The organism is Pseudomonas sp. PGPR40 (assembly GCF_022014505.1).
Taxonomy (GTDB): domain Bacteria; phylum Pseudomonadota; class Gammaproteobacteria; order Pseudomonadales; family Pseudomonadaceae; genus Aquipseudomonas.
This window is the reverse complement of the sequence record NZ_JAKLSP010000026.1, coordinates 1-103,758: the sequence shown is the minus strand read 5'-3', so window position 1 is coordinate 103,758 and position 103,758 is coordinate 1. Positions and strand designations below refer to the sequence as shown.

Here is a 103,758-nt window from a genome sequence, read left to right as displayed (position 1 = left end):
TGCCTTCGCCGTTAAAGCCGAATTGGAGAAAGGCCGGTTGGCCGAGCAGGCTCTCCAGATCGAAATCGCGGTACTCGCTGACCAGTTCAACCTGGATCGAATACAAGGCGCTGATGGTTTCAGTGCCTGCAAAGGCCAGCACTTTGAAATCGTTGCGAACCGTCGGGAGTTCAAGCGTGAACTGGGCAGCGTTGGCCGGGGCGAACATGCGCTTATCCTTTTGCTTTTTAGTAGCTCGTCCTTAAGCTGAGGAAAACAAATTGCGATGCCCAAGCCAAACCTGGCCCGGACAGGCGTCAATGGCTGAACACGCTAACAAGGCATGAGTGGGATTGATGTAGGAAGGGATCGTGGCGCCCGGTCAGAAACTTCCCAAGTTCAGAATGTTTCGTCAGGGGATGGGGGGTAAGCGCCGAACACTGCATGAGCACGGCGGCCATTGCCTGTGATGCGGAACGGATGAAACAGCCGCCGGTGGGCGAGGCATGGCGGCTGATTCGGGATGTTGGCTGACAGACTGAAAATCAAAAAGATCGCTGCCTTTGGCAGCGCCTACAGGGTAATCCGGTCTGGCTTGGATAATGTGTCGATACCCATACTTTCCTGCAGACGTCATCCAGCCCGGCTTTGCAGCCAGGCCACTCTGAACGACGCCAGAGACTGATCACCCACTGATGTGTCTCAGTTGCTGCTGGTGATCTCACCCGCCGTATCCTGGTCAAAAAACTCCGGAATCGGGTAGAGGAAGCTGTTCAGCCAACGCTGCATGGCCAGGTCACGCTCAGTGGCCGAAGCGGTTTGCAGTTTGGGCGAAGCAACTACGCCGCGACTCTGTAACACCAACCACTGTTCAGTGCCTTTTTGCTCCTTCGAAGAGGGGCCCGGCTCAATAGCCCAGGCACTGGTGGACAGGCAAGCCATGCACACGATCAACAGCCTCTTGGTATTCATCTCGACTCCTCGTACGTTTTACTTGGTCGCACTGGATGAGGCAGCGGCTACCTCAGTTCTGCGATTCCCCTCGGAAGCCACCGCTTTTTTGGCAGAAGCCTTGAGTTTTTCTGCACGGCTTTGAGCTTCTGCGACTTGCTGAGGACTCAAGCTGGCGCGGGTCACGAGTTCGGCAGCCGCCTTCCAGTTATCCTGATAGATCAGCAGCGTTACCATATTCAGGGCCGCCAGCGAATTTGACTGCTTGAGCTCCATGGCGGTCATGAACTCGAAGCGTGCTTCAGGGATGCGTCGCTGATTGAGATAAACGACCCCCAGGTCATTGCGCATCTTTTCGTCGGTGGGGGCCATCTTCACCGCACGCTCAAGGTGAATGGTCGCGGTGGCGTAATCATTTTTGGCCGCGGCCAATTGGCCCAAGCCATGTTCCCCATCAGCGGCCAGGCAAGTGCCGAGCAGGCTTTGATACAACGGGCCCGCTTCGTTACGCCCCATCAAACGCAGCACCCGAGCCTTGCGCAGGCGAACCTGAACCATGTTGTCGGGCAAACCTTCAAGATTCGCCAGGCTGGCATACAAACGGCCTTCATTGGCCATGTTGTCGGCCAGGCTCAGGGCCAACTCTTTTTCCGAATCGGGCTTGGCACAGATAGCCGGTCGCGAAGACAAACCATTGGTGGCACAACCGGCGAGCATTAATGTCGCCGTTATTGCAATGACTGCTTTCATCGAATGTCCTTTGGCTACAACACGTTGAACGCTTGGCCATTGGCAAGAAAGCTGGCCCGGCAAGCGCTCAAGGTCACCGTTACGAATGAGGGCGAGGCAAGTCTGATTCAGGCTTCGGCTCATTGTGAAAGCCCGGAGCGACTGTCGAAATCGCCATTTTCGAGGAAGAACATGCGATAGAAGTTCGGGTCGTAGTTGCGCAATTGCTCGCCAGGCAAGGATGGAAGTTGTGCATTGGCAGCCAGCGGCTGGACCAGATGTGGGGTGACGATCATCAGCAGTTCGCGCTCTTCACGGTTGACGGTGTTGTCACGGAAGAACGCGCCCAGAATCGGGATATCGCCCAGCCCCGGAAACTTGTTCACCTGGGAACTGTTGCGGGTGCTGATCAGGCCGCTGATGACGAAGCTTTCGCCGTCGGCCAGGGAGATGCTAGTGTCGGTACGGCGGATGGTCAGCGCCGGAACGATGGTGCCGGCGATGCTCACGGCGTTGCTGAAGTCCAGTTCACTGACTTCCGGTGCCACCTTCAGCGCGATCCGGTTTTTGCCGATGATCGTCGGCGTCAGGGTCAGGCGGATACCGAATTCCTTGTATTCGATGGACACGTTATCGCTGCCTGAACTGGGCACCGGAATCGGCACTTCACCACCGGCCAGGAAGCTCGCACTCTGTCCGCTGAGCGCTACCAGGCTTGGTCGTGCCAGGGTGTAGGCGAAACCGCTGCCTTCCAGTGCGTTGATCGACACTAGAGTATCGCTGGACGCAAAAGCGAAGTTGAACATGTCATTGTTCACCGGCACCGACGGCGTGACAATGCCGTCGATGGTGGGAAAGGTTCTCGGCGAGCCGAACAGAAAGTTGCCCTGGCGGCCAAAAATCGAGGCATTGGCTTCCTTGAGTTTGGTCCGGCTGACTTCAACGAAGCGGATGTCGGTTTGCACCTGTATCGGTAACAGCGGGTCTTCGGAAGGCACCGTCGAGACGCTGGTCAGCGCCGACGTGGCCTTGCCCTTGACGAACACCATGCTTTGGCGCGGCGTTTTCGAACAGGCGGTCCAGACCATCAGGCTGGTGGCCCCCGGCGCGAGGCCCGTGAGGATGAAGGCATTGTTGCCGCTGGGTTGCACATCGGCGACCTTCGGGTCGCCGACTGCCAGCTGCGTCACTGGGACGGGAACGCGCAGTTCATTCTGGAGCCCCTGACCGACCTCGAACGTTGTCGGCAAATTGTCCAGTTGCGAACAATTGTCCGGCGCGGCCTGCGCCGCATTCACGCTGAGGCCCGTCCAGAACAGGCCATGAATAATTCGCTTGAAAGCGGGCACGGTACGATAGCTCATTAAGTGCATCCTCGCTGAATAGGCCATCTTTGAGGCTGATTAAGTTGCCTCGGATCACTACAAGGGGCCTTGAGTGGCCCTCTACCCCGCCAGACCCCTGACTAATGGCCCCGGCAATATTCCGTGGTGCTACCTGCAAACAGGTGCAATACGCTGGTCTGACTGAACAGCGAGCGACCTTCGCTAAAACGGTTTTTAGTGATCCAGATACCTGGGCTGTCGACCCGAACGATAGGTTCAGGCTTGAAAGCAACAGCAGCTAAAGACGGCACTGTCCGCCGACCTGACTCCCCGAAAAAGCACCCGGCAATCAAAATACAGAGCCGGAAAACGCTTGCCAGGACCATAGTGAGGTAACTCCTTTTGCCAATCCGCTATCTGATCGCTGAACCTAACGTGGTCATTCCCAACCGTTATGATTTCTTCTTGTTTGAAAGGTAGTTCAACCAAGGCAAAGCGCCACGCTTTGAACAAAAACTTTCCGTTCAAAGCGTGGAGATAGGCAGGTTAAAGGTGATGGAGTGGCACATGAGGCTGTTTGAAGGGGCGACTTCAGCGACTCTCGAGCGAACTTATTCGTTCTGTTGCTTGACCAGCGTGAACCAGACCACACCAATACCCCGGATCGTCGTCGTATTGCGGGCAAATCGGCTCTCGGCATTGCAGCGCACCCCGCGAACGCAGGTTCCCCGGCGTCGTCATCGCCCAAATGCTCAGTCCACGCTGTAGTGGACTGACAGCGTTCCCTTTTTCTGTGAAAGGGCAGTGATCGTGACCGTGCCCAAATCCTTCAGGCTCTGTACATGGGTGCCGCCGCAGCCGTAGGCGGGCAATTCACCGAAGCCGATTTCCCGGGCACCTTCGCGCAACGATGTCAGGCGCGGCAGATCATGGGCGATCCATTGTTCGATGCCGTGCTGAATCGTCTGGGCATCGACCTCCTGCGCACCGTCGCCCGGTTTGAATTGCACACGTCCTTCGTCCGGCCAGTGATGAGCCTTGGTCGGCATCCAGCCCATCGCCTGGACGAAATGACCAATCAGGTGCCCCGCCGAATGCATGCGCGTATTGAACCGGCGGCGTTGCTCGTCGACCCGAATCCGGGTCATGCCGGGGTTTACCGGGTGGTCAACGAAATGGATGATCCGGTCCGGATCCTGGACCACGCGCAGTACCTGGCTTTCGCCGATCCAACCGATATCCCAGGGTTGACCGCCACCTTGGGGATGAAACAGGGTGGAGTGCAGCACCACGGCGAATTCGTTTTCGTGGGGCGTGCAATCCAGGACTTCCACATCGGCCTTGAGGTCATCACTATGGAAAAAGAGGCGGAACGTCATATTTCATGCTCTTGTTAAAGTTTCTGTCTTTATTATATGAACCCTGAAATTGCGTGATAATCCGTTCAATCATCAAAGGACTGTTGCGCTGTGAGCATAAATCTTCCCCTGCCGCTGCTCGGTGAAATGGCAATTTTTGTCAAAGTAGTCGAAACCGGCAGCTTTTCCGAAGCGGCGCGCCAGTCAGGTTCTTCACCCTCGGCGGTGAGTCGCAGCATTTCGCGGCTGGAGAAGGCACTCGCCATGCGGCTGTTGCAACGAACCACACGCAAGCTGCGTCTGAGTGACGGTGGCGAAGAGGTGTTCAAGCGTTGCCAGGAGATGGTCAGCGCCGCGAAGTCGGTGATGGAAATCAGCGGTCAATTTACCGATGAAGCAGAAGGGCTGGTGCGTATCAGCGTGCCCAAGGCCGTCGGGCGATTTGTGATTCATCCGCATATGCCGGAATTTCTGCGGCGTTATCCCAAAGTGAGCGTGGAGTTGTTGCTCGAGGACCGTCAGGTAGATTTGATCGACGACAACGTCGATCTGGCGATCCGTATTACCGATCGCCCGCCCGCGGGACTGGTGGGACGGCAGTTGTTGACCATCGATCATTTGCTCTGTGCAACGCCGCAGTACCTGGCCGAGCACGGCACACCGACTCATCCCCACGATTTGCTCAACCACAGTTGCGTCTATCTGGGCGAAACCCCGAATGATGCGCGCTGGAAATTCAAGAAGGGCACCAAGGCTGTGACTGTCGGTGTGCGTGGACGTTATGCCGCCAATCACACGGGTGTGCGACTAGACGCAGTATTGCAACACATCGGAATCGGCAGCCTGCCGTATTTCACTGCCCGTTATGCGCTGGAACAAGGGCTGATCGTGCAAGTACTGCCGGACTGGACTTTTCTGGCGTCCTACCACGGAGGCGCCTGGCTGCTGCATTCGCCAACCCGCTATCTACCGCCCAAGTTACGGGTGTTTATCGATTATCTGGTGGAATGCCTGGAGAAGGAGCCGACGCTGAGAAGGCCGGGCAAGCCAAAATGCCTGTAGGAGCAGGCTTGCCTGCGAAGGCGGCGGTACAGTCACATTGATGTCGTGAGAGATACCGCTTTCGCGAGCAAGCTCGCTCCTACGGGTTTCGTGGCTTGACTTCGAATCACCACATCACTGCAACGCCACAAAAAAAGGCCCGCATGTTCAACCATGCGGGCCTTTTGCATGACTGATTGGGGATCAGTGCTTGCTGTCCTGGTTCGACATCGCCAGCAGTTGTTTTTCCTGATTCCAGTCGAACGGTTCATCGTTCTGTTCGGCTTCGAAGCGACGTTCTTCAAGGGCTTGGTACAAGTCGATTTCTTCGTCGGACAGGTAGTGCAGGCAGTCGCCGGCGAAGTACCACAGCAGGTCCCGTGGAATCAGGTGGGCGATTTGCGGATAACGGGAAATGACCTGCGTCAGGATGTCCTGGCCCAGGTATTGGCTTTCAATCGGCTCGATCGGCAGTGACGCCAGCAGTTCGTCGAAGCGCTCCAGGAACAAGGCATGGCTTTCTTCGGGAACCTGTTCGGCCTCACCCACGGCGACCAGGATGCTGCGCAGGTGGTCGAGCAAAACGAGATGATCGGCAACGATGTTGGACACGAGATAAGTCCTCAAGAGCAAAACGGGCGCGAGAGTATAAAGCTCTTGCGCCCCTTTTCCCATGATAGAGAGCACATGGTAAAGAGTCCCCTGCAAGATATACGGTCCGCCGGATCAGCGGACCTTGCCTTTGGCCAATACCAGCTCCTTTGGATCAAAATCATCGACATCAATCACCTTGCGTCGCGCCACTTCTGCCTCACGCAAGGTCTGGGCTTCAGCTGGTTGCAAGACGCCAGCCTCCAGGGCTGCATCGATGGCAGTTTCTCCAATAGTGGGTTTGACCTGGCGACTTTTCAGCGCCGTATTGAGTTTTTTCTGTATCGGCTTGGCGGCATTCAGCAAATCGCAAGCGTGCTGCAGGGCGCCGACCGAATCTTCTGGCGATTGCGGGCGATAGCAGCCCCCCAGTAACTCCTCAAGCGTTGGATCGCCCTTTGCGCGGCCGATGACGGCTGCGACTTCGGCCGCCAGTTTGTCCGACGGGCCTCTGTGCCTGCGACCGAACGGGAACACCAACACCCGCAGCAGGCATCCGAGTACCTTGTTCGGGAAGTTTCTCAGCAGTTCGTCCAGCGCACGTTCGGACTGGCCGAGACTCTCTTCCATGGCCCAGGCGAACAGCGGATGCATATGCTCCGGCGAATCGAGATCGTGATAACGCTTGAGTGCACCGGAGGCCAGGTACAGGTAGCTGAGCACATCGCCCAGGCGTGCGGACAGCCGTTCGCGACGTTTCAAATCACCGCCCAGCAGCATCATGCTCAGGTCTGCAAGCAGGGCAAAGGCCGCGGCTTGACGGTTGAGGGCGCGAAGATAGCCTTGGCTGAGCCTGTCCCCAGGCATGTGTTCGAAATGCCCCAGACCAAGATTCAGCACCAGGGTGCTGGCGGCGTTGCTCACGGCAAAACCAATGTGGTCGAGCAGCAGTGCATCGAACTCGATCAGGGCCTGTTGTTTGTCTTCACGGTGGGCGAGGGCCATTTCCTTGAGCACGAATGGATGGCAGCGAATAGCGCCCTGGCCGAAGATCATCAAACTGCGAGTCAGGATATTCGCACCTTCGACCGTGACGGAAATGGGCGCACCTTGCCAGGCACGCGCCAGGTAGTTGTTCGGGCCCATGATGACGGCCCTGCCGCCGTGAACATCCATGGCGTGGCTGATGCACTCGCGGCCGCGCTCGGAGAGGTGGTATTTGATAATGGCCGAAGGTACCGACGGCTTTTCGCCGAGGTCGACCGCGTTGGCGGTGAGCATTCGTGCGCTGTCCATCAGCCAGGTACTGCCGGCGATCCGCGCCAGTGCTTCTTGAATCCCTTCGAAGGCTGACAGCGGTGCGTTGAATTGTTCACGAACCTGGGCGTATTGGCCTGTCACCAGACTGGTGAACTTACCCGCAGCGGTACCGATGGCAGGCAGTGAGATGGAACGCCCGACCGACAGGCAGTTCATCAGCATCATCCAGCCCTCGCCGAGCATCTCCTGACCGCCGATGATGAATTCCAGCGGTACGAACACGTCCTTGCCGGAGTTCGGACCGTTCATGAACGAGGCGCCCAGCGGCAAGTGACGGCGACCGATTTCTACACCGGGGGTCTGAGTTGGAATCAGGGCGAGGCTGATCCCCAGGTCGACTTTGTCGCCCAGCAGATGATCCGGGTCATAAGCCTTGAAAGCCAGGCCGATCAGGGTCGCCACCGGGCCGAGGGTGATGTAGCGTTTTTCCCAGTTCAGGCGCAGGCCGAGGGTTTCCTTGCCTTCCCATTCGCCGTTGCAAATCACCCCGGTGTCGGTCATCCCGCCGACGTTGGAACCTGCCATCGGGCCTGTCAGGGCAAAGCAGGGGATTTCGTCGCCACGGGCCAGCCGTGGCAGGTAATGATTGCGTTGTTCGTCGGTGCCGTAATGCAGAAGCAGTTCCGCCGGGCCGAGGGAATTGGGCACCATGACGGTCGACGCCAGGTCGCCGCTGCGGGTGGCCAGCTTCATCGCTATCTGGGAATGCGCATAAGCCGAGAAGCCTTTGCCACCATATTCCTTGGGAATGATCAGGGCAAAAAAGCCATGCTGTTTGATGTGATCCCAAGCCTTGGGCGGCAGATCCATCAACTGGCCGATCTGCCAATCGCTGACCATGGCGCAGAGCTCTTCAGTCGGGCCATCGATGAACGCTTGTTCCTCTTCGCTCAGTTGCGCTTTTGGATAGGCCAGCAGCTTGTTCCAGTCCGGGCGACCGCTGAACAGCTCGCCGTCCCACCAGACCGTGCCGGCTTCAATGGCTTCACGCTCGGTTTGCGACATTGGCGGCAGGTTTTTTTGAAACCAGCTGAACATCGGCGCCGTGAAGAGTTTTCGGCGCAGATCCGGCAGCAGCAGGAAAGCACCCACGGCCGCGAGCATCACCCAGAAAATCAGCATTAGCCAGACGGGGGCATGGCTGAAGATGCCCATCGCCAGCAGATAGACAGCGATGATGCCCAAGGCGGGCAGAGGCGCAGTGCGGCGATGTGCCAGGTAGGCAATACCGACCACCAGAACCAGTATCCACAACAGCAGCATATTCAATTCTCCGTGAAGCCAAGGGCAAAACCACTTTCAGAGCTTAGACGGCATCCATAAAAATGGGGGGCGGAGCAATCAGTCTGAGCTTGTAGGAAGCTGCGGCTGAAATTCGTCAGTTGTTTCGAGGGCGGACGGTTAAGCGCTTTTGTAGACAGCGCGGCAAACGCTGATATTTGGCCGATACGTCGTTATCTCTGTGCTGAAGGTGTCGCTAGACTCGTGGCTTCCCCCCAGGAGATTGTTGCCATGCACGCATGTCTGAGCCCCGGCCGCTTCATCGACAGTGACCATCCCTCGGTGGTGGAGTTCGCCGAAAAACATCGTGGCGTCGGGCGCGATCCGCTTGAACAGGCAATCAATCTCTATTACGCGGTGCGTGAGGCCGTGCGCTACAACCCTTACACCTTCAGTCGCGATCCAGAGACCTTGCGCGGCAGCTATGCGCTGGCGGCGGGGGAGAGTTATTGCGTGCCCAAAGCCACGCTGCTGGCCGGTGCAGCCCGGCATTGCGGGATCCCGGCGCGTATCGGACTGGCAGATGTGCGCAATCACCTGTCGACGCCGCGTCTACTCGAATTGCTCAAAAGCGATGTGTTCGCCATGCACGGTTACACCGAGTTCTATCTGAACGATCGTTGGGTCAAAGCCACACCGGCCTTTAATCAACAACTCTGCGAACTGTTCAATGTCGCGCCGCTGGAATTCGACGGGATCAACGACAGCGTGTTCCATCCCTTCAACCGTGATGGCGAGCAATTGATGGAGTACCTGATCGATCACGGCCAGTTCAGCGATGTGCCTGAAGCGTTCTTTTTTGAACACCTGGAAAAGTGCTATCCGCATCTGTTCAGTGAGCAATTGCCTGTGTTGCTGGGTGACATGCAGAGCGATTTGAGTCGCGCCTGATCCGGCGTATGCTGCCTGCGCATTCATCCAAGAAGGGGCGGTCATGCTGAAGATCTGGGGTCGGAAAAATTCGTCGAATGTCAGGAAGCCGTTGTGGGCGGCCGAAGAACTGGGCCTGGCCTATGAAGCCATCGACGCCGGCGGCGCCTTTGGCGTGGTCGACACGCCTGAGTACCGCGCGATGAATCCCAATGGCCGAGTGCCGGTGATCGAAGACGACGGTTTTGTGCTGTGGGAATCCAACACCATCGTCCGTTATCTGATGGCCCGTCATGCCAGCGATACGGCCTGGTATCCGCCTGACCTGCAGGCCCGCGCCTCGGCGGAAAAGTGGATGGACTGGACCACCTCAAGTTTTGCCGCCCCATTCCGCACGGTGTTCTGGGGCGTGTTGCGCACTCCGCAAGACCAGCAGGACTGGCCGGCCATCAAGGCTGCGATCAAGGAGTGCGACGATCTGCTGTCGATGGCCGATCAAGCGCTGGCGGCCAAACCGTACCTGTCCGGCGACGAAATCGGCATGGGTGACATTCCCTTGGGCAGTTTCATTTATGCCTGGTTCGAGATGCCGATCGAGCGCGCGCCGCAGCCTCATCTCCAAGCCTGGTATGCGCGATTGAAACAGCGCCCGGCCTATCAGAAGGCGGTTATGACCGCGTTGACTTAATACTCACTATCGACACGCTTGACTGTACTTGTGCGGCAGCGACAAGCACCATTGCGCTCGTGCGCCGCGGTTGCATTGCTCGCCGCCCGCCCTTATTTATTCCTTTCTTCCCTTCTTGGTGCGTAAATCCGATATGAGTTCCGCTCTGTCCATCCGGCAGCTAACCAAAACCTACGGCAACGGTTTCCAGGCCTTGAGTGGTATCGATCTGGACGTCGCCGAAGGTGACTTTTTCGCCTTGCTCGGCCCCAACGGCGCCGGCAAATCCACGACCATCGGCATTCTCTCGACCCTGGTGAACAAGACCAGCGGAACGGTGAATATCTTCGGTCATGACCTGGACAAGGAACCGGCGGCGCTCAAGCGCTGCATTGGCGTGGTGCCCCAGGAATTCAACTTCAACCAGTTCGAAAAGACGTTCGACATTGTCGTGACCCAGGCCGGTTACTACGGCATTCCGCCGAAAGTCGCCAAGGAACGCGCCGAGCAGTACCTGACCCAACTCGGCCTGTGGGACAAGCGCGATGTGCCGTCGCGCTCCTTGTCCGGCGGCATGAAGCGCCGACTGATGATCGCCCGGGCGCTGGTTCACGAACCGCGCCTGTTGATCCTCGACGAACCGACGGCGGGGGTGGACATCGAACTGCGTCGTTCGATGTGGACGTTCCTCACCGAACTGAACCAGAAAGGCATTACCATCATCCTCACCACGCACTATCTGGAAGAGGCTGAGCAGTTGTGCCGCAACATCGGCATCATCGACCACGGCACCATTGTCGAGAACACCAGCATGAAGCAGTTGCTCAGCCAACTGCATGTCGAAACCTTCCTGCTCGATTTGAAGAACACCTTGCAAGTGGCGCCGAAGTTGCTCGGTTACCCGACGAGACTGATCGACAGTCATACCCTGGAAGTCCAGGTCGACAAGGCCATGGGCATTACCGCGCTGTTCACTCAATTGGCGCAGCAGAACATCGAAGTGTTGAGTCTGCGTAACAAAACCAATCGCCTCGAGGAGTTGTTCGTGTCCCTGGTGGAGAAGAATCTGTCGAAGGTGGCGGTATGAGTTCCGAGCTGCAACCCAACCTCGTTGCCCTCAATACCATTGTCTACCGCGAGGTCAAGCGCTTCACTCGGATCTGGCCGCAGACCTTGCTGCCGCCGGCCATCACCATGGTTCTGTACTTCGTTATTTTCGGTAACCTGATCGGCCGGCAGATCGGCGACATGGGTGGCTTCACTTACATGGAGTACATCGTGCCGGGGCTGATCATGATGTCGGTGATCACCAACTCCTACGGCAACGTGGTGTCGAGTTTCTTTGGCAGCAAGTTCCAGCGCTCGATCGAAGAATTGATGGTGTCGCCGGTGTCGCCGCATACGATTCTGGTCGGTTACACCTTGGGCGGCGTGCTGCGCGGGTTGATGGTCGGGATCATCGTGACCCTGCTGTCGCTGTTCTTCACTCAATTGCAGGTGCATCACCTGGGCGTGACCGTTCTGGTGGTGGTGCTGACGGCGACGATCTTTTCGTTGCTGGGTTTCATCAACGCGGTATTTGCGCGCAATTTCGATGACATTTCGATCATTCCCACTTTTGTGCTGACACCGCTGACTTATCTGGGCGGGGTGTTTTACTCGATCAGTTTGCTGCCACCGTTCTGGCAGACTGTGTCGCTGGCCAACCCGGTGCTGCACATGGTCAACGCCTTTCGTTACGGCATTCTCGGTGTGTCGGATATCAGGATCAGTGTGGCGATCACCTTTATGCTGATTGCGACTGTTGTGTTGTATGTCGGCTGTGCGCGGTTGCTGGTGAGTGGGCGTGGGATGCGTACCTGATCAAAGAGCATCACCGTACCTGTAGGAGCGAGCGATGCGGCGATCCGACTTGCCCGCGAAGGCTGGATGTCAGGCGACGTGGTTTTTGATGGTGTACATATCCATTGCTGCGGTAACGGCCACTTAGGGTTCCGCCCTTACGGCGGGTCACTTGGAAAAGCCCCAAGTAACCAAGGGCTCTTGCCCCTTTCGTTCGGTGCCTCGCTCAGGCTCGGCATGCCCTCGCTCCGGTCCTGCTCCGTGGGCCCGCCGCGATCGGCCATCCCTGGCCATGCACGGCTAACCCGGCATCCATGCCGGGTTGCCCACTACGCAGAACCTCCACTCGGCCTCTCGATGGGGCGGTGCATCAAAATCAACAGCTGCAGGCGAGCTAACGCTCGGCCTGTTGAGTGGTGAAAAAGCGAAAGCTGTACACCGATCCCTGTAGGAGCGGGCTTGCCCGCGAAGCTGTTGCCGTTGCCGTTGCCGTTGCTTTGGCTTTGGCTTTTGATCTTGATCTGCTTGCCCCTTTTCCCAGAGGCCGAACGCAGGCGTTGCGTAGGGGGCACCGCGGCAAGGATGCCGCGGTAGCTGCCCCCGGCCATGGATGGCCGATGGCAGCGGGCCCCCGGAGCAATGCCGGAGTGAGGGCATGCCGAGCCTAAGCGAGGCACCGAATGGCGGGGCAAGAGCGCTTTGGTTACTTTCGCGCTTTTCGAAAGTGACTCGCTGTAAAAGCGAAACCGCCAGCGGCCGTTACCGCAGAAACGGATATGTATACAACCAAAAGAGCCGCCATTACCGCAGAAACGGATATGTACACAACCAAAAGAGCCGCCATTACCGCAGAAACGGATATGTACACAACCAAAGAACCGCCGTTACCGCAGTAATGAATATGTCCCCGATTCAACAATCTTTATAAAAAAACGGCCTCCACATTGGAGGCCGTTTTACATTCTCACATTCGACTTTTCTTACGCCGCTTCCACTGCCGACTCACCCACCAGCGCCAATACATCATCACCATGCAATAGGCGAGGGCACCCAGCACCAGTCCCGTTACCACCGAACCGAGCAAGAACGGTTGCCACAGGCTTGAGAGTTCACCGCTGATCCATTCCCAGGTCAGCGCGTTCGGCAAGCGTCTGGCGGGGACGTCCATCAACCAGGCACCCGTCTGATAAGTGCAGAAAAATACCGCCGGCATGGTGATCGGGTTGGTCAGCCAGACCAGGCTGACGGCAATCGGCATGTTGCCGCGCGCGATGATAGCCAGGAACGCCGCCACCAGCATCTGCAATGGAATCGGCAGGAATGCGGCGAACAGACCGACCGCCATGGCCCGCGCGACGGAGTGGCGATTAAGGTGCCAGAGGTTCGGGTCATGCAGCAGGGTGCCGAGAAAGCGTAAGGATTTGTGTTCCCTGATGCTGGTCGGGTCTGGCATGTAACGTTTGAATAAGCGCCGGGGCATAAGGCATCTCGGTCGGTTCAGGCGGCAAGTATGTCTGGATTCTACGAACCGCCCATTCAGACTTTGTGACAATTGATAACGACGTACGTGCGGTACACCGGCTAAGCATAGGAAGGGACTCTCAAGGACGGGCTTATGCGCACAGGGATGATGGCGCTGGCGTTGGGTCTGCTGGCCCTGCGTTTTTTACCGGCATTACCGCCGACAGGGTTGTGGCTGTTGTTACCGGTGGCGGGTTTGATGTTGCTGCCGTTTCGCACCTTTCCCGTGGCATTTTTTCTGTTCGGTTTCAGTTGGGCATGCGCGAATGCACAGTGGGCGCTGAATGATCGTCTGGCGCTGAATCTCGATGGCGAGACTCGCTGGCTCGAAGGTCGTGTGACCGGGTTGCCTCAGCAGGCCGAGGGTGTGGTGCGTTTCGAACTGACGGACAATCAGTCGCGTCGCACCCATCTGCCTCGGCACTTGCGCCTGGCCTGGTATGGCGGGCCTGCGGTCAACAGCGGCGAGCATTGGCGGCTGGCTGTCAAATTGAAGCGTCCTGCCGGATTGCTCAACCCGCATGCGTTCGATTACGACGCCTGGTTGCTGGTCCAACGCATCGGTGCCACCGGGAGCGTCAAGGACGGCCAGTTGATCAGGGAAGCGCAGTGGGCCTGGCGTGACGGCATCCGTCAGCGTTTGCAGGCCGTGGATGCCCAGGGGCGAACGGGGGCGCTGGCGGCGTTGGTCCTGGGGGATGGCGCCGGGCTTAGTCGTGAGGACTGGCAGGTGCTGCAAGACACCGGCACCGTGCATCTATTGGTGATTTCCGGACAGCACATCGGTTTGCTGGCAGGAGTGGTGTATCTGCTGATTGCCGGATTGGCGCGTTATGGTTTGTGGCCCAAGCGCTTGCCGTGGCTGCCATGGGCATGCGGACTGGCGTTCGCGGCGGCGCTCGGTTATGGGCTGTTGGCCGGCTTCGAAGTGCCGGTGCGGCGGGCCTGCCTGATGATCGGTCTGGTGCTGTTGTGGCGACTACGGTTTCGTCACCTGGGCGCATGGTGGCCGCTGTTGTTGGCGCTTGATGGTGTTCTGCTGCTGGACCCGCTGGCGAGCCTGCAACCGGGTTTCTGGTTGTCCTTTGCCGCAGTCGCGGTGCTGATTTTCACTTTTGGCGGGCGATTGGGGCCGTGGCGCTGGTGGCAAACCTGGACCCGTACCCAATGGCTGATCGCGATCGGTCTGTGCCCGCTGCTGTTGGTTCTGGGGTTGCCGATCAGTCTCAGCGGCCCGCTGGCCAATTTGCTCGCGGTGCCCTGGATCAGTCTGGTGGTCCTGCCGCCGGCCTTGCTCGGGACACTGTTGTTGCCCGTTCCTTATGTGGGCGAAGGGTTGCTGTGGTTGGCCGGCGGTCTGATCGACCTTCTGTTCAACGGGTTGGCGTTGATAGCCGGGCAATTGCCCGCGTGGGTACCGTTGGCGGTCCCGTTGTGGGTATGGGCAATCGGTACGCTGGGGGCCTTTGTGCTGCTACTGCCGCGAGGCGTGCCATTACAACCGTTGGGCTGGCCGATGTTGCTGTTGCTGGTTTTTGCGCCCCGGCACACGTTGCCTGAAGGCATGGCCGAGGTCTGGCAGCTGGATGTCGGGCAAGGGTTGGCAATCCTGGTGCGCACCCGCCATCACACTTTGCTGTATGACGCCGGCCCACGGTTCGGCGACATCGACCTGGGGGAGCGGGTGGTGCTGCCAACCTTGCGCAAACTGGGCGTGAACGGACTCGATCTGATGCTGATCAGCCATGCCGATGCCGATCATGCCGGCGGTGCGCGAGCCATTGCCAGCGCAATACCGGTGAAGCAAGTACTGAGTGGCGATCACCTGGCCCTGCCAGACGAATTGCACGCCGAGGATTGCGAGAGCGGTCAGCAATGGACCTGGGACGGCGTGAAGTTTCAACTCTGGCAGTGGTCATCGGCCAGCGACAGCAATCAGAAATCCTGCGTGTTGCAGATTGAAGCCAATGACGAGCGGTTGCTGCTGACCGGCGACATCGATGCCGCAGCCGAACGGGCGTTGCTCGACAGTCCATTGGCGGTGCCGACGGATTGGTTGCAGGCCCCGCACCATGGCAGTCGCAGTTCGTCTTCAATGGCGTTGCTCAGCACCTTGCAGCCCAAAGCGGTGCTGATCTCCCGTGGTAACGGCAATTCTTTCGGCCATCCCCATCCCACGGTCGTGGCGAGGTATCAAAAGCGCGGTGTGGCGATTTACGACAGCGCCGAGCAAGGTGCCATTCGTCTGCAACTGGGACGCTTCGAGCCGCCGTGGACGATGCTTCAAGAACGGCGCTTCTGGCGCGATCCGCCACCATCCAGCCAGTAACCCGAACTGTCGAAGCCCGACCGGATGCGACATCGCGGTCTTCGGTGCGTCCACCCCCTATGTTAGAGTGGCGCACTTTTTCGAGGGGACTGTCACTGTGTGGGAATTGGTCAAATCCGGCGGCTGGATGATGCTGCCGATCATCCTGAGCTCCATCGCGGCCATGGCGATCGTCGCCGAGCGTCTGTGGACCCTGCGTGCCAGCCGCGTGACCCCGGAGCACTTGCTCGGGCAGGTCTGGGTCTGGATCAAGGACAAACAACTCAATAAAGAAAAACTCAAGGAACTGCGCGCCAACTCTCCGTTGGGCGAGATCCTGGCCGCCGGTCTGGCGAACTCCAGGCATGGTCGCGAGATCATGAAAGAGTGCATCGAAGAGGCCGCGGCGCGGGTGATTCACGAGCTCGAACGCTACATCAATGCCCTTGGCACCATTGCCGCCATGGCCCCATTGCTGGGGTTGCTGGGTACGGTGCTGGGCATGATCGATATTTTCAGTGCGTTCATGGGCACGGGCATGGGCACCAACGCCTCCGTGCTGGCCGGGGGTATTTCCAAGGCGCTGATCACCACCGCCGCAGGTCTGATGGTCGGCATTCCGGCCGTGTTCTTCCACCGCTTCCTGCAACGCCGCATCGATGAGCTGGTGGTGGGCATGGAGCAGGAAGCGATCAAATTGGTCGAAGTGGTGCAGGGCGACCGCGACGTGGATCTGGCTGAGGGTAAAGCGTGAAATTCCGTCGTAAACCACGGGAAACGATAGACATCAACCTCGCGTCGTTGATCGACGTGGTGTTTATCCTGCTGCTGTTTTTCGTTGTGACCACCACCTTCACCCGTGAAACCCAGTTGCGCGTCGATTTGCCGGAAGCAGTCAGCGGTTCCCCGGCCGAAGACCAGCAGGCCAAGCAACTGGACATCGCCATCAGCGCTGAGGGGGTATTTTCGGTCAACAACCATTTATTGCCGAAGAATGACCTGACCAGCCTGATGGAAGCGCTACAGAAAGAATCCAACGGCGACACCAACCTGCCGCTGTCCATCAGCGCCGATGGCAAGACCCCTCATCAGTCCGTCATCACTGCGATGGACGCTGCCGGCAAGCTCGGTTTCAGTCATTTGCGTATGACCACTGTCGAGGCGGCGCCGGCATCCTGATGGCCATGTCCGATCGATTGCTCGCTGCATGGTACGAAGGCCATCCGGCATTGAAGCTGTTGCAGCCGCTGGAATGGCTGTATCGGCGTGTGGTCACCGGCAAGCGCAAGCGCTTTTTGGCGGGCGAGGGCGAGATCTACCAACCGCCGGTGCCGCTGATCGTGGTCGGTAACATCACGGTGGGCGGCACCGGCAAGACGCCGTTGATCCTGTGGATGATCCAGCATTGTCAGCGCAGAGGTCTGCGGGTCGGCGTGGTCAGCCGTGGTTATGGCGCCAAACCTTCGCAACTGCCGTGGCGAGTCGAGGCGGATCAAAGCGCGGACGTGGCGGGCGATGAACCGTTGTTGATCGTTCAGCGCACAGGCGTGCCGCTGATGATCGACCCGGACCGCAGCCGCGCGGTCAAAGCCTTGCTGGCGAGTGAGCCGCTGGACCTGATCCTCTCCGACGACGGCATGCAGCATTACCGGCTGGCCCGGGACCTGGAACTGGTGCTGATCGATGCCGCCCGAGGGCTGGGCAACCAGCGTTGCCTGCCGGCCGGGCCGTTGCGCGAACCGATCGAGCGTCTGCAAAGCGTCGATGCGGTGCTTTACAACGGCGCCACGGCCGATCGCATTGACGGTTTTGCCTTCCAGCTGCAACCCACGGCGCTGGTCAATCTGCACAGCGGTGAACGCCGGTCTCTCGAGCACTTTCCCGCAGGTCAGGCGCTGCATGCCGTGGCGGGGATCGGCAATCCCCAGCGTTTCTTCACGACCCTCGAAACGCTACACTGGCGGCCAGTGCCCCATGCGTTTGCCGACCACGCCGAGTACAGCGTGCAGGCGTTGAATTTCACCCCGTCATTGCCAGTGGTGATGACGGAAAAGGACGCGGTGAAGTGCCGTGCCTTCGCCGCCGCCGATTGGTGGTACCTGGCGGTCGATGCTGCGCCATCACCGGCCTTCGTGGCCTGGTTCGATACGCAGTTGATGCGCCTGGTGCCGGCTCGTCTTTTGCCTTAACTCCGTTTCTATCCAGGGAATGTACATGGACACCAAATTGCTCGACATCCTCGCTTGCCCGGTCTGCAAAGGCCCGCTCAAGCTCAGCGCCGACAAAACCGAGCTGATCAGCAAGGGCGCCGGCCTCGCGTATCCGATTCGCGACGGCATCCCGGTGATGCTCGAAAGCGAAGCGCGCACCCTGACCACCGACGAGCGTCTGGACAAATGACTACACCTTTTACCGTTGTCATTCCCTCGCGTTTTGCCTCCACCCGTCTGCCGGGCAAACCCCTGCTGCTGATCGCCGGCAAGCCGATGATTCAGCATGTCTGGGAACAGGCGAGCAAAAGCAGCGCCCAACGAATCGTTGTGGCCACTGACGATGCGCGCATCATCGAGGCCTGCAAAGGCTTTGGTGCCGAAGTGGTGCTGACTCGCGAAGATCATAATTCCGGCACAGATCGTCTGGCCGAAGTCGCCGCGAAACTGGGCCTGGCCCCGGACGCCATCGTGGTCAACGTTCAGGGCGACGAGCCGTTGATCCCGCCGAGCGTGATCGATCAGGTTGCCGCCAACCTGGCGGTCCATACCGAGGCGCGCATGGCCACCCTGGCCGAGCCGATCGAAGACCTGGAAACCCTATTCAATCCCAACGTGGTCAAAGTGGTCAGCGACCTCAATGGCCTGGCGCTGACGTTCAGTCGTGCCACCTTGCCGTGGGCTCGCGACGCTTTCGCCAAAAGCCGCGAGCAATTGCCGGAAGGCGTGCCGTATCGCCGTCACATTGGCATTTATGCTTATCGCGCCGGTTTCCTGCAGGACTTCGTTTCCTGGGGCCCATGCTGGCTGGAGAACACCGAGTCTCTGGAACAACTGCGGGCGCTCTGGCATGGCGTGCGAATCCATGTCGCTGATGCATTGATCGCGCCGCCCACCGGCGTCGATACCCTTGAAGACCTCGAGCGCGTTCGTCGCTTGCTGGAGGCCTGATGCGGGTTCTGTTCGTCTGCCTGGGCAATATCTGCCGTTCCCCCACGGCCGAAGGCGTGTTGCGGCACAAACTGCGTGAGGCAGGGTTGGCCGATCAAGTCGAGGTGGCTTCCGCCGGCACTGGTGACTGGCACGTCGGCAAGGCCCCGGACAAGCGCAGTCAGGCCGCGGCCAAGTTGCGCGGTTATGACCTGTCCGCCCAGCGCGCGCAGCAAGTCAGCCGTGCCGATTTCGCCACTTACGACCTGATTCTGGCGATGGACAACAGCAACCTGCGCCACCTCAAGGCCCTGCAACCGGCCAAGAGCAAGGCCGAGCTGGACTTGTTCCTGCGTCGCTACCAGTCGCAAATCGATGAAGTACCGGATCCTTATCACGACAGTGACCAGGGGTTCGAAACGGTACTGGACCTGATCGAGCATGCCAGCGATTTGCTGGTGATCGAATTGAAGGGCCGGTTATGAGTTTGCAGGTGCAATCCGAGGTTTCACTCAAGCCGTTCAACAGCTTTGGCGTGGACGTTCAGGCCCGGCTGTTTGCCGAAGCCCATAGCGATACCGATGTGCATGAAGCCCTGGCCTATGGGGTGGAACATGATGTTCCCGTGCTGGTGATTGGTGGCGGCAGCAATTTGCTGCTGACCGCTGATGTCCAGGCGCTGGTACTGCGCATGGCCACACGCGGGATTCGTGTACTGAGCGATGACGGCAACCAGGTGGTGATCGAAGCCGAGGCGGGCGAGCCGTGGCATCCGTTTGTGCAACACACGCTGGCGCAAGGATTGTCGGGGCTGGAAAACCTCAGCCTGATTCCCGGCACCGTGGGCGCGGCACCGATGCAGAACATCGGCGCTTACGGCGTCGAGATCAAAGACGTTTTTGCCGGCCTGACGGCGCTCGATCGCCAGACCGGCGAGTTGCGGTACTTCACGCTGGCCGAGTGCAACTTCGCCTACCGCGACAGCCTGTTCAAACAGGAGCCGGGGCGTTGGTTGATCCTGCGGGTGCGTTTTACCCTCAATCGCACCGCGCACCTGCACCTGGAATACGGCCCGGTTCGCCAGCGCCTGACGTCGCTAGGTATCGATCACCCGACGCCAACCGATGTCAGTCAGGCCATTTGCAGCATTCGCAACGAAAAACTCCCCGACCCGGCGGTGCTCGGCAATGCCGGCAGCTTCTTCAAGAATCCGTTGGTACCCGCCGCACTCGTGGCGCAACTCAAGGATGAATACCCGGAGCTGGTGGCGTATGCGCAACCCGATGGGCAAATGAAACTGGCGGCGGGCTGGCTGATTGAACGGGCCGGCTGGAAGGGCTTTCGCGACGGTGATGCCGGTGTGCACAAATTACAGGCACTGGTGCTGGTCAACTATGGCACCGCAACGGGCCTGCAATTGCTGAACCTGGCGCAGCGTATTCAGAAAGACATTTCAGAGCGTTTCCATGTCGACCTGGAAATGGAGCCCAATCGGTATTGAGGCTACGCTTTCACGGCTGATTTCAAAGCCCTGCACATCTTCAGGTGTGCAGGGCTTTTTTGTTAATGCTGGGTTAACTTAGCTACCTAACGATGCAAGCATTTGCTCCACCAAAGGCCCGGTGCAGACGTTGCCGTCCGCATAAGAGAGCCCATTAGCCTGAGTCGATCTGCGTGAAGGAACCCACGCGGCAGATTGCTCGACCCCATAACCTCTATAACTATGCGGGCGTGCCCATGATTACCCTGAAACTCAATGGACAAGATCATCAACTCGATGTCACCGAGGACATGCCGCTGCTCTGGGCAATCCGCGACGTGGCCGGTTACAACGGCACCAAATTCGGTTGCGGCATGGGCCTGTGTGGCGCCTGCACCATTCATATCGACGGCGCGCCGGCGCGCAGTTGCATCACGCCGATCGGCTCGGTAGTCGGCCAGAACGTCACCACCATCGATAACCTGCACGTCGATCCGGTTGGCAAAGTCGTCCAGCAAGCCTGGCTCGACAGCGCCGTGGCCCAGTGCGGTTATTGCCAGGGCGGGCAGATCATGTCAGCCACGGCGTTGCTGAAAACCAACCCGAACCCCAGCGACGAGCAGATCGAAGAGGCGATGGTCGGCAACATTTGCCGTTGCGGCACCTACAATCGAATCAAGACCGCTATTCGTCAGGCATCCACTCACCTGAAGGAGGTCAAGGCATGAGCCAGTTGCCGAATGACTTTGTGCTGAGCAACCTCAGCCGCCGTGGTTTCCTCAAAGGCGCCAGCGCCACCGGTGTGCTGGTACTGGCCGCCAGCTGGGGCCTGCCGGAGGCCTTCGCCGAAGAGAAGAAATTCGGCGCCGAGGGCATGCCCCATGGCGCGGTCGACGATCCCAAGGTCTATGTGAGCATTGCCGCCGACGGCAGCGTGACGGTGATCTGCAACCGTTCGGAAATGGGCCAGGGCGTGCGCACCAGCCTGAGCATGGTGGTGGCCGACGAATTGGACGCTGACTGGGCGCTCGTCAAGGTCAAGCAGGCGCCGGCTGATGAGGCGCGTTTCGGCAACCAGGACACCGACGGTTCGCGCAGCATGCGTCACTGGTACGAGCCAATGCGCCGTTGCGGTGCCGCCGCGCGGACCATGCTTGAGCAAGCCGCCGCCGCGCAGTGGAAAGTGCCGGTCAGCGAGTGCCATGCGCAATTGCATAAAGTCATTCACCAACCGACCGGTCGTGAACTGGGCTACGGCGCGTTAGCCGCCGCTGCCGGTGCGCTGGCGGTGCCGGCCCGCGACAGTCTGCGACTCAAGCACCCATCGGAATTCCGTTATATCGGCAAGGAAGGCACCAAGGCCATCGACGGTGCGGACATCGTCAACGGCCGCGCAGTTTACGGCGCCGACGTACATTTCGACGGCATGCTCTTCGCCACTATCGCGCGGCCAGCGGTCTATGGCGGCAAGGTCAAATCCTTCGATGCCAGCGCCGCGATGAAAGTCCCGGGTGTGATCAAGGTCCTGCAAATCGAAAGCCGTCCATTGCCGTCCGAGTTTCAGCCTCTGGGCGGTGTGGCCGTGGTGGCCAGCAACACCTGGGCGGCGATCAAGGGCCGTGAAGCACTGAAAATCGAGTGGGATGACGGCCCCAACGCCAGTTATGACTCGATCGCCTACCGCAAGGAGCTCGAAGCCGCGTCCCTCAAGCCCGGCAAAGTGGTGCGCAATACCGGCAGCATCGACCAGGCCATGAGCAATGCCGACAGCACCCTCGAAGCCTCTTACTACCTGCCGCACCTGGCGCAATCGCCCATGGAGCCGATGGTCGCCGTCGCCCGTTTCAAGGACGGCGTGTGTGAAGCCTGGGCGCCAAGCCAGGCACCGCAAGTCACCCGTGAACGGATCGGCGAGCGCCTCGGCATTCCATTCGATAACGTCACGTTCAACGTCACCTTGCTCGGCGGCGGTTTCGGCCGCAAATCCAAGCCGGACTTCGTCGTTGAAGCGGCGATCCTGGCCAAGGAGTTCCCGGGCAAAGCGGTACGGGTGCAATGGACCCGTGAAGACGATATCCACAATTCCTATTTCCACACCGTGTCTGCCGAATACTTGCAGGCCAGCCTGAACAAGGACGGTCTGCCATCCGGTTGGCTGCACCGCACGGTGGCACCGAGCATCACTGCGCTGTTCGCCCCGGGAATGAACCATGAGGCGGCTTTCGAGCTGGGCATGGGCTTTACCAACATGGCTTACGCCATCCCCAACGTGCGCCTGGAAAACCCTGAAGCGGCGGTCCATACCCGGGTCGGCTGGTATCGCTCGGTGTCGAACATTCCCCACGGCTTTGCGATTCAGAGCTTTGTCGATGAACTGGCCCACAAGGCCGGTCAGGATCCGCTCAAGTACCAGATCAAGTTGCTCGGCCCGGACAGGTCGATTGATCCGCGCACTTTGAGTGAAGAGTGGAACTACGGTGAATCTCCCGAGCGTTACCCGATCGATACCGCACGGATGCGTACTGTGCTGGAAACCGCCGCCAAAGCCGCTGGTTGGGGGCGTGAGTTGCCCAAGGGCCGGGGTTTGGGGCTGGCGGTGCATTACAGCTTCGTCACTTATGTGGCGGCGGTGATCGAGGTTGAAGTCAAAGACGATGGCACGTTGATCGTGCACAAGGCCGACATCGCCGTGGATTGCGGTCCGCAGATCAACCCTGAGCGGATTCGCTCGCAGTTCGAAGGCGCCTGCGTCATGGGCCTGGGAAACGCGGTACTGGGAGAGATCAGCTTCAAGGACGGCAAGGTTCAGCAGGACAATTTCCACATGTACGAAGTGGCGCGCATGTCCCTGGCGCCGAAAGAAGTCGCCGTGCACTTGGTCACGCCACCGGGCGATGTGCCGTTGGGCGGTGTCGGTGAGCCGGGCGTGCCGCCGATTGCGCCAGCGCTGTGCAACGCGATCTTTGCTGCCACCGGCAAGCGTATCCGTAACCTGCCGGTGCGCTATCAGCTGCAAGGCTGGCAGAAGGCGCAAGCCTGATGGACAGCGTCGATCTGAACGTCCTGCGCAGCGTGCTGCAATGGCGCCGCGCCGGTCAGCGGGTGATGTTGTACAGCGTGGTCCAGACCTGGGGCACCGCGCCCCGGGCACCTGGCGCGATGCTGGCCTTGCGTGAAGACGGCGTGGTGATTGGCTCGGTGTCCGGTGGCTGCGTCGAGGATGACCTGATTGCCCGGCTGCACGATGGCCGTATCCCGGCCGAAGGGCCACCGGTGCAGTTGATTACCTATGGCGTCACCCGTGAGGAGGCCGCACGGTTTGGTTTGCCGTGCGGCGGCACGTTGCGCCTGACCGAGGAACGCGTCGGCGATCCGGCGTGGGTCGCCGAATTGCTGACACGCTGCGAGGCCCATGAAATCGTGGCGCGTGAGCTGAATCTGACGACCGGTGAAGTGGTTCTGCAGCCGGCGAGCAAGACCGATGCGCTGGTGTTTGACGGGCAGACCTTGCGCGCCATTTATGGTCCGCGCTGGCGGTTGTTGCTGATCGGCGCCGGCCAACTGTCGCGCTACGTCGCCGAGATGGCGCGGCTGCTGGATTTCGAAGTGCTGATCTGTGATCCACGCACCGAGTTCGTCTATGGCTGGGAAGAGCAGCACGGTCGCTTCGTCCCGGGCATGCCCGACGAAGCGGTGCTGAGCATCCAGACCGACGAGCGCACGGCCATTGTCGCGCTGACCCACGATCCGCGCCTGGATGACATGGCGCTGCTTACGGCGCTGGACTCCAAGGCGTTTTATGTCGGGGCGCTGGGTTCGCGGGTCAACAGCCAGAAACGTCGGGACAACCTGGCTCAGCTAGGCTTGTCACAACAGGCCATCGAGCGTTTGCACGGCCCGATCGGTTTGCACATCGGCAGCCATACGCCGGCGGAAATCGCCTTGTCGCTGCTGGCCGAGATTGTGGCGATCAAGAACGGCGTCGAGCTGAAACTGAAGAGGCCGTTGCAGGAGGACGTATGAGCGACCCCATCGGCGTTATCGTTCTGGCCGCCGGGCAGGGCAGTCGGTTTCGACAGGTAGCGGGTGACGACAAGGACAAGCTGCTGGTGGACTGCACCGGTCGTGATGGCGTCACTGTGCATTCGATGATCGAACAGGTGCTGGTGAATCTGCCCGCAGCGCTTGAGAAGCGCGTGCTGGTGACCACGGCGGATCGCCCGCAAGTGATTCGCATGGCTCAGGCCTATGGTTGCGAGATTGTGCGGATCGAGTCGACCGGTCTGGGCGACAGCATTGCGGCGGGTGTGGCGGCATGCTCACAACTCGGTGGCTGGCTGATCGTGCTGGGGGATATGCCGTTTATCCTGCCGTCCAGTATTGAACAGGTTATTGCGAATATTGCCGATGATTCGATCAGCGTGCCGGTGCATGAGGGGCAATATGGGCATCCGGTGGGGTTTGGGCGAAATTTTGGTCCGGGATTGATGGCGTTGACCGGTGATCACGGTGCCAAGTCGCTGTTCGCGCAGGCGAGGGTGGTCGAGGTGGCGGTGGAGGATCCCGGGGTGTTGTGGGATGTGGATACCCCAGAGAGGTTGGTCTTCCCGTAATGATCGTTCCCACGCTCTGCGTGGGAATGCCTCAATGGACGCTCTGCGTCCGCTTGGGACGCGGAGCGTCCCGGGCTGCATTCCCACGCAGAGCGTGGGAACGATCCACACATAAATACAGGACATAAAAAAAGCCCCGCCTGGATCACCAGGCGGGGCTTTTTAGTGGCCGATGGAATCAGGCGAGGGGTTTAGGCTCGTGCTCTTTTTCCTGGGCTTGCTCGTGTTGCTCTACCGCTTCCTGAACGGAGCGTGGTGCTTCGTCGATCACCGATTCAGGTTCGGCGGCGACTTCAGCGGCCGGGGCAGGGGCTGCCTCGACAACTTCAGCAGCAACCGGTGCTGGCTCGGCAACGGCCGGAGCAGCAGCGGCAGCCAGTTCGGCTTCCTTCTGCAGACGCTCTTCTTCACGCTTGCGACGACGTACTTCACGCGGGTCGTTCGGCGCACGGCCACTTGGGGTCAGAGCGCTGACAGGAGCTTCAACCACCGGGGCAGCTTCGGTGACCACTGGCGCTTCTAGCGCCGGAGCAGGCTCGGAGACCATGGCATCAGCAACCGGGGCTTCAGCGACTGGCGCTGGCGCTTCGACCGCTACAGGTGGCTCGGCGACCCAGTTGAACGCGGTTTGTTCTTCGCGAACTTCACGTGCCGGTTCAGCCGGCGCTTCAACCACCGGCTCAGCGGATGTAGCAGGCTCGGCAGTAACGGCCGGTTCAGCGGCAGCTTCAACTTCAGGCTGTGCTTCACGAACCGGTGCCACTTCGATTTCCGGAGCGGCAGTGACTTCTACTGGCGTGGTCGCTTCAACGACTGGCGCTTCGAACGGAGCGGTTTCCAGCGTGGCGGCAGTGGCGCGTTCAGCTTGCTCGTTGGCTTGTGCTTCAGCAGGTGCGCTGATCACGGAGCTGGCAACGGCTGCGGTAACAGCCAGGCCGGCGGCCAGATCGGCAGCGCTTGGCGCTTCGGCGTTTTCAGCCGATTCAGACTCTTCCGAACCTTCGATCACGTTGCCATTGGCATCGCGTTGACGCTCACGACGGTTGCTGCGACGACGCTGGCCACGGGAGCGGCGGCGTGGACGATCACCTTCGGCGCCTTCCTGACCGTCTTCCTGCAGTTGCTCTTCGTTGGCTGGCAGCTCTTCTTCGGCAACGGCAGCAGTGGCTTGCTCGGTACGTGGCTGACGTTCTTCACGCGGTGGACGTGGAGCGCGTTCTTCGCGTGGTTGACGGGCTGGACGCTCTTCAGCGTTGGCAGCGGCGGCAGGAGCGGCATCCAGAGGCTCGCGCAATTCACGAACCGGGCGTTCTTCACGCTCGCCACGTGGCTTGCGATCTTCACGCGGGGCGCGCGGTGCACGTTCTTCGCGAGGGGTGCGTGGTGCGCGCTCTTCACGCGGAGCGCGTTCTTCGCGGGCCACTGCTGGCGCTTCTTCGCGGGCTTCGCGTGGTTGACGCTCTTCGCGTGGCTCACGTGGTGCGCGTTCTTCACGCGGTGCACGTTCCTCACGAGGCTTGCGCTCTTCATCGCGGCGACCGTTACGGTTGCGGCTCTGCTGACGACCGTTGCGACGCTCTTCGTTGCGGGCCGGACGCTCGGTGGTCGCTGGTTTTTCAACCACAACCGGAGCAGTAGGCTCTTCTTTGGTCGCGAACAGGCTGACCAGCGATTTCACAAGGCCTTTGAACAGGCTTGGCTCAGGCGCTACGGCTGGCGCGGCAACCGGAGCGGCGACGACTTCGGTCGGAACCGGAGCGTTGGCGCGGGCCGGCGCGGTCTTGACCGCGGCTTCCTGGCGAACCAGGGTGCGGGTCGCAGCGGCTGGCTGGACTTCTTCGACTTCGGCAGCGGCAGCAGCGATTTCGTAGCTGGACTGGCCGACCGCGGCTTCCGGGCTGTCATCGCGCAGACGCTGAACTTCGAAGTGCGGCGTTTCGAGGTGATCGTTCGGCAGAATGACGATGCGGGCACGGGTGCGCAGTTCGATCTTGGTGATCGAGTTGCGTTTTTCGTTGAGCAGGAACGCAGCCACTGGAATCGGCACTTGGGCGCGAACTTCGGCGGTGCGGTCTTTCAGGGCTTCTTCTTCGATCAGGCGCAGGATCGCCAGCGACAGCGATTCAACGTCACGGATGATGCCGGTGCCGTTGCAACGCGGGCAGACGATGCCGCTGCTTTCGCCCAGCGATGGACGCAGGCGCTGACGGGACATTTCCAGCAGGCCGAAGCGCGAGATGCGACCGACTTGCACGCGAGCGCGGTCGGCTTCCAGGCATTCGCGGACTTTCTCTTCCACGGCGCGCTGGTTCTTGGCAGGGGTCATGTCGATGAAGTCGATGACGATCAGGCCGCCGATGTCGCGCAAGCGCAACTGACGGGCGATTTCTTCGGCAGCTTCAAGGTTGGTCTGCAGTGCGGTTTCTTCGATGTCGCTGCCTTTGGTGGCGCGCGCCGAGTTGATGTCGATGGACACCAGGGCTTCGGTCGGATCGATAACGATGGAGCCGCCGGAAGGCAGTTCGACGACGCGCTGGAAGGCGGTTTCGATCTGGCTTTCGATCTGGAAACGGTTGAACAGCGGAACGCTGTCTTCGTACAGCTTGATTTTGCTGGCGTACTGCGGCATCACCTGGCGGATGAAGGTCAGGGCTTCGTCCTGGGCTTCAACGCTGTCGATCAGCACTTCGCCGATGTCCTGGCGCAGGTAATCGCGGATGGCGCGGATGATCACGTTGCTTTCCTGGTAGATCAGGAACGGCGCGGAACGATCCAGCGAAGCTTCTTTGATGGCGGTCCAGAGTTGCAGCAGGTAATCGAGGTCCCACTGCATTTCTTCGCTGCTGCGGCCAAGGCCGGCAGTGCGAACGATCAGACCCATGTCGGCCGGGGCAACCAGACCGTTCAGGGCTTCACGCAGTTCGTTGCGCTCTTCACCTTCGATGCGACGGGAGATACCGCCGGCACGCGGGTTGTTCGGCATCAGAACCAGGTAACGACCGGCCAGGCTGATGAAGGTGGTCAGGGCGGCGCCCTTGTTGCCACGCTCTTCTTTTTCGACCTGAACGATGACTTCCTGGCCTTCGCTCAGGACATCCTTGATGTTGACGCGGCCTTCGGGGGCTTTCTTGAAGTATTCGCGGGAGATTTCTTTGAGGGGCAGGAAGCCGTGGCGCTCAGAGCCGAAATCGACAAAGGCAGCCTCAAGGCTTGGTTCGATGCGAGTAATCCGGCCTTTATAGATGTTGGCCTTCTTCTGCTCGCGTGCACCGGATTCGATATCCAGGTCGTAGAGGCGCTGGCCATCTACCAGTGCAACACGCAACTCTTCGGGTTGAGTTGCGTTAATCAGCATTCTTTTCATGTAGTACCGTCGGTTTCCGGGCTGCCGGAAACGGCGTTCGGCACACACGACTTCTCATGGTCGGTGTCAGGTGCGTCGGGAATGGTTGGCCATTCCCGTGTCCAGCGAAGTCCGGCCAATGCGGGCCTTCATCGCGACGTACGCGTCCTGCTTGCTGTGGCTACTTAAGCACTCAGTCAGGAGGAGGAATCAACCGGCGGCTGTGGACGAGATGAAGCGTCTTGATAAAGCCTATTGCTACACAGTCCAGCGGTTGTGCATCTCCACCCTACACGTATCCCTGATAATTCGGGTGCTGCCGCGCGCAGAATCCGCAGCGGGTTGGCATTTACCGTGAGCTCCGAAGGGGGAGGTCACGCATCATGGCTAATTTAGGCGTTGTTTCCGAAGCGTTCGCTCGGGGTCGTTCGTAGCTGACTGCACTTTGTGAACTGGCCGTGAATATTTGCTCGCAAGGCGAGTGAAAACTCTGCTTTGCCGCATGATTCAGGCCTCATGTCACCTGCGCTCGTTACACCTGCAAACTCCACCGTTACGTAGCGAAAGCCCCGTAGGACGGCCTCGCGTCCTGGTGAATTGCGTTGGTCAGGGCCGGTTTTTGACCGTTGGTCCGCTGTCCAGGCCGCTTTTGGCGGCGTTCGCGACTATAGCAGCAATGATTAAGTGCTTCAATTCCATAAAAAATTGTTATCATCCGCGCCATGACGACTACTGCCCCTTCGACCCCAGGCGTACAACTGCTTGAGGTCTCGCCGGAATATGCCGGCCAACGTATTGATAACTTCCTTCTCGCTCGGCTCAAAGGCGTGCCCAAGACCTTGATTTACCGCATTTTGCGCAAAGGCGAAGTGCGGGTGAACAAGGGGCGGATCAAGCCCGAATACAAGCTGCAGGCGGGCGATATCGTGCGCGTGCCGCCGGTTCGCGTACCTGAGCGCGACGAGCCCGTGCCGCTGGCCCAAGGTCTGCTGCAACGGCTCGAGGCCTCGATTGTCTATGAAGACAAGGCGCTGATCGTGGTCAACAAGCCTTGCGGCATTGCAGTTCATGGTGGCAGTGGCTTGACCTACGGCGTGATTGAAGCCTTTCGTCAGTTGCGTCCGGATTGCAAGGAGCTCGAACTGGTTCATCGTCTCGATCGTGATACCTCCGGCCTGCTGATGATTGCCAAAAAACGCAGCATGTTGCGCCACTTGCACACGGCATTGCGCGGCGATGGCGTCGACAAGCGCTACATGGCGCTGGTCCGCGGCAACTGGGCGGCCTCGATCAAGCAAGTCCGTGCGCCTCTGGGCAAGAGCAATTTGCGCTCCGGCGAGCGCATGGTCGAGGTGGACGAGGAGGAGGGCAAGGAGTCTGTGACCGTGTTCAAGGTCCTGCGTCGCTTTGGTGACTTTGCCACTATGATCGAGGCCAAACCGATCACCGGCCGGACTCACCAGATTCGCGTTCATACTCTGCATGCGGGACATTGCATTGCTGGTGATACCAAGTACGGCGATGAGGGTTTCAGCAAGGAGATTCGTGATCTGGGCGGCAAGCGCCTGTTCCTGCATGCCTACATGCTGACCGTGCCGCTGCCTGATGGTGGTGAGCTAAAGTTGCAAGCACCGGTCGACGAGATGTGGGCCAAAACCGTGGAGCGATTGAGTGCGCCCATCTGATTACAAGCTGCTGATTTTCGATTGGGATGGCACGCTCGCTGATTCCATTGGGCGAATTGTCGAGGCGATGCATGTTGCATCCGAGCGGTCCGGTTTTCAGTTGCGTGATGATTTTGCCGTCAAAGGCATTATCGGTCTGGGCTTGCCGGAAGCGATTCGCACGCTGTATCCCGAGATTGACGACGCCGAGCTGATAGCGTTCCGTCAGCACTATGCCGATCACTACATTGCGTCGGAGGCCGTGCCTTCCCCGCTGTTTGAGGGGGTTGTCGAGTCCCTCGAAGCATTTCGTGTCGAGGGATATCATCTGGCAGTAGCGACCGGCAAGGCTCGTCGTGGGCTGGATCGGGTGCTGAAGTCTCACGGCTGGGAAGATTATTTCGATATCACCCGTGCTGCTGACGAAACCGCCAGCAAACCCCATCCATTGATGCTTGAGCAGATTCTCGCCCATTGCGAAGTTCGTCCGGAGCAAGCGCTGATGGTCGGCGATTCGTCGTTCGACCTGCAAATGGCGCGCAATGCCGGCATGGGTTCGGTGGCGGTCAGCTATGGCGCTCAATCGATTGATGCATTGAAATTGTTCGAGCCGCGACTGGCCATTGATCGTTTTTCAGAATTGCACGCCTGGCTGAGTCAGCGGGCTTAACGGGTTTTTGCTGGGGTAAATGTCATGACCGACGAATGGAAGGCTCCCGCCAAGGCTAGCGCAGAGAGCGGTGACGAAAAAAGCTGGAAGCTGCTGGAAAAAACCCTGCTGGCGGGTGTGCAGGAGCAGCGCCGGTCCCGTCGCTGGGGGATCTTCTTCAAGTCGCTGACCTTTTTGTATCTGTTCGGTGCGTTGATTTTGTTATCGCCCCTGATGGATATGGAGAAAAGCGCTGCCCTCGGTTCCGGCTACACGGCGTTGATCGATGTAAGGGGTATGATTGCCGACAAAGAACCGGCCAGTGCCGACAATATCGTCGGCAGTCTGCGGGCAGCCTTCGAGGACAAGAAGGTCAAGGGTGTGATTCTGCGAATCAACAGCCCTGGCGGTAGTCCGGTGCAGTCGGGTTATGTCTACGACGAAATCCGTCGTTTGCGCGGTCTGAATCCAGATACCAAGGTTTATGCGGTGATCTCGGATCTGGGCGCTTCCGGTGCCTATTACATCGCCAGCGCAGCGGATCAGATCTACGCCGACAAGGCGAGCCTGGTGGGCTCCATCGGTGTGACAGCGGCCGGTTACGGTTTTGTCGGGACGATGGAGAAGCTGGGTGTGGAGCGTCGTACCTACACCTCCGGTGAGCACAAATCGTTCCTCGATCCGTTCCAGCCGCAGAAACCCGCGGAAACCCAGTTCTGGCAGAGCGTGCTCGATACCACTCATCAGCAGTTCATCAGCAGCGTCAAGAAGGGCCGGGGTGATCGCCTGAAGGACAAAGAGCATCCGGAGCTGTTCTCCGGGCTGGTCTGGTCCGGCGAGCAAGCGCTGTCGCTGGGTTTGATCGACGGTCTGGGTAATGCCAGTTCGGTTGCGCGTGATGTGATCGGCGAGAAAGAGTTGGTGGATTTCACTGTTGAGGAATCGCCATTCGATCGCTTCTCGAAAAAGCTCGGCGCCAGCGTGGCTGAACATTTGGCGATGTGGATGGGCTTTCAGGGGCCTTCGCTGCGCTGATCGCCTGGGCGCATAAAGAAACCGGCCTGTGTGGCCAGTGCCAGTCAGTTAAGTCGCGGAACCCCTGTAGGAGCGAGCTTGCTCGCGAAAGCGGTATGTCAGGCGACATCAGTGTTGACTGTACTGCCGTCTTCGCGAGCAAGCTCGCTCCTGCAGGGGTTGCGCTTAACTGACTGGCATTGGCCTGCATGGCCGGTTTTTTTATGCGGACGCAGAGGTACGGTTCAGGGTATCTGCACACCTTCAGCCAGCAGCATATCGATCAGGCGAATCAACGGTAGACCGATCAGGCTAGTGGCGTCAGGGCCTTCGGTGCTTTGAAACAGGCTCACCCCCAAACCTTCAGCCTTGAAGCTCCCTGCGCAGTCATAGGGCTGTTCGGCGCGCAGGTAGCGTTCGATGCGCGCTGCGTCGAGTGTGCGCATGTGGACGGTAAAGGGGATGCAGTCGACCTGGCAGTGGTCGGTCTGGCTATTGAGCAGCGCCAGGCCGGTCAGGAAGGTCACGCTCGCGCCGCTGGATGCCAGCAGTTGTTCACGGGCCTTTTCGAAGGTGTGAGGTTTGCCGATAATCCGCTCGCCAAGTACTGCAACCTGATCCGAGCCGATGATCAGATGGGCGGGATAACTGCCTGCAAGTGCGCGGGCTTTTTCTTCGGCGAGGCGCTTTACCAGTTCGACGGCTGGCTCGTCCGGACGATGGCTTTCGTCGATATCCGGCGAACTGCACGTGAACGGCAGCTGCAAGCGGGCCAGCAATTCCCGGCGATAGGCCGAGCTTGAAGCAAGTAATAAAGGCAGCATGCGCATCTCCAAAGGGCAAGGGCGAATTCTAGCGCAGGCTCAAGTGACGGACAGGGCTGAATTTCCTTTGACATGGCCGGGGGCATCCCTATAATGCTGCGCCTATGTTGAATGACCCGATTCCACCTCACGTTGACCCGCGCAAATTGGCTGACCGTGGCACCACCCTTCAAGGTGAATTGCTGCTGGCCGATTTGGAGAGACTCTGCGACCCGCTTTCCGATACTGTCGGTACGGTGCAGGCTAAATTCGTTTTTGAACGAGATGAACGTAAATCTGTGGTAATTCACAGCTTTATCGACACCGAAGTCAAAATGGTTTGCCAGCGTTGTCTTGAGCTGGTCACCCTGCCGATCCATAGCGAATGCAGTTATGCTGTGGTGAAGGAGGGTGCGAATACCCAGTCGTTGCCGAAAGGTTATGACGTGCTGGAACTGGGCGAAGATCCTTTGGATCTGCAGTCACTGATCGAGGAGGAGCTTCTGCTCGCCTTGCCCATTGTGCCTGCTCATCATCCGGAAGAATGCCAGCAGCCGGCGGGTCTCGATGAGCCCGAACCGAGCGAGGACGAGGTAACGCGGTCCAACCCGTTCAGTGTATTGGCGCAGTTAAAGCGTGACCCAAACGTTTAGGAGTTAATCAATTATGGCTGTTCAGCAGAACAAAAAATCCCGCTCTGCCCGTGACATGCGTCGTTCGCACGACGCTCTCGAGGCTAGCACCCTGTCTGTAGAAAAAACCACCGGTGAAGTTCACCTGCGTCACCACGTATCGCCAGAAGGCGTATACCGTGGTCGTAAAGTGATCGACAAGGGCGCTGACGAGTAATCCTTGTCCGCTCAAGTCATCGCGATTGACGCAATGGGCGGGGACTTCGGTCCCCGCAGCATTGTTCAGGCCAGCCTTGCTTGTCTGTCTGCTACACCCTCGCTGCACCTGACCCTCGTCGGTCAACCCTCCCTTCTTGAAGAATTGATTGCCAGCCATTCGGCGGTGGATCGCGCGCGTCTGTCGATTGCTCCGGCGTCGGAAGTCATCGGCATGGACGAAAAGCCTGCCCAGGCCTTGCGCGGCAAGCCCGATTCGTCAATGCGCGTGGCGCTGGAGTTGCTGCGCGACGGCAAGGTCCAGGCCTGCGTCAGTGCTGGTAATACCGGTGCGCTGATGGCGTTGTCACGGTTTGTGCTCAAGACCTTGCCGGGCATCGATCGGCCCGCAATGATCGCGGCCATTCCGACGCAGAAAGGCTACTGCCAATTGCTCGACCTGGGCGCCAACGTCGATTGCAGCGCCGAACACCTGTTGCAGTTTGCGGTGATGGGCTCGGTGGCTGCGCAAACCCTGGGTATCGTTCGCCCCCGGGTGGCGTTGCTGAATATCGGCACCGAAGACATTAAGGGCAATCAGCAGGTCAAGCTGGCGGCGACTCTGCTGCAAAATGCGCGTGGCCTGAACTACATCGGGTTTGTCGAAGGTGACGGTTTATACCGCGGTGAAGCGGATGTGGTGGTGTGTGACGGCTTTGTCGGCAATATCCTGCTCAAATCCAGCGAGGGCCTGGCGACCATGATTGCCGGGCGCATTGAGGCGTTATTCAGGAAAAATTTCGCCTCGAAAGTGGTGGGCGCTTTAGCGCTGCCGCTGATGAAACGCTTGCAGGCCGAACTGTCGCCGGCACGACATAACGGCGCAAGTTTCCTTGGTTTGCAGGGAATTGTCGTGAAAAGCCACGGTTCGGCGGGGGTGCAGGGTTTTCAGAGTGCGATTCAGCGCGCGTTGATCGAGATCCAGGAAAACCTGCCGGAACGGCTTCATGGGCGCCTGGAAGATTTGTTGCCTTAGGTGTTTTCGTCGGACAATGCTTAAATGTGACCGCTCAGTTCAATGGGCCATCCAACTGTGAGTTTCTTGCGTTCCACAAACGGGACGTCAAATCTCCGACGACAAGATCATTAGGGGCTTGTTAAATGTCTGCTTCCCTCGCATTCGTCTTTCCAGGACAGGGTTCGCAGTCCCTCGGCATGCTGGCCGAGTTGGGCGCGCAACATCCAGTGATCCTCGAAACATTCAAAGAAGCTTCCGATGCTCTGGGTTACGACCTGTGGGCACTGACCCAACAAGGGCCGGAAGAACAACTCAATCAAACCGATAAAACCCAGCCGGCCATTCTGACCGCCTCGATCGCCTTGTGGCGTCTGTGGCTGGCTGAAGGCGGCGCGCGGCCGGCTTACGTTGCCGGTCACAGCCTGGGTGAATACAGCGCCCTGGTGGCTGCGGGTAGTCTGAGCCTGGGCGACGCGGTGAAACTGGTAGAGCGTCGCGGTCAGTTGATGCAGGAAGCCGTTCCAGCCGGGCAAGGCGGCATGGCTGCCATTCTCGGTCTGGACGATGCTGACGTACTGGCAGCCTGTGCCGAAGCGGCGCAAGGCGAAGTGGTCAGTGCGGTTAACTTCAACTCCCCGGGCCAGGTAGTGATCGCTGGCGCCAAAGCAGCGGTCGAGCGCGCCATCGAAGGCTGCAAGGCGCGTGGTGCCAAGCGCGCCATGCCATTGCCGGTCAGCGTGCCGTCCCACTGCGAGTTGATGCGCCCGGCCGCCGAGCGGTTCGCCGAGTCGATCGCTGCGATCGACTGGCAGGCACCGCAGATCCCTGTGGTACAAAACGTCAGCGCTGGCGTGCCGGCTGATCTGGAAACCCTCAAGCGCGATCTGCTTGAACAGCTCTACAAACCTGTACGCTGGGTCGAGTCGGTCCAGGCGCTGGCTGCCAAGGGCGCGACCGAGCTGGTCGAATGCGGCCCAGGCAAAGTACTTGCCGGTTTGAACAAGCGTTGCGCCGAAGGCGTGTCGACCTCTAACCTCAATACCCCAGACGCTTTCGCTGCCGCCCGTGCAGCGTTGGCCTGAACAAGGAGAAGCTTGCATGAGTCTGCAAGGTAAAGTTGCACTGGTCACCGGTGCCAGCCGTGGTATCGGCCAGGCTATCGCTCTGGAATTGGGTCGTCAGGGTGCCATTGTTGTCGGCACCGCGACTTCCGCTTCGGGGGCTGAGCGTATCGCTGCGACCCTGAAAGAAAATGGTATTCAGGGCACTGGCCTGGAACTCAATGTCACCAGCGACGAGTCCGTAGCGGCCGTGCTGGCGAGCATTCAGGAGCAATTCGGTGCGCCGGCGATCCTGGTCAATAATGCCGGTATCACCCGCGATAACCTGATGATGCGCATGAAAGATGACGAGTGGCATGACGTCGTCGATACCAACCTGAACAGTCTGTTCCGTCTGTCCAAAGGCGTTTTGCGCGGCATGACCAAAGCCCGTTGGGGACGAATTATCAGTATTGGCTCGGTTGTGGGTGCCATGGGCAACGCAGGCCAAGTAAACTACGCTGCCGCCAAGGCCGGTCTGGAAGGTTTCAGCCGTGCACTGGCGCGTGAAGTCGGTTCGCGTTCGATTACGGTAAACTCGGTGGCCCCTGGGTTCATTGACACCGATATGACCCGTGAACTGCCCGAGGCGCAGCGTGAAGCCTTGCAGACGCAGATTCCGCTGGGTCGTCTGGGGCAAGCTCAAGAGATCGCGTCTGTGGTCGCTTTTCTTGCATCCGACGGTGCGGCTTACGTTACTGGGGCTACAATCCCGGTGAACGGCGGGATGTACATGAGTTAAATGTGACGGATTGCTTCAAAAAAATGTCATACGAGCTGTCTAAAATCCGTTATAAAGCTGCAATCTATTTATAGACAGAGGGTCGCCGGGTTTGAGGAGTGAAGCTTTCAGTTGAAAAACTGAAAAGTCTTTCTATACACTTACCCACCGGCCAGCTGCCTGAATTTGTCCATTAGGAGTGAAAACAAGGTATGAGCACCATCGAAGAGCGCGTCAAGAAAATCGTTGCCGAGCAACTGGGCGTTAAAGAAGAAGAAGTGGTCAACACTGCTTCCTTCGTTGAAGACTTGGGTGCCGACTCCCTTGACACCGTTGAGCTGGTGATGGCTCTGGAAGAGGAATTCGAGACCGAAATCCCTGACGAAGAAGCTGAGAAGATCACTACTGTACAAGCAGCAATCGACTACGTTACCAGCCATCAGGCGTAATAGTTTTTAGTCGTCGCTCGCTGTCATGGAAAAACCGCACTGCCATCATGGCGTGCGGTTTTTTCTTTAGGCCTGATGCAAAGTCGTCATTTGAAAAAGGAGAGTGCTGTGTCGCGTAGACGCGTCGTAGTCACCGGTATGGGTATGTTGTCGCCACTGGGCACGGATGTGCCGAGCAGCTGGCAGGGCATTCTGGCTGGCCGCAGTGGCATTGGTCTGATCGAACACACCGACCTTTCTGCCTATTCCACCCGTTTTGGCGGCTCGGTAAAGGGCTTCAATGTCGAGGAATACCTGTCGGTCAAGGAAGCTCGCAAACTCGACCTGTTCATTCAATACGGTCTGGCTGCAGGTTTTCAAGCCGTGCGTAACGCAGGCCTTGAGGTTACCGACGCCAATCGCGAGCGCATCGGCGTGGCCATGGGGTCGGGTATTGGCGGTCTGACCAATATCGAAGACACCAGCCGCACGCTGCATGATTCCGGCCCACGACGGATTTCTCCGTTTTTCGTGCCTGGCTCGATCATCAATATGATTTCCGGTTTCCTGTCCATCCATCTGGGGGCACAGGGACCTAACTACGCTATCGCCACGGCGTGTACCACCGGTACGCACTGCATCGGCATGGCGGCACGCAACATCATGTACGACGAAGCCGACGTCATGATCGCCGGTGGTGCCGAGATGGCCGCGTGTGGTCTGGGCATGGGCGGCTTCGGTGCCTCCCGCGCACTGTCGACCCGCAACGACGAGCCTGCCCGCGCCAGCCGTCCATGGGACAAAGGCCGTGATGGCTTCGTGCTGTCCGACGGCGCCGGCGCACTGGTTCTCGAAGAACTGGAACACGCCAAGGCCCGTGGTGCGACCATCTACGCCGAGCTGATCGGTTTCGGCACCAGTGGCGATGCTTATCACATGACCTCGCCACCGGCCGATGGCGCGGGTGCTGCGCGTTGCATCACCAATGCCTTGCGCGATGCGAAGATCAATAGCGATCAGGTTCAGTACATCAACGCCCATGGCACCTCCACCTCGGCTGGCGACCTCGCCGAAGCCTGTGCGATCAAGTCCGTGTTCGGCGATCACGCCTACAAGCTGGCGGTCAGTTCGACCAAATCCATGACCGGTCACCTGTTGGGTGCGGCAGGTGCGGTCGAGGCGATTTTCAGTGTGCTGGCAATCAACAGCCAGGTAGCCCCACCGACCATCAACCTCGATGAGCCGGACGAAGGTTGCGACCTCGATTTCGTACCCCACGCCGCGCGCGGCATGGATATCGATGTGGTGCTGTCCAACTCCTTCGGATTTGGCGGTACCAATGGCTCGCTGGTGTTCCGCCGGTTCGCTGACTGATGGACAGCTGGGTCGACGGTCAACCGGCTGACGCTTTGTCGCTGAAGGATCGCGGCCTGGCTTACGGTGATGGTCTGTTCGAGACCATCGCAGTCAAGGGCGGGCAGCCACTGTTGCTGGACCGACATCTGTCGCGTCTGGCCGACGGATGTTCGCGCCTGGCAATTGCCACCGATCATGAATTGATCCGCGCGGAATTGCTGGCCTATGCTGCCGCGTTGGGCGAGGGCGTGCTCAAACTTATCCTTACCCGTGGCGACAGCCAACGCGGTTACGCTGTCGATCCCTCGGTTCAGGCTCGACGCATTCTGCAAGGCAATCCTCCTGCTGCTTATCCGGCTGTTCATGCGGAGCAAGGTGTTCGCCTGTTTCCTTGTGCGACACGGCTTTCCAAACAGCCATTGCTCGCCGGTCTCAAGCATCTGAATCGTCTGGAGCAGGTCATCGCCCGTTCCGAATGGCAGGACACCGAGCATGCCGAAGGTCTGATGCTGGATCAGGTCGGACGGGTGATCGAAGGCGTGTTCAGCAATCTGTTCCTGGTGCGCGATGGTGTGCTGGTTACGGCCGATCTCAAACGCTGTGGCGTGGCGGGCGTGATGCGTGCTGAATTATTGTTTCGAGCCGAGTCATTGGGGATTTCCACGCAAATCACCGATATCACCCTCGAGCAGCTGCAATGGGCTGACGAGGTCTTTGTCTGCAACAGCGTGTATGGCGTTTGGCCGGTGCGCGCCTATGCCGCACTGAGCTGGCCGGTTGGGCCGCTCACCCGTAAACTCCAAACCATTGCTCGTGCGCTACTGGATGCTTGATTCGTGAGACGTAAATTCTTGCTGCTGCTGGAAACCGGATTGGTTCTGGCGGGGCTGTTGGCAGGCGCTTGCGCCTGGAAAATCGATTCGGCGCTGGAACAGCCGCTGAACATCGCCCAGGAAGAGCTGTTGGAGGTGCCCAAAGGCACTACGCCAAACCGCACTTTCCTTCGACTTGAAGCCGATGGTGTCATCAAGGACGCTTTCTGGCTGCGCGTGTATTGGCGCTTCAATCTGGCGGGGCAACCGCTGCACAGCGGCGAATACCGCATGGTGCCCGGTATGACAGTCAACGGACTGATCGATCTGTGGAAACGCGGAGAAATGGTGCAGTACAGCCTGACGCTGGTCGAAGGCTGGAATTTCCATCAGGTTCGCGCGGCCCTGGCCAAGGATGAAAAACTCGAGCAGACCCTCAACGGTCTGAGCGACAGCCAAGTGATGGACAAGCTCGGGCACAGCGGGATTTTCCCCGAAGGGCGATTCTTCCCCGACACGTATCGTTTCGTGCGCGGCATGAGCGACGTCGATCTGCTCAAGAAAGCTTACGACCGCCTCGATGAGGTTCTCGCCAAGGAATGGAACCAGCGCGCTGCCGACGTCCCTTACACCGAACCCTATCAGGCCTTGATCATGGCCTCGCTGGTGGAAAAGGAAACCGGTGTGCCGCAGGAACGTCGGCAGATCGCCGGCGTGTTCGTGCGGCGCATGGAGATGGGCATGCTGTTGCAGACCGATCCGACCGTGATTTATGGTCTGGGTGATCGTTACAACGGCAAGTTGACCCGCGCTCATCTCAGGGAGCCGACACCGTATAACACTTACATGATTGCTGGCCTGCCGCCGACGCCGATTGCGATGGTGGGGCGCGAAGCGATCCATGCGGCGCTGAACCCGGCGGACGGCAACAGCCTGTATTTTGTCGCGCGCGGTGATGGCAGTCATGTGTTCTCCGATGATCTGGATGCCCACAACAATGCGGTGCGGGAGTTCCAGATCAATCGACGTGCCGATTACCGGTCCAGCCCTGCGCCGACTGTTACGCCGTCGACGGAGGATACCCAGGCCCCGATCCCGGCAGCTTCGCCCAATATGGCGCCCGAAGATTTGCCTCCGGTAGCGCCGCAAGATTCCGTGCAAGACTCTGTACAGGAGCCGGCACAAGAACCGGCACAAGACTCTGCACAAGAGCCGGCGCCAGCACCCGAAGCGGATGCGCCCGCGCCGCAAAGCCCGCAATGACTCTGACTAAGGACTGCCTGTGACTGGCTTGTTTATTACCCTGGAAGGCCCGGAGGGTGCCGGCAAGAGCACCAATCGCGAATACCTGGCCGAGCGTCTGCGCGCTGCCGGGATCGAGGTGGTGTTGACCCGGGAGCCCGGCGGCACGCCCCTGGCTGAGCGGATTCGCGACGTGCTGTTGGCGCCGGTCGATGAGGTCATGAACCCCGATACCGAGTTGCTGTTGGTGTTCGCGGCGCGAGCCCAGCATCTGGCCGAGGTGATCCGCCCGGCGCTGGCCCGTGGCGCGGTGGTCCTGTGTGATCGTTTTACCGATTCGACCTATGCCTATCAGGGCGGTGGTCGCGGTTTGTCGCTGGAGCGCATCGCGGTCCTCGAAACATTCGTCCAGGGCGATCTGCGCCCCGACTTGACGTTGATCTTCGATCTGCCGGTGGAAGTGGGCCTGGCTCGCGCCAGTGCCCGCGGTCGGCTGGACCGCTTCGAGCTTGAAGGCCGAGCGTTTTTCGATGCGGTGCGCACTGCCTTCCTCGAGCGTGCCAAAGCGGACCCTGCGCGTTATGTCCTGGTAGATGCGGCTCAGCCGCTGGCGCAGGTTCAGCAGTCTCTGGATGTCTTATTGCCACGTCTGCTGGAGTTGAGTCGTGGCTGAAGCCTATCCGTGGCAGGACAGTCTTTGGCAGCAATTGGCCGGACGTGCCCGGCACGCTCACGCCTATTTGCTACATGGCCCGGCCGGCATCGGCAAGCGTGCGCTGGCCGAGCGTCTGATGGCCCGTTTGTTGTGCCAGCGCCCGACCGCCGAGGGCGCCTGCGGTGAGTGCAAATCCTGCTTGTTGCTGAAGGCTGGCAGTCATCCCGACAACTACATCCTGGAGCCGGAAGAGGCAGACAAGGCGATCAAGGTCGATCAGGTGCGTGATCTGGTCAGCTTCGTGGTTCAGACCGCGCAGATGGGCGGGCGCAAAGTGGTGCTGATCGAGCCAGTCGAATCGATGAACATCAACGCCGCCAACGCTTTGCTGAAAAGCCTTGAAGAACCCTCCGGCGATACCGTTTTGCTGTTGGTCAGCCACCAGACCAGCCGGTTGCTGCCAACCATCAAGAGCCGTTGCGTGCAACAGGCCTGTCCATTGCCAAGCGAAGCCATGAGTCTGGCCTGGCTGGCCAGCGCCTTGCCGGACTGCTCGGAAGAAGAGCGCATTGAACTGCTGACCCTTGCCGCCGGTTCGCCATTGGCCGCGGTCAAATTGCAGGCCCAGGGCGTGCGTGAACAGCGGGCGCTGGTGGTTGAAGGCGTGAAGAAGCTGCTCAAGCAGCAGCAGTCGCCGACGCAACTGGCCGAGGAGTGGAAAACCATTCCCATGTTGCTGCTATTCGACTGGTTCTGCGACTGGTCGAGCCTGATCCTGCGTTATCAATTGACTCAGGATGAAGCGGGGCTGGGGCTGCCAGACATGCGTAAGGTGATTCAATACCTGGCGCAGAAATCCGCACAGGACAAAGTCCTGAATATCCAGGACTGGATTCTCGCCCAGCGCCAGAAAGTGATGAGCAAAGCCAACCTCAATCCGGCGTTGCTGCTGGAGGCGCTGTTGGTGCAATGGGTGTCCTTGCCTACCCAGAAGTGACTTTCTAGGCCTAGACTCTGATCATCAGACAGTGGAGGTCAGCATGAACGAACCCATCAGTCCGGGGCCGCGCAATGGCATTTTGTCCTTGACCATCAAGGACAGGGCCGTGCTTTATGCGGCCTACATGCCGTTCATCAAGAACGGTGGCCTGTTCATTCCGACCAACAAAAGCTACAGGTTGGGTGATGAGGTCTTCATGTTGCTGCACCTGATGGATGAACCGGAAAAGATTCCGGTCGCCGGCAAGGTCACCTGGATCACCCCCAAAGGTGCTCAGGGCAATCGCGCCGCCGGGGTTGGCGTGCAGTTCAACGAAGGCGACAACACCGCGCGCAGTCGAATCGAAACCCATCTGGCCGGAGCGCTGAAGTCCGACCGTCCCACTCATACGATGTAAGTTGCAGCCTTTTATGCTCGTAGATTCCCATTGTCACCTTGATCGCCTCGACCTCACCGCCCACGACGGTTCCCTGGACGCCGCACTCGATGCGGCCCGTGAGCGCGGGGTAGGGCACTTTCTGTGTATTGGCGTCAGCGCCGAGAACGCCGCCGACGTCAAAGCCCTGGCCGAACGTTACGACGATGTCGACTGTTCGGTCGGCGTGCATCCACTCGATGTACAGCCGGGTGCTGCTCCGGCGCTGGATTGGCTGTTGCGCGAACTCAATCATCCACGGGTGGTGGCGATTGGTGAAACCGGCCTGGATTACCATTACGAGCCAGAAGCGGCTGCGTTGCAGCAGGAGTCATTCCGTCTGCACCTACAAGCGGCGGGGCAGACCGGCAAACCGGTGATCATCCATACCCGTGGCGCGCGGGCCGATACCCTGGAGCTGCTGCGCGAAGCAGCACTGCCTCAGGCGGGTGTGCTGCATTGTTTCACCGAAGACTGGGAGATGGCCAAGGCTGCGCTGGACATGGGGTATTACATTTCCTTGTCCGGTATTGTCACTTTTCGCAATGCCGATGCCCTGCGGGATGTGGCCAGCAAGGTACCGGCTGACCGGTTGCTGGTGGAAACCGACTCGCCGTACCTGGCGCCGATCCCTTATCGCGGCAAACCGAACCTGCCGCAGTACGTGCGTGAGGTAGCGGAATTTCTGGCAATGTTGCGAGGTGAGTCCTACGAGCGATTTGCCGAGCAGACCACCGAGAATTTCAAGCGTTTGTTCCCGTTGGCGCACGTCAGGACATCGGTGTAACGTTAAAAAGATCGCAGCCTAGCGGGGGGCTGGCCGCTGAATCGCAGGCAAAAAAAACCCGGGTTCTGGGGGGTGAATCCGGGTTAAGACCATTAGGAGTAAAACAAAGGCACGCAATCCTTTGGCACCTTCATCGGCGCGACACTTGGGGGAGATGCCTCGCCGACAGTTGAAGTATTGATCAGTATTGCGCCGAGTCCAGTTTAGCTGGTCGGGTTTTTAAACAAATTTGGAATACGTACGCTTCGGTTGAGTTCTCATTCACCTGCGAGAGTGTGCGAATTCATCAAGAAACATATATATGGTCGGATGATCCGTGCATTTTGGCGTAAGTTAGGCATAATACGCGGCTTCGAATTTTGACCCCTACAGACCTTTTCTTATGCATAAAGAACCTCGTAAGGTCCGTGAGTTTCGTCGCCGCGAGCAAGAAATTCTCGATACCGCGCTCAAGCTGTTCCTCGAACAAGGTGAAGACAGTGTCACCGTCGAGATGATTGCTGATGCCGTCGGTATCGGCAAAGGCACGATCTACAAGCACTTCAAATCCAAGGCGGAGATCTATCTGCGACTGATGCTCGATTACGAGCGCGATTTGAACGAGCTGTTGCATTCGGCCGATGTCGATAAGGACAAGGAAGCCCTGTCCCGGGCCTACTTCGAATTCCGCATGCGTGATCCGCAACGCTATCGGTTGTTCGATCGCCTGGAAGAAAAGGTGGTCAAGGGCAACCAGGTGCCGGAGATGGTCGAGGAGCTGCACAAGATCCGCGCCTCGAACTTCGAGCGCCTGACCCTGCTGATCAAGGGCCGGATCAGCGAAGGCAAACTCGAAGACGTGCCGCCATACTTCCATTACTGCGCAGCCTGGGCGCTGGTGCACGGCGCCGTGGCGCTGTATCACTCGCCGTTCTGGAGCAACGTGCTGGAAGATCAGGAAGGTTTCTTCCAGTTTTTGATGGACATCGGCGTGCGCATGGGCAACAAGCGCAAACGTGATACCGACACGCCGAGCAACTGAACCCGACAGTTGCCTTGTTGCGCCATGATTTAGCTACATGGCGCAGTACCGCAGGAATATACTCAGGCATAGGGCTTGCTAAAACTTGATTTGTGAGTCAAGTTTTGCGCGTTCGAATCTTCTTTCGCCGGAGTGATCATGATCGTTGACCGTCAAGGCAGGCGTTTTCGCAATTTGCGGATCAGTCTGACCTCAGCCTGCAACTACGCTTGTACCTATTGCGTGCCCAACGGCAAGCGGCTGGTGGCTGCGCAGGATGAGTTGTCGGCGCAGGCGATGGCACGCGGCGTGGCCTATCTGATCGAGGCCGCGGGCATCGAGCGTTTGCGCATTACCGGTGGCGAGCCACTGGTCAGCCCCAAACTCGAAGCCTTCATGACCGCCGTCGGGCAGATGGGCCTGGCGGATATCAGCCTGACCACCAATGGTCAGTTGCTGGCGAAGAAGTTGCCATTGCTGGTAGACGCCGGCATTCGGCGCATCAACGTTTCCCTCGATACCCTGGATGCCAGTGCTTTTCGCAGCATTGCGCGCGGCGGTGATCTGGCGACCGTCCTCGACGGCATGGACCAGGCCGCAGCGGCTGGCATGAAGATCAAGGTCAATATGGTGCCACTGCGTGGGCAGAACCTCGATCAGGTAATGCCACTGCTCGACTACTGCCTGGAACGCGGCTACGAGTTGCGCTTCATCGAGTTGATGCGCATGGGCCACCTGGCCAGCGACTCCAATGCCTTCCTGCAACAGTTCGTCAGCCTCCAGCAGTTGCTGAGCCTGATCGGCGAACGCTACGAGTACCTTCAGGCCGATGCGCCGGTCGATGCCACGGCGGTGCGTTACCAGATTCCGGGGCTGGGCCACTTCGGCGTGATCGCCAACGAAAGCGTTCCGTTTTGCCGCACCTGTTCGCGTCTACGCTTGTCGTCCACGGGTTGGTTGCATGGCTGCCTGTCGTCGAGCAATCGTCACTATGTCGGCGACTTGCTGGACAAACCTCGTCACCAGGCACTGCCGGCGTTGCAGCGACTGTTGGTCAAAGCGCTGGGAGACAAACAGGAAGTGGCGTTCTCCGGTGGCGCGACCATCATGAAGATTATCGGCGGCTGATCGGGCCTCTTCGCGGGCAAGCCTCGCTCCTACAGGTCATACACAAGACCGAGGCTTGCCTGCGAAAGCTATCTTCCGGTCCCCCAAAAATCACCTGACACGCCTTGTCACATCGAGCTGGCGCAAAAGCTGCATTCCACGGCCATTCGCCGGTTTTCCGTCACCGGCCTCTGGAGGGTAGGATGCGTAGCCTGGTTTTGCTGCTGGCCGTTTTGGCGCTTGGTGGCTGCATGAATGTCAGCGAAATGGCTGAAGGAACCCGCTACCACATGAGCGATGCGGGGCTGCTGGACCATAGCGACAGCCGTCGCGTGAATAACTTGCGCATTCAACCGGACTCGTTCATCTACATCGCCCAAGGCGTTTTCGCACCGCCGGGCAGTGCCTACCCGCGACCTAACGTGGTGGCCGAAGAGGCCTTCAACGGCTTTATCGAATATTTCCCGATGGTCCGCCGCGCCCGCGCCCCGGCAGGTCTCGACGCTGCCATGGGTGAAGCCCGTGCCGCCGGCGCTCATTACCTGCTCTACACGCGTTTCGCCAAGGCTGACGACCGCATCGGCAACTCGGACGAATGGCTCGACCAGGAACAGGTGGATCGCCTCGGCATCGACAATGGCGTGATTCAGATCATGTTGATCGAGACCAGCACCCAGTATTTGATTGATACTGCACGTATCAAGAGTCGTGGCGGTTTACTGACGTTCCACGACAACAAGCCAGAAGACTTGTTGGGCCCGCCGCTGGAGCAATACGCTCGTAACCTGCTGGGGCTCAGCGACCGGTAATTCAAAGGAGAACGCCATGAGTGGCCCGCAAAAAGCCAACGACCTGTTGGGGCAAATCCCCAAAACCAAAGGCTTGCCGCCGGTCCACTTGTGGAACCCCGACTTCTGCGGCGACATCGACATGCGCATCGCCCGCGATGGCACCTGGTATTATCTGGGCACGCCGATCGGGCGCAAGCCGATGGTCAAGCTGTTCTCCACCATCATTCGCCGCGATGGCGATGATTACTTTCTGATTACCCCGGTCGAAAAGGTTGGCATCAGGGTCGACGACGCGCCGTTCGTGGCGATTGCTGTGGAAGTCGAAGGCGAGGGTGAAGATCAGGTCTTGCGCTTTACCACTAATGTCGATGAAACGGCCGATGCCGGCGCCGAGCATCCTATGCGTGTGGTGATCGATCCGGTTACTCAAGAGCCCGCGCCCTACGTCCATGTACGCACCAACCTTGAAGCGCTGATTCACCGCAATGTGTTCTACCAACTGGTGGAGCTGGCGGTGAGTCATGAAGTCGACGGGCAGCGTTGGTTGGGCGTGTGGAGCGGTGGCGAATTCTTCCCTATCGGGCTTGAGCCTTAACGCGCTGTCTTTCTGTGCTGTGGAAAAAAACGGCCCGTTATTTCAGCGGGCCGTTTTTTTGGGGTTTATAAACCCTTGCTCTTGAGTCGCTCAGCATGTTCCAGGTAGAGCCTGACCGGGCTCACGTTCCAGCTGTCGACTCCGGCTATCTGATTGACTGCATCAAAGTGGTCCATCGGGTAATCCGAGCGGATCACTTTGCCCAAGTGCGAGCTGTAGCGGCCAACCAGCCCATCGTTGGCGTTTTCCTCTTTATAAAACAGCTTCGATAGCACGATACAGTTCAAATGACTCGGGTCGAGTGGCTGCAGGCTTTGGAAGTTCTGCACGATCCCGCTCCAGGAGTAGTAATACACGCCGTTTTCAATTTCGTTGCCTTCCCCGCCCCAAACCTTTGGCACCCCTTGTGGGTACTTGCGATTGAAGGCAGCCAATCCCTCGCTCGTCAGCGATTCGAAAGCCGCTTCAGCATCAATCGGGTTTTCCGGATGGCCGCTGATCAATGAAATGAAGGTGCCGACTGCGCCCAGCAGAGCCAGTACGAACGCTTCGGGCAACTCTCCGGGCGTCAGCGCTTTATGCAGTTGGTCAGCAATCTCGGAGCCATGATTGGGGCAACTGACCGAAGTGACCGACGCGACTTTTTCCGGGTGCAGGGCTGCTACGTAACGTGCGGCAAGAGGGCCTTGGCTATGGCCGATCAGATTGACCTTGGCCGCTCCGGTTTCCAGCAAAATGCGGTTGACGTGTTCGAGCAGTTTTTCACCGCGTTCCTCATTCCCGTTGACGGTTGGAATATTGACGGCAAATACCTGAGCGCCAGCACGTTCCAGGGCTTCCTCGATTTCGAAGAAGTAGGGATAACCGGCGATTTTATCGAAGCCGAAAAGTCCGTGAACCAACACAATGGGGTATTTCGTAGACGCATCCATGTCCATGTTCATACCTGGCGATAGCGGATTTGAAGGAGAGCAGATCGATCTGCTGGGCTAACCGTAGTTTACAAAGTGGATGGGATCAAAGCGCTTCGACCAGTATTCGGACGAACAGCCATGTCTGTTTGGCAGAGCATCTAAAAATCCAATTGACACCCAATCATATGATGATTAGCGTGGACACCCATCGCGAACGGCTTTGTGTCGTTTGTTTTTTTTATCACCGGTCGACGAGGTGCCCATGTCCAGCAGTTTTCATGCGTCGACGGTCGACTGGCTGGGGTGCTGGATTGCTACCGGCCAGGTAAAACCCGGCGAAACCATCAAGGTCGAAGCCGATTTGGGCGAGCAGCTCGGTGTCAGTCGTACAGTCATCCGCGAAGCCATCAAAACCCTGGTGGCCAAAGGCATGCTTGAAGTCGGGCCGAAGGTCGGCACACGTGTATTGCCGGTGCGGCGCTGGAATCTCTTCGATCCGCAAGTCGTCGGCTGGCTGTCGCGCAGCGGCTTGCCGGAAAACTTCGTCGACGACTTGCTCGATCTGCGCCGCACCATCGAACCCATGGCGGTGCGCTGGGCTTGTGAGCGGGCGACGGTGGAACAAGTGCAAGCCGTGCTCCAGGCCTATAACGCGCTGGAACGGGCAGTGGACAGCGGCGTCGATTACAACCGCGCCGACCAGTTTTTCCACGAGTGCATCCTCGCCGCGAGCCACAATCAATTCATCGAACAAATGGTCCCGGCCCTCGGCGCGTTGCTGGCAGTGTCTTTCGAAGTGTCTGCCGCCGACCCGGACGAACTGCGCCGAACCTTGCCAATCCACAAAGACATGGCCAACGCCATCGCCGCCCGGGATTCCGCGCGGGGGGTGTGGGCCTGCATGACCCTGATCGATAACGCAGACCTGGCGATCAAACGCTTCTACCCCCAAGTCATGGCCGACAAAAAGGCCAGCTAACAATAAAGAACCCCTTGTGGGAGCGGGCTTGCTCGCGAAGGCGATGTGTCAGGCGACAGAGATGGTGAATGTCACGGCCTCTTCGCGAGCAAGCCCGCTCCCGCATAAAAGCAATAAAAAGGAGATTTCATGACGTGGACTGCGGTTACCGGACACCGTGCGCGACTCGGCGAAAGCCCGTTCTGGGACGCTCCGACCCAGGCGCTGTATTGGGTAGATATCGCCGGTAAACAAGCGCTCAGGCTGATCGGCGCCAATGTGCAAATCTGGCAGATGCCGGAGCACGTGTCCGCGTTCATTCCCTGCGAAAGCGGCGATGCCCTGGTGACATTGAGCAGTGGGGTTTATCGGCTGGATCTGGATTCCCCAGGCCTGGAACCTCGACTGACCTTGTTCTGTGTCGCCGATCCACAACCCGGCAATCGCGCCAATGAAGCTCGCTGCGATGCCCAAGGCCGGCTCTGGCTAGGCACCCTGCAAAACAACATCGGTGAGCAGGGCGAAGATTTGCCCGTCGTGCGCCGCTCGGGAGGCCTGTTTCGCATCGACCGCGATGCTCGGGTCACGCCGCTGCTTCGAGGATTAGGCATCCCCAACACGTTGCTGTGGAGCGACGACGGCACAACCCTGTATTTCGCCGACAGCCTCGACAAAACGCTGTATCGGCATTTCATCCATACCGACGGCACCCTGGACACCGGCCATGTCTGGTTTGGCCCCCACGAACGTGGCGGCCCCGACGGCTCGGCGATGGATGCCGAGGGCTATATATGGAATGCCCGTTGGGATGGCAGTTGTCTGCTCAGGCTGACCCCGGAAGGTCATGTAGATCGGGTGATCGAATTACCGGTTAGCCGTCCCACCAGTTGTGTATTCGGTGGCGAAGACTTCAAAACCCTGTACATCACCAGCGCCGCAAGCCCGCTCGATCATCCACTGGATGGCGCGCTGTTATCGGTTCGAGTGGATGTGCCAGGAAAAGCCTGTCAGCGGTTTGCCGGATAAATCCCTAAATATGGGATGTAAAATTATATATTGAGATTATTTGGCGGCCGGGTTTATAGTCGGCCCCATCAGTTACACGCACTCACACTTAAAAAAACAAAACAGGTGAAGTGATGCAGCGATATTCCACCGCACTCCCTTACGGAGTCAGTGCTTCAGGCCGCCTCGGCGCCCGGGTGTTTTCGCGCCTGCCTGACCATTCCCAAAAGCTTTTTGACCGGACATCGACAGATGTCCGGTTTTCGTCGTGCCTTCAAACAGGAGCGTTGATCCATGGCTGAACCTCTGTCCTTGCCGCCGGTGCCCGAACCACCGAAGGGTGAGCGCCTGAAAAACAAAGTCGTGCTGCTGACCGGCGCGGCTCAGGGAATCGGCGAGGCGATTGTCGCGACCTTTGCCTCTCAGCAGGCCAAGCTGATCATCAGTGATATCCAGGCCGAGAAAGTTGAAAAAGTCGCGGCGCATTGGCGTGAACAAGGCGCGGATATCGTAGCGATCAAGGCCGACGTATCGCGCCAGCACGACCTGCACGCCATGGCCGAATTGGCCATCGAACTTCACGGCCGGATCGACGTTTTGGTGAATTGCGCCGGGGTCAATGTGTTCCGCGACCCGTTGCAAATGACCGAAGAAGACTGGCATCGCTGTTTCGCCATCGACCTGGACGGCGCCTGGTATGGCTGTAAAGCCGTGTTGCCGCACATGATCGAGCAGGGCATCGGCAGCATCATCAACATCGCCTCGACCCATTCCACTCACATCATTCCCGGCTGCTTCCCGTACCCGGTGGCCAAACATGGCTTGCTCGGGCTGACCCGCGCCTTGGGTATCGAATACGCGCCCAAAGGCATTCGCGTCAACGCCATCGCGCCGGGCTACATCGAAACCCAACTGAACGTCGATTACTGGAACGGTTTTGCCGACCCCCATGCTGAACGTCAGCGGGCCTTCGACCTGCATCCACCGCGGCGCATCGGCCAGCCGATTGAAGTGGCGATGACTGCCGTGTTTTTGGCCAGCGATGAAGCGCCGTTCATCAACGCTTCGTGCATCACCATCGATGGTGGTCGCTCGGTGATGTACCACGACTGAATAACTCGGATTTCAGGCGCGAAACTACGCCTGAAATACAATCATCATACGATATGACTATTGGCTGCATGCTTTGAAGGCTTTCAAATAACGCTCAAAAAAAATAACAAGGAGTCAGCTTATGAAACGTCGTCGTGGGATCCGTTCCCTGTGCTGTGCCGCTTTGGCGGTTACCGCGGTCAGCCTGAGCAGTACGTTGCTGGCGGCCGAGGAAGTGAAGATCGGTTTTCTGGTCAAGCAAGCGGAAGAACCCTGGTTCCAGACCGAATGGGCCTTCGCCGAAAAGGCCGGCAAGGACAAGGGCTTCACTGTCATCAAGATCGCGGTGCCTGACGGTGAGAAAACCCTCTCGGCCATCGACAGCCTGGCGGCCAACGGCGCCAAGGGCTTCGTGATTTGCCCGCCGGACGTATCCCTCGGCCCGGCAATCATGGCCAAGGCCAAGCTCAACGGTTTGAAAGTGATCGCCGTCGATGACCGTTTCGTCGATGCCGGCGGCAAGTTCATGGAGAACGTGCCGTACCTCGGCATGGCCGCCTTCGAAGTCGGCCAGAAGCAGGGCGCCGCCATGGCCGCCGAAGCGAAAAAACGCGGTTGGGACTGGAAAGACACCTACGCGGTGATCAACACCTACAACGAACTCGATACCGGCAAAAAACGCACCGACGGTTCTGTCAAAGCGCTGGAAGACGCCGGTATGCCGAAAGACCACATCCTCTTCTCGGCACTGAAAACCCTCGACGTACCGGGCAGCATGGACGCCACCAACTCGGCTTTGGTGAAGCTGCCGGGCACGGCGAAAAACCTGATCATCGGCGGCATGAACGACAACACCGTGCTGGGCGGCGTGCGGGCCACCGAGAGTGCCGGTTTCGCCGCGGCCAACGTGATCGGCATCGGCATCAACGGCACCGATGCCATCGGCGAATTGAAGAAACCCAACAGCGGTTTCTTCGGCTCGATGCTGCCGAGCCCGCACATCGAGGGCTACAACACCGCGAGCATGATGTACGAGTGGGTCACCACCGGCAAAGAACCGCCGAAATACACCGCGATGGACGACGTTACGCTGATCACGCGCGACAACTTCAAGCAGGAACTGGAAAAAATCGGCCTGTGGAACTGAGGCGCGGTTGATTTCATCGGCAGCCCTGGCGACGGGGCTGCCTGACCGGTGTGATGAGGTGGGTTTATGCACGCGCAAGTACAAACACATGAACAGAGTATCGGCGGCAGCCTGCGCTTCAACGGGATCGGCAAGACCTTTCCCGGGGTGAAGGCGCTGGACGGCATCAGCTTCGTCGCCCATCCGGGGCAGGTTCACGCCTTGATGGGCGAGAACGGCGCCGGTAAATCCACGCTGCTGAAAATCCTCGGCGGTGCTTACACGCCGAGCAGCGGTGATCTGCAGATCGGCGAGCAGACGAGGGTCTTCAAGTCCACCGCCGACAGCATTGGCAGCGGGGTCGCGGTGATCCATCAGGAGCTGCACCTGGTGCCGGAAATGACCGTCGCCGAGAACCTGTTTCTCGGCCATCTGCCGGCGAGTTTCGGCCTGATCAATCGCGGCGTTTTGCGGCAACAGGCATTGGCCTGCCTTAAAGGCCTGGCCGATGAAATCGACCCGCAAGAGAAAGTCGGACGCTTGTCCCTCGGCCAACGGCAACTGGTGGAAATCGCCAAGGCGTTGTCCCGTGGTGCGCATGTGATTGCGTTCGACGAACCCACCAGCAGCCTGTCGGCGCGGGAGATCGATCGCTTGATGGCGATCATCGGTCGCCTGCGCGACGAAGGCAAAGTGGTGCTTTACGTCTCCCATCGCATGGAAGAAGTGTTCCGTATCTGCAACGCGGTGACAGTGTTCAAGGACGGTCGCTTCGTGCGCACCTTCGAGGACATGAGCGCGCTGAGCCATGACCAGTTGGTGACGTGCATGGTCGGTCGTGACATTCAGGACATCTACGATTACCGCAGTCGTCCCCGCGGCGCAGTGGCACTCAAGGTCGACCGGTTGCTGGGGCCGGGCTTGCGTGAACCGGTGAGTTTCCAGGCGCACAAGGGTGAAATACTCGGGCTGTTCGGCCTGGTCGGGGCCGGGCGCACCGAACTGTTCCGGATGCTCAGCGGGCTCACGCGCAACACCGCCGGGCGCCTGGAGCTGCGCGGTCGTGAACTGAAGTTGCGTTCGCCCCGCGATGCCATCGCGGCGGGGATTTTGTTGTGCCCCGAGGACCGCAAGAAGGAAGGCATCCTGCCGCTCGCCAGCGTCGCCGAGAACATCAACATCAGCGCTCGCGGCGCCCATTCCACCTTCGGTTGCCTGTTGCGCGGCTTGTGGGAAAAGGACAATGCCGACAAGCAGATCAAGGCGCTGAAGGTGAAGACGCCCGACGCGGCGCAGAAAATCATGTACCTGTCTGGTGGCAATCAGCAGAAGGCGATTCTCGGTCGCTGGCTGTCGATGCCAATGAAAGTCCTGTTGCTCGATGAACCGACTCGCGGCATCGACATCGGCGCCAAGGCCGAGATCTACCAGATCATTCACAACCTGGCCGCCAGCGGCATTGCGGTGATCGTGGTGTCCAGCGACCTGATGGAAGTCATGGGCATTTCCGACCGCATCCTGGTGCTCTGCGAAGGCGCGATGCGCGGCGAACTGACCCGCGAACAAGCCAATGAATCCAACCTGCTGCAACTGGCTTTGCCACGCCAACGCGCTGCCGACGTGGCGAACTGAGAGGTGACTATGACCATCCAAAACAACGCTCTGCCAACCCCGCGCAAACCGCTGGACTTGCGGCGCTTTCTCGATGACTGGGTGATGCTGCTGGCGGCCGTGGGGATCTTCTTGCTGTGCACCTTGCTGATCGACAACTTCCTGTCGCCGCTGAATATGCGCGGGCTCGGTCTGGCGATTTCTACGACAGGGATTGCCGCGTGCACCATGTTGTATTGCCTGGCGTCCGGGCATTTCGACTTATCGGTGGGCTCGGTGATTGCCTGCGCCGGCGTGGTTGCGGCGGTGGTGATGCGCGACACCGACAGCGTGTTCCTCGGCGTGAGTGCGGCGCTGGTGATGGGGCTGATCGTCGGGCTGATCAATGGGATTGTGATCGCCAAGCTGCGGGTCAATGCGTTGATCACCACGCTGGCGACGATGCAGATCGTTCGTGGCCTGGCTTACATTTTTGCCAATGGCAAAGCAGTGGGGGTGTCCCAGGAGCAGTTCTTTGTCTTCGGCAACGGCCAATTGCTCGGCGTGCCGGTGCCGATTCTGATCACCATCGTTTGCTTCCTGTTTTTCGGCTGGCTGCTGAATTACACCACCTACGGTCGCAACACCATGGCCATCGGCGGCAACCAGGAAGCGGCGTTGCTGGCCGGGGTGAACGTTGACCGGACCAAGATCATCATCTTCGCCGTGCACGGTCTGATCGGCGCATTGGCCGGGGTGATTCTGGCGTCGCGCATGACGTCCGGTCAGCCGATGATTGGCCAGGGTTTCGAGCTGACAGTGATCTCGGCTTGCGTGCTCGGCGGGGTGTCGTTGAGTGGTGGCATCGGGATGATTCGGCATGTGATTGCCGGGGTGCTGATTCTGGCGATCATCGAGAATGCGATGAACTTGAAGAATATCGATACCTTTTATCAGTACGTGATTCGTGGCTCGATCTTGTTGCTGGCCGTCGTAATCGACCGACTGAAACAACGCTGATTTTCTCTGTGGGAGTGGGCTGTCACCGATCATTCCCACGCTCTGCGTGGGAATGCAGCCTGGGACGCTCCGCGTCCCAACAGCGGACGCAGAGCGTCCATTGAGGCATTCCTTTGCTGCGCATGGGAACGATCATTTGGAGGATTCTTCACCCACTTTCACAAAATATTCCTTGCTCGCCCCAACCCGTTTCAGCTATGACGGTACACCCGAGGTGTGCATGATTAGACCGGTACGAATTGACAAGAAACAACAGGTGGGCGACGAGCTCATCCGGCGCATTGAAAACGGCCTCATGGAGGACGGCATTCTATTGCCGGGCGAACATCGATTGGCTCAGGAATTCAAAGTCAGCCTAGGCACGCTGCGTGAAGCCCTGGCCGAACTGAAACGACGCCATACCCTCGTTATGCAAGGCGCGGTGGGCTCTATCGTTACTTACGATGGTGTGGTGCTCGATCAGCGCAACGGGTGGGGGCAGGCGCTGGTCGACAGCGGGGCGCTGATCAATACCGAAGTGCTGCGACTGGAAGCGGTGACCCGTCCGGACCTGCTGTCGCGTTTCGGTATCGATCAGTTCATTACCCTCGACCGTCGCCGCCGCGGCACCGATGGCACGCTGGTGTCTCTTGAGCGCTCATTGATGCCCGCCACCGGGGGCCTGGAAGGCCTGCCGCGAGTCGGTCTGATCGACGATTCCCTGACCATCACTCTGGCCGCCTACGGCTACATCGGCGAGCGCGGGGATCAGTGGATCGGCGCCGAACCTTTGAACGCCGAAGACGCTGAACTGCTCGGCCGTCCGGTCGGCACAGTATTTCTCAAAGCCTTGCGCACCACTTACGACCGGCAAGACCGATTCATGGAACAGGTCGAAAGCCTGCTCGATCCGGTGCACTTTCGTCTGCACCTGCATATTGGTGCTGCAAAAAAATGACCGCGCTCAACCGTGCCCTCGGCGCGTTCTACGGACTGGCCCTGGGCGATGCGTTGGGCATGCCGACCCAATCCTTGAGCCGTGCCGAGATCAGGGCGCGCTTTGGCGAAATCACCGATCTGCAAGACGCTGGCCCGGATCAACCGATTGCCGCGAATATGCCCAAAGGTTCGATCACTGACGATACCGAACAGGCGATCCTGATCAGTCAGTTGTTGATTGAAGGCGAAGGCCGGATCGAACCGGCAGTGTTGGCCCAACGCTTGATCGAATGGGAAGCCGGGATGCAGGCCAAGGGCTCGCAGGATTTGCTCGGCCCCTCGACCAAACGCGCAATCGAGATGATTCTCGCCGGCCACTCGCTGGAAGAGGCCGGTCGCTATGGCACCACCAATGGCGCGGCCATGCGCATCACGCCGGTGGGGATTGCGGCCGATGTTGCCGATCCCGAGCGTTTCATCCGCGCCGTGGTGCAAGCCTGTCAGGTGACCCACAACACCACGCTGGGAATTGCCAGCGCGGCGGCAGTGGCGGCGGTGGTTTCTGCCGGGATCAACGGCATGGAGCTGGGCGAGGCGTTGAACCTCGGCCAGCAGATCGCTCAGCAAGCCGAACGCCATGGCCACTGGGTCGCTGGCGGGCGTATCGCCTCGCGCATCAGTTGGGCGAAGAGCATCAGCATCGACAGCGACAAGGCGTTGCTGGCGGACGTGCTGTACGACGTGATCGGCACGTCGGTCGCCTCGCAGGAATCGGTGGTGGTGTCGTTTGCGCTGGCTCAGCAAGTGGCTATCGCAGAGATGAGCGCTTTCGAAGCGTTGTGCATGGCTGCCAGCCTGGGCGGTGATACCGACACCATCGCGGCGATGCTCGGCGCCATGCTTGGGGCTTGTCTGGGGCTTGAGAGTTGGCCGGTGGCGATGATCGAAAAGGTCAAAGCCGTTAATTCGTTGGAGTTGAAACCGTTGGTGCAAGGGCTGCTGGCTCTGCGTCGTTAAGCGAAATCCCTGTAGGAGCGAGCTTGCTCGCGAAAGCGGTTTATCTGGCGACATCAATGTTGACTGTACCGCCGCCTTCGCGGGCAAGCCCGCTCCCACAGGAATAGTACAAACCTTGAGATGCACGCCGTACCTGTGGGAGCGGGCTTGCTCGCGAAGGGCGCAACGCGCATTTGAGATTTTTCACCGCAATGGAGCGCACAGATATGGACAGGATCGCCAGAACGTTATGTCGATTTCCGAAATTGCCCATAACTAAAACAATGGCAACAGGAGCATTTTCATGACTTCATCGAATACCGGGCAAAGTGCCGGGCAATTGGAAACCCGTGGCATCGAGCCGGTGCCGGAAGGGGAGTGCAACGGTCATCCACAGCAACTGTTCTGGGTCTGGTTCGCGGCGAATATTTCCATCCTCGGCTTGCCATTGGGCGCCACGCTGGTGGCTTTTCGTGGCCTGGCGATCTGGCAGGCAATCATCGTCGCGATCCTCGGTGCCGTCGGGTCTTTCGCGGTGGTCGGGATCATCTCCATTGCCGGTCGTCGCGGTCGCGCACCGAGCCTGACGCTGTCGCGAGCAATTTTCGGGGTGCGCGGCAATATCGGCCCGACGCTGGTCTCGCTGATGTCGCGTCTGGGTTGGGAAACCGTCAACACCACCACCGCCGCATTCGTCTTGTTGTCGTTGTGCTCGATTTTGTTCGGCTCGCCGGTGGAAGCCAAAAGCGCGCCGCTACTGACCCTGATGTTCATCGCGATTTTTGTGCTGCTGACGTTGTCGGTGTCCGGCCTCGGTCATGCCACGTTGCTAGTGATCCAGAAATGGGCGACCTACGTGTTCGGTGCGTTGAACATCCTGGTCGGCGGTTTCCTCTGCGCGACCATCGACTGGAGCGCCGTATTCAACGCCACGCCAGCGCCCCTGAGCGCGATGATCATCGGCATCGGCACCATGGCCGCCGGCACCGGGATCGGTTGGGGCAACGCCGGCGCCGACATGTCGCGCTACCAGCATCGCAGTGTCAACGCCGTGCGTCTGGTGGCGTCGGCGGCTTTCGGTGCGGGGATTCCGCTGGTGCTGCTGATCACCCTCGGTGGTTTGCTGTCAGTGGGCAACAATGATCTGGCCACGGCGACTGATCCGATTGTCGCGATCCGCGACATGCTGCCGACCTGGATGGCCGTGCCGTACCTGATCACCGCGTTCGGCGGGTTGCTGCTGTCGAACAACCTGTCGGTGTACTCCGCCGGTTTGACCAGCCTGACCCTCGGCCTGAAGGTCAAGCGCGTGTATGCCGTGGTGCTCGATATCGTCGCGATCTTCGCCGGCTCGATCTACTTCATGCTGATCGCCGAGAGCTTCTACGGCCCGTTCATCACCTTCATTTCCTTGCTGGCCGTGCCGATCACGGCGTGGGTCGGGATTTTTGTGGTCGACCTGATTCACCGGCATTACTACAGCCCCAAAGACCTGCTGGACGTCAGCCCGAGCAGCGCCTACTGGTATCGCGGTGGCGTCGAGTGGCGCGCCTTTGGTGCGTGGGCGCTGGCGATTGTATTGGGCTTCAGCTTCACCACCATTGGCACTACTGAACAAGATGTCTGGTTCCGGGGCTTTCTGTCCGACTCCTGGCTGGGCCACAACGGCCTCGGCTGGATCGTGACGTTCCTGGTGGCCGGTGGCATTTACTGGATGTTCGGCGGTGCCAGGGATCGCCGCGCCGCGTTGCTCGAGAGCGCTCATGTCTAAGCTGTTGCACACCGGTCAGGTCATGATCGATCTGGTCATGGCCGTGGATAAATTGCCTCAATCGGGCGGTGACGTGCTGGCGCAATCCGCCCGTTTCGAGGCCGGCGGTGGCTTCAATGTGATGGCTGCGGCCCGGCGAAACGGGTTGCCGGTGGTTTACCTCGGGCGCCATGGCAACGGCCGTTTCGGTGATCTGGCCCGAGAGGCGATGATGGCTGAAGGCATTCGGCCAGGCATCGAACAGAGCACCGAGCGCGACACCGGACTGTGCGTCGCGCTGACCGAAGCCTCGGCCGAGCGCACGTTCATTTCCTGCATCGGTGCCGAGAGTGAATTGACTGCCGAAGATCTGGCGAGCGTGGTGGCGGAGGCGGGCGACTTTGTCTATGTCAGCGGCTATAGCCTGCTGCATGACGGCAAGGCTCAGGCGCTGGTGGATTGGGTGCTGGATTTGCCGGACGGGATCACGGTGGTATTCGATCCCGGGCCATTGGCGGATTCGCCGGACGCGCCGCTGATGAAGGCCTTGTTGCCGCGCATCGATCTGTGGACCGGTAACCGTGTCGAGGCGCTGCGGTTTACCGGGACGACGGACATTGCCGAGGCGTTGAATGGACTGGCGGATCATTTATCGGCGAACACCTTGATGGTGGTTCGCGATGGGCCACAGGGGTGCTGGATCAGCCAGTGCGGCGATCACCGGCATGTACCGGGATTCAAGGTCGTGGCGGTGGACAGCAATGGCGCGGGGGATGCTCACGCAGGCGTTTTTGTCGCCGGGTTGGCGCACGGATTATCGGCAGTCGAAGCGGCGCGGCGGGCGAATGCGGCTGCGGCGTTGGCGGTCACTCGGTGGGGGCCGGCGACCTCGCCGGGGGCGGCTGAGGTGGATGCGTTGATTCTCGAGACTTTCGGTGTCTGATCCACCGCTTTCGCGAGCAAGCCCGCTCCCACAGGGGATTTGTTAACGACACGAACCCTGTGGGAGCGGGCTTGCTCGCGAAGAGGCCCTCAAACTCACCATCAATTCAGATCTTCAACCCGCCTTGCGCAACGCCTCGATCAACTCCTGCTTGCGCATGCTCGAGCGCCCCGGAATCTTCTTCGCCCGGGCTTCTTTCATCAGGCTGTCCACCGTCTGCGTATCGCGCGAAGCCTTGCTATTGCGTGGCTTGCCTTCACGGGTGGCCACCGCACGTCGGGCTGATTCCTTGCGATCTGCAGACTTGGCGCTGGCGGGTTTCTTGCGCCCGGAGCCGCCGGCGCGTTCACCGCCACCCGACTGCTTGTTCACCGTGGCCCAGGCACGAGCTTCGGCTTCATCTTTCGATACGCCTTTGTGCTCGTAGCTTTCTTCAATGTGTTCAGCCTTGCGTTTTTGCTCGGCGGTGTATTTGTCTTTGCTTCCACGAGGCATGGGATTTCTCCTGGCTGTAGGAGCTTTCGCCAGCTCCAATAGGGGCTTCAATAGGATTAGTTATCCAGCTTGCGCGCTGCTTCAACCCCTGCTGCGCTGAGTTTGATTGGCGGGTTCAACGAGTGCTCGCCTGCCTCGTTACAGGTCACATGACCGTGCTGAATCAATCCCCGCTCTTGCAGAGTCGCGAGGGTACTTGCCACGACTCTCTCCCCCCGGTAATTGTCCAGAACCTCCTTGCCCAAGCCATTTGGGTGGGCGTGCAGCAGGCGAGTCAGGACTTCTTTTTCCAGGTTTTTATCGACGTTCATGGTTACCTCTTCGTCAGGATGGATGGGTATTGCATGTTCGCTCGCATCGGCGAACTTATTAATTGACGCTACGGCCTTCGGAGCCCGAGCCACCGGTGGTGGTTTTCGAGCCGACGCCGGTTCCGGCGTTATCAGGAGTTTGGATACCAGGTGTATTCATCCCGCCCTGAGGGTCCGCATCGTCGTGATAAACCCGTGGGTCTGTGGCCGTCGGAGAAGGCGAACGGCCGCTGTCGATGCCTTGGGTGGCCGCGGATTCGGGCCTTTCGATTGGATCGGTCGGGTCGGTCCCGGAAGAGCTGGTCGCGGCGAATACGACAGAGGTGAGCAATGTGGTGAGAGCGAGGGTGGTCAGTCGGGACGTGATCATGGTGTCGTCTCCGTTGATTAGAGTCCTTACCCGATATTGGTCCTTCCCGAGCTGGATTGGTGCCTGATGAACGACGAGTGGTGTCGCCCAAGCTTATTGGTCGACGCCGATTTCTTCCTTGAACAGCTCCATGAAACCCTTCAGGCGTTCGTGGCGAATCTGTGCCAGACGTTGACCGGTAGTCGTTTGGAAACCGTCCGCCAAGTGCAGCAGTTTGGTCTGGAAATGATCGAGGCAAAAACGTTTGTCGTCGTAGTCCCGTTCTTTTGCCTCTGGGTCCAACGGGTCGTATAACGCACTGCCCATGCGCCCGGCAATGTAGAAGGTACGCGCCACGCCAAGCATGCCAAGGGAGTCCAGGCGGTCGGCGTCCTGGATGATTTTCGCTTCGAGGGTGGTGGGCGTGATGTTGGCACTGAAACTGTGGGCTTCGATGGCGTGGGCGACCGCAGTGATTTTTGCGTCAGGCCAATCCAAGGCTACCAGTACTGTCGAAGCTTTCTGCGCCGCCAGTCGTGATGCCTGTGAGCGCAACGGCGAGTTTTTCTCCACCGCCACGCAATCGTGCAACAGCACGGCTGCCAGCAGCACCTCTAGATCGCCGCCTTCTTGGGCATGAAGCGTGCGTACGTTGTGCCACACCCGCTGCAAGTGCGACAGATCATGGGCACCATCCTCGCCAGTTTCCAGAGCATGAGGCAGCAGTTCAGAAGCCAGATTGTGCAAAGGTGCGAAAACAGTGATGGCCATGGAACTCCTTGGATTCAACCCGGTTTTTGTGATCAATGAATACCCTGTAGGAGCGGGCTTGCCCGCGAAAGCAGTATGTCAGGCGACATCAATTTTGACTGTACCGCCGTCTTCGCGGGCAACCCCGCTCCTACAGTATGTGACGAGCGCTGCGCGCGGACTTAGTATGGCGTTTTCAACTTTTGACAAGGCACGTTCATGACGATCGAAATCCGCCCGGCAACCCCCAGCGATGCTCCGCAAATCCTCGCGTTCATCACTGAACTGGCGGACTTCGAACGTGCCCGCCACGAAGTCATCGCCAGTGTCGCTGACATCGAGCGTAGCCTGTTCAGCGAAGGCGCCACCGCCCATGGCCTGATCTGTCTGCGCGATGGCTTGCCGATCGGCTTTGCGGTGTTCTTTTTCAGCTATTCCACCTGGTTGGGCAGCAACTGCCTGTACCTCGAAGACCTCTACATCACGCCTGAACAACGGGGCGGTGGCGCCGGCAAAACCTTGCTGCGCCACCTGGCGAAAATTGCCTGCGCCAATGACTGCGGCCGTTTCGAATGGAGTGTGCTGGACTGGAACAAACCGGCGATCGAATTCTACAAATCCCTCGGTGCACAGCCGCAGGAGGAGTGGGTGCGGTATCGGATGGATGGGGCGGTGTTAAGGGATTTTGCCGAGGGCAATTGACCCCCTGAAAGATCGCAACCCTCGGCAACTCCTACACGGGATTGTGTTCGACCGCGCTATTGCGTCGTACATCGAATCTGTAGGGACTGCCGAGGGCTACGATCTTTTTTTGTGTCATCTCCCAATATATGGGATTGATATTTATATATTGAGATTTACCTTCGTCCAGGTTTATAGTCCAGCTCACTCACTGCCAAAAAACAAAACAGGTGAAGCGATGCTGGCGCAATTGATCGCGCTCGATTGGGGGACGACCTCATTACGTGCTTACAAACTCGGCTTCGGTGGCCAGGTGCTGGAACAGCGCTCGCTGTCATCCGGGATCATGCAGCTGCCCAAGACGCCGCGAATCATCGCCGGCCAGGCATGCGCCGACGGCTTTGAACTGGCCTTCGATGAGGCCTGTGGTGACTGGCTCGATGCGCAGCCCGATTTGCCGGTGATTGCGTGTGGCATGGTCGGCAGTGCTCAGGGCTGGCGCGAAGCGACCTACTGCGACACGCCGGCGAACGTCGCCAATCTCGGAACTTCCCTACAAATCGTTCGCAGTCTTCGCGGTGTTGATGTGCACATCGTGCCGGGGGTGATTCAGCGTTCGCGCTTGCCGAACGTGATGCGCGGCGAGGAAACCCAAGTTCTCGGCGTGTTGCAGAATCTGCCGAGCGGGGCGGGCAACGATCTGTTGATCGGCCTGCCGGGCAGCCATTCGAAATGGGTGGAAGTGGCCGACGGCTGCATCGTGCATTTCGATACCTTCATGACCGGCGAAGTCTTCGCCGTCCTCAGTGAACACAGCATTCTGGGGCGCACTCAGCAGCGCGGCGCGTCTTTCGATGGCGAAGCGTTTGATCGTGGCGTGCGGGTTGCCTTGTCGGCAGACGGCGAGATCGGGCCGCTGTCGACATTGTTCAGTGCCCGCAGTCTGGGGCTGACCGGCGAACTCAGCGCCGTCGCGCAACCGGACTATCTGTCCGGCCTGTTGATCGGCCATGAACTGTCGGCCCTGGCCAATGTTCAGCGGCGCCGACGCAACAGCGTGCACCTGCCTTCGATCATCCTCATCGGAAACACCCAACTCTGCGCCCGCTACAGCCGTGCGCTCGACGCCTGCGGTTTTGCCCGGGTGACCCTGGCCGAGCAGGCCACCGAACGCGGGTTGTGGCAGTTGGCGGTCGCCGCCGTACTGATCACGACACCCCCATCCCGTTAAACCTGACTGGAGGTCTGACATGCTCAAGCAAGCACTGGCACAAAACGGTCTGATCGCGATCCTGCGTGGCCTGCGTCCGCAAGAAGCGGCAGCCATCGGCGAAGTCCTGTACTCGGCCGGATTTCGCGTCATTGAAGTGCCGCTTAATTCCCCCGAACCGTACGAAAGTATCCGCATCCTGCGCAGTACCTTACCCGCCGATTGCCTGATCGGTGCGGGCACGGTGTTGACGCCGGAACAGGTCGAGCACGTGAAAGCGGCGGGCGGCCAAGTGATCGTCATGCCTCACAGCGATGCCAAGGTGTTGCGTGCGGCGAAAGCGGCGGGGCTGTTCCTTTCGCCGGGTGTCGCGACGCCGACCGAAGCCTTTGCCGCATTGGCCGAAGGGGCGGATGTGCTGAAGATGTTCCCGGCCGAACAAATGGGTCCCGCCGTTGTGAAAGCCTGGTTGGCGGTGTTGCCGGCAGGGACGGTGCTGGTGCCGGTGGGCGGGATTACGCCGGACAACATGCAGGTGTTTGTCGAGGCCGGCGTCAAAGGTTTTGGCCTCGGCTCCGGGTTGTTCAAACCGGGCATGACGGCCGACGAAGTGGCGGTGCGCGCCAAGGCGTATGTCGCTGCCTGGAATGCGTTGCGTTAAGACTTTTTGGCGCTGTGAGCGCTGCATCTATAAGAGCTGCATTAATAAAAAGAGAGTACGAGAGATGAAAATCACCAAACTCACTACCTTCATCGTTCCGCCGCGCTGGTGCTTCCTCAAGGTCGAAACCGACGAAGGCGTGACCGGTTGGGGCGAGCCCGTGGTCGAAGGCCGCGCGCACACCGTCGCTGCTGCGGTTGAGGAATTGTCCGACTACCTGATCGGCAAGGACCCACGCAACATCGAAGACATCTGGACCGTGCTCTACCGCGGTGGCTTCTACCGGGGCGGCGCGATCCACATGAGTGCCCTGGCCGGCATCGACCAGGCGTTGTGGGACATCAAGGGCAAGGCGCTGGGTGTGTCGGTCAGCGATCTGTTGGGTGGACAGGTGCGGGACAAGATTCGCGTTTATTCGTGGATCGGTGGTGATCGCCCGGCAGATACCGCGCGTGCCGCGAAAGAAGCGGTCAGCCGTGGTTTCACGGCGGTGAAAATGAACGGCACTGAAGAACTGCAATTCCTCGACTCCTTCGAGAAGGTCGACCTGGCGCTGGCCAACGTCGCCGCCGTGCGCGATGCGGTCGGCCCGAATGTCGGCATCGGCGTGGACTTCCATGGTCGGGTGCATAAGCCCATGGCCAAGGTGCTGATGAAGGAACTCGACCCGTACAAACTGATGTTCATCGAAGAGCCGGTGCTCAGCGAAAACTACGAAGCGCTGAAAGAACTGGCGCCGCTGACCAGCACACCGATTGCCCTCGGCGAGCGGTTGTTCTCGCGCTGGGATTTCAAACGGGTGCTCAGCGAAGGCTACGTCGACATCATCCAGCCGGATGCCTCCCACGCGGGCGGCATCACCGAAACCCGCAAGATCGCCAACATGGCCGAAGCCTACGACGTGGCGCTGGCGCTGCATTGCCCGTTAGGCCCGATTGCCCTGGCGGCGTGCCTGCAACTGGACGCGGTTTGCTACAACGCGTTCATCCAGGAGCAGAGCCTGGGCATCCATTACAACGAGAGCAATGACCTGCTCGATTACGTGAAAGATCCGCGGGTGTTCGACTACGACAAGGGCTTCGTGAAAATCCCCAACGGCCCGGGCCTGGGCATCGAGATCAACGAGGAATACGTGATCGAACGCGCCGCCGTCGGCCACCGCTGGCGCAACCCGATCTGGCGCCATGCCGATGGCAGCTTTGCCGAGTGGTGATACTCACGCGGTGATCGTTCCCACGCTCCGCGTGGGAATGCCTCACCGGACGCTCTGCGTCCGCTCTTGGGACGCAGAGCGTCCCTGGCTGCATTCCCACGCAGAGCGTGGGAACGATCAACAACCACGACCTCAATAAACATAAGAAGAGGCACCCCCCATGCAACCGCAAACCCTTACCGGGCAGGCGTCGTTGGTGACGCCCAGTCGCAAGCGTTTTTTCATCATGGTCCTGTTGTTCATCACCGTGGTGATCAACTACCTGGACCGCAGCAACCTGTCGATTGCCGCCCCGGCGCTGACCAGCGATCTGGGTATCGATCCGATCCATGTCGGGTTGATCTTTTCCGCTTTCGGCTGGACTTACGCCGCCATGCAAGTCCCCGGCGGCTGGCTGGTGGACCGGGTGCCGCCGCGCATCCTGTACAGCGTCGCATTGCTGCTGTGGTCAGTGGCCACGGTGATGCTCGGCTTCGCTGCCAGTTTCATCGCGCTGTTCGTGCTGCGCATGGCCGTCGGCGCCCTGGAAGCGCCGGCGTATCCGATCAACAGCCGCGTGGTGACGACCTGGTTCCCCGAGCGCGAACGCGCCACAGCCATCGGTTTCTACACCTCCGGGCAGTTCGTCGGCCTGGCGTTTCTCACGCCGGTACTCGCTTGGTTGCAACACCAATATGGCTGGCACATGGTGTTTGTCAGCACCGGCGCGGTGGGCATTATCTGGGCGGTGATCTGGTATGTGGTGTATCGCGAACCGCGGGATTTCAAGGGCACCAATGACGCTGAAATCGAGCTGATCCGCGAAGGCGGCGGGCTGGTGGATATTCAGGCTGAAGCCGCGAAGGCCAAGGCGAAATTCAGCTGGATCGACCTTGGGATTGTCCTGAGCAAACGCAAGTTGTGGGGCATTTACCTCGGCCAGTTCTGCCTCAACTCGACCCTGTGGTTTTTTCTGACGTGGTTCCCGACCTACCTGGTGAAATATCGCGGTATGGACTTCATCAAGTCTGGCTTGCTGGCGTCGCTACCGTTTCTGGCGGCCTTCGTCGGCGTGCTGTGTTCGGGGTTCTTCTCGGACTTTTTGATCCGTCGCGGCTACACGGTGGGTTTCGCCCGCAAGTTGCCGATCATTGGTGGCCTGCTGATTTCCACCTCGATCATCGGCGCCAACTTCGTCGAGTCGACGCCATTGGTGATTGCCTTCCTTGCGCTGGCCTTCTTCGGCAACGGTCTGGCGTCGATCACCTGGTCGCTGGTGTCGACCCTGGCCCCGGCGCGCTTGCTTGGATTGACCGGTGGGGTGTTCAATTTCATCGGCAACCTGGCGGCGATTACCACGCCGATCGTCATCGGTTTTCTCGCCTCGGGTGATTCGTTTGCCCCGGCGATCACCTATATCTCGTTTCTGGCGTTGATGGGTGCGCTTTCCTACGTGTTGCTGGTGGGCAAGGTCGAGCGTATCAAGTTGTAGTCGCGGCCATCGGGCGACCATAATGCCGCCCGTTCACTCGCTCAACGGTAAGGCTGGATATGCAGGAAGACGCCCCAAAAATCGCCAAGGACGCCGCGCCGACTGGCACCCAGACACTGCTTCGTGGTTTGGGTGTGGTTCAGGCCGTGGCCAGTGGTGCCCGTGATCTCAAGGAAATCGCCCGGCTGATCGGCACGACACGCAGCACTACCCATCGTCTGGCCAGTTGCCTGGTGGACGAGCGATATTTGCGGGTGGTGCCGCAAGTGGGTTATCTGCTGGGGCCGAAACTGATTGAACTGGGTTTCCAGGCGCGTGAAGAGCTGCCACTGGTGACGCTGGCCGGGCCGTATCTGGATGAGTTGTCGGCGTTGACCGGCGACACCATTCACTTGGCGATTCGTGAAGGCGACGAGGTGTTGTACCTGCTCAAGAATCCGGGGCGCAACGGTCCGGAAATGCGCTCGCGGGTCGGCCATCGTATGCCATTGGCGCGTACCGGGATCGGTAAGGCGTTGATGCTCGATGACTCGCAGGAAGAATGGCAACGGCTGTACGAAATCAGCTTGCCGGTGGGTGGGAAAAATCAGTTCTGGCCGCAGCACCCGGAGCAATCCTGGGAGCAGTTTCAGCAACGCATGATCGAGTACGTGGCCGGCGGGTACGCGTTCGATCTGGAAGACAACGAACCGTCGATCCGCTGTGTGGCGGCACCGATCCGCGATGCCAGCAAGCGCATCGTCGCCGGTATCAGCATCGCCAGCACCGTGCCGTACATGCCGCTGGAAAAAATGGCCGAGCTGATTCCCCTGATCAAAGGGGTTACAGCCCGGCTTTCTGCTGAACTCGGCGCGAAAGTCTGATCAGACTTTCAGCGTCGCCATGTCGATCACGAAGCGGTACTTCACGTCACCGGCAATCATGCGGGTGTAAGCCTCGTTGATCTGACGGATGTCGAGCATTTCGATGTCGCAGGTGATGCCGTGTTCGGCGCAGAAATCCAGCACTTCCTGGGTTTCGGCGATGCCGCCGATCAAGGAACCTGCCAGTACCCGGCGACCCAGTACCAGTTTGGCGGCGTGGACCGGTGGATCGATCGGCTCGATCAAACCCACCAGAATATGCACGCCATCGAAACGCAGCGTATCAAGGTAGGGATTGAGGTCGTGCTGCACCGGAATGGTGTCCAGCAGGAAGTCGAAATGTCCTGCGGCCGCCTTCATTTGTTCCGCGTCGGTGGACACGATCACGTGGTCCGCGCCTTGACGACGAGCTTCTTCAGCCTTGCTCGCCGAGCGGGTGAACAGCGTCACTTCAGCGCCCATCGCCTTGGCGAACTTGATGCCCATGTGGCCGAGACCACCCATGCCGAGAATCCCGACCTTGTCGCCGGCCTTGACGCCGTAGTGCTTGAGCGGTGAGTAGGTGGTGATGCCGGCGCACAGAATCGGCGCGGCGCTGGCCAGGTCGAGTTTCTCCGGGATACGAACGACAAAGTGCTCGCTGACCACGATGCTGTCGGAGTAGCCGCCCATGGTGTTGCTGCCATCGACCCGGTCCGGGGTGGCGTACGTCATGGTCGCACCTTCGAGGCAGTATTGCTCCAGATCCGCCTGGCAGGCTTCGCAGTGTCGGCACGAGTCGACCATGCAGCCGACGCCGACCAGATCGCCGACCTTGTGTTGGGTCACATTCGCACCGACGGCGGTGACTTTTCCGACGATCTCATGGCCGGGCATTAGCGGGTAAACCGCAATGCCCCACTCGTTGCGTGCCTGATGGATGTCGGAATGGCAGACGCCGCAGTAGAGAATGTCGATCGCAACGTCGTCGGCCCGTGGGCTGCGGCGTTCGAATTTCATCGGGGCGAGGGGAGTGGTGGCTGACTGAGCGGCGTATCCGATGGCGGTGTACATGGTGAACCTCGCAAAAGCGGTGACAGGTGAGGCGAGCCATTCTGGGCGCCGCACGGGTGACCGGCCATGGCGATTCCTCCGGGTGTCATGCCTAATCCTCCGGCATGCGCCGCTGATTGGTCGCATTGGCGTTCAGACCTGCGATGATGCTTTCATCCCTTTTTTCGCGACTTTTTTTGTGACTTCTTTTGTGAAGAGCTCCCCCATGTTGTTGACCCGTCATCTCGATGCCAATGCCACCCTGGTTTCGTTGATCCAGCCGCTGATCAGCCGCGACGGCTTTGCGCCTACTGCGTTGTCGGGCGTGCAGCTTATGCGAGCCAGTTGCGATGTCGCCCGTGGCCCGCAAATCTACGAGCCAAGCCTGGTCATCATCGCCCAGGGCGGCAAGTTGGCGCATCTGGGCTCGCGTACGTTGGAATATGGTACTGGGCATTACCTGATTCAGGCGTTGCCGGTACCCTTCGAATGCGAGACGTTTTCGGCACCAGATGGCCCGATGCTGGGCGTTTCCATCTCCATTGACCGGGTGCTGCTCAGTGAATTGGTGCTGGCCATGGGGCTGGCACCGGGGCGTACGGTTCCCGCACAGACGCCCGAGTCCATGACCTCGGCGGTGCTCGACGATGCCATGCGCGGTTGTGTGGAGCGGTTGTTGCGCTGCCTGCACGATCCGCTGGAATGCCAGATCATGGGCCCGGCGCGCTTGCGTGAATTGTTGTTCGTGGCGTTACGCGGATCGCAAGCCGATGTGTTGCGAGCGTTGGTGGAACAACAGGGGCAGTTCGCGCGGATCGCGGCGTCTCTGAGTCATCTGCATGCGCATTACACCGAGCCGCTGAACGTCGAGACCCTGGCCAGTTGCGCGAACATGAGTGCGTCGACGTTTCATGAGCATTTCAAACGCAGCACGTTATTGTCGCCGGTGCAGTATTTGAAGCGTTTGCGTTTGCTCAGGGCCCAGCAGTTGTTGCTGGGCGAAGGGTTGGGCGTGGCCCAGGTGGCGCATCGGGTGGGGTATCAGAGCACGTCGCAGTTCAGCCGCGAGTACAAGCGTTACTTTGAGCGTAATCCTGGGGATGAGCGCGCGGCTTGATACACCACGAATCCCCTTGTGGGAGCGGGCTTGCTCGCGAAAGCGGTGTATCAGTTGACATCAATGTTGGATGATAAACCGCCTTCGCGAGCAAGCCCGCTCCCACATTGGTTTTGTGGTGTGGCTTAATTTCGGGCAACAAAAAGGCCCCCATTTCGGGAGCCTATGTTGTTCAGCGATTCGACTTACATGTTCGGGTAAGTCGGGCCGCCAGAGCCTTCCGGCGCCACCCAGGTGATGTTCTGTGCAGGGTCCTTGATGTCGCAGGTCTTGCAGTGAACGCAGTTCTGGGCGTTGATCTGGAAGCGCTTTTCGCCGTCTTCCTGGGTCACCACTTCGTACACGCCGGCCGGGCAGTAGCGCTGGGCAGGTTCATCGTACATCGGCAGGTTCTTGGCGATCGGAATGCTCGCGTCGGCCAGCTTCAAGTGGCAAGGCTGCTCTTCTTCGTGGTTGGTACCGGAGATGAACACCGAGCTGAGTTTGTCGAAGCTGATCTTGCCGTCCGGTTTCGGGTAGTCGATCTTCTTGCAATCAGCCGCCAGTTTCAGGCAAGCGTAATCCGGCTTGGTGTCGTGCAAGGTGAACGGCAGTTTGCCGCCGAAGATGTTCTGGTCGAGCCAGTTGAAACCGGCACCGATGATCGGGCCGAACTTGTGCATCGCCGGGCCGAAGTTGCGGCTGGCGAACAGTTCGTCGTATAGCCAGCTCTTCTTGAACGCGTCGACGTAAGTGGTCAGCTCTTCGGTGCCATCTTTTTCAGCAAACAGTGCGTCGGCCACGGCGTCAGCGGCGAGCATACCGGACTTCATCGCGGTGTGGCTGCCTTTGATCTTGGCGAAGTTCAGCGTGCCGAGGTCGCAACCGATCAGCGCGCCGCCCTTGAAGACCATTTTCGGCAGCGAGTTCAGGCCGCCTTTGGAGATAGCACGCGCGCCATAGCTGATGCGCTTGCCGCCTTCCAGGTATTGCTTGAGCACCGGGTGATGCTTGAGGCGCTGGAACTCGTCGAACGGCGACAGGAAGGTGTTGCTGTAGGAAAGGTCGACGATCAGGCCGACCACCACCTGATTGTTTTCCAGGTGATAGAGGAACGAGCCGCCGGTGTTCTCGGTGCCCATGATGTCCAGCGGCCAACCGGCGGTGTGGACCACCAGGCCTGGCTGGTGCTTGGCCGGGTCGATTTCCCAGATTTCTTTCAGACCGATGCCGTAATGTTGGGCGTCGGCCTCGCTGTCGAGGTTGAAACGCTTGATCAGCTGCTTGCCGATATGGCCACGGCAACCTTCGGCGAACAGCGTGTACTTGGCACGCAGTTCCATGCCCGGGGTGTACAGGCCTTCTTTCGGATTGCCTTCGCGATCAACGCCCAGATCGCCGGTGATGATCCCGCGAACCACGCCGTTCTCGTCGAACAGCGCTTCCTGGGCGGCGAAGCCCGGGTAGATTTCCACGCCCAGGTTCTCGGCCTGCTGGGCCAGCCAGCGGCACAGGTTGCCCAGGGAGATGATGTAGTTGCCTTCGTTGTGCATGGTCTTGGGCACAAAGAAGTCAGGAATCTTCTGCGCGCTGTCGGCGTTTTTCAGAACGAAGATGTCATCGCGTGTGACTGGCGTGTTCAGCGGCGCGCCGAGTTCTTTCCAGTCCGGGAACAATTCGTTCAGGGCCCGTGGTTCGAACACGGCACCGGAGAGGATGTGAGCGCCGACTTCGGAGCCTTTTTCGACCACGCAGACGCTGATTTCCTTACCGGCTTCGGCGGCCTTCTGCTTCAAACGGCAGGCGGCAGACAGGCCAGCGGGGCCGGCACCGACGATGACCACGTCGAATTCCATGTATTCGCGTTCCACAGGCTATCTCCTACTCAAGGCTCAACAGTTTTTTTTCTAATTGGAGGTTTGGCGTTGCATCCATTATTTCCTCCGGCAAACGCCGAAAGGGACAATGGATGACCCACCTTTCTCTCTAGGTGGCGCATTATATCTACACCACTCCTAGCGTCCAATACAAACGTTTGTTTGAATTGGCTCAAAGCCAGAGAAATCAAAGTCACGCGGCTTATGAACGGCTATTTTGCCGTATTGACCGGAATAGGCGTTCCGGTCAAGATACGGTCGGTTTTGCGCTCGCCGTAGGCTGACTGTTGGTTTCAAGAGCACCTCTAAAGACAGGGCGATGACGATACAAGGTGATGCGCGGTACAGGTTTGGCGTGCAGTTTACACGCCGTGATAATGAATGACTCGTCGGTCACCACTGACGAACGGTTATCAGCCTCGTGAGCAATGTTCACCCGATATACCTGCCAGCGTTTTTAGAGGTGCCCTTGCGCCGATGAGCATCAACCGCCAGGTTCGCCTAGGCGACTTTCTTTTCACCGGAGAGTAACGAGGAATCCATGAAGGTTCTTGTAGCTGTCAAACGCGTTGTGGATTACAACGTCAAGGTTCGTGTCAAGGCGGACAATTCCGGCGTCGACCTCGCTAACGTCAAGATGTCGATGAACCCGTTCTGCGAAATCGCAGTGGAAGAAGCCGTACGTCTGAAAGAGAAAGGCGTTGCGACTGAAATCGTCGTCGTCTCCATCGGCCCGTCCACCGCTCAAGAGCAACTGCGCACCGCGCTGGCTCTGGGTGCCGACCGCGCCATCCTCGTCGAATCCGCTGAAGATCTGACTTCCCTGGCCGTTGCCAAGTTGTTGAAAGCCGTTGTCGACAAGGAACAGCCTCAGCTGGTGATCCTCGGCAAACAAGCCATCGACAGCGACAACAACCAGACTGGCCAGATGCTCGCTGCATTGAGCGGTTACGGTCAGGGTACGTTCGCTTCGAAAGTCGAAGTCAGCGGCGATACCGTTGCCGTGACCCGCGAAATCGACGGCGGCGCACAGACGGTTTCCCTGAAACTGCCGGCCATCGTCACCACCGACCTGCGTTTGAACGAGCCGCGCTACGCGTCTCTACCAAACATCATGAAAGCCAAGAAGAAGCCTCTCGAAGTGCTGACTCCGGACGCTTTGGGCGTTTCCACCGCCTCCACCAACAAGACCCTGAAAGTCGAAGCGCCGGCTGCACGCAGCGCGGGTATCAAGGTCAAGTCGGTAGCTGAACTGGTCGAGAAACTGAAAAACGAAGCGAAGGTAATCTAAATGACTATCTTGGTTATTGCTGAACACGACAACAAAGTGCTGGCCCCGGCCACGCTGAATACCGTTGCTGCTGCCGCCAAGATCGGTGGCGACATCCACGTTCTGGTTGCAGGTCAGGGCGCTGGCGCCGTGGCTGAAGCCGCTGCGAAAATCGCTGGCGTGGCTAAAGTGCTGGTGGCCGACAACGCCGCCTACGCTCACCAACTGCCGGAAAACGTCGCACCGCTGGTTGCCGAGCTGGGCGCTGGTTACAGCCACATCCTGGCCGCCGCCACTTCCAACGGCAAAAACATCCTTCCGCGCGTTGCCGCGAGCCTGGACGTTGACCAGATCTCCGAGATCATCTCGGTCGAAAGCGCCGACACCTTCAAGCGCCCGATCTATGCCGGTAACGCCATCGCGACCGTTCAGTCCAACGCAGCGGTCAAAGTGATCACCGTGCGTGCCACCGGTTTCGACCCGGTTGCTGCTGAAGGTGGTTCGGCTACCGTTGAAGCCGTTGCCGCTGCCCACGACGCTGGCACTTCGAGCTTCGTTGGCGAAGAACTGGCCAAGTCCGATCGTCCGGAACTGACCGCTGCCAAAATCGTCGTTTCCGGCGGTCGCGGCATGCAGAACGGCGACAACTTCAAACACCTGTACGCCCTGGCCGACAAGCTGGGCGCTGCCGTCGGTGCTTCCCGCGCCGCGGTCGACGCAGGTTTCGTACCCAACGACATGCAGGTCGGTCAGACCGGCAAGATCGTTGCGCCACAGCTGTACATCGCCGTCGGTATTTCCGGCGCGATCCAGCACCTGGCCGGCATGAAAGACTCCAAAGTGATCGTTGCGATCAACAAGGATGAAGAAGCGCCGATCTTCCAGGTGGCCGATTACGGCCTGGTGGCAGACTTGTTCGAAGCCATCCCTGAGTTCGAGAAGCTGGTCTAATCCGGCAGCTTGACTTATAAAGAGCCCGGCCTTTTGGTCGGGCTTTTTTTTATTCTTTGCTTCTACAGACGATATAACCGGGTTTGAGTGGAGTGTTTCGCCATGGATTTGCGCCGCGTGTGTGGCTGGTCATTACTGCTGGGGCTGACGTTGCTGCCGACGCTGTCCATCGCCGCAGGTAAATGCGAGCGCCTGGTGGTGACCGGCAGCCCGGACGCACCGCCGTACCTGTGGCAAGACCCGCAAAATCCCAAGTACCTGATAGGCGCCAGCGCTGATCTGTTGCAGCACGTGGCGGGGGAGTTGGGCATCAAGGTCGAGCTGCTTTACGCCGGCAAACGCTCCCAGGCCCTGGACGAAGTGCGCAGCGGGCGCATGGACATGCTGGCCGATGCGCCGTTGACGGTCAGTGAGCTGGAAAATCTGGATTACATCCATCCACCGCTGCTGGAAAACGATTACCTGGTCTGGACCCGCAACGACTCGTTGCTGGTCTACAACGAAGCGCAGGATCTTCACGATCATCCCGGCGCGTTGTCGGAAAAGGCTCGAGTGACTCCGGCATTCGGGACTTTCGCCGAGCAGCAATTGACCCTGGTGCGCACACCCAATCTGACCCAGGCCTTTCAGAAATTGCTGCTGAACGAGGTGGAATTTGTCCTCGCCGGACGCTACTCGGGCATGGCCATGGTGCAAACGCTGGGGATGGCCGATGACTTGATGGCCCACCCACAACCCATCGACAAACCCGGCCTGTATCTCGCGGTTTCCCATAACTCTGCCTGCAACGATCCGTGGTTGCGCGGACAGCTGGCCAAAAAGATGACAGAATTGCCCGCGTCCGGACTGACAGAAGCTGCACTGCTGCGCAATATCGAGCGTTGGAAAGCGCAACGCTCACAACCGCAGCCACAACCTGTCAGTACTCCAAAACAGTAGGGATTTTTAGTGAGTATTCGACCTCTTTTCGTTGCCCTGGCCGTTCTGGCTCTGGCGGGTTGTGCAGCCGATCCGGCGCCGAATGAACAAATACGCCTGACCGAGCAGGCCCTCGAACAAGCCAAGGCCGTGGGTGCTACCGCCGACGAAGTACCGGAGCTGAAACTGGCCGAAGACAAGTTCAAGCGTGCCAAGGGCAACATGGCCGACCAGTCCTTCAAGAATGCGCGCATGCGGGCCGAGCAGGCCGAACTGGACGCGCGGCTTGCCGAAGCACGGGTTCTGACCCTCAAGAGCGAGGAGCAGTTGAACGTGCTCAATACCCGCATCACTCGCCTGCGCAAGCAACTGGGAGATGCCCAATGAGCCTGAAAACCAAAGCACTCGGCGGCTTGATTCTGGCCGGCTGCGCAAGCCTTTATGGCTGCGCTGGCCAACACAGCGAAGCCGCATTGCAGCAGGCCGGCGCCGACTTCCAGAAGGTCAAGGAAGACTCCAATGTGCTGCGTATTGCGCCCAAAGACGTGATCCGTGCCGGTGAATCCCTGGCCCGCGCCGATCGTCTGTCCAGCTACTGGGGCAGCGGTTCGGACGTGGTGCATTACGCCTACCTGAGCCGGCGCTACAGTGAAATTGCGCGGGAACACACCAATCAAGTGCTCAACGAGGAACGCGCGACGAAGCTCGAACTCGAGCGTCAGCGCCTGCAGTTGGCCCTGCGTGAGTCCAAATTGCTCAGCGTGCAGCAACAGGGCAAGTGGCTCGAAGAGCAGATTGTGGCATTGGCGACTACCCAAACCGACCGTGGTCTGGTGATGACCTTGGGTGATGTGCTGTTCGATACCGGTGAAGCAGAGCTGAAAAGCTCGGCAAACCGTGTGGTGCTGAAGATCGTCCAGTTCTTGCAGCTCAACCCCAAGCGTGTGGTGCGGATCGAGGGCTATACCGACAGCACCGGCGGTAAACAGGAAAACCTCAAGCTATCCCGCGACCGCGCGCAATCGGTGGCTAACGTGCTGATGGACCTGGGTATCGACGACAAACGTATCAAAGTCGAAGGCTACGGCGATGAATACCCGGTGGACGTGAACGCTTCCGAGCGCGGTCGTGCGCAGAACCGTCGGGTGGAAATTGTGTTCTCCGATGAAAAAGGCCAGCTCGGCGCCGCCCGCTAAGGGTTGCGTTACTGGAAAACCCGGCCTGTCAGCAGTGCCGGGTTTTTTTGTGCGTGCCAATCAGCGCAATACTCCAAAAAAACAGTACAGATTTTGCTGACACCGCACTGTACGGTCGACTATTGTGGCAACTGTCCCAGTACACTTCTAAACTGTTCCGGTATTGTTTCACACAAGAATAAAATGCCCGTGAAATCGAGTGCTGCGTCATGACCAATCTCTTGCTCTATCAACGAATTGCTCAGCAACTGGCTGAAGACATCCGCCGCGGTGTCTATCAACCGGGGGAGCGCGTGCCTTCGGTGCGCAAGATGAGCTCGCAGCTCAACGTCAGCCATGCAACGGTGTTGCAGGCCTACGCCAACCTTGAGGATCAGGGGCTGATTCGTGCCCGGCCGCAATCCGGTTACTACGTGCACCAAACGCCCGCGCTCACGGCGCCAACCCCGGATATTGCCCGGGTCGAGCGTCCTGGTCTGGTCACCCGCAGCAGCATCATCCAGCAAGTACTGGTCGAATCCCGCCGCGAAGGCGTCTTCCCGTTGGGCGCGGCCGTACCGAGCGTCGACTATCTGCCGGTGCGGGCGCTGCATCAGCAACTGGCCAAAGTCACCCGTTTCCATAGCCCTCGGGCGTTCAGCTACATGTTCAGCCCCGGCTTCGAGCCGTTGCGTCGGCAAGTGGCGATCCGCATGCGCGATGCCGGCGTGGTGGTCGATCCGTCGGAAGTGGTCATTACCCACGGTTGCGTCGATGCATTGCAGATGTCTCTGCGCGTGTTGACCCGGCCGGGCGATCTGATCGCGGCCGAGTCGCCAACCTATTACGGTTTGCTGCAACTGGCTGACCTGCTGGGACTGAAAGTCATCGAGATCCCCAGCGATCCGGCTACCGGCATGAGCCTCGAAGCCCTGCAATTGGCAGCCAACCAGTGGTCGATCAAGGCGCTGGTGCTGACCACCCGTTTGAGTAATCCCTTGGGCGGCACCATGCCTGAAGAGCGGCAGAAACAACTGCTGCGTCTGGCCTCGGATTTCGATATCCAGGTCGTCGAAGACGATATTTATGGCGAGCTGATGTTCGAGCAGGGCCGCACCAAATCGCTCAAGGCCTATGACCGGCTGGATCGAGTGATCTATTGCTCCAGTTTCTCCAAAACCCTGTCGCCCGGTGTGCGCATCGGCTGGATGATCGCCGGCAAGTACCAGCAGGAAATCCAGCGCTTGCAAACCTTCAGCACACATTCGGCGTGCAGCGTCACGCAAATGGGCATCGCGGCCTATCTGGAGAACGGTGGCTACGACCGGCATTTGCGCTACATCCGTCAGGAGTACCGCAAGAACCTCAGTGCTTTTCAACTGGCGGTGCAGCAGTACTTTCCGGAAGGCACGCAGATGAGCCGGCCCACCGGTGGTTTCATTCTATGGGTCAGCCTACCGGGACGGGTCAACACGCAGGAACTGCATGTGCGTGCATTGCAGCAGGGCATCAGTATTGCGCCGGGGCTGATCTTCAGTAACACCGAGCAGTTCAATCACTGCATTCGCCTGAACTGCGGCATCCCTTGGAACCGTGAAGCCGAGCGTGCATTGATGACGTTGGGGTTGCTGGCGACGCAACTTTGTCAGGAGACGACGAGCGGTTTTTGATCGGCCGGGCAGTTCTGAACTGCCCGCTTGTCTTGTTGCCTCCAACAGGCGAGCATATAACCTTCTGCCGTTCGCGCCGTTGGGTCCATGAAGCCGATTTTTCCTGCCGCCTGGTTGTTGATCTGCCTGTCGATGACCTGTCACGCGGAAGGCGTCATGGCGGCTTCCGTTCAGGAAAAACCAACAGCCAGCACAACCGTGGAAAAAGCGGCATCGGTCAAAAAAGCCGCGCCGGCCAAAAAGAAGGCTACTGCGGTCAAAAAACGTTCCCCCATTGCTTCCAAGTCGAAACCGGCCAGTGAAGTCGTGCAAGCCAAACTCCCTTCAGCAAATCTCGACTTGAGTTTGCCCAAGGACATGGTCGAGGAACTGAAGCCGGTCGGCACGGTAACGTTGCCCCAACGGGATGCACTGTTGCCGCAAATGTTCGGTGACAAGAGCAGCCCGTTCCAGCTCAACGGTCGCCTGCTTAGCAATGAAATGCAGCTGCAATTGCGCAATGAAGAGCGTCGGGAAGTTGAAGGCGCGGCGCTGGATTTTGAGTTCAAGCAGTAAATTCACCCATTCGTGACCCCGTGCACCAGACGCTTTGTCGGAGACTGGTCAGTCACGTTCGTTTGAGCGAAAAAACCCGGGCTCAGGTAATTTTAAACAGTCGTTTTAGTCGTTACTCTGTGCCACGTCCCTTTAACGCATTACCCGTCGCGAGGAGCTTGTCGTCATGAGATGCCGTGAAGGCTGTGGCGCCTGTTGCATTGCCCCTTCCATCAGTTCCCCGATTCCCGGCATGCCCAATGGCAAAGCTGCCGGAGAGCGTTGCGTACAACTGTCTGTCGATAATCTGTGCGGCATTTTCGGCAAGCCGGAACGTCCTGCGGTGTGTTCGGCATTTGAAGCCGATGTCGAGGTCTGCGGAAACAGCAGCGATGAAGCGATCAAATTGCTGGGCTGGTGGGAACAAATGACGGCTGCGTGATGTGTTCATCGAACGGAACTTCCACAATAAGGAATATAACTATGGGTTCGCTGCATCGTATGGCTGTGCTGTGTGGTTTGACGGTTTTGCTGGCCTCCACGGCCCAGGCCGAAGAATGGAAAACTGCCAAGGAAGAAGAGGGCATCAAAGTGTCCTTGAGTGAAGTGGCCGGTTCCCAATACAAGGCTTACCGTGGCGTGACCGTCATGAAGACCACCATGGCCAAACTGCGTGCATTGCAGGAAGACGTGCCGGGAGCCTGTGCATGGATTCACGAGTGCAAGACTCAGAAGTTGCTCAAACACGAAGGTAACCAGAGCTGGACCTACACCCGGTTCAATACCCCTTGGCCGGTCACTCCTCGCGACTCCGTGTTGCATGTCACCACCGTTGAAAGCGCCGATGGAAGCCTGACCCGAGAATTGGAAGGGCAGCCCAAGTACCTTCCAGAAGAAAAAGGTTTTGTACGGGTTGCCCAAGTCAAAGGTTTCTGGAAGCTCGTGCCTAAAGGCGATCAGGTCGAAGTGACTTATCAGGCCCATACCGAACCCGGTGGCAGCGTGCCGTCGTGGTTGGCCAACAAGTTTGTGGTCGATGCGCCGTTCAATACCCTCAAAGCCCTGAAAGAACGCGCCGAGAAGTAACCGCGTATACTTTTGATCAGCCCGTTCAACAACGCCCCGATCTGATCGAGGCGTTTGCGTTTTTTTACCAAGGGCGGGGCTTTATTTTGTTTCTGGATATGCGTTGAACGAAATTTTCACAAAGCCTCCAAGACAATTCACCCGAGCCCCAACCCGTCAGCCTCCGCAACTTTGCGTCACGTCTCTTGTCCCAGAACGCTGCAAGCGACAGTCGGGCCTGCGGGTCAGTAATCAATGGTAATGCCGCGGGTGATCGTGCAACATTTGCGCACCGCGCGAGCCCCGGGGCCGAGGATGGCCAACAGAGGGCAAGATAGCTGATGCCGGTCAGTTAAACGCAATCCATGTGGGAGCGGGCTTGCTCGCGAAAGCGGTGTGTCAGACGACATCGATGTTGACTGTGCCGCCGCCTTCGCGAGCAAGCCCGCTCCCACAGGTTAACCGACCAGCATCAGGCAAGGCGCCGCTGTATTTTTGAAACTTCAACTTCCAATGGGTCCTAAAACGACATGGCAAACCCGGACGCCCTGAGTCAGCAGCGAGCTTCTAGTCGCCTGCTGCAACCGACCGTCAAATCGCATCTGGCCTACACACTCTTGTGTGCCCTGGTCATGATGGTCATGTTCAGCCTGCTGCGCGTGGCGCTGCTGGTCTACAACAGCTCGATGATCCTCGATACACCGGCTTCGACCTTTCTGGAAGCGTTCGCCAACGGCCTGCGTTTCGACTTGCGTCTGGTGGTTTACCTCAGCATTCCGCTGGTGCTGGCATTGTTCAGCGCCCGGGCCATGGCCGCCCGCGGGTTCTTCCGGCTGTGGCTGACCGTTGCCTCGAGCATCGCGCTGTTCCTTGGCCTGATGGAGATGGACTTTTACCGTGAGTTCCACCAGCGTCTCAATGGCCTGGTCTTCCAGTACGTGAACGAAGACCCGAAAACCGTGATGAGCATGCTCTGGTACGGTTTTCCGGTGGTTCGCTACCTGTTGGCCTGGGCCGTGGGCACGTTGATTCTGACCCTCGCGTTCAAGGGCGCCGACCGCGCCACGCGTCCTCGCGGGCCGTTCAGCGGTGGCAGCATTGGCACGCGGCAGGTCGCTCCGTGGTATGCGCGCGGCGTGGTGTTCGTGGTTTGCCTGCTGGTCTGCGTGGTCGCGGCTCGTGGCACCTTGCGTCAAGGACCGCCAATGCGTTGGGGCGACGTTTACACCACCGACTCGAACTTCGCCAACCAGTTGGGCCTTAACGGCACGTTGTCGCTGATCGCAGCGGCGAAAAGCCGGATATCCGCACATCGCGACAATGTCTGGAAAGCCACGCTGCCACAGCCTCTGGCCCAGCAGACCGTGCGCGATTCGTTGCTGACTCCGAGCGACAAGCTGGTCGATCCCGAGACCGCCGCGGTGCGTCGCAACTACAGCCCCGACACCAACAAGACACTGCCGATCAAGAACGTCGTGGTGATCCTGATGGAAAGCTTCGCCGGTCACTCGGTGGGTGCTCTGGGTCGTCCGGGTGAAATCACACCGTACTTCGACAAACTGTCGAAAGAAGGCCTGTTGTTCGACCGATTCTTCTCCAATGGCACCCATACCCACCAGGGCATGTTCGCCACCATGGCCTGCTTCCCGAACCTGCCGGGTTTCGAATACCTGATGCAGACGCCTGAAGGCAGCCACAAACTGTCCGGCCTGCCGCAGCTGCTCAGCGCCCGCGACTACGATGATGTGTACGTCTACAACGGCGACTTCGCCTGGGATAATCAGTCGGGCTTTTTCAGCAACCAGGGCATGACCAATTTCATCGGGCGCAATGACTTCGTCAACCCGGTGTTCTCCGATCCGACCTGGGGCGTATCCGACCAGGACATGTTCAACCGTGGTCTGGAGGAATTGAAGGCCCGCGATGGCAAGGATAAAAAGCCGTTCTATGCCTTGCTGCAGACCCTGTCCAACCACACGCCGTACGCCTTGCCGACGCCATTGCCGGTGGAGCGCGTGACCGATCGTGGCAACCTGAACGAACACTTGACCGCCATGCGCTACTCCGATTGGGCGTTGGGTCAGTTCTTTGAACAGGCCCGCAAAGAGCCGTACTTCAAGGAAACCCTGTTCGTGGTTGTCGGCGACCACGGTTTTGGCAATGAACAGCAAATTACTGAAATGGACCTGGGCCGTTTCAACGTGCCAATGCTGATGATCGGGCCGGGTGTCCAGGAAAAATTCGGCGAGATCGACCACACCGTCGGCACTCAGATCGACATCGTACCGACCATCATGGGCCGCGTCGGTGGCGATGTGGTTCATCAGTGCTGGGGGCGCGACTTGTTGAACCTGCCGGAAGGCGATAAGGGCTTTGGCATGATCAAACCGTCGGGCAGCGATCAGACAGTCGCATTGCTTACCGCGGATCGCATGTTGGTATTGCCTAAAGATATGCCACCGAAGTTGTATCAATACGAACTGGGCGCCCACCCGAAAGGTGAAGTGATCCCGGCATCGGCGGACGAAGCGGCGCTCAAGCAGAAACTTGAGTCGTTCATTCAGACGGCCACCAAAAGCCTGATCGATAACACCGCCGGTGTAGTTGACGGCACGCCGGACTGATTTTTTTGCGCACTAGAAAAGAGGCCCTTCGCAGGGCCTCTTTTTTTGCCGGAAAATCTTTATATCTTGCCAAGTAATAGCAGGATCAACAGCACTACCAACACCACGCCGATGATACCGGACGGGCCATAACCCCAACTACTGGAGTACGGGAAGACCGGCAAGCCACCTATCAACAACAGGATAAGAATAACGATAAGAATTGTGCCCATGTCTGTTTCCTTTGTTGGAAGCGTTGTGGATTGACCTGGCGTTTTAGCCATCAGCCGGACTTGTATTAAGCCTAGCTGCTTACAAAATCCGACTCATGGATATGAAGAAAAATTCCAGGTTTTCTTAATGTTTTTGGAAAGCACGTTTATTTCTTTTACTGCGTATCAAAGTTGAAACAACCGGACCGCGCCGTGGTTCATTGCTGGCCATTCAGCAATCTGATGGAGCGTGGGTGGCGCAGTATCCTTCGCTACACTCGGTGCATCTTCCCCGGAACAACAAGGCTGTTTGCTATGCAAAATCGCATGATGATCACTGGCGCGGGCTCAGGCCTGGGTCGCGAAATCGCGCTGCGCTGGGCGCGTGAAGGCTGGCAGCTGGCCTTGTCGGATGTCAGTGAGCCCGGCCTGCAAGAAACCCTGAAGCTGGTTCGCGAAGCCGGCGGTGACGGTTTCATCCAGCGTTGCGATGTGCGTGACTACAGCCAGCTGATGGCCTTCGCCCAAGCCTGTGAAGAGAAACTCGGCGGCATCGATGTCATCGTCAACAACGCCGGTGTGGCCTCGGGCGGGTTCTTCAGTGAACTGTCGCTGGAAGACTGGGACTGGCAGATCGCGATCAACCTGATGGGTGTGGTCAAGGGCTGCAAGGCGTTCCTGCCGCTGCTGGAGAAGAGCCACGGCAAGATTATCAACATCGCCTCGATGGCGGCACTGATGCAAGGCCCGGCCATGAGCAACTACAACGTGGCCAAGGCGGGGGTGGTGGCTTTGTCGGAAAGTCTGTTGATCGAACTGGCCCACGAGGAGATCAGCGTGCATGTGGTCTGTCCGTCGTTCTTTCAGACCAACTTGCTGGACTCCTTCCGCGGCCCGACCCCGGCCATGAAAGCCCAGGTCGGTAAATTGCTGGAAAGCTCGCCAATTACCGCTGCTGATATTGCCGACTACATCTATCAGCAGGTCGCCGTCGGCGAATTCTTGATCTTGCCTCACGAACAGGGCCGCATGGCCTGGGCGATCAAACAAAAAGACCCGCAATTGCTCTACAACGAAATGACCGTGATGGCCGACAAAATGCGCGCCAAGGCCAAACAATCCGCAAGCTGAACTTGCCCGAGCGCAATACCGTCGTTAGGGTGGCCGCCATCGGCCATCCCAACGAGACATCTGCATGCTCAATTACCTGTGGTTTTTCCTCGCCGCGCTGTTCGAAATCGCTGGCTGCTTCGCCTTCTGGATGTGGCTGCGCCAAGGTAGAAGCGCGTGGTGGATTATCCCGGCGTTGCTCAGCCTGATCTTGTTCGCGGTGCTGCTGACGCGGGTCGAAGCGAGCTACGCCGGCCGCGCCTATGCCGCCTACGGTGGCATCTACATCATTGCGTCGATCGGCTGGCTGGCGGTGGTCGAGCGGATTCGTCCACTGGGCTCGGACTGGATTGGCGTGGCACTGTGTGTGATCGGGGCGAGTGTCATTCTGTTTGGTCCGCGCTTTTCTGTTTCCTGAAGGATCGGTCCTTCATTCAACCCGGTTTGTCGGATGCGTCTGTCAGGGCGACGCATTCTGTGCCGTAGGGCAAAACTGTTTTGCTGCTGTTGCGTTGTAGACCCGCTGCGTGCCGGGCATCTTCAAGGGCCGGTAACCCTGAAGGATGAATGCCATGCTTGTACTCAGTCGCGTTGTGGGCGAGTTGATATCCATTGGTGACAACATTTCCGTGCGGGTTCTCGCTGTGAACGGTAGCAGCGTGCGTTTCGGCGTTGAAGCGCCGCGACAGGTCGATATACATCGCGCCGAAGTCTATGAGCGCATCCAGGTCCAGCAGGCCAGAGCGAAAGCCCGTTAAGGGCCTCAGTCGAACAGATGCTTGGGCACGTCGTGTTTGAGCATCAACTGGCATTGCTCGCTTTCCGGATCGAAAACGATCAACGCCTGGCCCTTGGTCAATGCCTGACGAACACGCAAAACGCGGGTTTCCAGCGGTGTGTCATCGCCGTTGTCCGTGCCGTCACGGGTCACGAAATCCTCGATCAGGCGGGTCAGCGTGCCGACTTCAAGTTGGTCATGGGGAATCAGCATAAGGCACCTCGGCTAAACAATGGCGCGATGCTACGGTGAATGAAGGAGGGCGGCTAGCCCGGTCTGAACAGTTGCCTGCACGATCGCCTTCGCGAGCAAGCCCGCTCCCACATTCGACCGTATTCCTATGAAAGAACTCGGTCACCTGTGGGAGCGGGCTTGCTCGCGAAGACGATCGTGCAGGCACCGAATATCTACAGGTAAAACTCAACCTTCTGAACGCTGCCCCACCAAACTATCCACCGACGGCACCCGGGTATCACTTTCCATCTGCGTCTCGTGTTCGATCTGATGACTGAACCGGTCCAGCGATCCCTTGGCCGGTTGTGCATCGCTGTCGAATACCGGCGGGCTGAGGATGTAGGCGCCGAGCAGGCGGCTGAGGGCGGCGAGGCTGTCGATGTGGGTGCGTTCGTAGCCGTGGGTGGCATCGCAACCGAAGGCCAGCAGGGCGGTACGAATGTCGTGGCCGGCAGTGACTGCCGAGTGGGCATCGCTGAAGTAATAGCGGAACAGATCACGGCGCGCCGGCAGTTCGTTGTCGCTGGCCAGGCGCAGCAGATGGCGCGACAGGTGATAGTCATAAGGCCCGCCGGAATCCTGCATTGCCACGCTCACCGCGTGTTCGCTGGAATGCTGGCCGGGCGCGACCGGCGCGATGTCGATACCGACGAATTCGCTGACATCCCAGGGCAGGGCGGCCGCCGCACCGCTGCCGGTTTCTTCGGTGATGGTGAACAGTGGATGGCAGTCGATCATCAGTTCTTCACCGCTGTCGACAATGGCTTTCAACGCCGCCAGCAGTGCGGCAACGCCGGCCTTGTCATCGAGGTGACGGGCGCTGATGTGGCCGCTTTCGGTGAACTCCGGCAACGGGTCGAAGGCAATGAAATCACCGACGCTGATCCCCAGCGAATCGCAATCGGCGCGGGTGGCGCAGTAAGCGTCCAGACGCAATTCGATGTGATCCCAGCTGATCGGCATTTCATCCACGGCAGTATTGAACGCGTGCCCGGAAGCCATCAGCGGCAATACGCTGCCGCGGATCACGCCGTTGTCGGTGAACAGACTGACGCGGCTGCCTTCGGCAAAACGGCTGGACCAGCAACCGACCGGCGCCAGGGTCAGACGACCGTTGTCCTTGATCGCGCGAACTGCCGCGCCGATGGTGTCCAGGTGGGCGGAGACGGCGCGGTCCGGGCTGTTTTTCTTGCCCTTGAGGGTGGCGCGCAGGGTGCCGCGACGGGTCATCTCAAAGGGAATGCCCAGCTCTTCGAGGCGCTCGGCGACGTAACGCACGATGGTGTCGGTGAACCCGGTAGGGCTGGGAATGGCGAGCATTTCCAGCAGGACTTTTTGCAAGTAATTGAGGTCCGGTTCGGGGATTTTGCGGGTCATGGAAACTCCTGATGAAGTGAGAGCTGATCGTTCCCACGCTCTGCGTGGGAATGCAGCCAGGGACGCTCTGCGTCCCAAGCGATTGCTGCGCGTCCGAGGAGTCATTCCCACGCGGGAGCGTGGGAACGATCATGAGGGGGCTAGACCACCGGCTGACTATGCGCAAACAACAAATCCACAAACCGCTCGGCCGTCGGCTGCGGTTCATGGTTGGCCAGCCCGGCGCGCTCATTGGCTTCGATAAACACATACTCCGGCTGGTCGGCGGCCGGCACCATCAGGTCGAGCCCGACCATCGGAATATCCAGCGCCCGCGCCGCGCGCACCGCTGCATCTACCAAGGTCGGATGCAAAATCGCGGTGACGTCTTCAAGCATGCCGCCTGTATGAAGATTCGCCGTGCGTCGTACGAACAGGTGCTCACCGGCCGGCAGAATGCTGCTGTAGTCGTAACCCGCCGCCTGCAACGTGCGCTGGGTCTCATGGTCCAGCGGAATCTTGCTTTCACCGCTGGTCGCCGCCTGACGGCGACGGCTCTGCGCCTCAATCAGCGCGCCGATGGTATGTTGACCATCGCCCACCACTTCCGCCGGCCGGCGAATGGCGGCCGCGACCACTTCGAAACCGATCACCAGAATCCGCAAGTCGAGGCCTTCATGGAAGCTTTCCAACAGCACTCGACTGTCGAATGTGCGGGCATTTTCGATGGCTTGCCGGACCTCTTCGAAGGTGCGCAAATCCACCGCCACCCCTTGGCCCTGTTCACCGTCCAGCGGTTTGACCACCACCCGTTGGTGCTCGTCGAGAAACGCCAGATTGTCGTCCGCGCTCCCCACCAGTTGCTGGGCGGGCAGCTTGAGACCGGCGTTTTTCAGCACCTTGTGGGTCAGGCTTTTGTCCTGACACAACGTCATGCTGATGGCGCTCGTCAGATCGCTCAGTGATTCGCGACAACGTACCCGACGGCTGCCGTGAATCAAGGTAAACAGGCCGGCCTGGGCGTCATCTACCTGCACTTCAATACCGCGCCGGTGAGCCTCCTCGACGATGATTCGCGCATACGGATTGAACTCGGCTTCCGGGCCGGGGCCGAGAAACAATGGCTGGTTGATGCCGTTTTTGCGCTTGATGGCGAAGGTCGACAAGTTGCGAAAACCCAACTTGGCGTAAAGACTTTTCGCCTGACGATTGTTGTGCAGCACCGACAGGTCCAGGTAACTCAGGCCACGGCTCATGAAGTGTTCGATCAAGTGTCGCACCAACACTTCACCGACGCCTGGGCGGGAACATTGCGGATCGACCGCCAGGCACCACAGGCTGCTGCCGTTTTCCGGGTCGTTGAAGGCCTTGTGATGATTCAGGCCCATGACACTGCCGATGATCGCGCCGCTGTCCTCATCTTCGGCCAGCCAGTAAACCGGGCCACCCTGGTGATGAGGCGTCAGCAAACTCGCATCGATCGGTAGCATGCCGCGCGCCTGATACAGCTGATTGATCGCCTGCCAGTCCGCGTCGCTTTGCGCCCGACGGATGCGAAAACCGCGGAATACCCGGGTGGCCTGACGGTAATCGCTGAACCACAGGCGCAAGGTGTCGGAGGGGTCGAGAAACAGCTGCGCCGGTTCCAGCCCCAGCACTTGCTGGGGCGCGGCGACGTACAAGGCGATATCCCGCTCACCGGGCTGCTCATTGAGCAACTCTTGGGCAAGGCTCGCCGCATCGGGAAACGTATGGCCGATCAGCAACCGGCCCCAGCCGCAATGCACCGCGATGGGGGCGGCGCTCAATTCACTGCGGTCTTCGGCCAGGCGCGCCTGCAAGCGTTCGTAAGAGGGCGCCTGACCGCGCAACAAGCGTTGGCTATAAGCCGTGGCGTGAGGTTTCATCGATCAGATTCCTTGTTCGCTGAGCCACAGGTTCAGGGCCGCCAATTGCCACAGCCTGGAGCCGCGCAACGGGGTCAACTGGCCTTGCGGATCGGTCAGCAGGCGGTCGAGCATGGCGGGGTTGAACAGGCCACGATCCTGACTCGGATCGAGTAGCAGTTCACGCACCCAGTTCAGCGTATCGCCCTGCAAATGTTTGAGGCCGGGGACCGGGAAGTAGCCCTTTTTGCGGTCGATCACTTCACTCGGAATGACCAGGCGCGCCGCTTCTTTCAAGACGTGCTTGCCGCCATCCGGCAGTTTGAATTTGCCCGGCACTCGTGCCGACAACTCCACCAGGCGATAGTCGAGAAACGGCGTACGCGCTTCCAGACCCCAGGCCATGGTCATGTTGTCGACCCGTTTGACCGGGTCGTCCACCAGCATCACGGTGCTGTCCAGGCGCAGGGCTTTGTCCACCGCTGCATCGGCACCGGGCTGGGCGAAATGTTCCTTCACGAAGTCGCCGGCCGCGTCGTTGGCCGTCAGCCATTTCGGCTGCACCGTGGCGGCGTAGTCGACGTAGCTGCAGTCGAAAAACGCCGCGCGATACGCGGCGTACGGATCGCTCGCACCGTCCACCTGCGGATACCAGTGATACCCGGCAAACAACTCGTCCGCGCCCTGGCCGCTTTGCACCACCTTGCAGTGCTTTGCCACCTCGCGCGACAGCAGATAGAACGCGATGCAGTCATGGCTGACCATCGGCTCGCTCATGGCCCGGAACGCCGCGGGCAGTTGCTCGATGATCTCTTTTTCATCGATGCGCAGTTGATGGTGCTGCGTGCCGTAGTGTTTGGCGATCAGGTCTGAATAGTGAAACTCGTCACCACGCTCGCCGCCGGCATCCTGAAAACCAATGGAAAAGGTCGACAGGTTTTCGACCCCGACTTCGCGCAACAGGCCCACCAGCAAACTCGAATCGACGCCACCGGAAAGCAGCACGCCGACATCCACCGCCGCCCGTTGACGAATCGCCACCGCTTCACGGGTGCTGTCGATCACGCGGTCGCGCCAGTCATCGAAGGTCAGATTCTGCTCATCGGCGTGTGGGCCGTAGGGCAGGGTCCACCAGGTTTTCTGCTCCGTGGTGCCATCCGCTTCGATGCGCATCCAGCTCGCCGGAGGCAGTTTCTCGATGCCCGCCAGCAAGGTGCGCGGCGCCGGGACTACCGCATGGAAGTTCAGATAATGATTGAGCGCCACCGGGTCGAGGATCGGGTTGATGTCGCCGCCCTTGAGCAAGGCCGGCAGGGCCGAGGCAAAGCGCAGGCGTTGACCGGTGCGCGACAGGTACAACGGCTTCACACCGAGACGGTCGCGGGCAATGAACAGACGCTTGGCGTCGCGCTCCCAAATGGCGAAGGCGAACATGCCGTTGAGTTTGGGCAACAGCGCTTCGCCCCAGGCGTGATAACCCTTGAGCAGCACTTCGGTGTCGCCGCCGGAATAAAAGGCGTAACCAAGGCTTTCCAGCTCGGTGCGCAGTTCCGGGAAGTTGTAGATCGCGCCGTTGAAGGCCAGGGACAAGCCCAGTTGGTTGTCGATCATCGGCTGTGCCGAGCCGTCCGACAGGTCCATGATTTTCAGGCGCCGATGGCCCAGGGCAATCGGCCCCTGACTGTGGAAGCCCCATGCATCAGGGCCGCGAGGGGCCAAGTGATGGGTGATTCGTTCTATGGCTGCGAGGTCCGCAGGTTGATGGTCGAAACGTAATTCTCCAGCTAATCCGCACATAAGTCCTTACCGGTTTTTCCGTTGGGGAGGGTCAATCGGTACCTCGCCAAAAACGGCGGGTACCCGGAAACTGACCCATGTGATTCCCTGGAGTTTTAGACCGATAAGTTATAAGGCTACGTGTCAGGCTTTTCCGCGGATCAATTGGCGCAAGGCAAAACGGTTGGGATGGCAGGCCTCAGCCACCGCTTTCGGCAAGGGCAAAGGCTCGTTCTCAAGCCATGCCGCCAGCAGCTCGCCAGACAGTGGCGCGGTGATCAAACCGCGAGAACCGTGACCGCTGTTGACATAAAACCCCTCAAGCCATGGGCAGGGAATATCGGGCACTTGCCGGGCATCTTTGCTCAGCGCGGCATAGGCCTCGGCGAAGGCGATTGGTTCGGCCAACGGTCCGACGATCGGCAGATAATCCGGGCTGGTGCAACGGAACGCCGCGCGTCCTTCAAGCTGCTGCGGGTCCAGGTCTGGAACATGCAGACGCGCGACCAGGTCAGTGGAGATTTCTTCGAGCAACGCCAGGTTGCCGAGGTGTTCGGCGACGGTCGGGGTCAGCTCATCGCTTTTGAAATCGAAGCTGGCGCCGAGGGTGTGTTCGCCCAGGCGAGCGGGTGCCACATAGCCTTCGGCGCAGACGACGGTCGCCAGGCTCTGGCTTTCAGGGGTTTGCGCCAGTCGGGTGATCTGGCCGCGAATGCGTTTGAGGGGCAGGTTGGCGCTGTGAGGGAAACGCTTGATCTCGGCGGCGCCGGCCAGAATCACCACGGGCGCGCTGGCCAGCAGTGCATCGCCGTCCCAGGCCTGCCATTGATCATCGACCTTGCGCAGCTCCAGCACCTCGCGATGGGGCAGCCACTGGATGTTCGTTGAGGACGCCTGCCACTGGCACAATGCGGGCGGATGAACCCAGCCGCCTTCAGGGTAGAACAGGCCGCCGTGTTCCAGGTCGATGCCGGCCCGGGCCTGAGCCTGGGGTTGATCGAGCAGGTGTACCAGGCTCGGTGAAAAGGCCGCAGCCAATTGCGCCTGACGCTCGGCTTCCTTGGCATTGAAGGCCAGTTGCAAGACTCCGCAATCGTCCCAGTCAACGCCACGCTGAAGCTGTTCCAGCAGACGGCGGGTGTAGCCAAAACCGCTGATGATCAATTGCGACAATGCCGTGCCATGGGCCGAAAGCTTGAGGTACAGCACGCCCTGAGGATTGCCCGAGGCTTCCTGCGCCAGTGCTTGGTGGCGGTCCAACAGGCTGACTTGCCAACCCCGCGCGGCCAGGCTGGCAGCACTGGCGCAACCGGCCAGCCCGGCACCGATCACCAGGGCGCGGCGTTCGCCGGTCAGCGGTTGTGGGCGAGCGAACCAGGGTTTTGCCGAGGCTGGTTTAGTGGCCTCCTCGGGCCAACCGAGGAACGTGCCTCGCAGAATTTCCCATTTATGGCCGATGCCTGGCGTGCGCTTCATCTTGAAGCCTGCCGCGTTCAGCAAGCGGCGCACCCAACCGGTGCTGGTGAAGGTGCTGATGGTCGAGCCGGGTGCCGCGAGGCGAGCCAGTTCGGCAAACAATTCGGCGGTCCACATGTCGGGGTTTTTCGCCGGGGCGAAACCGTCGAGAAACCAGGCATCGATCTGCGCATCCAGTTGCGGCAACTGCTCCAGCGCATCGCCGATCAGCAGGGTCAGGGTGACGCGGCCATTGCCCAGCACCAGGCGCTGAAAGCCTTGATGGATCGCCACGTATTGCGCCAGCAATTGATCGGCAAATGGCTTGAGTTCTGGCCACAACGCCAGGGCTCGTTGCAGATCGGGCGCGCTCAGCGGGTATTTTTCGACACTGACAAAATGCAGCCGCGCACCGGCCACCGCATGCTGTTCGAACAACTGCCAGGCACAGAGGAAATTCAGCCCGGTGCCGAAACCGGTCTCGCCAATCACCAGTCGACCACCCGCCGACAAGGCGGCGAAGCGGTCGCGCAAATCGTTTTGCTGCAGAAACACGTAACGGGTTTCTTCAAGGCCCGACAGGTCGGAAAAATACACATCATCGAACACCCGCGAGCGTGGGCGACCTTGGTCGTCCCAGTCGAGCTGGGCGTGGGGCAATACAGGTTTCATGGCAGGCTCGGCAACGGCAAGGTGGCCATTCTAGCCGATCGCTGCTGCGGTGCTTGATCCTAAATCCTGTAGGAGCGAGGCTTGCCCGCGAAGAACGATAACGCGTAAGTCCTGAAAAACCGCAGTGCATTCTTCGCGGGCAAGCCTCGCTCCTACAGGATTTTGGGGCAAGCCCCCTCGCCACAAAAGCTCCTCCGGGAATTTCTCTGATGACCACCTGCCCAATCCGCTAGTCTTGCTCAATCCTGGGAGGAGCCGCTCCATGTTCGAATCTGCTGAAATCGGTCATGTCATCGACAAAGAAACCTATGAAGCCGAAGTGCCAGCGTTGCGTGAAGCCTTGCTCGAAGCTCAGTTCGAACTTCGCCAGCAACAGCGCTTTCCGGTCATCATTCTGATCAACGGCATCGAAGGCGCCGGCAAGGGCGAGACGGTCAAGTTGCTCAACGAATGGATGGACCCTCGCTCGATCGAGGTCCGTACCTTCGATCAACAGACCGACGAAGAACTGGCACGGCCGCCGGCCTGGCGCTATTGGCGGATGCTTCCGGCCAAGGGCCGCATGGGGATTTTCTTTGGCAACTGGTACAGCCAGATGCTGCAGGGACGGGTTCATGGTTTGTTCAAGGATCCGCGACTCGATCAAAGCATCAACGGGGCCGAGCGGTTGGAAAAGATGCTGTGCGACGAGGGCGCGCTGATCTTCAAATTCTGGTTTCACCTCTCCAAAAAACAAATGAAAGCACGGCTCAAGGTCCTGGCCGACGACCCGCTGCACAGCTGGCGCATCAGCCCGCTGGACTGGCAACAATCCGCGACCTACGACAAATTCGTGAAGTACGGCGAACGGGTGCTGCGCCGTACCAGCCGCGACTATGCACCGTGGCATGTGATCGCCGGCGTGGACGAGCGCTATCGCAGCCTTACGGTCGGAAAGATCCTGCTCGATGGCCTGCAAAGTGCGCTGAAGAGACCCAGGATTCATCCGGACAAAGTCAGTGCCGCACCGTTGTTCCCTAGCGTCGATCAGTTCAATCTGATCGACAGCCTGGACTTGACCCAGCAGCTGGACAAGGACGATTACGAAAAGCAGCTGATTACCGAGCAGGCGCGGTTTTCCGGGCTGATGCGCGACAAACGCATGCGCCGCCACGCATTGATCGCGGTGTTCGAAGGCAACGACGCGGCAGGCAAGGGCGGGGCGATCCGTCGGGTGGCCGCGGCACTTGACCCACGCCAGTACAACATCGTGCCGATCGCCTCGCCGACCGAGGAAGAACGGGCGCAACCATATCTCTGGCGGTTCTGGCGGCATATTCCGGCGCGAGGAAAATTCACCGTGTTCGACCGTTCCTGGTATGGCCGGGTGCTGGTGGAACGCATCGAAGGCTACTGCAGCAAAGCGGACTGGTTGCGCGCCTATGGCGAGATCAACGACTTCGAAGAGCAAATCGCCGATGCCGGGGTGATCGTGGTCAAGTTCTGGCTGGCCATCGACAAGGAGACTCAGATGGAGCGCTTTAAGGAGCGTGAACAGATCTCCTTCAAGCGTTTCAAGATCACTGAGGACGATTGGCGTAATCGCGACAAATGGGACGATTACCGCACCGCCGTCGGCGATATGGTCGATCGCACCAGCACCGAGATATCACCCTGGACTCTGGTGGAAGCCAACGACAAGCGCTGGGCACGGGTCAAGGTCTTGCGCACCATTAATCAGGCGCTGGAAGAGGCGTTCGAGAAGTCCGAAAAACGCGAGAAGAAACTGCAAAAGCGCAAGCGCTGAACCGATGGCTGCGCATACGCGAGGTGAATGATTGTCGCGGTCGGTCATGGGGTGGACTTATGCTCGGTCCAACTCCTGACTGACAACAACAATGAGGTGTATGCCATGCGTGAAGTGGTGATCGTCGACAGCGTGCGGACCGGCCTGGCCAAATCCTTTCGCGGCAAGTTCAACATGACCCGTCCGGACGACATGGCGGCCCACTGTGTCAATGCACTGCTCACGCGCAATGACGTCGACCCGGCCAGCGTCGAGGATTGCATCGTCGGCGCCGGCTCCAACGAAGGTGCCCAGGGCTTCAACATCGGTCGCAACGTCGCGGTGCTGTCGCACTTGGGCGTCGGCACGGGTGGCATGACGCTTAACCGTTTCTGTTCGTCGGGCTTGCAGGCCATCGCCATTGCCGCCAATCAGATCGCTTCGGGCTGCAGCGACATCATCGTCGCCGGTGGCGTCGAGTCGATCAGCCTGACCCTGAAAAGCGTCAACACCGACAACCTGATCAACCCGCTGCTGAAAGAGCAGATGCCGGGCATCTATTTCCCCATGGGCCAGACCGCCGAGATCGTCGCGCGACGTTACCGCGTCAGTCGCGAAGAGCAGGACTTGTACGCCCTGCAAAGCCAGCAACGTACCGCCCAGGCGCAAGCTGCGGGGTTGTTCAGCGATGAAATCGTACCGATGGCGGTGAAATATCGCGTTGAAGACAAGGCCACCGGCCAGGTGCAGATCCTTGACGGCATCGTCGACCACGACGACTGCAACCGCCCGGACACCACCCTGCAAAGCCTGGCCGGGTTGAAACCGGTGTTTGCCGAAGACGGATCGGTGACCGCCGGCAACTCGTCGCAACTGTCCGACGGCGCTTCGATGACCCTGGTGATGAGTCTGGAAAAAGCCCTGGCACTGGGGCTCAAGCCCAAAGCCTTCTTCCGCGGTTTCGCTGTGGCCGGGTGTCAGCCGGACGAGATGGGCATCGGCCCGGTGTTCTCGGTGCCGAAGTTGCTCAAGGCCAAGGGTTTGCAGATTAGCGACATCGATCTGTGGGAGCTCAACGAAGCGTTCGCCTCGCAATGCCTGTACAGCCGCAATCGACTGGAAATCGACAACGACAAATACAATGTCAACGGCGGCTCGATTTCCATCGGCCATCCGTTCGGCATGACCGGTTCGCGTCAGGTCGGGCACATCGTGCGTGAACTGCAGCGACGCAATTTGCGTTACGGCATCGTCACCATGTGCGTGGGGGGCGGGATGGGGGCAACGGGGTTGTTTGAGGCGGTGCGTTAAACCTTAAGTGTTTTGTTGCCGGATCAACCGCATTCGCGAGCAAGCCCGCTCCCACATTTGACCGAATTCCAAGGTTTGGACACGGTTAAATGTGGGAGCGGGCTTGCTCGCGAATGCAGACGCCCCGGTTCACCGGCTCGTACACAAGACCTGCATCCGCTCGATATACGCCTGAATCTCACGCTTCGCTGCCTCCCGGTTTTCAAACGGCCCCTCCAGCGTGAGTTCCCGTGTGGTGAAATACAGCTCTCCATTCACACGACATAACCGCTCACAACGAAAGTGGGTGGCGGGGGCATTGTCCTGGGCGCGCATGCCGTACATGGGCGATCTCCTGCGGATGACAGTTTCCATGAGCTTATGCATGAACCACTGGCCATGCCTGGCCAACTGATCGACGGCATATCGTCAACTTTATGGTGCGACCTGCACAGTTTCATTCGCGGCCCATCGGCAACTGTCCCTGTGTCGCGCCCCGGTCTGCGCCTAGAATGACCGTTTTGCCAATCGGCTTCGGGGTCAGCATGCATATTTCATCGGGTCGCTGGGTTTATGGTCTATGCCTGGCCTTGCTGACCGCGTTGCTGTGGGGAATCCTGCCGATCAAGCTCAAGCAAGTGCTGCTGGTGATGGACCCGGTGACGGTGACCTGGTTTCGCCTGCTGGTGTCCGGCGGTTGCCTGTTCATTTATCTGGCGGCGACCAAACGCCTGCCAAGTCGCAAGGTTCTCGGCCCGCGCGGTGGCTGGCTGGTGTTGATGGCGGTACTGGGGCTGGTCGGCAACTACGTGCTGTACCTGATGGGCCTGAACCTGCTTAGCCCCGGCACCGCGCAGCTGGTGGTGCAAATGGGGCCGATCATGTTGCTGATCGCCAGTCTGTTCGTGTTCAAGGAACGGTTCAGCGTGGGGCAGGGGATTGGCCTGTTGGTGCTGCTGATCGGCTTTGCACTGTTCTTCAATCAGCGCTTGAGTGAACTGCTCACCTCCCTGACCGATTACACCGCCGGTGTGCTGATGGTGCTCTTGGCGTCCACGGTCTGGACCTTCTATGCCTTGGGCCAGAAGCAGTTGCTCACGGTGTGGAATTCGTTGCAGGTGATGATGGTGATTTACCTGTTCTGCGCGCTGTTGCTGACGCCATGGGTGCATCCGCTGGAAGCGCTGCAATTGAGTCCGTTGCAAGGCTGGCTGCTGCTGGCGTGCTGTTTGAACACACTGATCGCTTATGGCGCCTTTGCCGAAGCCCTGGCCCATTGGGAAGCCTCGCGGGTCAGTGCGACGCTGGCGATCACGCCGCTGGTGACCTTTGCCGCCGTGGCCATGGCCGCGTGGTTATGGCCGGAGTATGTGCAGGCCGAGCAGATCAACGGCCTGGGTTATGGCGGGGCGGTGTTGGTGGTGCTCGGGTCGGCGCTGGTGGCGTTGGGGCCATCGTTGATGGCCGGGCTCAAGGCGCGGCGGGTGCGGATGGCAGTGGGGCGATAGACCGCGTCATCGTTCTTCGCGAGCAAGCCCGCTCCCACATTTAACCGAGTTCTTACTGTAAGAATGCGATCAAATGTGGGAGCGGGCTTGCTCGCGAAGACTGACTGTCAGGCACTAAATCACTTTCAGATTCACCCCTGCTTGCCAGCCTCCAACATATCCTCCGGCCGCACCCACGCCTCGAACTCTTCATCCGTCAGATACCCCAACTGCAACGCCGCCTCACGCAAGGTCAGCCCCTCGCTGTAAGCCTTCTTGGCAATCTCCGCCGACTTGTCGTAACCAATATGCGGGTTCAGCGCTGTCACCAGCATCAAGCCACGCTCCAGGTGCTCGGCCATCTTTTCGGCATCCGGTTCCAGGCCAGCAATGCAATGCTGCTGAAAGTTGCTGCAGCCATCGCCCAGCAAGCGGATCGATTGCAGCAGGTTGTGGATGATCACTGGTTTGAACACATTCAATTGCAGGTGGCCCTGACTGGCGGCAAAACCGATGGCGACGTCGTTGCCCAATACCTGACAGGCCAGCATCGATAGCGCTTCGCACTGAGTCGGGTTGACCTTGCCGGGCATGATCGAGCTGCCCGGCTCATTGGCCGGCAGTTTCACTTCGGCGAAACCTGCTCGTGGCCCGGAGCCCAGCAGGCGCAAGTCGTTGGCGATTTTCATCAGGGTCACGGCGAGGGTTTTCAGCGCCCCCGACAGCGTGGTTAGCGGTTCATGGCCGGCCAGGGCGGCGAACTTGTTCGGCGCGGTGACGAACGGCAGGCCGGAGAGGGCGGCCAGTTCAGCGGCAATCGCTTCGCCAAAACCGTGGGGCGAGTTCAATCCGGTGCCGACCGCGGTGCCGCCCTGAGCCAGCTCACAGACGGCTGGCAGCGCGCTGCGGATCGCTCGCTCGGCGTAATCCAGTTGCGCGATGAACGCCGAAAGTTCCTGGCCGAAGGTCATCGGCGTGGCGTCCATCAAGTGGGTACGACCGGTTTTGACCAGTTTCATGTGCCGCGCGGACAACTCCGCCAACCCGCCAGACAACTCGCTGATCGCCGGCAGCAAATGCTGCTGCACCGCCTGAACCGTTGCTATGTGCATGGCCGTGGGAAAGCAATCGTTGGAACTCTGGGAACGGTTGACGTGATCGTTGGGATGCACCGGCGTCTTGCCGCCGCGCGGGTTACCGGCCAGTTCGTTGGCGCGACCGGCGATCACTTCGTTGACGTTCATGTTGCTCTGGGTACCGCTGCCGGTCTGCCAGACCACCAGCGGGAACTGATCGTCATGGTCGCCGTCGAGCACTTCGTCGGCGGCCTGTTCGATCAGCCGGGCGATGTCGGCGGGCAGGTCGCCATTGCGATCGTTGACGCGCGCCGCGGCTTTCTTGATCAGGGCCAGAGCGTGCAGTACCGCCAGCGGCATGCGCTCGTTGCCAATGGCGAAGTTGATCAGCGAGCGTTGCGTCTGAGCGCCCCAGTAAGCGTCATCCGGGACTTCTACCTGGCCCAGGCTGTCGGTTTCGATACGGCTCATCATGCACACTCCTGTCGGTCTGATAGCGCAGTTTAGGCCGTGATCGCCGGTCGTGGTTCCATCAGTCTGGAATTTGACCGTTCAACCCCTCTAAATCAGGCGCGACAAGGCTTGGGGTTGAGTGACACAGTTTTTTAGGTGCAGAATGGTCGCCCTTGGGGTTTTGCCTCGCCTGCTAGAAAAGGAAACTCGATGACTCGTCTTCGTGCCATCTGTACCGCGGTTGCACTGGTTTGCGCCAGCGGCCAGGTTTTTGCCGATACCGCCAGCCACAACGCCAGTGCCGAAGCTTTCCTGACCCTGGCGCACGCTGACAAACTGGGCACTCCGGTGTACATGCAAGTGCAGCAAATGTTCGCTCAGCGCTTTGAACAGACCAAAGCCCCTGAATCGAAAAAAGCCCTGCTGGAAACCTACCAGGCCAAGGCCAACGCCGCTCTGGATCAAGCCATTGGCTGGAACAAGCTGAAGCCGGACATGGTCAAGCTCTACACCACCAATTTCAGTGAATCCGAGCTCAAGGATCTGGTTGCGTTCTACAAGTCGCCACTGGGCAAGAAAGTCCTGGAAAAAATGCCGCAGCTGACTCAGCAATCGGCCCAGATGACCCAGGCCAAGCTGGAAAGCGCGGTGCCTGTGGTCAACAAACTGCTGGCTGACATGACGGCCGAGCTGACGCCGAAAGACGCGGCCGCTCCAGCCAAGAAAAAGCCATAAGCGGAGTTCGGGATGACCATGCAACAACGCATCGAATCGACGCTTGGGCTGCTACAGCCCGAGCATCTGCAAGTGCTGGATGAAAGCCACATGCACAGCCGTGGGTTACAGACCCACTTCAAGGCGATAGTGGTCAGCGAGCAGTTCGAAGGCCTCAATCGCGTCAAGCGTCACCAGAAGGTATACGGCACTTTGGGCGAGCTGATGGGCGAGTTCCATGCGTTGGCGCTGCATACCTACACGCCGCAGGAATGGGCACAGATCGACGCGGCTCCGGCCTCGCCGACCTGTGCGGGCGGCAGCAAACACTAACCCGCCTCCCGTAGGAGCTGGCTTGCCAGCGAAAGCAATCTGTAGGAGCTGGCTTGCCAGCGAAGCGATCTCAAGGACGCCTTCGCTGGCAAGCCAGCTCCTACAGATCGCAGTAATTTTTGTTAGACTACGCAACGCGCCGCTCACCCGGCGCGTTTTTTTTCGCATCCGGTTCACCCCTTACGAGGGTAGCCACCTGGAGAATTACCCATGACACAACAGATTGTCGTGGCGGCACTGTATAAGTTCGTCACCCTGCAAGATTACGTCGCCCTGCGCGAACCGCTGCTGCAAGCAATGGTCGATAACGGTATCAAAGGCACGCTGCTGATCGCCGAAGAAGGCATCAACGGCACCGTGTCCGGCAGCCGCGAAGGCATTGACGGGCTGATGGCCTGGCTCAAGAACGACCCACGCATGGACGACATCGATCACAAAGAGTCCTACTGCGATGAGCAGCCGTTCTACCGCACCAAGGTCAAACTCAAGAAAGAAATCGTCACCCTCGGCGTCGACGGTGTAGACCCGAACAAAAAGGTCGGCACCTACGTCGATCCAGAGAACTGGAATGCGCTGATCAGCGACCCGGAAGTGCTGTTGATCGACACCCGCAACGACTACGAAGTCTCGATCGGTACCTTCGAAGGCGCCATCGATCCGAAGACCACCAGTTTTCGCGAATTCCCCGAGTACATCAAAGCCAACTTCGACCCGGCCGTGCACAAGAAAGTCGCGATGTTCTGCACCGGCGGCATTCGCTGCGAGAAGGCCTCGAGCTACATGCTCAGCCAGGGTTTCGATGAGGTGTATCACCTCAAGGGCGGCATCCTGAAGTACCTCGAAGAGGTGCCGCAGGAAGAAACCAAATGGCAGGGCGACTGCTTCGTGTTCGATAACCGCGTGACCGTGCGTCACGATCTCAGCGAAGGCGACTACGATCAATGTCATGCCTGTCGTACGCCCGTCAGTGTGGAAGACCGTGCATCCGAGCATTACGTGGCCGGCATCAGTTGCCCGCATTGCTGGGATAAGCTGAGCGAGAAAACCCGTCGCAGTGCCATCGATCGGCAGAAGCAGATCGAACTGGCCAAGGCGCGCAACCTGCCGCACCCGATCGGTTACAACTACAAGCAAACCCCTTCCGAGGCTTGAACCATGTCTGCACGTCGCCTGCTCTATGTGATGGATCCGATGTGTTCCTGGTGCTGGGGTTTTGCCCCAGTGGCCAAGGCGCTGGTCGAGCAGGCGCAGGCAGCGGGAGTGGACGTGCATCTGGTCGTCGGCGGTTTGCGTACCGGCAGCGGCTCAGCGCTGGAACCGACTACCCGGCGCTACATCCTTGAGCATTGGCAGGCGGTCACCGAGGCCACCGGCCAACCGTTCAAGTTCGAAGGCGCGTTGCCCGACGGGTTTGTCTACGACACCGAGCCTGCGTGTCGGGCACTGGTGACGGCGCGCAGCCTGGCGCCGGATTGCGCGTGGAAATTGCTTGGATTGATCCAGCAGGCGTTCTACGCCGAGGGTCGCGATGTCACCCACGCCAGCGTATTGGTGGAACTGGCGGAGCAAGCCGGTGTGCCGCGCATCGAGTTCGCCGCCGCGTTTGACCGTGCCGATATGCACGCCGCGACCGCTGCCGATTTTACCTGGGTCCAGGACCTGGGCATTGCCGGTTTCCCGACCTTGCTGGCAGAGCGTAATGGTCAATTGGCGTTGCTGACCAATGGGTATCAACCTTTGAGTGTGTTGTCACCGTTGCTCGGCCGCTGGCTGGAGCGCGCTGCCTGTGCATGACCTGCGCGACGATGTTTCAGCCGCTGCACCTGTCGACCGTCTGAGCTGGGCGGAAATCCGCCGACTGGCCCTTCACCATAAAAAATCCCTGTGGATCGCCAACGGCGTCGCCGTGTTGGCGACACTGTGCAGCGTGCCGATTCCCTTGCTGTTGCCGTTGCTGGTGGACGAAGTACTGCTGGGCCACGGTGACACCGCGCTGAAAATCATGAACCACGCACTGCCCGATGTCTGGCAGAAAGCTGCGGGTTACATTGGTCTGATGCTGCTGGTGACCCTGGCGCTGCGTTGCGCCGCGCTGTTGTTCAACGTGGTGCAGGCAAAATTGTTTGCGGCGCTGGCCAAGGACATCGTGTATCGGATTCGGGTGCGGCTGATCGAGCGGCTCAAATGTATTTCGCTGGGCGAATACGAAAGCCTGGGCAGCGGCACGGTGACCACCCACTTGGTCACCGACCTCGACACGCTGGACAAATTCGTCGGCGAAACCCTCAGCCGTTTCCTCGTGGCCATGCTGACGCTGGTGGGCACCGCTTCCATCCTGATGTGGATGCACTGGCAACTCGCGCTGCTGATCCTGCTGTTCAATCCGCTGGTGATCTACGCCACGGTGCAGTTGGGCAAGCGGGTCAAGCATCTGAAGAAACTCGAGAACGACAGCACCTCGCGCTTCACCCAGGCCTTGACCGAAACCCTGGATGCGATCCAGGAAGTGCGCGCCGGTAACCGTCAGGGCTTTTTCCTCGGGCGGCTTGGCCAGCGAGCGCGTGAAGTGCGCGATTACGCGGTGAGCTCACAGTGGAAAACCGATGCATCGAACCGTGCCAGTGGTTTGCTGTTCCAGTTCGGCATCGATATTTTCCGCGCCGCGGCCATGCTCACCGTGCTGTTTTCCGACCTGTCCATCGGCCAGATGCTGGCCGTGTTCAGCTACCTGTGGTTCATGATCGGTCCGGTGGAACAACTGCTCAACCTGCAATACGCCTTTTACGCCGCTGGCGGTGCACTGTCGCGAATCAACGAATTGCTGGCCCGCGCCGATGAGCCGCAATACACCGGCAGTGTCGACCCGTTCCAGGGGCGCGACACAGTGGGCATCGAAGTGCAGGGGCTGAGTTTCGGCTACGGCGACGAGTTGGTGCTGAACCAGATGAACCTGTCGATTGCCCCCGGTGAAAAAGTCGCGATAGTCGGCGCCAGTGGCGGTGGCAAAAGCACCTTGGTGCAGTTGCTGCTGGGCTTGTACACGCCCCTGGCCGGCACCATCCGTTTTGGCGGTTCGACTCAGCAAGAGATCGGCCTGGAAACCGTGCGCGAAAATGTCGCCGTGGTCTTGCAACATCCCGCGCTGTTCAACGACACCGTGCGCGCCAACCTGACCATGGGCCGCGAACGCAGCGACGAAGCCTGCTGGCAGGCATTGGAAATCGCTCAGCTGCACAACACGGTGCGTGAAATGCCCAACGGCCTGGACAGTATCGTCGGGCGATCCGGCGTACGTTTATCCGGCGGGCAGCGCCAGCGCCTGGCGATTGCGCGGATGGTGCTGGCCGAGCCCAAAGTGGTGATCCTCGACGAGGCCACATCCGCCCTGGACGCGGCCACCGAATACAACCTGCACCAGGCACTGGCGCGATTCTTGAGCCACCGCACCACACTGATCATTGCGCACCGGTTATCGGCCGTGAAGCAGGCCGACCGGGTGCTGGTGTTCGATGGTGGGCAAGTTGCCGAGGATGGCGACCATCAGCAGTTGATTGCTGATGGTGGGTTGTATGCCAGGCTTTATGGGCATTTGCAGCAGCATTAGATCAGTGCCATAGGACGTTCATCGCATCGACACCGCCGTCGAAACCGAATTCCTTGATAACAACCGAACAGGACTCGCAGGGCGGCATGGTAGTGGCGACGTTAACCGACTCGATCGATCCGGGATCGGAGTATTTGTCGCGAATCACGCTGATCAACTTGCTTTCGCTGTCCAGTGACGTGGGCTTGCGAGTCAGTGCCGGGCTATAGCTTTCAATATCCTTTATTGTCATCGGCACAGCGATTAATTTGCCTTCATCAGACACAAGGAGTGATGTCTTGGGAAAACTTTCGTTCAAATCAACATTGAAGTAGGTCGTCTGGCCTACCTCGACCTTATCTGCACCGAAGTTATTTTTGAACAAAGGCAGATGCCCAGTCGCCCCCTGCGCTCCCGAAACACTTACATAAACCTCCCGTTTCCCGGTGGCGGTGACTACTTCGGCGTAGGCGATGTTTCTAGCATTGAAGGGGCGCTGGTGACGAGGGATAAGGTTGTGAAGCTTTTTCATCGTGCTGTCGATCCTCAATGCACTGTCGGCATTGTTCAGTACGATGCTCGGCTCAAGGAACAATGTATCGAAAATTCCCACTGTTCTTTGACGGAAGGCTTCTGATGCGACCTTGCTGCGCGACCAACTTGTCGCACCTTTCGGCAGCTGGGTGACAATCATTCGGGTCCAGTTATCGAATAGCACTGCTTCGCCTGGACTGGTATCGACCTTGAGCAGCTTGAGCGTATCGGGCGGGTTCACATGGCCGCCAATTGGAATGGCAATTTCGTCCATCGTTTTCAACGCACGGTCTACCGCTTCCGTACCGTGAATCCTTGCCACATTGTTGGCATTCAACGATCCGGTATAGACAGTCAGCAATTCTGCCTTGAGATCTTCCGGCAATGTGGAAGCTTTCTTGAAATTCAGTGTGTCTCTTATGCTCTGACCTTGTGCCAGTTCGGCGACGTAAAAAGCTCCAGCATCCAGCCGGGTGAACACATAGCGCTTTGAATCGTCTATCGCCGGAATGATGGTGGCACCGGCCTGAAAGGTATCAAATTGATTCTGCTTCCCGTAGGGAATACTCACCTTGATCCTTCCATAAATCCCTTTTTGGAACTCCACCGTAGCCGAGAGCCGGCTTTTTTTCTTGAGGGTTTTAAGCAGCATCGCCCGATCCGCAGTGGCCGGCGTATAGATACTGTCTCCGAACCACGGCGCCCAGCCTTTGTTTTCGTCGAAACTGCCGATGGCCGGCGTCGGTGCCGGATCAGAGGTGACATAACTGGTTTTGCATACGTCGGAACCCGGCATGCGCCGTACCCGGCAAGGTAAGGTTTTGAACAGCGACGGATCGTCGATCAGGTCGGCGCGGCGCAGTTGATTGCCCTCCAGCCGATAGGGGATGTCATCAACCAACAGCGTGGTGCGACCATCAACCTCAAGTATTTCGCGGACGTGGGCGTGTTCCGGAAGTTCTGCCAGCACATGGGATTCGGTAAAGGGCAGGGTGTTGAAGGTTGATCGGCCCTGCACAAGGTTTCGGTGGTTATTGCGCAGACGCGGGCCATAGGGCAAGGACGTTGCCGGGTCGACGAGATGGAATCGTTTCGAACCCGTCGGGCCGGTATTGCGCATGAGTACGTCATCAACCCCGTTGATTGTCGCCAGTTGATCACTGTTTGCCAGCGGTCTCCAGCGTCCGGGGTCGATTGCCTGGGGCATATTGTGGACCAGGCGGTAGCTGTCGGCATGTCCTGTCAGTTTCTTGATGCCGCCAAGACTTATTCGACCAACTGTGAGCAGCCCGTTCCTGGCGCCGCTTCCCAATATCTTCAGCAGCGACGGAATGCCGTCCAGCGGGTTGAGGTTTGTCAGCGAAGTGGTCAGGAGTCTGCCGGCCAACGTTGAAAAAGACGGCAGGCTTGCTTTAGCGGCCATGCGTGATGACCCTGCTGCGAGCCTGATCAAACGCACCGAACCCGATATGAATTTTCCAATAGGGCAGAGAAACGAGGCCAGATCAAACAGGAGGCCGACCCCTCCGAGGATTTTGCTCGTGGTACCGTCCGACATAAGATCTTCAATGCTGCCCCAGAAAGGTACGAATCCTTTGACAAGCGCTACGAACGCTTCTCGCCGTCGCTCACTTTCGGCTCTGATGATGTCGAATTCCGTCATCCCGCGAGCCTGGACACGCAATTGCTGTTCATCGACGTAGAGAAAGTTCGATGCAATGTAGTGGGCCACGGCATTCAATCGGGATGTCAGTGCTGTTACTTCACTGCCGGTGGGGCCGGGTAGTACAGCGGCCGGCATATGTCCCACCACATCGAGAAATCCTATGTGGGACACCCGTTTTTCGGGCGCATTGCCCTTTGAATGAGCGGTCCAGTCAAGCAGGAGCGTAGTGCTGATATTGCGCTCAGGATCATAGGTTTGTCCGGGGATCGAAGCATGCAGTGGGAATTCGGTGCGAACGCCGTCGATTATCGAGAGCCTCAATCCGGTTCGTGGACGAATGATGCCGGCACTGGGGATGAGTTCGTAGTAGGTGATTTCACCCTTGTGGGTCACCTTTAAAACCAGCCCTTTCAAGGTCTTCGTTTAAACTCCCCCAAAACTCCAGTCAGGGTGACGAAAACGATGTGGGCAGAAGTTCTAGCGCGGTTTGAAAAAAAGGCACCGGCCAGTGTCATGGTCAAGTTGGCA

General features: G+C 59.2%; 100 protein-coding genes and 1 pseudogene. 75 read left to right on the top strand and 26 right to left on the bottom strand.

The features are described 5' to 3' along the window. From MEB48_RS21670 to MEB48_RS21650, 5 genes and pseudogenes are all read right to left on the bottom strand, one after another. Window positions 1-208, bottom strand: a pseudogene (locus tag MEB48_RS21670) (type VI secretion system tip protein VgrG); the annotation flags it as partial. A gap of 473 nt (window positions 209-681) precedes the next feature. Next, the gene (locus MEB48_RS21665; RefSeq protein WP_237885945.1) at window positions 682-951 is read right to left on the bottom strand and encodes a DUF3613 domain-containing protein; all 270 of its coding nucleotides are present in this window, start codon (window positions 949-951) and stop codon (window positions 682-684) included. 18 nt (window positions 952-969) lie between these two features. Continuing rightward, window positions 970-1,680 (bottom strand): hypothetical protein, encoded by a 711-nt coding sequence (locus MEB48_RS21660; RefSeq protein WP_237885944.1) that lies wholly within the window; start codon window positions 1,678-1,680, stop codon window positions 970-972. A 119-nt stretch (window positions 1,681-1,799) separates the two neighbouring features. Beyond that, entirely contained in the window at window positions 1,800-3,023 is a 1,224-nt protein-coding gene (locus MEB48_RS21655; protein ID WP_237885943.1) for a type II and III secretion system protein family protein, read from the bottom strand. A gap of 713 nt (window positions 3,024-3,736) precedes the next feature. Continuing rightward, window positions 3,737-4,363, bottom strand: a complete 627-nt coding sequence (locus MEB48_RS21650; protein ID WP_237885942.1) for an alanyl-tRNA editing protein — start codon at window positions 4,361-4,363, stop codon at window positions 3,737-3,739. Between the two features lie 90 nt (window positions 4,364-4,453). On the opposite strand from MEB48_RS21650, the gene MEB48_RS21645 reads away from it, so the two are divergent. Next, window positions 4,454-5,404, top strand: coding sequence for a LysR family transcriptional regulator (locus tag MEB48_RS21645; RefSeq protein ID WP_237885941.1), 951 nt, complete (start codon window positions 4,454-4,456; stop codon window positions 5,402-5,404). Window positions 5,405-5,587: 183 nt separating this feature from the next. On the opposite strand, the gene MEB48_RS21640 is transcribed toward MEB48_RS21645, so the two are convergent. Together MEB48_RS21640 and MEB48_RS21635 are read right to left on the bottom strand one after the other, a co-directional pair. Next, entirely contained in the window at window positions 5,588-5,995 is a 408-nt protein-coding gene (locus tag MEB48_RS21640; RefSeq protein ID WP_095054245.1) for a PA2817 family protein, read from the bottom strand. A gap of 114 nt (window positions 5,996-6,109) precedes the next feature. After that, window positions 6,110-8,557 carry an acyl-CoA dehydrogenase gene (locus tag MEB48_RS21635; protein WP_237885940.1) on the bottom strand — a complete coding sequence of 816 codons (2,448 nt, stop codon included), beginning with the start codon at window positions 8,555-8,557 and terminating at the stop codon, window positions 6,110-6,112. A gap of 249 nt (window positions 8,558-8,806) precedes the next feature. Between MEB48_RS21635 and MEB48_RS21630 the strand changes: the two genes are divergently transcribed. The 4 genes from MEB48_RS21630 to MEB48_RS21615 all read left to right on the top strand — a co-directional run bounded on the left by MEB48_RS21630 (window position 8,807) and on the right by MEB48_RS21615 (window position 11,975). Further along, window positions 8,807-9,466 (top strand): transglutaminase-like domain-containing protein, encoded by a 660-nt coding sequence (locus MEB48_RS21630; protein WP_237885939.1) that lies wholly within the window; start codon window positions 8,807-8,809, stop codon window positions 9,464-9,466. Window positions 9,467-9,509: 43 nt separating this feature from the next. Continuing rightward, on the top strand, window positions 9,510-10,133 hold the full coding sequence (locus tag MEB48_RS21625; protein WP_237885938.1) for a glutathione S-transferase family protein: 624 nt from the start codon (window positions 9,510-9,512) through the stop codon (window positions 10,131-10,133). Between the two features lie 133 nt (window positions 10,134-10,266). Further along, the gene (locus tag MEB48_RS21620) at window positions 10,267-11,199 is read left to right on the top strand and encodes an ABC transporter ATP-binding protein (RefSeq protein WP_237885937.1); all 933 of its coding nucleotides are present in this window, start codon (window positions 10,267-10,269) and stop codon (window positions 11,197-11,199) included. Beyond that, on the top strand, window positions 11,196-11,975 hold the full coding sequence (locus tag MEB48_RS21615; protein ID WP_237885936.1) for an ABC transporter permease: 780 nt from the start codon (window positions 11,196-11,198) through the stop codon (window positions 11,973-11,975). Before MEB48_RS21620 ends, MEB48_RS21615 begins: the two co-directional genes overlap by 4 nt. A 943-nt stretch (window positions 11,976-12,918) precedes the next feature. Here MEB48_RS21615 and MEB48_RS21610 read toward each other — a convergent pair. Further along, window positions 12,919-13,434 (bottom strand): DUF2062 domain-containing protein, encoded by a 516-nt coding sequence (locus tag MEB48_RS21610; RefSeq protein ID WP_237885935.1) that lies wholly within the window; start codon window positions 13,432-13,434, stop codon window positions 12,919-12,921. Window positions 13,435-13,569: 135 nt separating this feature from the next. Between MEB48_RS21610 and MEB48_RS21605 the strand changes: the two genes are divergently transcribed. The 12 genes from MEB48_RS21605 to MEB48_RS21550 all read left to right on the top strand — a co-directional run bounded on the left by MEB48_RS21605 (window position 13,570) and on the right by MEB48_RS21550 (window position 25,016). Continuing rightward, entirely contained in the window at window positions 13,570-15,804 is a 2,235-nt protein-coding gene (locus MEB48_RS21605) for a DNA internalization-related competence protein ComEC/Rec2 (protein WP_237885934.1), read from the top strand. Window positions 15,805-15,901: 97 nt separating this feature from the next. After that, complete coding sequence (locus tag MEB48_RS21600; RefSeq protein ID WP_008067747.1) at window positions 15,902-16,537, top strand: MotA/TolQ/ExbB proton channel family protein; 636 nt, start codon at window positions 15,902-15,904, stop codon at window positions 16,535-16,537. Then, on the top strand, window positions 16,534-16,962 hold the full coding sequence (locus tag MEB48_RS21595) for an ExbD/TolR family protein (protein WP_052964865.1): 429 nt from the start codon (window positions 16,534-16,536) through the stop codon (window positions 16,960-16,962). Before MEB48_RS21600 ends, MEB48_RS21595 begins: the two co-directional genes overlap by 4 nt. Further along, the gene (lpxK, locus tag MEB48_RS21590; RefSeq protein ID WP_237885933.1) at window positions 16,962-17,972 is read left to right on the top strand and encodes a tetraacyldisaccharide 4'-kinase; all 1,011 of its coding nucleotides are present in this window, start codon (window positions 16,962-16,964) and stop codon (window positions 17,970-17,972) included. Before MEB48_RS21595 ends, lpxK begins: the two co-directional genes overlap by 1 nt. Window positions 17,973-17,997: 25 nt before the next feature. After that, the gene (locus MEB48_RS21585) at window positions 17,998-18,183 is read left to right on the top strand and encodes a Trm112 family protein (RefSeq protein WP_003179363.1); all 186 of its coding nucleotides are present in this window, start codon (window positions 17,998-18,000) and stop codon (window positions 18,181-18,183) included. Continuing rightward, window positions 18,180-18,944 carry a 3-deoxy-manno-octulosonate cytidylyltransferase gene (gene kdsB / locus MEB48_RS21580; protein WP_237885932.1) on the top strand — a complete coding sequence of 255 codons (765 nt, stop codon included), beginning with the start codon at window positions 18,180-18,182 and terminating at the stop codon, window positions 18,942-18,944. The genes MEB48_RS21585 and kdsB overlap by 4 nt, the downstream gene beginning before the upstream one ends. Beyond that, the gene (locus tag MEB48_RS21575) at window positions 18,944-19,408 is read left to right on the top strand and encodes a low molecular weight protein-tyrosine-phosphatase (protein WP_237885931.1); all 465 of its coding nucleotides are present in this window, start codon (window positions 18,944-18,946) and stop codon (window positions 19,406-19,408) included. The genes kdsB and MEB48_RS21575 overlap by 1 nt, the downstream gene beginning before the upstream one ends. After that, on the top strand, window positions 19,405-20,424 hold the full coding sequence (gene murB, locus MEB48_RS21570) for a UDP-N-acetylmuramate dehydrogenase (RefSeq protein ID WP_237885930.1): 1,020 nt from the start codon (window positions 19,405-19,407) through the stop codon (window positions 20,422-20,424). The genes MEB48_RS21575 and murB overlap by 4 nt, the downstream gene beginning before the upstream one ends. A 236-nt stretch (window positions 20,425-20,660) precedes the next feature. Beyond that, complete coding sequence (locus MEB48_RS21565; RefSeq protein WP_237885948.1) at window positions 20,661-21,131, top strand: (2Fe-2S)-binding protein; 471 nt, start codon at window positions 20,661-20,663, stop codon at window positions 21,129-21,131. Continuing rightward, window positions 21,128-23,443, top strand: coding sequence for a xanthine dehydrogenase family protein molybdopterin-binding subunit (locus MEB48_RS21560; protein WP_237885929.1), 2,316 nt, complete (start codon window positions 21,128-21,130; stop codon window positions 23,441-23,443). Before MEB48_RS21565 ends, MEB48_RS21560 begins: the two co-directional genes overlap by 4 nt. After that, window positions 23,443-24,426: an XdhC family protein gene (locus MEB48_RS21555; protein ID WP_237885928.1), complete on the top strand. Its 984-nt coding sequence runs from the start codon at window positions 23,443-23,445 to the stop codon at window positions 24,424-24,426. The genes MEB48_RS21560 and MEB48_RS21555 overlap by 1 nt, the downstream gene beginning before the upstream one ends. Further along, on the top strand, window positions 24,423-25,016 hold the full coding sequence (locus MEB48_RS21550; protein WP_237885927.1) for a nucleotidyltransferase family protein: 594 nt from the start codon (window positions 24,423-24,425) through the stop codon (window positions 25,014-25,016). Before MEB48_RS21555 ends, MEB48_RS21550 begins: the two co-directional genes overlap by 4 nt. Window positions 25,017-25,194: 178 nt before the next feature. On the opposite strand, the gene rne is transcribed toward MEB48_RS21550, so the two are convergent. Then, entirely contained in the window at window positions 25,195-28,380 is a 3,186-nt protein-coding gene (gene rne / locus MEB48_RS21545) for a ribonuclease E (protein WP_237885926.1), read from the bottom strand. A 701-nt stretch (window positions 28,381-29,081) separates the two neighbouring features. On the opposite strand from rne, the gene rluC reads away from it, so the two are divergent. Genes rluC through sppA form a run of 3 tightly spaced genes read left to right on the top strand, consistent with a single transcriptional unit; the run spans window position 29,082 to window position 31,707 of the window. After that, on the top strand, window positions 29,082-30,044 hold the full coding sequence (rluC, locus tag MEB48_RS21540; RefSeq protein WP_237885925.1) for a 23S rRNA pseudouridine(955/2504/2580) synthase RluC: 963 nt from the start codon (window positions 29,082-29,084) through the stop codon (window positions 30,042-30,044). Beyond that, on the top strand, window positions 30,031-30,693 hold the full coding sequence (locus tag MEB48_RS21535) for an HAD-IA family hydrolase (RefSeq protein WP_237885924.1): 663 nt from the start codon (window positions 30,031-30,033) through the stop codon (window positions 30,691-30,693). Before rluC ends, MEB48_RS21535 begins: the two co-directional genes overlap by 14 nt. 24 nt (window positions 30,694-30,717) lie before the next feature. After that, the gene (sppA, locus tag MEB48_RS21530) at window positions 30,718-31,707 is read left to right on the top strand and encodes a signal peptide peptidase SppA (RefSeq protein ID WP_237885923.1); all 990 of its coding nucleotides are present in this window, start codon (window positions 30,718-30,720) and stop codon (window positions 31,705-31,707) included. 224 nt (window positions 31,708-31,931) lie between these two features. Here sppA and MEB48_RS21525 read toward each other — a convergent pair whose 3' ends face one another. After that, complete coding sequence (locus MEB48_RS21525; protein WP_237885922.1) at window positions 31,932-32,510, bottom strand: Maf family protein; 579 nt, start codon at window positions 32,508-32,510, stop codon at window positions 31,932-31,934. A gap of 104 nt (window positions 32,511-32,614) precedes the next feature. Between MEB48_RS21525 and MEB48_RS21520 the strand changes: the two genes are divergently transcribed. The 17 genes from MEB48_RS21520 (at window position 32,615) to MEB48_RS21440 (ending at window position 46,343) form a co-directional block, all read left to right on the top strand. Continuing rightward, window positions 32,615-33,142 carry a YceD family protein gene (locus MEB48_RS21520; RefSeq protein WP_004371317.1) on the top strand — a complete coding sequence of 176 codons (528 nt, stop codon included), beginning with the start codon at window positions 32,615-32,617 and terminating at the stop codon, window positions 33,140-33,142. A 13-nt stretch (window positions 33,143-33,155) separates the two neighbouring features. Beyond that, window positions 33,156-33,338, top strand: a complete 183-nt coding sequence (gene rpmF / locus MEB48_RS21515; RefSeq protein ID WP_003179396.1) for a 50S ribosomal protein L32 — start codon at window positions 33,156-33,158, stop codon at window positions 33,336-33,338. Window positions 33,339-33,341: 3 nt separating this feature from the next. Further along, window positions 33,342-34,352 (top strand): phosphate acyltransferase PlsX, encoded by a 1,011-nt coding sequence (gene plsX / locus MEB48_RS21510; protein WP_442969115.1) that lies wholly within the window; start codon window positions 33,342-33,344, stop codon window positions 34,350-34,352. 125 nt (window positions 34,353-34,477) lie between these two features. Next, window positions 34,478-35,416: an ACP S-malonyltransferase gene (gene fabD / locus MEB48_RS21505; protein WP_030131965.1), complete on the top strand. Its 939-nt coding sequence runs from the start codon at window positions 34,478-34,480 to the stop codon at window positions 35,414-35,416. Window positions 35,417-35,432: 16 nt separating this feature from the next. Continuing rightward, the gene (gene fabG / locus MEB48_RS21500; protein ID WP_007942004.1) at window positions 35,433-36,176 is read left to right on the top strand and encodes a 3-oxoacyl-ACP reductase FabG; all 744 of its coding nucleotides are present in this window, start codon (window positions 35,433-35,435) and stop codon (window positions 36,174-36,176) included. A 191-nt stretch (window positions 36,177-36,367) separates the two neighbouring features. After that, on the top strand, window positions 36,368-36,604 hold the full coding sequence (acpP, locus tag MEB48_RS21495; RefSeq protein WP_003175607.1) for an acyl carrier protein: 237 nt from the start codon (window positions 36,368-36,370) through the stop codon (window positions 36,602-36,604). 108 nt (window positions 36,605-36,712) lie between these two features. Next, window positions 36,713-37,957 (top strand): beta-ketoacyl-ACP synthase II, encoded by a 1,245-nt coding sequence (gene fabF / locus MEB48_RS21490; RefSeq protein WP_237885921.1) that lies wholly within the window; start codon window positions 36,713-36,715, stop codon window positions 37,955-37,957. Then, window positions 37,957-38,772, top strand: a complete 816-nt coding sequence (gene pabC / locus MEB48_RS21485) for an aminodeoxychorismate lyase (RefSeq protein ID WP_237885920.1) — start codon at window positions 37,957-37,959, stop codon at window positions 38,770-38,772. The genes fabF and pabC overlap by 1 nt, the downstream gene beginning before the upstream one ends. Before the next feature lie 3 nt (window positions 38,773-38,775). Then, on the top strand, window positions 38,776-40,014 hold the full coding sequence (mltG, locus tag MEB48_RS21480; RefSeq protein WP_237885919.1) for an endolytic transglycosylase MltG: 1,239 nt from the start codon (window positions 38,776-38,778) through the stop codon (window positions 40,012-40,014). Window positions 40,015-40,033: 19 nt separating this feature from the next. Continuing rightward, entirely contained in the window at window positions 40,034-40,666 is a 633-nt protein-coding gene (gene tmk / locus MEB48_RS21475) for a dTMP kinase (RefSeq protein ID WP_237885918.1), read from the top strand. Next, a complete protein-coding gene (locus MEB48_RS21470; RefSeq protein ID WP_237885917.1) occupies window positions 40,659-41,645 on the top strand; it encodes a DNA polymerase III subunit delta' in 987 nt (328 codons plus the stop codon). Before tmk ends, MEB48_RS21470 begins: the two co-directional genes overlap by 8 nt. Window positions 41,646-41,688: 43 nt before the next feature. Further along, a complete protein-coding gene (locus tag MEB48_RS21465) occupies window positions 41,689-42,045 on the top strand; it encodes a PilZ domain-containing protein (protein ID WP_237885916.1) in 357 nt (118 codons plus the stop codon). A 13-nt stretch (window positions 42,046-42,058) separates the two neighbouring features. Next, a complete protein-coding gene (locus tag MEB48_RS21460; protein WP_237885915.1) occupies window positions 42,059-42,850 on the top strand; it encodes a TatD family hydrolase in 792 nt (263 codons plus the stop codon). Between the two features lie 382 nt (window positions 42,851-43,232). Continuing rightward, complete coding sequence (locus MEB48_RS21455; RefSeq protein WP_007903981.1) at window positions 43,233-43,871, top strand: TetR/AcrR family transcriptional regulator; 639 nt, start codon at window positions 43,233-43,235, stop codon at window positions 43,869-43,871. A gap of 138 nt (window positions 43,872-44,009) precedes the next feature. Then, a complete protein-coding gene (locus tag MEB48_RS21450; protein ID WP_237885914.1) occupies window positions 44,010-44,978 on the top strand; it encodes a GTP 3',8-cyclase MoaA in 969 nt (322 codons plus the stop codon). Between the two features lie 182 nt (window positions 44,979-45,160). Then, window positions 45,161-45,766 (top strand): DUF4823 domain-containing protein, encoded by a 606-nt coding sequence (locus MEB48_RS21445; protein ID WP_237885913.1) that lies wholly within the window; start codon window positions 45,161-45,163, stop codon window positions 45,764-45,766. 16 nt (window positions 45,767-45,782) lie between these two features. Next, window positions 45,783-46,343, top strand: a complete 561-nt coding sequence (locus MEB48_RS21440) for a DUF1285 domain-containing protein (RefSeq protein ID WP_237885912.1) — start codon at window positions 45,783-45,785, stop codon at window positions 46,341-46,343. A 65-nt stretch (window positions 46,344-46,408) separates the two neighbouring features. On the opposite strand, the gene MEB48_RS21435 is transcribed toward MEB48_RS21440, so the two are convergent. After that, entirely contained in the window at window positions 46,409-47,281 is an 873-nt protein-coding gene (locus tag MEB48_RS21435) for an esterase/lipase family protein (RefSeq protein ID WP_237885911.1), read from the bottom strand. A gap of 238 nt (window positions 47,282-47,519) precedes the next feature. On the opposite strand from MEB48_RS21435, the gene MEB48_RS21430 reads away from it, so the two are divergent. The 10 genes from MEB48_RS21430 (at window position 47,520) to MEB48_RS21385 (ending at window position 58,655) form a co-directional block, all read left to right on the top strand. Continuing rightward, entirely contained in the window at window positions 47,520-48,236 is a 717-nt protein-coding gene (locus MEB48_RS21430) for a FadR/GntR family transcriptional regulator (protein ID WP_237885910.1), read from the top strand. A gap of 129 nt (window positions 48,237-48,365) precedes the next feature. Continuing rightward, a complete protein-coding gene (locus MEB48_RS21425; RefSeq protein WP_237885909.1) occupies window positions 48,366-49,241 on the top strand; it encodes an SMP-30/gluconolactonase/LRE family protein in 876 nt (291 codons plus the stop codon). Between the two features lie 273 nt (window positions 49,242-49,514). Further along, window positions 49,515-50,333 (top strand): SDR family oxidoreductase, encoded by an 819-nt coding sequence (locus MEB48_RS21420; protein WP_237885908.1) that lies wholly within the window; start codon window positions 49,515-49,517, stop codon window positions 50,331-50,333. 121 nt (window positions 50,334-50,454) lie between these two features. Next, complete coding sequence (locus MEB48_RS21415; RefSeq protein ID WP_237885907.1) at window positions 50,455-51,459, top strand: substrate-binding domain-containing protein; 1,005 nt, start codon at window positions 50,455-50,457, stop codon at window positions 51,457-51,459. Window positions 51,460-51,525: 66 nt separating this feature from the next. Beyond that, entirely contained in the window at window positions 51,526-53,070 is a 1,545-nt protein-coding gene (gene araG / locus MEB48_RS21410) for an L-arabinose ABC transporter ATP-binding protein AraG (protein ID WP_237885906.1), read from the top strand. Window positions 53,071-53,079: 9 nt separating this feature from the next. Next, window positions 53,080-54,048: an L-arabinose ABC transporter permease AraH gene (araH, locus tag MEB48_RS21405; RefSeq protein WP_237885905.1), complete on the top strand. Its 969-nt coding sequence runs from the start codon at window positions 53,080-53,082 to the stop codon at window positions 54,046-54,048. Between the two features lie 220 nt (window positions 54,049-54,268). Then, window positions 54,269-54,985 (top strand): GntR family transcriptional regulator, encoded by a 717-nt coding sequence (locus MEB48_RS21400; protein WP_237885904.1) that lies wholly within the window; start codon window positions 54,269-54,271, stop codon window positions 54,983-54,985. Beyond that, a complete protein-coding gene (locus tag MEB48_RS21395) occupies window positions 54,982-55,983 on the top strand; it encodes an ADP-ribosylglycohydrolase family protein (RefSeq protein WP_237885903.1) in 1,002 nt (333 codons plus the stop codon). Before MEB48_RS21400 ends, MEB48_RS21395 begins: the two co-directional genes overlap by 4 nt. A 283-nt stretch (window positions 55,984-56,266) precedes the next feature. Beyond that, window positions 56,267-57,733 carry a purine-cytosine permease family protein gene (locus MEB48_RS21390; RefSeq protein ID WP_237885902.1) on the top strand — a complete coding sequence of 489 codons (1,467 nt, stop codon included), beginning with the start codon at window positions 56,267-56,269 and terminating at the stop codon, window positions 57,731-57,733. Then, window positions 57,726-58,655: a PfkB family carbohydrate kinase gene (locus tag MEB48_RS21385; protein ID WP_237885901.1), complete on the top strand. Its 930-nt coding sequence runs from the start codon at window positions 57,726-57,728 to the stop codon at window positions 58,653-58,655. Before MEB48_RS21390 ends, MEB48_RS21385 begins: the two co-directional genes overlap by 8 nt. A gap of 114 nt (window positions 58,656-58,769) precedes the next feature. Here MEB48_RS21385 and MEB48_RS21380 read toward each other — a convergent pair whose 3' ends face one another. The 4 genes from MEB48_RS21380 to MEB48_RS21365 form a co-directional block, all read right to left on the bottom strand. After that, entirely contained in the window at window positions 58,770-59,150 is a 381-nt protein-coding gene (locus MEB48_RS21380) for a Rho termination factor N-terminal domain-containing protein (RefSeq protein WP_050683264.1), read from the bottom strand. Between the two features lie 56 nt (window positions 59,151-59,206). Beyond that, window positions 59,207-59,461, bottom strand: coding sequence for a hypothetical protein (locus MEB48_RS21375; protein ID WP_237885900.1), 255 nt, complete (start codon window positions 59,459-59,461; stop codon window positions 59,207-59,209). 58 nt (window positions 59,462-59,519) lie between these two features. Continuing rightward, the gene (locus MEB48_RS21370; protein WP_237885899.1) at window positions 59,520-59,831 is read right to left on the bottom strand and encodes a hypothetical protein; all 312 of its coding nucleotides are present in this window, start codon (window positions 59,829-59,831) and stop codon (window positions 59,520-59,522) included. 93 nt (window positions 59,832-59,924) lie between these two features. Continuing rightward, window positions 59,925-60,581 carry an HD domain-containing protein gene (locus MEB48_RS21365; protein WP_237885898.1) on the bottom strand — a complete coding sequence of 219 codons (657 nt, stop codon included), beginning with the start codon at window positions 60,579-60,581 and terminating at the stop codon, window positions 59,925-59,927. A gap of 198 nt (window positions 60,582-60,779) precedes the next feature. Between MEB48_RS21365 and MEB48_RS21360 the strand changes: the two genes are divergently transcribed. From MEB48_RS21360 to MEB48_RS21335, 6 genes are all read left to right on the top strand, one after another. Continuing rightward, window positions 60,780-61,262, top strand: a complete 483-nt coding sequence (locus MEB48_RS21360; RefSeq protein WP_052964833.1) for a GNAT family N-acetyltransferase — start codon at window positions 60,780-60,782, stop codon at window positions 61,260-61,262. Between the two features lie 217 nt (window positions 61,263-61,479). Next, the gene (locus MEB48_RS21355; protein WP_237885897.1) at window positions 61,480-62,472 is read left to right on the top strand and encodes a 2-dehydro-3-deoxygalactonokinase; all 993 of its coding nucleotides are present in this window, start codon (window positions 61,480-61,482) and stop codon (window positions 62,470-62,472) included. A 19-nt stretch (window positions 62,473-62,491) separates the two neighbouring features. Then, a complete protein-coding gene (locus tag MEB48_RS21350) occupies window positions 62,492-63,112 on the top strand; it encodes a 2-dehydro-3-deoxy-6-phosphogalactonate aldolase (RefSeq protein WP_237885896.1) in 621 nt (206 codons plus the stop codon). Between the two features lie 64 nt (window positions 63,113-63,176). Continuing rightward, window positions 63,177-64,325, top strand: coding sequence for a galactonate dehydratase (gene dgoD, locus MEB48_RS21345; RefSeq protein ID WP_007903915.1), 1,149 nt, complete (start codon window positions 63,177-63,179; stop codon window positions 64,323-64,325). 160 nt (window positions 64,326-64,485) lie between these two features. Continuing rightward, window positions 64,486-65,796 carry an MFS transporter gene (locus MEB48_RS21340; RefSeq protein ID WP_237885895.1) on the top strand — a complete coding sequence of 437 codons (1,311 nt, stop codon included), beginning with the start codon at window positions 64,486-64,488 and terminating at the stop codon, window positions 65,794-65,796. Between the two features lie 59 nt (window positions 65,797-65,855). After that, window positions 65,856-66,659, top strand: a complete 804-nt coding sequence (locus MEB48_RS21335) for an IclR family transcriptional regulator (protein ID WP_237885894.1) — start codon at window positions 65,856-65,858, stop codon at window positions 66,657-66,659. Here MEB48_RS21335 and MEB48_RS21330 read toward each other — a convergent pair whose 3' ends face one another. Then, window positions 66,660-67,712 (bottom strand): NAD(P)-dependent alcohol dehydrogenase, encoded by a 1,053-nt coding sequence (locus MEB48_RS21330; protein ID WP_237885893.1) that lies wholly within the window; start codon window positions 67,710-67,712, stop codon window positions 66,660-66,662. A gap of 205 nt (window positions 67,713-67,917) precedes the next feature. Between MEB48_RS21330 and MEB48_RS21325 the strand changes: the two genes are divergently transcribed. Next, entirely contained in the window at window positions 67,918-68,808 is an 891-nt protein-coding gene (locus MEB48_RS21325) for an AraC family transcriptional regulator (protein ID WP_237885892.1), read from the top strand. Window positions 68,809-68,993: 185 nt separating this feature from the next. Here the strand turns inward: MEB48_RS21325 and MEB48_RS21320 are convergent, their stop codons facing one another. Next, entirely contained in the window at window positions 68,994-70,658 is a 1,665-nt protein-coding gene (locus MEB48_RS21320; protein WP_237885891.1) for an electron transfer flavoprotein-ubiquinone oxidoreductase, read from the bottom strand. A 547-nt stretch (window positions 70,659-71,205) separates the two neighbouring features. Here MEB48_RS21320 and MEB48_RS21315 point away from each other — a divergent pair. The 10 genes from MEB48_RS21315 to MEB48_RS21270 all read left to right on the top strand — a co-directional run bounded on the left by MEB48_RS21315 (window position 71,206) and on the right by MEB48_RS21270 (window position 80,871). Then, window positions 71,206-71,955, top strand: a complete 750-nt coding sequence (locus tag MEB48_RS21315; protein WP_007903904.1) for an electron transfer flavoprotein subunit beta/FixA family protein — start codon at window positions 71,206-71,208, stop codon at window positions 71,953-71,955. Next, the gene (locus MEB48_RS21310) at window positions 71,956-72,885 is read left to right on the top strand and encodes an electron transfer flavoprotein subunit alpha/FixB family protein (protein ID WP_237885890.1); all 930 of its coding nucleotides are present in this window, start codon (window positions 71,956-71,958) and stop codon (window positions 72,883-72,885) included. It abuts the gene before it with no gap. A 102-nt stretch (window positions 72,886-72,987) separates the two neighbouring features. Beyond that, window positions 72,988-73,824: a substrate-binding periplasmic protein gene (locus MEB48_RS21305; RefSeq protein WP_237885889.1), complete on the top strand. Its 837-nt coding sequence runs from the start codon at window positions 72,988-72,990 to the stop codon at window positions 73,822-73,824. Window positions 73,825-73,833: 9 nt separating this feature from the next. Continuing rightward, on the top strand, window positions 73,834-74,190 hold the full coding sequence (locus tag MEB48_RS21300; protein ID WP_237885888.1) for a DUF4398 domain-containing protein: 357 nt from the start codon (window positions 73,834-73,836) through the stop codon (window positions 74,188-74,190). Next, a complete protein-coding gene (locus MEB48_RS21295) occupies window positions 74,187-74,999 on the top strand; it encodes an OmpA family protein (RefSeq protein ID WP_237885887.1) in 813 nt (270 codons plus the stop codon). The genes MEB48_RS21300 and MEB48_RS21295 overlap by 4 nt, the downstream gene beginning before the upstream one ends. Window positions 75,000-75,208: 209 nt before the next feature. Beyond that, on the top strand, window positions 75,209-76,648 hold the full coding sequence (locus MEB48_RS21290) for an aminotransferase-like domain-containing protein (RefSeq protein ID WP_237885886.1): 1,440 nt from the start codon (window positions 75,209-75,211) through the stop codon (window positions 76,646-76,648). A gap of 87 nt (window positions 76,649-76,735) precedes the next feature. Next, the gene (locus MEB48_RS21285; protein ID WP_237885885.1) at window positions 76,736-77,203 is read left to right on the top strand and encodes a translation initiation factor 2; all 468 of its coding nucleotides are present in this window, start codon (window positions 76,736-76,738) and stop codon (window positions 77,201-77,203) included. 166 nt (window positions 77,204-77,369) lie between these two features. Further along, on the top strand, window positions 77,370-77,624 hold the full coding sequence (locus MEB48_RS21280; RefSeq protein WP_237885884.1) for a YkgJ family cysteine cluster protein: 255 nt from the start codon (window positions 77,370-77,372) through the stop codon (window positions 77,622-77,624). Window positions 77,625-77,665: 41 nt separating this feature from the next. After that, window positions 77,666-78,268, top strand: a complete 603-nt coding sequence (locus MEB48_RS21275; protein WP_237885883.1) for an START domain-containing protein — start codon at window positions 77,666-77,668, stop codon at window positions 78,266-78,268. A 509-nt stretch (window positions 78,269-78,777) separates the two neighbouring features. Further along, window positions 78,778-80,871 (top strand): LTA synthase family protein, encoded by a 2,094-nt coding sequence (locus MEB48_RS21270; RefSeq protein ID WP_237885882.1) that lies wholly within the window; start codon window positions 78,778-78,780, stop codon window positions 80,869-80,871. Between the two features lie 59 nt (window positions 80,872-80,930). Here the strand turns inward: MEB48_RS21270 and MEB48_RS21265 are convergent, their stop codons facing one another. Further along, entirely contained in the window at window positions 80,931-81,083 is a 153-nt protein-coding gene (locus MEB48_RS21265; RefSeq protein ID WP_052964818.1) for a DUF3309 family protein, read from the bottom strand. Between the two features lie 294 nt (window positions 81,084-81,377). Here MEB48_RS21265 and MEB48_RS21260 point away from each other — a divergent pair, with 294 nt between their 5' ends. The 3 genes from MEB48_RS21260 (at window position 81,378) to csrA (ending at window position 82,930) form a co-directional block, all read left to right on the top strand. Continuing rightward, window positions 81,378-82,193: an SDR family oxidoreductase gene (locus MEB48_RS21260; RefSeq protein WP_237885881.1), complete on the top strand. Its 816-nt coding sequence runs from the start codon at window positions 81,378-81,380 to the stop codon at window positions 82,191-82,193. Between the two features lie 64 nt (window positions 82,194-82,257). Then, entirely contained in the window at window positions 82,258-82,590 is a 333-nt protein-coding gene (locus tag MEB48_RS21255; protein WP_237885880.1) for a YnfA family protein, read from the top strand. Window positions 82,591-82,744: 154 nt separating this feature from the next. Then, complete coding sequence (csrA, locus tag MEB48_RS21250; protein ID WP_237885879.1) at window positions 82,745-82,930, top strand: carbon storage regulator CsrA; 186 nt, start codon at window positions 82,745-82,747, stop codon at window positions 82,928-82,930. Between the two features lie 5 nt (window positions 82,931-82,935). On the opposite strand, the gene MEB48_RS21245 is transcribed toward csrA, so the two are convergent. The 5 genes from MEB48_RS21245 to mnmC all read right to left on the bottom strand — a co-directional run bounded on the left by MEB48_RS21245 (window position 82,936) and on the right by mnmC (window position 90,329). Next, window positions 82,936-83,163, bottom strand: a complete 228-nt coding sequence (locus tag MEB48_RS21245) for a YheU family protein (RefSeq protein WP_237885878.1) — start codon at window positions 83,161-83,163, stop codon at window positions 82,936-82,938. 207 nt (window positions 83,164-83,370) lie between these two features. Continuing rightward, window positions 83,371-84,561 carry an osmoprotectant NAGGN system M42 family peptidase gene (locus MEB48_RS21240; RefSeq protein ID WP_237885877.1) on the bottom strand — a complete coding sequence of 397 codons (1,191 nt, stop codon included), beginning with the start codon at window positions 84,559-84,561 and terminating at the stop codon, window positions 83,371-83,373. A gap of 140 nt (window positions 84,562-84,701) precedes the next feature. Beyond that, window positions 84,702-86,447 carry an N-acetylglutaminylglutamine synthetase gene (gene ngg / locus MEB48_RS21235; RefSeq protein ID WP_237885876.1) on the bottom strand — a complete coding sequence of 582 codons (1,746 nt, stop codon included), beginning with the start codon at window positions 86,445-86,447 and terminating at the stop codon, window positions 84,702-84,704. Between the two features lie 3 nt (window positions 86,448-86,450). Continuing rightward, complete coding sequence (locus tag MEB48_RS21230) at window positions 86,451-88,223, bottom strand: N-acetylglutaminylglutamine amidotransferase (RefSeq protein ID WP_237885875.1); 1,773 nt, start codon at window positions 88,221-88,223, stop codon at window positions 86,451-86,453. Window positions 88,224-88,346: 123 nt separating this feature from the next. Next, window positions 88,347-90,329 carry a bifunctional tRNA (5-methylaminomethyl-2-thiouridine)(34)-methyltransferase MnmD/FAD-dependent 5-carboxymethylaminomethyl-2-thiouridine(34) oxidoreductase MnmC gene (mnmC, locus tag MEB48_RS21225; RefSeq protein ID WP_237885874.1) on the bottom strand — a complete coding sequence of 661 codons (1,983 nt, stop codon included), beginning with the start codon at window positions 90,327-90,329 and terminating at the stop codon, window positions 88,347-88,349. A gap of 262 nt (window positions 90,330-90,591) precedes the next feature. On the opposite strand from mnmC, the gene pap reads away from it, so the two are divergent. Beyond that, complete coding sequence (gene pap / locus MEB48_RS21220; protein WP_237885873.1) at window positions 90,592-92,115, top strand: polyphosphate:AMP phosphotransferase; 1,524 nt, start codon at window positions 90,592-90,594, stop codon at window positions 92,113-92,115. A 105-nt stretch (window positions 92,116-92,220) separates the two neighbouring features. Next, window positions 92,221-93,405 carry a thiolase family protein gene (locus MEB48_RS21215; protein ID WP_237885872.1) on the top strand — a complete coding sequence of 395 codons (1,185 nt, stop codon included), beginning with the start codon at window positions 92,221-92,223 and terminating at the stop codon, window positions 93,403-93,405. Window positions 93,406-93,534: 129 nt separating this feature from the next. Here MEB48_RS21215 and MEB48_RS21210 read toward each other — a convergent pair whose 3' ends face one another. Further along, window positions 93,535-93,729 (bottom strand): DUF6316 family protein, encoded by a 195-nt coding sequence (locus tag MEB48_RS21210; RefSeq protein ID WP_237885871.1) that lies wholly within the window; start codon window positions 93,727-93,729, stop codon window positions 93,535-93,537. 200 nt (window positions 93,730-93,929) lie between these two features. Between MEB48_RS21210 and MEB48_RS21205 the strand changes: the two genes are divergently transcribed. After that, window positions 93,930-94,892 (top strand): DMT family transporter, encoded by a 963-nt coding sequence (locus MEB48_RS21205; RefSeq protein ID WP_237885870.1) that lies wholly within the window; start codon window positions 93,930-93,932, stop codon window positions 94,890-94,892. Between the two features lie 131 nt (window positions 94,893-95,023). Here MEB48_RS21205 and MEB48_RS21200 read toward each other — a convergent pair whose 3' ends face one another. Next, window positions 95,024-96,418, bottom strand: coding sequence for a class II fumarate hydratase (locus MEB48_RS21200; RefSeq protein ID WP_237885869.1), 1,395 nt, complete (start codon window positions 96,416-96,418; stop codon window positions 95,024-95,026). A 192-nt stretch (window positions 96,419-96,610) separates the two neighbouring features. Here MEB48_RS21200 and MEB48_RS21195 point away from each other — a divergent pair, with 192 nt between their 5' ends. The 5 genes from MEB48_RS21195 to MEB48_RS21175 all read left to right on the top strand — a co-directional run bounded on the left by MEB48_RS21195 (window position 96,611) and on the right by MEB48_RS21175 (window position 101,051). After that, the gene (locus tag MEB48_RS21195) at window positions 96,611-97,135 is read left to right on the top strand and encodes a DUF2059 domain-containing protein (protein WP_237885868.1); all 525 of its coding nucleotides are present in this window, start codon (window positions 96,611-96,613) and stop codon (window positions 97,133-97,135) included. Window positions 97,136-97,147: 12 nt separating this feature from the next. Then, entirely contained in the window at window positions 97,148-97,447 is a 300-nt protein-coding gene (locus tag MEB48_RS21190; RefSeq protein ID WP_237885867.1) for a BolA family protein, read from the top strand. Between the two features lie 210 nt (window positions 97,448-97,657). Continuing rightward, window positions 97,658-98,599, top strand: coding sequence for an oxygen-dependent tRNA uridine(34) hydroxylase TrhO (trhO, locus tag MEB48_RS21185; RefSeq protein ID WP_237885866.1), 942 nt, complete (start codon window positions 97,658-97,660; stop codon window positions 98,597-98,599). Window positions 98,600-98,638: 39 nt separating this feature from the next. Further along, the gene (locus MEB48_RS21180; RefSeq protein ID WP_237885946.1) at window positions 98,639-99,241 is read left to right on the top strand and encodes a DsbA family protein; all 603 of its coding nucleotides are present in this window, start codon (window positions 98,639-98,641) and stop codon (window positions 99,239-99,241) included. Continuing rightward, complete coding sequence (locus MEB48_RS21175) at window positions 99,234-101,051, top strand: ABC transporter ATP-binding protein (RefSeq protein WP_237885865.1); 1,818 nt, start codon at window positions 99,234-99,236, stop codon at window positions 101,049-101,051. Before MEB48_RS21180 ends, MEB48_RS21175 begins: the two co-directional genes overlap by 8 nt. Before the next feature lies 1 nt (window position 101,052). On the opposite strand, the gene MEB48_RS21170 is transcribed toward MEB48_RS21175, so the two are convergent. Then, the gene (locus MEB48_RS21170; protein WP_237885864.1) at window positions 101,053-103,644 is read right to left on the bottom strand and encodes a hypothetical protein; all 2,592 of its coding nucleotides are present in this window, start codon (window positions 103,642-103,644) and stop codon (window positions 101,053-101,055) included. Window positions 103,645-103,758: the final 114 nt, after the last annotated feature.

Coding starts and splice junctions, on each gene's coding strand:
- MEB48_RS21380 (WP_050683264.1), bottom strand. CDS start 59,150: ATGCCTCGTGGAAGCAAAGACAAATACACCGCCGAGCAAAAACGCAAG.
- MEB48_RS21365 (WP_237885898.1), bottom strand. CDS start 60,581: ATGGCCATCACTGTTTTCGCACCTTTGCACAATCTGGCTTCTGAACTG.
- MEB48_RS21285 (WP_237885885.1), top strand. CDS start 76,736: ATGAAGCCGATTTTTCCTGCCGCCTGGTTGTTGATCTGCCTGTCGATG.
- acpP (WP_003175607.1), top strand. CDS start 36,368: ATGAGCACCATCGAAGAGCGCGTCAAGAAAATCGTTGCCGAGCAACTG.
- MEB48_RS21375 (WP_237885900.1), bottom strand. CDS start 59,461: ATGAACGTCGATAAAAACCTGGAAAAAGAAGTCCTGACTCGCCTGCTG.
- MEB48_RS21435 (WP_237885911.1), bottom strand. CDS start 47,281: ATGGACATGGATGCGTCTACGAAATACCCCATTGTGTTGGTTCACGGA.
- MEB48_RS21370 (WP_237885899.1), bottom strand. CDS start 59,831: ATGATCACGTCCCGACTGACCACCCTCGCTCTCACCACATTGCTCACC.
- fabD (WP_030131965.1), top strand. CDS start 34,478: ATGTCTGCTTCCCTCGCATTCGTCTTTCCAGGACAGGGTTCGCAGTCC.
- rpmF (WP_003179396.1), top strand. CDS start 33,156: ATGGCTGTTCAGCAGAACAAAAAATCCCGCTCTGCCCGTGACATGCGT.
- rne (WP_237885926.1), bottom strand. CDS start 28,380: ATGAAAAGAATGCTGATTAACGCAACTCAACCCGAAGAGTTGCGTGTT.
- MEB48_RS21360 (WP_052964833.1), top strand. CDS start 60,780: ATGACGATCGAAATCCGCCCGGCAACCCCCAGCGATGCTCCGCAAATC.
- trhO (WP_237885866.1), top strand. CDS start 97,658: ATGACACAACAGATTGTCGTGGCGGCACTGTATAAGTTCGTCACCCTG.
- MEB48_RS21575 (WP_237885931.1), top strand. CDS start 18,944: ATGCGGGTTCTGTTCGTCTGCCTGGGCAATATCTGCCGTTCCCCCACG.
- MEB48_RS21295 (WP_237885887.1), top strand. CDS start 74,187: ATGAGCCTGAAAACCAAAGCACTCGGCGGCTTGATTCTGGCCGGCTGC.
- MEB48_RS21395 (WP_237885903.1), top strand. CDS start 54,982: ATGACCGCGCTCAACCGTGCCCTCGGCGCGTTCTACGGACTGGCCCTG.
- MEB48_RS21635 (WP_237885940.1), bottom strand. CDS start 8,557: ATGCTGCTGTTGTGGATACTGGTTCTGGTGGTCGGTATTGCCTACCTG.
- MEB48_RS21330 (WP_237885893.1), bottom strand. CDS start 67,712: ATGTACACCGCCATCGGATACGCCGCTCAGTCAGCCACCACTCCCCTC.
- MEB48_RS21440 (WP_237885912.1), top strand. CDS start 45,783: ATGAGTGGCCCGCAAAAAGCCAACGACCTGTTGGGGCAAATCCCCAAA.
- MEB48_RS21615 (WP_237885936.1), top strand. CDS start 11,196: ATGAGTTCCGAGCTGCAACCCAACCTCGTTGCCCTCAATACCATTGTC.
- MEB48_RS21430 (WP_237885910.1), top strand. CDS start 47,520: ATGTCCAGCAGTTTTCATGCGTCGACGGTCGACTGGCTGGGGTGCTGG.
- MEB48_RS21565 (WP_237885948.1), top strand. CDS start 20,661: ATGATTACCCTGAAACTCAATGGACAAGATCATCAACTCGATGTCACC.
- MEB48_RS21305 (WP_237885889.1), top strand. CDS start 72,988: ATGGATTTGCGCCGCGTGTGTGGCTGGTCATTACTGCTGGGGCTGACG.
- csrA (WP_237885879.1), top strand. CDS start 82,745: ATGCTTGTACTCAGTCGCGTTGTGGGCGAGTTGATATCCATTGGTGAC.
- MEB48_RS21400 (WP_237885904.1), top strand. CDS start 54,269: ATGATTAGACCGGTACGAATTGACAAGAAACAACAGGTGGGCGACGAG.
- MEB48_RS21630 (WP_237885939.1), top strand. CDS start 8,807: ATGCACGCATGTCTGAGCCCCGGCCGCTTCATCGACAGTGACCATCCC.
- MEB48_RS21625 (WP_237885938.1), top strand. CDS start 9,510: ATGCTGAAGATCTGGGGTCGGAAAAATTCGTCGAATGTCAGGAAGCCG.
- MEB48_RS21555 (WP_237885928.1), top strand. CDS start 23,443: ATGGACAGCGTCGATCTGAACGTCCTGCGCAGCGTGCTGCAATGGCGC.
- kdsB (WP_237885932.1), top strand. CDS start 18,180: ATGACTACACCTTTTACCGTTGTCATTCCCTCGCGTTTTGCCTCCACC.
- MEB48_RS21335 (WP_237885894.1), top strand. CDS start 65,856: ATGCAGGAAGACGCCCCAAAAATCGCCAAGGACGCCGCGCCGACTGGC.
- MEB48_RS21660 (WP_237885944.1), bottom strand. CDS start 1,680: ATGAAAGCAGTCATTGCAATAACGGCGACATTAATGCTCGCCGGTTGT.
- MEB48_RS21465 (WP_237885916.1), top strand. CDS start 41,689: ATGAACGAACCCATCAGTCCGGGGCCGCGCAATGGCATTTTGTCCTTG.
- MEB48_RS21340 (WP_237885895.1), top strand. CDS start 64,486: ATGCAACCGCAAACCCTTACCGGGCAGGCGTCGTTGGTGACGCCCAGT.
- MEB48_RS21205 (WP_237885870.1), top strand. CDS start 93,930: ATGCATATTTCATCGGGTCGCTGGGTTTATGGTCTATGCCTGGCCTTG.
- MEB48_RS21560 (WP_237885929.1), top strand. CDS start 21,128: ATGAGCCAGTTGCCGAATGACTTTGTGCTGAGCAACCTCAGCCGCCGT.
- MEB48_RS21550 (WP_237885927.1), top strand. CDS start 24,423: ATGAGCGACCCCATCGGCGTTATCGTTCTGGCCGCCGGGCAGGGCAGT.
- MEB48_RS21350 (WP_237885896.1), top strand. CDS start 62,492: ATGCTCAAGCAAGCACTGGCACAAAACGGTCTGATCGCGATCCTGCGT.
- fabG (WP_007942004.1), top strand. CDS start 35,433: ATGAGTCTGCAAGGTAAAGTTGCACTGGTCACCGGTGCCAGCCGTGGT.
- MEB48_RS21355 (WP_237885897.1), top strand. CDS start 61,480: ATGCTGGCGCAATTGATCGCGCTCGATTGGGGGACGACCTCATTACGT.
- MEB48_RS21655 (WP_237885943.1), bottom strand. CDS start 3,023: ATGAGCTATCGTACCGTGCCCGCTTTCAAGCGAATTATTCATGGCCTG.
- MEB48_RS21605 (WP_237885934.1), top strand. CDS start 13,570: ATGCGCACAGGGATGATGGCGCTGGCGTTGGGTCTGCTGGCCCTGCGT.
- MEB48_RS21385 (WP_237885901.1), top strand. CDS start 57,726: ATGTCTAAGCTGTTGCACACCGGTCAGGTCATGATCGATCTGGTCATG.
- sppA (WP_237885923.1), top strand. CDS start 30,718: ATGACCGACGAATGGAAGGCTCCCGCCAAGGCTAGCGCAGAGAGCGGT.
- MEB48_RS21265 (WP_052964818.1), bottom strand. CDS start 81,083: ATGGGCACAATTCTTATCGTTATTCTTATCCTGTTGTTGATAGGTGGC.
- MEB48_RS21255 (WP_237885880.1), top strand. CDS start 82,258: ATGCTCAATTACCTGTGGTTTTTCCTCGCCGCGCTGTTCGAAATCGCT.
- mnmC (WP_237885874.1), bottom strand. CDS start 90,329: ATGAAACCTGTATTGCCCCACGCCCAGCTCGACTGGGACGACCAAGGT.
- MEB48_RS21610 (WP_237885935.1), bottom strand. CDS start 13,434: ATGCCCCGGCGCTTATTCAAACGTTACATGCCAGACCCGACCAGCATC.
- MEB48_RS21525 (WP_237885922.1), bottom strand. CDS start 32,510: ATGCTGCCTTTATTACTTGCTTCAAGCTCGGCCTATCGCCGGGAATTG.
- MEB48_RS21390 (WP_237885902.1), top strand. CDS start 56,267: ATGACTTCATCGAATACCGGGCAAAGTGCCGGGCAATTGGAAACCCGT.
- MEB48_RS21230 (WP_237885875.1), bottom strand. CDS start 88,223: ATGTGCGGATTAGCTGGAGAATTACGTTTCGACCATCAACCTGCGGAC.
- dgoD (WP_007903915.1), top strand. CDS start 63,177: ATGAAAATCACCAAACTCACTACCTTCATCGTTCCGCCGCGCTGGTGC.
- MEB48_RS21210 (WP_237885871.1), bottom strand. CDS start 93,729: ATGTACGGCATGCGCGCCCAGGACAATGCCCCCGCCACCCACTTTCGT.
- pap (WP_237885873.1), top strand. CDS start 90,592: ATGTTCGAATCTGCTGAAATCGGTCATGTCATCGACAAAGAAACCTAT.
- MEB48_RS21425 (WP_237885909.1), top strand. CDS start 48,366: ATGACGTGGACTGCGGTTACCGGACACCGTGCGCGACTCGGCGAAAGC.
- MEB48_RS21240 (WP_237885877.1), bottom strand. CDS start 84,561: ATGACCCGCAAAATCCCCGAACCGGACCTCAATTACTTGCAAAAAGTC.
- MEB48_RS21245 (WP_237885878.1), bottom strand. CDS start 83,163: ATGCTGATTCCCCATGACCAACTTGAAGTCGGCACGCTGACCCGCCTG.
- araH (WP_237885905.1), top strand. CDS start 53,080: ATGACCATCCAAAACAACGCTCTGCCAACCCCGCGCAAACCGCTGGAC.
- MEB48_RS21200 (WP_237885869.1), bottom strand. CDS start 96,418: ATGAGCCGTATCGAAACCGACAGCCTGGGCCAGGTAGAAGTCCCGGAT.
- MEB48_RS21325 (WP_237885892.1), top strand. CDS start 67,918: ATGTTGTTGACCCGTCATCTCGATGCCAATGCCACCCTGGTTTCGTTG.
- MEB48_RS21455 (WP_007903981.1), top strand. CDS start 43,233: ATGCATAAAGAACCTCGTAAGGTCCGTGAGTTTCGTCGCCGCGAGCAA.
- MEB48_RS21450 (WP_237885914.1), top strand. CDS start 44,010: ATGATCGTTGACCGTCAAGGCAGGCGTTTTCGCAATTTGCGGATCAGT.
- MEB48_RS21190 (WP_237885867.1), top strand. CDS start 97,148: ATGACCATGCAACAACGCATCGAATCGACGCTTGGGCTGCTACAGCCC.
- MEB48_RS21420 (WP_237885908.1), top strand. CDS start 49,515: ATGGCTGAACCTCTGTCCTTGCCGCCGGTGCCCGAACCACCGAAGGGT.
- ngg (WP_237885876.1), bottom strand. CDS start 86,447: ATGAAACCTCACGCCACGGCTTATAGCCAACGCTTGTTGCGCGGTCAG.
- MEB48_RS21310 (WP_237885890.1), top strand. CDS start 71,956: ATGACTATCTTGGTTATTGCTGAACACGACAACAAAGTGCTGGCCCCG.
- MEB48_RS21665 (WP_237885945.1), bottom strand. CDS start 951: ATGAATACCAAGAGGCTGTTGATCGTGTGCATGGCTTGCCTGTCCACC.
- murB (WP_237885930.1), top strand. CDS start 19,405: ATGAGTTTGCAGGTGCAATCCGAGGTTTCACTCAAGCCGTTCAACAGC.
- MEB48_RS21520 (WP_004371317.1), top strand. CDS start 32,615: ATGTTGAATGACCCGATTCCACCTCACGTTGACCCGCGCAAATTGGCT.
- rluC (WP_237885925.1), top strand. CDS start 29,082: ATGACGACTACTGCCCCTTCGACCCCAGGCGTACAACTGCTTGAGGTC.
- pabC (WP_237885920.1), top strand. CDS start 37,957: ATGGACAGCTGGGTCGACGGTCAACCGGCTGACGCTTTGTCGCTGAAG.
- MEB48_RS21270 (WP_237885882.1), top strand. CDS start 78,778: ATGGCAAACCCGGACGCCCTGAGTCAGCAGCGAGCTTCTAGTCGCCTG.
- MEB48_RS21620 (WP_237885937.1), top strand. CDS start 10,267: ATGAGTTCCGCTCTGTCCATCCGGCAGCTAACCAAAACCTACGGCAAC.
- MEB48_RS21215 (WP_237885872.1), top strand. CDS start 92,221: ATGCGTGAAGTGGTGATCGTCGACAGCGTGCGGACCGGCCTGGCCAAA.
- MEB48_RS21650 (WP_237885942.1), bottom strand. CDS start 4,363: ATGACGTTCCGCCTCTTTTTCCATAGTGATGACCTCAAGGCCGATGTG.
- MEB48_RS21445 (WP_237885913.1), top strand. CDS start 45,161: ATGCGTAGCCTGGTTTTGCTGCTGGCCGTTTTGGCGCTTGGTGGCTGC.
- MEB48_RS21460 (WP_237885915.1), top strand. CDS start 42,059: ATGCTCGTAGATTCCCATTGTCACCTTGATCGCCTCGACCTCACCGCC.
- MEB48_RS21280 (WP_237885884.1), top strand. CDS start 77,370: ATGAGATGCCGTGAAGGCTGTGGCGCCTGTTGCATTGCCCCTTCCATC.
- MEB48_RS21275 (WP_237885883.1), top strand. CDS start 77,666: ATGGGTTCGCTGCATCGTATGGCTGTGCTGTGTGGTTTGACGGTTTTG.
- MEB48_RS21415 (WP_237885907.1), top strand. CDS start 50,455: ATGAAACGTCGTCGTGGGATCCGTTCCCTGTGCTGTGCCGCTTTGGCG.
- MEB48_RS21260 (WP_237885881.1), top strand. CDS start 81,378: ATGCAAAATCGCATGATGATCACTGGCGCGGGCTCAGGCCTGGGTCGC.
- MEB48_RS21180 (WP_237885946.1), top strand. CDS start 98,639: ATGTGTTCCTGGTGCTGGGGTTTTGCCCCAGTGGCCAAGGCGCTGGTC.
- MEB48_RS21290 (WP_237885886.1), top strand. CDS start 75,209: ATGACCAATCTCTTGCTCTATCAACGAATTGCTCAGCAACTGGCTGAA.
- MEB48_RS21195 (WP_237885868.1), top strand. CDS start 96,611: ATGACTCGTCTTCGTGCCATCTGTACCGCGGTTGCACTGGTTTGCGCC.
- MEB48_RS21585 (WP_003179363.1), top strand. CDS start 17,998: ATGGACACCAAATTGCTCGACATCCTCGCTTGCCCGGTCTGCAAAGGC.
- lpxK (WP_237885933.1), top strand. CDS start 16,962: ATGGCCATGTCCGATCGATTGCTCGCTGCATGGTACGAAGGCCATCCG.
- MEB48_RS21315 (WP_007903904.1), top strand. CDS start 71,206: ATGAAGGTTCTTGTAGCTGTCAAACGCGTTGTGGATTACAACGTCAAG.
- araG (WP_237885906.1), top strand. CDS start 51,526: ATGCACGCGCAAGTACAAACACATGAACAGAGTATCGGCGGCAGCCTG.